This is a genomic window from Virgibacillus xinjiangensis (assembly GCF_042643145.1).
In the GTDB taxonomy this organism is placed as follows: Bacteria; Bacillota; Bacilli; order Bacillales; family Amphibacillaceae; genus Virgibacillus_O; species Virgibacillus_O xinjiangensis.
Map to the genome: position 1 here is coordinate 1 of NZ_JBHRSA010000049.1, position 115,343 is coordinate 115,343.

The window sequence follows — 115,343 nt, forward strand, 5'->3', positions numbered from 1 at the left end:
CTGTCAAAATATGAAAAAGGTTGCCCTCCACCTAGCTAGGGTGAGCTAGGTGGAGGAGAGTCTTTTTTGATTTTAACCTCTGACTAAGGAGCAAAGGACCATGACACTCCTGCGGAAAAACGGGCGATCCGAGACCCCGCAGTGTGGGTTTTCACGAGGAGGCTCGGGCGTTCGTCCGCGGAAAGGGAATGGTCTGTGCTCCTGGAGGCAAGAAAAAAAGCTTGTAGAAAAACACGAGGTTTCTCTACAAGCTGACTGCATGTTTACATGCAGTCTTTTTAATAGGGGGAGGTCATTCTTTGTCCTCTGAAGTGGAGGAGACCTCTATTTCCATATATTTAGTGTCTGTTGCCTCAATTTCTGCCTGACCGCTTGATAAATCAACCATCCAGTCGAGGAATTCCTGTTCCTCTCCCTTTTGTACATACACAATGAATTCAACGGTGTCGAGGTAATTGATCGTTTCCAAGATGAACTTGGAATTGCGCAGTTCATTTTCCACTTTTCCAAGGGAGGTATAGTCGACGACAATCGAATAGCCCTGCATCAGTTGACGTTTTACAATTCCAGTTGTTTTTATCGCCTGGGAGGTAGTACTGCCATATGCCCGGATCAGTCCGCCTGCCCCTAATTTGATACCACCGAAATATCGGGTTACCACAACTGCAGTGTCTTTCAATCCCTGTTTCTTCAGCACCTCGAGAATCGGTACGCCTGCTGTTCCGCTTGGTTCCCCGTCGTCGTTGGCTTTTTGGATCTGATCGTTCTCCCCGATCATGTAGGCGGAACAGTTATGTGTGGCATCATGATGTTTTTTCTTGATTTCCTGGATAAATCGTTGTGCATCCTCTTCTGTTTCCACTCGGCGGACATAGCCGATGAACCGGGACTTCTGTATGACAATTTCGTCTTGTCCCTCTAACTTTACCGTATAATAACTGGCTAGCATGCTTTTCCACTCTCCTAGTGACTTGCTATAGTCTAATATTAGTATAAGAATTACGGGAAGTGTGATAAAAGACCCTATAAAATTTTCGTATATATGCGTATAATTATAACATAGGTTGGTGGAAGACTATGGCACAGAAATTAACAGAACGAGCATTGGACAATGTCATTGATGAAATGATCGAAGTAGTGGAAAACAGCAAAGACGAGATTTTCCATATCAGTGAAGAAGCCCGGCAGGAGCACGAACAGCTGGTGGAAGAGTTGAAAGAAACCAGAAAACAGGTGATCCAGCATATTGACAACGGGGACAAGTTGCAGCAGAAAGTCCAATATTCCAAACAGCGGCTGGCAGAAGTCAGCAGATACTTCGACCGCTATTCGGAAGCAGAGATCAGGGAAGTTTACGAGGACATGCATGAGATGCAGACGAGATTGGCCATGCTTCAGCAGGAAGAGAAGTCACTCAGGGATAAACGGGATTATCTGGAAAGACGACTGGTTACCTTAAGTCAAACGATAGAACGTGCTGAAGGACTTGCGGGGAAAATCTCCGTTATACTTACTTACCTGCATGATGACTTCCGCCAGGTCAATGAAATGATTGAAGATGCAAGAGAAAAGCAGGAATTCGGATTGAGGATTATTGAGGCACAAGAGGAAGAACGAAGGAAAATTTCACGGGAGATTCATGATGGACCTGCCCAGATGCTAGCAAACATCCTCCTCCGCTCAGAATTGGTGGATAAAATTTTCCGTAACGGGGATATGGAACAGGCGATGGAAGAGATCAGAAGTGTCAGGGATATGGTCCGTACATCATTATACGAAGTGAGGCGTATCATCTATGACCTCAGACCAATGGCACTGGATGATCTAGGGTTGATACCGACCATCCGTAAATATGTCGCATCCATATCCGACTACAGCGGGACTGACGTCGAATTTTCCTTGATCGGAGAAGAAAGGCGGTTGAACCAAAAATATGAAATTGCGTTTTTCCGACTGGTTCAAGAGTCGATCCAAAATGCACTCAAACATGCGGAAGCTTCATTGATCCATGTCGAATTGGAGATGGGGCCAGACGATTTGATGATGTCTGTAAGAGATAATGGGAAAGGCTTCAATCCTTCCATGAAACGGGACAAGTCATTCGGATTGATCGGAATGCGTGAACGTGTAGATATGCTGAATGGCGAAATGGAAATCGATACCGAACTGGGAAAAGGCACTGCTATTTCCATTAAAGTTCCTCTATCTTAGAGGGAATCAGTAAAACTAGAGATAGAGCAATTATATACGTATCCATCATTTATCAATTTTAAGGGGAATTTCTTACGGAAATGTGGGAGGAAAAAATCATGAGCAACGAAACAAATATCAAAGTCGTTTTAATAGATGATCATAAATTATTTCGTGAAGGGGTCAAGCGCATCCTTGATTTTGAGCCATCTTTTGAAGTGGTTGCCGAAGGTGAAGACGGGGCAGATGCGTCCAAGCTTGTAAAGGAGCATCAACCGGACGTGGTCTTGATGGATATCAATATGCCGACCATGAACGGCGTGCAGGCTACTGCAGATCTAGTCCGCTTTTTCCCGGAAACCCATGTGATCATTCTTTCCATTCATGATGACGAAAGCTATGTAACACATGCGCTTAAAACGGGAGCACAAGGATACCTGCTGAAGGAAATGGATTCTGAGGCATTGGTGGAAGCCATTAAAGTGGTGAATGAAGGAGGATCCTATCTGCATCCGAAGGTCACTCACAACCTTGTCATGGAATACCGCCGGCTGGCCAAAGAAACGGTGCCGAGCATCGGGGACGGAAACATAGAACATCATAAGCCACTCCACTTGCTTACGAAAAGGGAGTGCCAGGTGTTGCAGCTTCTAGCGGATGGGAAGAGCAACCGTGCTGTGGCAGAAGCCTTATACATCAGTGAAAAGACGGTAAAGAACCATGTCAGCAACATCCTCCAGAAAATGAATTGTAATGACCGCACACAGGCGGTTGTGTCTGCAATCAAAAAAGGTTGGGTAGAAGTGTTATAAGTGTAACAAGGTAGGACATGCAATTGCTTGATAACAGCTCCGGTGCCAAGAGGTATCGGGGTATTTTTTTGCTGTCATGGGGAATGCAAATCTCTTGGTGTTCATGTAGAATAAAAAAGAGTATAGTCCAGTAGGAAGAAAAATGTTTCAATTTATCTATATGCAGAGGAGAAGTTCACGATGAGAGTAGCTGTAATGACAGACAGCACCGCTTACATACCGAAAAGTATACGTGCACATCACGATATTCATATGATTCCGTTGAGTGTGATATTTGATGATCAGACTTATGAAGAGGAAGTTGATCTTACTACAAGGGAATTCTATGAAAAAATGAGGGAGACAACGGAGCTTCCAAAGACTTCACAGCCATCCATTGGCCTGATTACAGCAAAGCTGGAAGAGCTGGCAGAGACCTATGATGCCCTTATTTCCGTTCATCTATCCAGTGGCATCAGTGGTACATACCAGGCGGTTGCCAGTGCCGGGGAAATGGTGGAAGGCATTGAGGTCTATCCATATGATTCGGAAATCAGCTGTATGCCACAAGGGTTCTATGCTCTGGAGGCAGCAGAGCTTGCCAAGGAAGGCAGGGATCCTGAAGAGATCATTAGACGTTTGGACCAGATGAAACAGTCGATGCATGCCTACCTTATGGTGGATGACTTGACCAATCTACAGCGCGGCGGACGGTTGACTGGGGCACAGGCTCTGGTCGGGAGCCTTCTTAAAGTCAAACCAGTCCTCCATTTTGTGGATAAGCAAATTGTCCCTTATGAAAAGATACGTACACGTAAAAAGGCGATCAATCGGATCGTGGGGTTGCTGGAAGAGGAAGCAGACAAGGGAAAAGACCTCCACGCCGTGTTCATCCATGCAAATGATGAAGAAGCAGCAGTCGAGCTGCGTGATCGCTTCCTGGAAAAACACCCAACATGTGAGGCGACTATCAGCTACTTTGGCCCGGTGATCGGAACCCATCTCGGCGAAGGGGCCATAGGGGTCGGATGGTATACAAAGTAAAACTTGAAGGTAGTGGGTTGTATGGGTATTCCCCAGCAGCCCTATCTGTTGAACCATAAATTATCCCCTAAAGGAGGGTGTGATAATATGCCCGATTCTTTGAGTCCTCCTGGAATCTCCCGGTTATCTGAACTGTATAGTGGAAAGCTGCTTCTTCGTAAAGAGATTCCCCTTGAGGACCATCATTTCCAAGACTGCTTGTCAGCAGGACTCTTCACCAGCACCCCATCCATCACCAAAAACCTCTTATCTTCTACTTGCAATCGCTGCGGAAACAAAGACCGTTCTCTAATGGCTCCAATTGACTGTTCGCTCTGCAACTCACGACATCTTTACTGCCGGAAATGTATAAATATGGGGAGAATCATGGCTTGTGAACCGCTCTATTACTGGTCTGGCCCTGCTCATCAGTGGCCGCAATTGATAAACCCATGCACATGGGAGGGGAACTTGACTTCTCAGCAACAACAGGCAGCAGACCGGATTACGGAAGCGGTTCAGATGGGGGAAAGTGAGCTGCTCGTTTGGGCAGTATGTGGCGCTGGGAAAACCGAGATGCTCTTCCCGGGCATAGCTGAAGCACTGAGCCTGGGAAAGAGGGTATGTATTGCAACGCCTAGAGCTGATGTGGTACGGGAGTTGATTCCACGCCTGCGGTCATCTTTTGCCCAGACAAATGTACAAGGGCTATATGGTGGAGCAGAAAAGAAGGACTCGGTTTCTCAACTTACAATTTCCACCACCCACCAGCTGCTCCGCTATCAGAATGCATTTGAGGTATTGGTCATTGATGAAGTGGATGCCTTTCCTTATCATAAAGATCCCTCACTTCCATATGCTGCTGATAGAGCGATAACCCATCGAAGCACTACCATTTATCTCACCGCAACACCTAGGAAAAATCAGTACCGCAGAATCCGCCGTCATTCCCTTCCTCACTTTTTTGTCCCTCTCCGATTCCATGGCCATCCACTCCCAGTTCCGTTACTCAAAATGTGTGGCACACTGAAGAAAGAACTGAAAGAAAAGAAGTTTCCGTCCTCCTTTCTGCATTGGTTGCCAACCCGGCAGAATCCGGACAGACAACTGCTGATCTTCGTGCCGACGATCGACATGGCAGAAGAGCTGAAGCTTACATGGGAGACATCCAATATACAAAGTGGATGGACGGTAGCTTCAGTTCATGCCTCCGATCCTGCCAGGGAGGAGAAAGTGCATGCATTCAGGTACCGACAGCTGGATGTGCTGATAACAACCACTATTCTTGAACGGGGAGTAACCTTTCCTTCTGTTGATGTAAGTGTTTTGGATGCTGGACATGAAGTTTTTGATGAGGCAGCGTTGATTCAAATCTCTGGAAGAGCTGGCAGGAGTCCTGATGATCCGGACGGAGAGGTTCTGTTTTTTCATGATGGGAAAACAGATGCAATGGTCCAGGCTGTTCGAAATATCAGGAAAATGAACAATCGAGGGAGGGGTTATCGTCCGTGAAATGCCTTTGGTGTCAAAGCCCAGTCAAAATTGCGCCCAGATGGTCGACTCTGCTGATGTTTGAGGAGCCGAGCCTACTTTGTGAATCCTGTATTTCGTTATTGCAACCCATCGAAGGTGCTTGCTGCAGAAAGTGCAGCAAGCCCGGCAATCAATCCCTTTGCTCTGATTGTCATGGATGGGAGAAGAACTTGGAAGGGGATTCATTGGCCTGGAACCACTCCATATTCACGTACAATTCAACCATGCAGGAGATGATCGCAGCTTGGAAGTACCGTGGTGATTATCAAATCGGTTATATCTTCAAACAAGCAATGATTGCTTCGTACAAAAAGAGGTTTGCTTCCATGAAAAAGGGATTGGTTGTTGTACCTGTACCACTCAGTAAAGAAAGATTACAGGAACGAGGGTTTAATCAGGCACAGCAGCTGGCAGATATTCTTCCGCGGGAGAATATTGCTGTCCTGGAGCGACATCATGGGGAGAAACAGTCAAAGAAGTCACGTGCCGAGCGGATCATGACAGAGAATCCTTTTGAATTACTCTACCCGTTGAACACAGCTGCTGTCCTTGTAGATGATATTTATACGACCGGCAGGACGTTGCGCCATGCCGCAGACTTGCTTAAACGCCATGGCTGTCCGGAAGTGTACGGACTTACGTTGAGCCGGAGCTGATTTGGCCCTTTAATTCCATCAATTTCTCCAATTCGGACGAAATTCAGACATAATTCTCTCAATCTTATAATTTTTATAGGGTGTTTAGGCAGGAATTCATGCAGGGAAAGTAGTATAATATAGTTAAAGGAAAAAGGAGGGCACTTTCATGAAATATAACATTCGAGGCGAAAATCTTGAGGTCACTGCACCGATCAAAGATTATGTAGAAAAGAAAATCAGTAAGCTGGAGAGGTATTTTGATACCCCACCAAAATCTGATGTACACGTTAATTTAAGTGTCTATAATGATGAACAACGAATTGAAGTGACCATTCCAATGACAAATCTACTATTGCGCGCGGAAGAACAGCACCTTGATCTGTATGCTGCCATCGACTTGGTAGTGGATAAACTTGAACGGCAGATCCGCAAGTATAAAACCAAGGTCAATCGCAAAGCCAGACAAGAAGGTGCGCCAAAACATGTATTTGCCGAACTGGAAAAGGAAGCGGGCAATGTAGCGGTTGAGGAGGAGACGGATGAGATTGAAATTGTCCGTCAGAAGAAATTCAATTTGAAACCGATGGATTCCGAGGAAGCAATTCTTCAAATGGATATGCTGGGCCACTCCTTTTATGTCTTTACCAATGCCGACACAGAAGAAACCAATGTGGTCTATAAACGACGTGACGGCAGATATGGTTTGATTGAACCCAATGCTTAATTAATATAAATAGTAATTCTAAGGCGGTTCCCTAGAGGAGCCGCCTTTTTGGCCCAATATGTCGAAATTTGACGGTCGAAATGCAGGAATCGAAATCCTGCATAAAAAATTTTAAGAAAAACGGCAAATACCGTCTAAATCAGGATGAAAATCTATAAAAACCAAAGAGAAAAATGTCGAACACCTTACCAAAATCGGAAAACTGCAATTAGCCAATTAAATAGTATCTATGCTATAAATAAGTCAATGGAACTAGGAGGTGAATGGATGAATGAACATGCCTTATCAGGGCTGTCCAACTTAGAAAGAAAGATACAGCAGCATGAAGAAACCATTGCACAACTATTGAAGATCATTGCAGAAACGAACCAAGTCTTATTCGAAATGGCCAAGGTTCAACAGCAAGACAGGTTTCAATCCCCTCCATCTTGAATCTCTCCGCCGGCCAAAATTCAAATAAAGCTGCAGAATCTCCGTTTCACCCACCCCGCTTCAAGACTCTATGCGAAAGAGCAGTCCATCCCCTGGACTGCTCTTTCTGCGGTTTCCTGCCATAGCTTAACAAGTTGTCATTCGAAAAGGGATAGTGTTATTATTGAATAGTATTTATCAAGCGGAACTGGGAATTCTGGATAATTTTGATATAGATTGAGGAGCGTTTGCGATGGCTGGATTATTGACAAAGATATTTGGTGATGGAAATCAAAAACAGCTGAAACGGATACAGAAGACAGTAGATAAAATAGAGGAAATGGAGCCGGAAATGGAAAAGCTTTCCGATGACGGCCTCCAACAAAAAACAGAAGAATTCAAGGAACGGTACGCTGGAGGAGAGAGCGCCAATGATTTGATGGTAGAAGCCTTTGCGGTCGTTCGGGAAGCCGCTAAGCGGGTGCTGGGCATGCGCCCGTTCCCGGTCCAGCTTACCGGTGCTGTTGCTCTGCATGAAGGCAACATAGCGGAAATGAAAACAGGGGAAGGTAAAACACTGGCTTCCACGATGCCTGCCTACTTAAATGCCTTGACAGGCAAAGGGGTTCATATCATTACAGTGAATGACTATCTGGCAGAGCGTGACGCAAGTGATATGGGCAAGCTCTATGAGTTCCTGGGACTGACCGTAGGGTTGAATGGAAACGGCCTGTCCAAAGAAGAGAAACGGGAAGCATATGCTGCTGATATAACTTATGGTACGAATAATGAATTCGGGTTCGACTACTTGAGGGACAATATGGTGCAGTATAAAGAACAGATGGTCCAGCGCCCGTTGAATTTTGCAATCATTGACGAGGTAGACTCGATTCTGATCGATGAGGCACGGACACCCCTGATCATTTCAGGTTCAGCAAAGAAATCAGCTTCGTTGTACCAGCAGGCCGATGGATTTGTGCGTACCCTTAGCCGGGAGACAGATTATTCGTATGATGAAAAAACAAAGGGAGTCCAGCTTTCAGAAGAAGGGATCAACAAGGCTGAACGGTATTTTTCCATAGAGAATTTGTTTGATCTTGACCATGTGTCGCTTACCCATCATATCAATCAGGCGTTGAAAGCACATGTATCGATGCACAGGGATACTGATTATGTGGTGGAGGATGGTGAAGTGGTGATCGTAGACCAGTTTACCGGCCGTTTGATGAAAGGACGCCGGTACAGTGATGGGTTGCACCAGGCCATCGAAGCTAAAGAAGGACTGCAAATCCAGAATGAAAGCATGACCCTGGCATCGATCACTTTCCAGAACTTCTTCCGTATGTATAATAAATTGTCCGGTATGACTGGTACAGCCAAGACGGAAGAAGAGGAATTCAGAAACATCTATAATATGGACGTTATCGCCATTCCGACAAACAAACCGATCCAACGGGATGATAAACCTGATATGATTTATAAAACCATGCAGGGTAAATTCCGGGCGGTAGTCGATTATATCAAAGACCGTCATGAAGCTGGTCAGCCAGTGTTGGTCGGTACGGTGGCAGTGGAAACATCTGAATTGATTTCAAACCTATTGAAAAAAGCCGGCGTCAAACATAATGTACTCAATGCAAAAAACCATTATCGTGAGGCGGAAATCATTGAAAATGCTGGTCAGAAAGGTGCTGTAACGATTGCCACCAACATGGCCGGCCGCGGAACGGACATCAAGCTTGGAGATGGTGTCAAAGAACTTGGTGGTTTGGCAGTAATCGGAACGGAGCGCCATGAGTCCCGGCGGATCGATAACCAGCTCAGGGGGCGTGCCGGTCGTCAAGGAGACCCTGGTATGTCACAGTTCTTCCTCTCTATGGAAGATGAGCTGATGCGCAGATTCGGTTCGGACAATCTTCGTTCTATGATGGACAGGCTTGGGATGGATGATGATCAGCCGATTGAGAGTAAAATGGTCTCCCGTGCAGTGGAGTCTGCTCAGCGCCGAGTGGAAGGGAACAACTTTGATGCACGGAAACAGGTGCTATCCTATGATGATGTGTTGCGTGAACAGCGGGAAATCATCTATAAACAGCGGTTTGAAGTGATAGAGGGCAGCGACAACCTCCGTGAAATCGTTGAAAATATGATTATTTCCACATTGGGACGGGTGACAGCCACCCATACCCAGGATGATGATGAGGACAATTGGGAGCTGCAAGCCATTGTCGACTATGTCCATGGAAACCTATTGGAGGAAGATGATCTTTCCGTCAAGGAGATACAGGGCAAGGAACCTGAAGAGATCAATGAGCTGATCATGGAAAAAGTAAGGGCAAGGTATGATGAGAAAGAAGCTGAGCTCTCTCCGGAACAGATGCGGGAATTTGAAAAAGTCATTTTACTGCGTACGGTCGATACCAAATGGATGGACCATATTGATCAGATGGATCAACTGCGCCAGGGTATCCATTTACGTGCATATGGTCAGAATGATCCACTGCGCGAGTATCAGCTGGAAGGTTTCTCCATGTTCGAGGCAATGATTGAGAATATTGAAGAAGAAGTTGCAAAATATGTTATGAAAGCCCGTATCCGGGAAAACCTGCAAAGGGAAGCAGTTGTCAAGAACACACAAGCAGTTTCCGGCGGGCAGGAAGAGAAGAAGAAGAAACGCAAGCCAATTGTGAAGAAACAGAATGTAGGCAGGAATGACCCTTGCCCATGTGGAAGCGGCAAGAAATTCAAAAACTGCCATGGCGCATAAAAGCAGGAGGACCTTCCTGGCTGGAGGTTCCCAGTTTATTATCAATATGATGAAGAGGTGATCCATTAATGGAAATGGCAGAAATCAAAAATGAATTGGATAAGATGAAGGCAAGAATTGAAGACTTTAGGGGGTCTCTTTGACTTAGATAATAAGAAGGTTCGCATCAGAGAGCTGGATCTCGACATGTCTGAGCCGGAATTCTGGAACGATCAGGATCGGGCACAGAAAATAATCAATGAAGCAAATGTGTTGAAAGATTATGTGAACAACTTTGAGGAATTGGATGAAAAATGGAACAATCTGGAGGTTTCCTATGAACTGGTCAAAGAAGAGAATGACCAGGAACTCTATGAAGAACTGAATGAAGAGGTCCTTACACTGAAGCAGGAAATCAACGACTTTGAACTGCAATTACTGCTAAGTGAACCATATGACAGGAATAATGCGATTCTTGAACTCCACCCTGGTGCAGGTGGGACAGAATCACAGGACTGGGCCAGCATGCTACTGCGGATGTACCAGCGCTGGGCGGAAGAAAAGGATTTCAAAGTGGAGACATTGGACTACCTTCCAGGTGAAGAAGCAGGTGTTAAAAGCGTCACCTTGATGATCAAAGGCCATAATGCTTATGGTTATCTGAAGGCGGAGAAAGGAGTCCATCGCCTGGTTCGGATCTCTCCTTTCGATTCATCCGGTCGTCGCCATACGTCTTTCGCTTCCTGTGAAGTGATGCCGGAAATGCCTGATGATGTAGAGATCGAAGTCAAGACGGAGGATATAAAGGTGGATACCTACCGGGCAAGCGGTGCCGGTGGACAGCATGTTAACACCACTGATTCTGCTGTGCGTATAACTCATCTGCCTACCAATACTATTGTTACTTGCCAAAATGAACGATCCCAGATCAAAAATAGGGAAGCAGCCATGAAAATGCTGAAATCAAAGTTGTACCAGCAGGAAATCGAAAGGCAACAACAGGAGCTTGATGATATTCGCGGGGAACAGAAAGAAATCGGCTGGGGCAGTCAGATCCGTTCTTATGTGTTCCACCCTTATGCCATGGTGAAAGACCACCGTACCAATATGGAAATGGGAAATACACAAAGTGTGATGGACGGAAATATCGACCCATTCATCGATGCGTACCTGCGTTCCCGAATGAATTAAAGACATCGTACGGTAGTATGGAGAGTTTTCATAATCCTTACTTCCGTACGTATTCTTTTACACTTCTTGGACATTATACATAGAAGAACATGAACATTTCAGGGGAATTATTTCAATAATTCGTCAAATAAATGTTGGTTTTATTTTCCTTGATAAGGGTTATAATAACATTGTAACTACCAGCAAAAATATTCAGTTAGGGGGAAAGCTTGTATGAAGAAATGGTTGATGACAGTAGTATTCGGATCAGCACTTGTACTTACCGCATGCGGCGGTGGCGGCGATGAAGGCGGCGGCACTGATGAATCCGCAGACAATGGTGATACTGGTACAGAGGAATCAGCTGATGGCGGCGGTTCTGTAGATACAGCTGCTGCAGAAGAAATTTATCAGAACAATTGCGCATCCTGCCATGGAGGCGATCTCTCAGGAGGAGCAGGTCCTGATCTGACAAGCGTAGGAGCAGATTACTCTGCTGATGAAATCGCTGATATCATCGAGAATGGTAAAGGAAGCATGCCGGCACAAAGCCAGGTTTCCGGTGAAGACCGCGAAACACTTGCTAATTGGTTGGCAGAACAACAGTAAATATTGAATAAAAAGAGAACCGGATCATGGGTATATTCCATGGTCCGGTTTTTTATTACAAAATTCCCCTTAATGAAATATAAATGTAATAATTTTTTAGCTAAAAATGCTGTCGATAAATGATATAATGTAGAAGTGATTTGGAGAGAGAGCAGATAATACATGAAGAATCAACTACAGCAAGAATGACTACATTTCAAAAAGGTGAGCTAATTTTATGATCTTAATGAAAGATGTCTATAAGACATATGCCAACGGGGTTACTGCCTTGAATGGCATAAGTGTTGATATAAAACAAGGAGAATTTGTATATGTTGTCGGCCCAAGCGGCGCAGGCAAATCCACCTTCATCAAATTGATCTACCGCGAAGAAAAACCCACAGAAGGTACCATTCTCATCAATAACAAAGATTTAAGTACCATCAAGGAGAAGAAAGTTCCATTTCTGCGCCGGGATATCGGCGTAGTGTTCCAGGATTTCAAACTGCTTCCAAAACTCTCAGTCTATGAAAATATAGCCTTTGCATTGGAAGTGATAGGAGAGTCACCGCAGAAGATCCGCACAAGAGTCATGGATGTGCTGGATATGGTAGGGCTTAAGAATAAGGCAAGATTCATACCGGATGAACTTTCCGGTGGAGAACAGCAGCGTGTCTCCATAGCCCGGGCGATCGTCAATCGTCCGAAAATCGTCATTGCGGATGAGCCAACAGGCAACCTTGATCCTGAGACCTCTTGGGAAATCATGAGAACCTTTGAAGAAATAAATGCACAGGGGACCACCCTGATTATGGCTACACATAGCAAAGAAATCGTAAATACCATCACCAAGCGGGTTATTGCCATTGAGGACGGCCTAGTTGTCAGGGATGAAGACAGAGGTGAATACGGCTATGAAGTTTAGGACATTTTTGCGTCATATGCGTGAAGGATCGAAAAACATTTTCCGTAATGGCTGGATGACCGTTGCTTCTGTAGGAGCAGTGACAACTACTTTGATTCTGGTCGGTGCATTTATTGCCTTGATGCTGAATATCAACCAGATGGCCACCAATATAGAGGATGATGTACAGGTGAATGTACTCATCGACCCTACGTTGGATGACGAAGGGATTACAGCCCTTGGTGAACAGATAGCTGAGATAGACGGTGTGGAGTCGGTGACGTTCTCATCCAAGGATGAACAGCTGGAAAGTCTTGTTGAAAGTATGGGAGAAGATGGACAGGCTTGGCAGTTGTTCGAACAGGACAACCCATTGAACCATGCTTATGAGGTCTATGCAGAAGAACCAGAGCAGACTGGTACAGTGGCAGCGTCTATCCAAAACTTGGAAGGGGCCCAGGAAGTCAATTACGGCCAGGAGGTCGTTCAACAGCTATTTGATTTCAACCAATATGCCCGGTACATTGGTTTAGCTTTGATCATTGGTTTGCTATTCACGGCAATCTTTCTTATTTCCAATACCATTAAAATTACCATCATGGCCCGGAGCCGTGAGATAGGAATTATGAAATTGGTCGGAGCTACCAACGGATTCATCAGGTGGCCATTCTTTATTGAAGGCCTTCTGTTAGGAGTGCTGGGATCCATCATACCGATTGCAGTCATCATGACAGGATATTATTACCTGTACCACAATCTGAGCGATAAGATAAGCTTCAGCTTTGTGGAAATCTTGCCATTCAACCCATTTGCCTGGCAACTTTCCCTGATCATCTTGCTTATCGGAGCAACCATCGGGGTCTGGGGCAGTGTGATGAGTGTACGGAAGTTCCTGAAGGTTTAGATGAAGAAACGATATAGGAATGGTTTGCAAATAAACGATGCAGTTTTATAACTTCTAGGCAACGGAAGGGGAAGCATGACAATGAGGAAAATTTTGACCGGAGTGCTTGCAGTCACGATCGCAACGATGGGCATGACTACAAGTGTGCAGGAAATATCAGCTGAATCAATTGATGAAGTTGAAAAGGAAATTAATGAGCTGCAGAAGAGCAATGAAGAACTGGAGCAGGAGAGAGAAAGTCTTCAGAATGATAAACAGAACACAGAAGAAAAGTTGGAAAAGAACAAAAAGGAACAGCAAAGTGTTTCAGAGAAGCTTGCTTCCGTCAAAGAGGAAATCAATCAGACTAATTATAAAATAGGCGAAAAAGAGCAGGAGATTGATGATACAAATAAGGAAATCGAAGAGCTCAACAACAAAATTGAAGAATTGAAAGAGGAAATAAAGGTACTGGAAGAGCGTATTGCAAAGCGTGAAGAATTATTGAAGGAGCGTTTGCAGTCCATCCAGCAGAATGGCGGCCCGATGAATTATATGGAAGTGATTTTCGGTGCTCAGAGTTTCGGTGATTTCATCAATAGATCTACTGCTGTGAACACCATCATGGATTCCGATAAACAGATCATGGAAGATCAAGAGGCGGACAAGCAGGCATTGGAAGCCAATAAGGAAGAAGTGCAGGCCAGTAAGAAAGAAGTAGAGAACCAAAAGTTGGCCTTAGAAGAGCAAAAGGCAGAGCTTGAAACCCTCAAATCCCAGCTGAAAGACCAAAGCAAAGAGCATGAGTCCCTGCTGGCAGATTTGGAGGAGAAAGAAAAAGACCTCGTAGAGATCCAATTGAGCAATGAACAGAGGCAGGAAATACTTAATGCAGAGAAAGAAGCTAATGCAAAGGCAATAGCAATCGCTAGGGCGGAGAAAAGTGAGCTTGAGCAGCTTGCTGCAGAAAGAGAAGCCCGCGAGAAGGAAGCTAGAGAGCGCAGAGAGCGTGAAAGGGAACAGGAAGAAAAGAGTACCGCTAATACAGCCAATGCGGAGTCCTCTTCTTCCAGCAAAACCAATTCCGGTTCAGCTGGAAAAGCAAATACATCGGTAAGCTCGAAAGATAGTGGGGCAGTGTTTATGCATCCTGCACCAGGCGGTGTGACATCCACTTTCGGGCCAAGGAATTCTCCAGGCGGCATTGGTTCAACCAACCATAAAGGTGTAGATTTTGCAGTAAGTACCGGCACCCCTCTGAAAGCACCTGCAGATGGTGTCGTAAGCAGGGCTGGAAGATTGGGCGGTTTTGGGAATGTTATTATGATTTCCCATTATATTGACGGAAAAAGCTATACGACGGTTTCCGCTCACTTAAGCAGCATGTCTGTTTCCAAAGGTGACACGGTCAGCCGTGGACAAGTTATCGGAGCTACAGGGAACACAGGAAACTCCACGGGACCTCACTTGCATTTTGAAGTGCATCTCGGCGGTTATGGAAATGCTGTAAATCCAATGCCATATCTCCAATAACATACTAGACTATAGAAAGAAGGCATCCGCCATTATGGTGGAATGTCTTCTTTCTTTTAAGGAATGAAATATGGAATAAAACCGTAGTCATCGTTGGAATATAGTGGTATGCTTTTTATACGAAAGATATAACTGAGGTGAAAAAATGAAGCGAAAGATGCCGCAAATTATATTGGCTGTCATAGGAGCTGTCCTACTCGCTGCAAGCGGTGTATATGCCGGAATGCAGATTTCGGATGCTGATAACAGTGATACAGAGCAGAAGATTATAGATGCCATTGAATCATCTGATTCGAACTCCCCAGGAGACACGAACGGGAAGGACAGTATGCAGAAAGTCCGGCAGGCATACGGGATCATCCAGCAGAACTACTTAGAAGATGTGGAAGATCAACAGCTCGTGGAAGGTGCCATCGAAGGAATGCTATCTACCTTGGAAGATCCTCACAGTTCCTATATGGACGTTGAAATGATGGAACAGTTTGATGATCAGATTGAATCTTCCTTTGAGGGAATTGGCGCAGAAGTCAGCATGGTAAATGATATTGTTACGATCGTATCGCCAATCAAAGATTCTCCGGCTGAAAAAGCAGGACTGCGTCCAAATGATCAGGTGCTTTCTGTGGATGGAGAAGAACTGCAGGGGTTGAATCTGAATGAAGCGGTCGCGAAAATACGTGGTGAAAAAGGGACAGAAGTTGTGTTGGAGATACAGCGTTCGAGTGTAGCCGATCCATTTGAAGTTACCATCACAAGAGATGAAATCCCAGTGGAGACGGTATACAGCAGTACGGAAACCGTTGAAGGAAAAAAGACGGGAATCATAGAAATAACCAACTTCAGCGAGAACACAGCCAATGAATTCAATGACCAGCTCAAGACATTGGAAAGTGAAGGAATAGAAGGCCTCGTCATTGATGTCAGGGCCAACCCGGGTGGCCTTTTGAATGTGGCTGAAGAAATTCTGTCCCTGTTTGTCCCATCAGATATTCCTTACATTCAAATAGAGGACCAGAATGGTGAAACGATGCCTTATTACTCCGATTTGGACGAGAAAAAAGATTATCCGATCAGTGTAGTCATTGACGAAGGTAGTGCCTCTGCTTCTGAAATCCTGGCCATAGCGATGAAGGAACTGGGCTACGATGTGGTGGGGAAACAGAGCTATGGTAAAGGAACCGTTCAACAGGCAGTGCCATTGGGTGATGGAAGTTCCATCAAACTTACGACGTTCAAGTGGCTGTCACCAGAAGGAAAATGGATCAATGAGGAAGGTGTGAAGCCTACGGTAGAGGTTTCGCAGCCTGATTATTTCTATACCAGTCCGGTGCAGGTGGAAGAGTCGTTCACTTATGATGAAACAGATTCAGCCATTTCCAACCTCCAGCAGATGCTGGAAGGGCTTGGATATGAGCCAGGTCGGACAGATGGTTATTTCGACAGGGAAACAGAAGAAGCAGTACGTAATTTCCAGTCCGACCATGAGTTGGAGGAAACCGGAGAAGTTGATGAAGAAACTGCCGGTGTCCTTGAAGCGAATATAATGGAAAAAATTCGTGAAGGAGAAGATGATCGGCAGCTGGAGAAGGCACTGCAAGAGTTATACCAATAAAAGGTCCGCGGGTCTCCGCGGATTTTTCCATGTATTCTGCTGCATGGTGAGGTGTCTGATGGCCGCGTGGAATGAGTGGCAGAAACGTTCAGGAAGCAGTGAAAATCACAAATTATCATTCGTACAGGGACGGGAAGGTGAAATGACATGTTGCAGGATTGGCTTTATGAAGGACTAGCAGCGATAGGTAGAGTGTTCCTTCATCCGATAACTTACTGGGCAGTCGTGCTTGTTGTGATAGCAGGCTATAACAGGATAAAGAGGGAAAGAAGAGAGTTCGGCGTAAAAGTGTTCCATCTGTTTACAGAGTGGAAGGGTACCTGGAGGGTCGCCTTCGGGGCAAGTTTGTTCATATCTGTGCTCGGTTTAGGAGCAGGAATGGTTTTTCAATTGGAGACGCTTTTTCTTCTTGGAGCAATTACTATCCTGTTGTCTTTACCTTGGAGATTTACACTCCTGTCACCGGCCTATTCGTTGGGAATTACTTCCCTCGTTCTTCTGCTATCTCCTATCGTGGCCAGTTTTTTCATTGATGGACAGCTAGGCTGGTTGCAACAAGCCAATCTGTCAGGACTGGTTTTATTGCTGGGTCTATTATTAGTGGCGGAAGCTTCATTGGTACGACGTGCAGGGCAAGAGAGTTTTCCACGACTGGTGCCTGGCAAGCGGGGCGGCTGGACAGGAGAGCATCAACTGAAAAAAATGAGCATAATCCCTTTCTTTGCCTTGGTACCTTCTGGGCAGATCACATCGTTTGCGGATTTTTGGCCGTACTTCTCCATCGGGGGAGAGACCTACAGCATCGTACTCGTCCCATTTTTACTCGGCTTTCATTATGGCGTGAGAAGCAGGGTGCCACAACACGCTGCCAACCACCTATCAAGGGCCACTTTGCTATTGGCAATATTCGTCTTGCTGCTTGCAACAGGGAGCATCTATGAACCTTGGTTGGCATTCGCGGCCATTGCAGCAGCTATCATAGGTAGAGAGTTTATCAGTTACAGGCATCGGATGGTGGAAAGGAAGGGGCAACCGTATTTCAGAAAGTTGGATGATGGGATCCGTGTGCTTGGGGTGATCAAAGATTCACCTGCTGACCGTATCGACATCCATCCAGGGGAGACAGTGAGGAAAGTAAATGGACGGAAAGTGAATACGGAAGAGAGTTTTTACCAAGCCTTGCAGGGAAGTGGTGCATACTTTAAGTTGGAAGTGTTGGACGCTTCAGGAGAAATAAGGTTTGTACAAGGTGCTTTATATGAAGGAGACCACCATGAATTGGGAATAGTACTCTTGAATGATCCTCATAAGGAAAAGTGATCATTTCGGCATGCTGGAGGGAACGAGCGGAAATATAGGGAAAAGTGTCTATGCATCCGGAGATGGCCTTGAAATATAGCCGGGCATATGGCTGGTCATTAGGTGGTAATAAAGGCCGTATATTTGATAGATGAGGCTGGGGCATAATTAAAATGTTGAATCCTACAGACGAGCAATGAACGGAAACAGCGGAGGAAATATACGAAGACTTCTGCGGGAGGAAAGGCATAGGTGAGACACCACAGTGCGAAGCACAAGGTGGCTCACCAGCCGCCCGCGGAAAGCGAAGTGTATTTCCGGAGTGGTGTATCTCCGCTCATCAGATTTCCAGGTGGTTCGGGTTTATCTTGGGATAAAACATTTTTGTCCCAGCCTCATTTTGCTTTAGAATTGTTCTTCTATTATTTGTTTGTCGTCTGCAACCGGGGAAATGAGAAGAATTTGAAGAAGAAACCGCTGTCATAGATTGTTCATAATTGAACATGAATAAGTGAGTTAAATCACACGTGGATAAAATTGGGACCTTTATACTATAGATGAAGATGAAAATCAACCATTCAATTTAACAAACGACAGAGTGTATGGCGGTTGAGTGGTCAGGGTTTTTATCTATCATATGACCATGGAGTGGTGAAAAATGCTGAAAAAGATCGTTTTCGGTGCTCTCGTAGGTTTTGGCGCACTCGCCGTCATGCTATCTGTATTTATGGAATTGGACAACTCAAATGAACAGAAAGAACAGGTGAAAGCGGAAAAGAAACAGGAAGTGATGACTGATGCGGTAGAAGTTATTGCTCCCCATCAAGATTTGAACCAGGAGCCGATACCGGTAGAAATGGAAAGGGATGGGTCGGATGTCTACATTAAAATGACCTCCCAGATTACTGACATTGAAATTGAGCCAGGAAACAATTACAAAGCCTGGACGTTTAATGGAGAAGCGCCCGGTCCGCTAGTAGTAGTGAAAGAAGGGGACACGATCCATTTCACGCTTGATAATCTAGACCCGGCCATCCCGCACAGCATGGATTTCCATGCCGTTCATACCGCCCCTGATAAAGGATTTGCTGATGTGGAACCGAATGAGGAAGGAACCTTTGTCTATCAGGCTTCCAAACCGGGAGTGTTCATGTATCACTGCGGGACTGACCCAGTCCTATCCCATATAGCCAATGGAATGCATGGTGTGATTATCGTTCAGCCGGATGATGGGTATCCGACAGATGATGAAGTAGATCACGAATATGTCATCATCCAAAATGAATGGTATAAGTATAATGACCTCGAAGATATGATGAACAATGTTCCATCTCAAGTCGTATTTTCAACGAAAGCTTTGCATGAAGGTCAGTTGAACACAAATGGTACGATCGCTTCCATTGAGGATGAGCCGCTTACAGCCAAAGCAGGAGATAAGGTCAGGTTCTATATCAATAATGTCGGACCGAATGAAGTCAGCTCCTTCCATGTCATCGGCACCATCTTTGATGATGTCTATATTGACGGAAATCCAGCCAACCATATGGAAGGTTTACAAACATTGATGCTTCCGGCTAGTGGTGGAGCAGTTGCCGAATTTACGGTAAAGGAAGCAGGAGATTACCACTTTGTTACACATCAATTCAACCACGCTGCAAAGGGGGCAAAGGGAAGACTGCTAGTAACAGAATAAAGGACTGTTTTGGAAAAGCCTTCAGCTGAGAATGCTGGAGGCTTTTTTGCTCTGTTTTCAGACTCAAGAAATCCTTCGTGCATAATCGATAGTCTTTCCCTGTTCTTTAAAGGGAATTTTGCAACCAGTGATTCCATACCCCGCAGGAAGGGTATCATGCTAATAGCTGCATGGAGCACAACTATCGAATGTTCGTTCGCAAGTATGTTAAAATAAACTATTATCTATGATAAACTAGTGTTAGCAAAAGAACGGAGGCTTACAAGTGAAAGAAAATAAATTTGAGCTTGTTTCCAAATATGAACCATCAGGGGATCAGCCTAATGCCATCCGGGAAATCACCGAACGGGTGCTTGCAGGGCAGCGGCATCAGACACTTCTTGGGGCCACTGGTACCGGGAAGACCTTTACGATGTCGAATGTGGTAAAAGAGATCAACCGTCCGACCTTGGTGATCGCCCATAATAAAACACTTGCCGGACAGTTGTACAGTGAGTTCAAAGAGTTCTTCCCGAATAATGCGGTGGAATATTTCGTCAGCTATTATGATTATTATCAGCCGGAAGCTTATGTTCCTTCCACTGATACATTCATCGAAAAAGATGCCAGCATCAATGATGAAATTGACAAGCTGAGGCACTCCGCTACTTCTGCCTTGTTTGAACGGAATGATGTCCTGATTGTTGCCAGTGTATCGTGCATTTACGGTTTGGGTTCTCCTGAAGAATATGGGAGCCAAGTGCTTTCTTTACGAATGGGGATGGAAAAGGACAGGGACCAGCTATTAAGAGATCTGGTAGACATCCAGTATGCCCGCAACGATATCGATTTCAAACGCGGTACCTTCCGTGTGCGGGGGGATTCGGTAGAAATCATTCCCGCTTCCCGTGAAGAGCATTGTGTCCGTATAGAATTCTTTGGAGATGAAATCGACCGGATCCGTGAAGTCGATGCACTGACAGGAGAAATTATCGGTGACAGGGAACATATCGCCATTTTCCCGGCATCCCACTTCGTCACCCGTGAAGAAAAAATGAAACTGGCCATTGCCAACATAGAAAAAGAACTGGAAGAAAGACTCGAAGAATTGCGCAGCAATGATAAACTGCTGGAGGCGCAACGGTTGGAGCAGCGTACGAATTATGATTTGGAAATGATGAATGAGATGGGATTCTGCTCGGGAATCGAAAACTATTCCCGCCATTTGACACTGCGGGAAGCAGGTGCGACTCCTTATACGCTGCTGGATTATTTCCCGGAAGACTCGTTGACGATCATCGATGAGTCGCATGTTACCCTTCCACAGATTCGGGGAATGTATAACGGAGACCAGGCAAGAAAACAAGTTCTAGTTGATCATGGATTCCGACTGCCTTCAGCGCTTGATAACCGTCCGCTGAAATTCGAAGAGTTCGAGAAGTCTACCAACCAGTTGGTGTATGTATCAGCTACTCCGGGGCCATATGAAATGGAGCATTCACCGGATATGACGGAACAAATCATTCGTCCGACCGGGCTATTGGATCCGAAAGTGGAAGTGCGCCCGATCGAAGGTCAGATAGATAATCTGATTGAAGAAATCAATACACGGACAGAGCGGAATGAACGTGTACTGGTGACGACTCTGACGAAGAAGATGTCGGAAGATCTCACAGATTACCTGAAAGAAATCGGTATAAAAGTAGCATATCTCCATTCGGAAGTGAAAACACTGGAACGGATCGAACTGATACGCGACCTGAGAGTCGGAAAATATGATGTTCTGATAGGAATCAACCTGCTGAGGGAAGGTCTGGATATACCAGAAGTTTCTCTGGTCACCATCCTGGATGCCGATAAGGAAGGTTTCCTGCGTTCAGAGCGATCGCTTATCCAGACAATGGGTCGTGCCGCCCGTAATGAAAAGGGGCAGGTCATCATGTATGCCGATAAAATCACCCAGTCTATGGAGGCAGCGATCGATGAAACAAACAGACGTAGACAGATCCAGATGGAATATAATGAGAAGCATGGTATTACGCCTACGACCATCAAAAAGGATGTCAGGGATGTCATCCGTGCAACAGTAGCTGCAGAAGAGCAGGAAGAATATAAAGAAAAACCGAGCTTGACCAAGTTGTCTGCCAAAGAGAAGACGAAAGTGATCGAAAAGATGGAGAAAGAGATGAAAGAAGCTGCGAAGTCACTGGACTTTGAAAAAGCGGCAGAGCTGCGGGATATCATCCTGGAGCTTAAATCAGGAGCCTAACACTAAAGCTAAGAAGGTGAACACATGCCTAGTAAATCACTGCAAATTCAAGGAGCCAGAGCACATAATCTAAAAAACGTCGATGTGACCATTCCAAAGAATCAATTGGTAGTTCTCACCGGGTTGTCCGGTTCGGGGAAATCTTCCCTGGCATTCGATACCATCTACGCTGAAGGGCAGCGGCGGTATGTGGAGTCCCTATCCGCCTATGCCCGCCAGTTTTTGGGGCAGATGGATAAACCGGATGTCGACTCGATAGAGGGGCTGTCGCCGGCCATTTCCATTGACCAGAAGACAACAAGCAATAACCCACGTTCCACTGTCGGGACGGTCACCGAGATCTATGACTATCTGCGGCTGCTGTATGCCAGGATTGGCCGTCCTACATGTCCAAAGCATGGTATCGAGATAACTTCACAGACGGTGCAACAGATGGTTGACCGTATCCTCGAGTATCCGGAACGCACGAAGATGCAGGTTCTAGCCCCTGTCATCTCCGGACGGAAAGGAGAACATATCAAGGTTCTCGAAAACCTTCGAAAGGAAGGTTATGTTCGTGTCAGGGTGGATAAGGAAATGCGGGATTTGTCCGAGGATATCCAGCTTGAGAAAAACAAAAAGCATTCCATAGAAGCAGTAATCGACAGAATCGTTGTAAAAGAAGGCATCTCTGGTCGTCTGAGTGATTCCATCGAAACAGCCTTATCCCTTGGAGAGGGAAAAATTATTGTGGATGTCATTGGGGAAGAAGAATTGAAGTTCAATGAGAACCATGCTTGTCCAATTTGTGGTTTCTCCATCGGTGAATTGGAGCCGCGTCTCTTTTCCTTCAACAGCCCATTTGGAGCTTGTCCGACGTGTGACGGGCTTGGCACCAAGCTGGAAGTGGATCCGGACTTGGTTGTGCCTGATTGGGGGAAAAGCTTGAATGAGCATGCCATCGCGGCCTGGGAGCCGATAAGTTCACAGTATTACCCACAATTGTTGAAAGCTGTCTGCACGCATTACAGTATTGATATGGACACACCGGTAAAAGATCTTCCGAAAGAACAAATGGATATCATCCTTTATGGGAGCGGCAAGGAAAAAGTCCATTTCCACTATGTGAACGACTTTGGGAATGTGCGGGACAATATGATTTACTTTGAAGGTGTGCTCCGCAATATCGGCAGACGCTACAGGGAAACGTCTTCTGATTTTATCCGGGAAACCTTGGAGAAATATATGATGCAGAAACACTGTGCAACTTGCAAAGGCCATCGTTTAAAGGAAGAAGCTTTGGCTGTATTGATCAATGGGCTGCATATAAGTGAGGTCACCAATTACTCCATAGTAGAAGCGATCGACTATTTTTCCGGATTGCAGTTGACGGACAAAGAGGAACAAATAGCCAAGCTCATCCTGAAAGAAATCAATAATAGGCTGGAATTCCTCAACAATGTTGGACTTGATTATCTGACACTATCCCGAGCTGCAGGAACATTGTCAGGCGGGGAAGCCCAGCGGATCCGTCTTGCCACTCAAATCGGTTCTGCATTGGCAGGTGTCCTCTATGTACTGGATGAACCGTCCATCGGATTGCATCAACGCGATAACAACCGTTTAATTGCAACGTTGAAGCGGATGCGGGACCTGGACAATACGTTGATTGTGGTTGAACACGATGAAGACACAATGGCTGCTGCAGACTGGCTGATTGATATCGGTCCTGGAGCAGGAGAACATGGCGGTCGAGTGGTGGCGAGCGGAACACCGGAAGAGGTCATGAACAATGAACATTCACTGACAGGAAAATACCTATCCGGGGAGAAGTTTATCCCGCTTCCGTCGAAAAGAAGGAAACCAGATAAACGGAAAATCGAGATTACCGGTGCGGCCGAAAACAACCTGAAAAATGTAACGGCAAAGTTTCCTCTTGGTCTAATGACTGTGGTCACTGGGGTTTCCGGTTCAGGGAAAAGTACGTTGATTAATGAAATATTGTATAAAAACCTGTCCAAGGAGCTTCACAGAGCGAAGGTCAAACCTGGTAAGCATAAGAAAGTCAAAGGAATCGACCAGTTAGATAAAGTGATCGATATCGACCAGTCGCCGATCGGAAGAACGCCTCGCTCCAATCCGGCAACATATACAGGTGTTTTCGATGACATCCGCGATGTGTTTGCCCAGACCAATGAAGCCAAAGTGCGAGGATATAAGAAGGGACGGTTCAGCTTTAATGTGAAAGGGGGCCGTTGCGAAGCATGCCGTGGAGACGGGATCATCAAGATTGAAATGCATTTCCTGCCAGATGTATATGTGCCTTGTGAAGTGTGTGATGGGAAACGGTACAACCGGGAGACACTGGAGGTGAAATACAAAGGGAAGAGTATTGCGGACGTTCTAGAGATGCGGGTAGAAGAAGCCCTGGACTTTTTCGCTCCTATCCCTAAGATCAAAAGGAAGCTCCAGACGATTTATGATGTGGGTCTCGGTTATGTGAAACTCGGGCAGCCTGCTACTACACTTTCCGGTGGGGAAGCGCAGCGCGTGAAACTTGCCAGTGAACTTCATAAGCGTTCAAATGGAAAGTCCTTCTACATTCTTGATGAGCCGACAACTGGTTTGCATGTGGACGATATCAAACGTCTATTGTCGGTTCTGCAGAGAATTGTGGAAAATGGTGACACCGTTTTGATCATTGAGCATAACCTTGATGTAATCAAAACGGCAGACCACATTATAGACCTTGGACCAGAAGGTGGTGACCGGGGTGGACAGATTATTGCTACCGGCACCCCGGAAAAAATTGCTGAAGAAGCAGCATCTTATACCGGCCAGTATCTGAAACCTGTTTTGGAGAGGGACAGAGCACGGATGGCGCAGGCTTTAGAACGGAAAGAAAAAGTGAATACCGGTAAGTAGTCCAAAAGGCAGCAGGTCCCTGTACTTGCTGCCTAGCCTGTTGCAGCGGACTGAATTTTTGACGCTGATGCTGCCTTTCGATAAAGTTATAAGAAGAAACTGCAGGGATGGGGGGTAGAAAAATGAAGCCGATAGAATTGGAAAAAGTGCAGGAAACCCTGAATCAGTTTATAGACAAGCAGGTGTATGTTCATCTGGAAACAACCAATGGCGCTTACGCAAGTCATTTTAATGATAAGGCTTATAATGTAGGTGCATATGTGAGGAATGCCCAGGTTTCCTTCCATCAGGCAAAGATAGTTGGAAACGGAAATACGTACCGAGTCGGCTTGAAGCTCGAGATTGGCTGGATTTATGCAGAGGGGCTGACCGACTGGACCATTCAGGAAGAAAATCAATTGCTGATGGCCGGGCACGACCGGGAAGGCCGTTTAATGGTATCATTACAAATAAGTGAAACACCGTTCAGGTATTGAATTTGCTGATGAAACGGGATGATAGATTAGGAAGAGCCATTTAAAAGAAAATTGGGGTGAGTAATATGGAAAAACATGTAGTTGTCGTCTATCCGCATCCCGATGATGAATCGTTCGGTGCTGCTGGTACGATCACGCAATTCCGGGAACAAGGTGTACCTGTAACCTACCTGTGCGGGACGCTTGGAGAGATGGGACGAAACATGGGCAATCCGACGTTCGCCAATAGGGAAACACTGCCGGATATCCGTAAGAAAGAACTGAAGGATGCTTGTGAAGTTCTCGACATGGAACTGAGGATGCTCGGATACAGGGATAAAACGCTGGAGTTTGAGGATCGGAGTGCAGTGGCAGAACATTTAAAGGGGATCCTAGATGAAATTGAACCAAGTCTGGTTATCACCCATTATCCAGAACACGCAGTTCATCCGGACCATAATGCGTTGGGTGCGGCTGCTATCGAAGCTGTTCGTCGTATGGCTCCGGAGAAACGGCCGACCGTATGGGCACAGGCCATCACCAATAATTACTTAGAAGAGCTGGGAAACCCGGAAGTCATAAATGACGTCAGTGACCAATTCGACACGAAGATGAAGGCTGTATTTGCGCATGATTCCCAAGCAGCCCCTATGCTTGGCGGCGGGTATGACCAGAAAGAAGTCATGGAGTATGCCCGGAACATGTTCAGCAAGGAAGCATTCTTTATTTGGAATTATGAATAGCTAACGAAGTCCTTCCTGTAACAACACTTGCAGGAAGGTCTTATTTTATGAAATAAGAGGCATATGATAAACAAGAGATAAGCGGGTGAAACCAATGCATCGTTGCCCCGTATATAAAAAGTGGTGTTGGCTTTAATAACCAAAATGGGGAAAAGTACCGAGGAGGTATCATATGAAAAAACTGTACCGTTCTGAATCCAACCGGATGTTTGCCGGGGTACTGGGCGGTCTTGCCGAGTATTTCCATATGGATGCGACCATACTCCGACTTTTATTTGCTGTATTGTTGATTACCAGTGTGTTCACTTTTGGGCTGGTATATTTAGTTGCCGTCTTCATCATTCCGAATGAGAGGGATGTCTACTGATGTTGTTGAGAGGAATCGTTTCCATCTTGTTGAACGCGATTGTACTGATTGTAGTCGCGCAGCTGTTTGAGTCGTTTCGATTGGATGGCTTCGGAACGGCATTATTGGCCAGCTTCCTATTGGCCATATTGAATTTGATCATCAAGCCTATTTTGATTATCCTCACTCTTCCGATCACTATGGTCACCATGGGGCTGTTCTTGTTTGTCATCAATGCAGTCACCCTCATGATTACTCAAAGCTTGATCGGTCCTGCGTTTGTGATCGAAGGATTTGGCATGGCGGTCATTGCAGCCATCGTCATCTCCATTTTGAATATATTGCTGAACAGCCTCATCAGGGATTCGGTGAGATAACGCAGGAACTTCTCCTGCGTTTTTTCGTTTACTCAAAGATAGGAATGCGAGCAATTCGGGCAGTGACTCCGGTTGAAGGTCACTAGTTTTTTTCTAAAATAAATATGCTACAATAAAAGACAGTCAGATTGCCTTGAAGGAGGGAACAGCATGTCGATTGTGCGAACAAAGGATCTATTGGCTAATTTCAATCTTAAACTTGTCGCGGGTGAAGACGGGATACATAGGGAAATCATCACAAGTGACTTGTCACGGCCTGGAATAGAGATGACCGGTTATTTTCAGTTTTATCCGAAGGAACGCCTTCAGTTGATTGGTAAAACAGAAATGGCCTATTTCCTTGAATTGACGGAATCCCAGCAACGGGACCGGATGGACCAGCTGTGTACGGATATTACACCAGGTATCGTTATTTCCAGAGGAATGGAAATCCCACAGACCATGATTGATGCCGCAAATAAAGGCGGGGTGCCCATTCTCCATTCCCCTAGAAAGACGACACGGGTAATCAGCAGACTTACCAATTACTTGGAGTCGAAGTTTGCTCCGTTCACAGCTATCCACGGGGTATTGGTTGATATCAATGGTGTTGGTGTCCTGATCACCGGACAGAGTGGAGTAGGTAAAAGCGAAACTGCTTTGGAGTTGGTGAAAAGAGGGCATCGTCTGGTTGCCGATGATAGTGTAGAAATCAGACAGGAAGACTATGATACATTGATTGGAAACTCCCCTGCTTTGATTGAACACTTGCTGGAAATCAGAGGGCTGGGAATCATCAATGTGATGACCCTGTTTGGCGCTGGTTCCATCAGGAATTATAAAAAAATCTCTTTGATTGTCAACCTCGAAAATTGGGACGAGAAGAAACAGTATGACCGGCTCGGTCTAGATGAAGACACCATGAAAATCATGGATGTCCATCTACCGAAAGTAACCATTCCGGTCAGACCTGGCAGAAACCTTGCTGTAATTATTGAGGTGGCTGCGATGAACTTCCGTCTGAAAAATATGGGAATCAATACAGCGCAGGAATTCTCCGAGCGTCTGACAACAATGATTGACCATGAAAAAAAAGAAGAGTAGGAGTGGGTAGATTTGTTGGCCAGTGCACAACCGCTTGATCCGGTATTTCTGGAGCTTGGTCCGCTGACCATCTATTGGTATGGCGTGATTATTGCTACCGGTGCATTCCTGGGTATATATCTGGCTTCTAAAGAGTCAGATCGATTGGGACTTGAAAAGGATATACTGATTGATTTCATCTTTTTTGCCATACCGATTGCTATTATCTCTGCACGGATCTATTATGTTATATTCGAGTGGGAAAACTATGCCGGCGGGCCATGGTGGGGTGTCTTTGCCATTTGGGAAGGCGGCATTGCCATCCATGGAGCGATTATCGGCGGCGTGTTGACTGCTGTTGTATTCACACGTAAACGGAATATCTCTTTTTGGCAGTTGGCAGATATCATAGCGCCAAGTCTCATTCTGGGACAGGCCATCGGCCGATGGGGAAATTTCATGAATCAGGAGGCCCACGGCGGGCCGGTTTCAGATGCTGCTTATAATGATTACCTGCAATATTTGCCGGATTTCATTCTAAATCAGATGACCATTGGTGGGACTTTGTATCATCCGACTTTTTTATATGAATCTCTATGGAATATCCTGGTCTTTATCCTGCTAATCTTGATGCGGAAATATAATCCAATCCGTGGAGAAATATTTCTTACATATGCTATCAGTTATTCGGTCGGTCGCTTCTTTGTGGAAGGACTTCGAACAGACAGTCTGTATTTCGGGGATATTCGACAGGCTCAATTGATTTCCATATTGACAATTGTTGTAGCGGCTGCCCTGATAATTTATAGGAGGATGCAAGGTGGGCAAGTCCGTTATGAGGATGTGACGGCCAGAAAGAAAGGCAAGAACAATTCAAAAGGCAAAAAAACACAGAAGAGAAAATAAATCGAATACGGGGGGATATAGATGGGAGGAATACTTGGACGGGGATTACAGCAGGGATTGAAGACAACTTGGACATTGGGCAAGATCATCTTTCCCATCACATTGATTGTAACCGTCTTACAGTACACCCCTGTCCTGCCATGGGTGATAGAAAAATTGTCGCCCTTGATGGGATTGTTGGGGCTTTCTGGAGAGGCGGCAGTACCCTTGGTTCTAGGGAATGCACTGAATCTTTATGCTGGTATTGCAGCTATTGTCTCCTTTGATTTCAGCGTGAAAGAGGTATTCATTCTGGCGGTCATGCTGTCTTTTTCACATAATCTGTTTATCGAATCAGCTGTTGCTACGAAGGTAGGCGTGAATTTGTGGGTGATCTTGATCACCCGGATTTCTCTCGCTTTGATTTCCGCTGTTTTGATCAACCTGTTGTGGAAAGGGGGAGCAGAGCAGGCACAATACGGAATGATTCAGGCTTCAGAGGCAACTGTGAGCGGCTGGGGGCAAATCACCCTGCAGGGGTTGAGTACTGCATTAATGGCTGTCGTACAGCTTGCACTCATTGTTATCCCCTTGATGGTTGTTATGCAGTTTTTACGTGAGAAAGGGTGGCTGGATATCTTTTCAGCTAAAATCGCCCCCTCCTTGAAACTACTTGGAATGGAGAAAAATACTTCCATGACGATGGTAGCTGGTCTGACCATCGGTCTCGCTTATGGAGCAGGATTGATGATCCAGGCTGTCAAGGAAGACGGGGTATCCAAAAAAGACATGTATTTAGCGATGATTTTTCTGGTAGCTTGTCATGCGGTAGTAGAAGATACCCTAGTCTTCATCCCGCTTGGAATTCCAGTATGGCCATTACTAATCATCCGACTCGTTACGGCAATCGTTCTGACTATGACGATCAGCTATATATGGAAACGGGCAGAATTTCAAAAAGGAAGGAAAACAGAACATGAGCATTCATACCATACTCTTTGATCTCGACGGCACGTTGATCGACACCAATGAACTGATTATCGCTTCGTTCCACCATACTTTCTCCGAGTTCAATCATTCGTTTACAAAAGAACAAATCATGGAGTTCAATGGTCCACCACTGATGGATACATTCATGCATATAAATCCGGCAAAGGCAGAGCAGATGGTAGCTGCATACCGTGTCCATAACCATGCGAATCATGATAATTTCGTCCGTGCGTTTCCTCACGTAAAGGAAACGATACACCGTCTGAAAGAGGAACATATAAAATTGGGCATTGTCTCCACTAAAATGAGAGATGGGGTGGAAATGGGACTCCTTGCTACCGGTCTGGATAACTGTTTTGAAGCTATTGTGACGTATGATGATGTAGAGAACCCCAAACCTCACGCTGAACCTGTTCTCAGAGGCATGGAAAAGCTCGGCGGCCATCCGGATACAACCCTCATGGTAGGTGATAATTACCATGATATCGAAGCAGGCAATAATGCGGGAGTACAGACCGCAGGAGTAGCCTGGGCCCACAAGGGGAAGGAAAGGCTCTTATCATATGGTCCGACTTATATGCTCGAGGACATGCGGGATCTGTTGAAAATAATCGGAGTGAATTGATATGCGGCGTACAGACCGATACTTTGTAAAAGGAAGCAACTCACTATGGCAGATTTATAAAACGGTGTCCTTCTGGAAAATGGTAAAAAACTTTCTCGTGATCCAGACAGCAAGGTATACACCGTTTCTGGGGGTAAAAAACTGGCTCTATCGCAACTTTTTGAAGATGCGGGTCGGGAAGCGGACAGCATTTGCTTTGATGGTGATGCCGGATGTCATGTTCCCGGAAAAAATCCATATTGGAGAAAATACTGTGATTGGTTACAATACCACTATTCTGGCTCATGAATATTTAATTGAAGAATACAGGATCGGAGATGTCATGATTGGCGACAAGGTGCTGATCGGTGCGAATACTACCATCCTCCCTGGAGTGACCATCGGTAATGGAGCAATCATCTCTGCAGGCAGCCTGGTTCATAAGGATGTACCTGAAGGTGTCTTTGCTGGAGGAAACCCGATGAAAATCATCTATACAAAAGAGCAGATGGAAAACAGAATGAAAAACTTACCGTTAGATGAGTAAGGAACAGCCAACCGTAAGGCGGACAGATGCAGAAATCTCCGCTTTACGGTTTGTTTTTTCTGCTTGTCGGAAAAGTATATTAGTTTTTATCTATTAGGGTAAATATATAATAGGATGATGGATAAGGAGTGTCGATTATGTCCAATTTATCAAGTTTAAAGCGAGAAGCAGCATTCCAGCGCCTGGAGGAAGACAAGCTGGATGTACTGGTTGTCGGTGGTGGTATAACAGGAGCGGGGGTCGCTTTAGATGCAGTCACGCGTGGTATGCGGACAGCCGTAGTGGAAATGCAGGATTTTGCAGCAGGCACCTCCAGCCGATCGACAAAACTGGTTCATGGAGGACTTAGATATTTAAAGCAGTTTGAAATAAAAATGGTCTCAGATACGGGGAGCGAAAGACAAGTGGTCTATGAAAATGGTCCGCATGTAACAACACCGGAATGGATGATGCTTCCTTTCCATAAGGGAGGCACATTCGGTCCACTGACCACGAATATTGGCCTCCGTATCTATGATTTTCTAGCCGGGGTGAAGAGAACGGAGCGGAGAACGATGTTCAAACCCGAAGAAGCGCTGGAAAAGGAACCGCTGATAAAAAGAGAAGGCCTGCGGGGAGCTGGCTTCTATGTGGAATATAAAACAGATGATGCCCGTTTAACGATAGAGGTTGTTAAAAAGGCGGTTCAAAAAGGAGCCAATGCGTTGAATTATGCAGAAGTGGTTCGTTTCCTCTATGATGAGTCCTCCAAAATATCCGGAGCAAAGGTGAGGGATAAAATTTCCGGGCATACGTATGACGTATATGCCAAAAAGGTCATTAATGCTGCAGGACCGTGGGTGGACAGTTTGAGGGAAATGGATGGATCAAATCAGGGTAAACATCTTCTCCTTTCCAAAGGGGTCCATCTTGTTTTCCCTAAGGAGATATTTCCCCTACAGCAGGCTGTTTACTTTGATGCACCGGATGGGCGAATGATATTCGCGATTCCAAGGGAGAATAAAACATATGTAGGTACCACAGATACTGCTTATACTGGCAGCAAACAGCACCCCGTCATGACGGAAGGGGACCGGGAGTATCTCCTCGAGGCCATCCATTATATGTTTCCATCCTTGAATATTCAAGCAGACCATGTGGAATCAAGCTGGGCCGGTATTCGCCCACTGATCGCAGAGGAAGGAAAAGATGACCCTGGTGAAATTTCAAGGAAGGATGAAGTCTTCATTTCTGATTCCGGACTCATCTCTATTGCGGGAGGAAAGTTGACGGGGTATCGAAAAATGGCCCAGGAAGTAGTGGACACTGTGGTCCAGCTGTTGAAGGAAGAGGAAGGTATCCTTTATTCGCATTCGGAGACAGCACATCTTCCGATAGCCGGTGGAGAAGTAGGCGGCTCCACTGGGTTTGAAGATTTCAAAGTGCGCAAAACGGCAGAAGGAAAAGCCATCGGGCTGGATGAATCGACTGCCCTGAAGCTTGTGAAGACCTACGGAGCCAATGTAGATATCATTTTCAACTTATATTTGGAAAAGAAGGAAGAAGCAGAAACTGTCGGAATGGATGCTGTAGTATTGGCAGAACTGCTATATGCCATGGAGTATGAAGGTGCTTATAAACCTGCGGATTTCTTTGTCCGAAGAACTGGAGCCCTGTTCTTTGAAATCAATTGGGTGAAGGCCCATAAAAACTCTGTTCTCCGCTATATGGCAAAAACTCTCCAATGGAGCGGTATGCAGAAAGGAGCATATGAACAGGAACTGGAACAATTGCTTCAGGATGCTGTCACAGCCGTGAAAGAGGATATATAATTCCCCTATCAAATATGATATACTCTGTACGTATGTGTAATGAATATTAGGGGGACACCACCTATGCAGCATGTTGAAAAGAAACGTGAAGGGGAAAATAAAATCATCCCTTTCATTCCGGAAGGTGATTTTTATTTCACTAAAGGCGTGGAAGCATTTCAAAAAAGGAAATTTGATATAGCAGAGAAATGGCTGAAAAAAGCCATGGAAGCAAAGCCATTCGAGCCATTGTATGCATGCCAGTTATCCGTGGTCTATACAGAAACAGGCAATTATCATAAGGCCAATCAATTACTGACCAATGTGCTTCAGGTCAGCGAATATATCGATTGTTATTATCTGATCGCAAACAATTATGCCCATCTCGGGTTGCTGAATGATGCTCGGAAGCATGCCAATATCTATCTGGAGAAAGAGCCGGAAGGAGACTTCAGCGAGGAGGCGAAATCGCTGCTCGAGATGATTGACATTGATGAAGATGATACGGATGACGATAATTGGGATCTGGAAGAAGAGGATGATCTTCTTATCTACCAAGAGACTATCTTCTATCACATGGAAAATAGGGAATGGGAGCAGGCACTGCCTCTCATTGAGGATATGATGTTGATATTCCCCGAACACAAAACGGCTATCCATGACCACGCCCATGCACTCTTCTTTACCGGGGAGGAAGAACGGGCGGTTGAGATCGAGCAACAGACTATCTTGGATGATCCGAACAATTTATACAGCCATACGAACCTTGCTTTGTTTTATCATCAACTCGAACGGGAAGAAGATTCCCGCCATCATATAAATGTGTTGCTTAATGTGTATCCAATCCATCAACAGCAGAAGCTGAGGATTGCAGTTACTTTGGCGAGAACTGGTTATTATAAAGAGGCGTATCAGCGTTTCCGTCCATTGGTGAAGAATCAAATGAAGAGCCATCTGTCTTATTTCCATTGGTACAGTGTCGCAGCCTACCGTGTTGGTGAGCCTGCAAAAGCTTTGTCCCTCTGGGAGGAAGGGTGCAAAAGGCATCCGAAGCTTTCCAAGGAAGAAGGCCCCTGGAAATAAAGATAAGCAGATTGATGGACGAAACCCATTATTTTTAATACGCTATAGTTGCTTTATGAATTATGAATAGGAAAGGGCGATTGCTATGTCCGACGAACGTATATATGACGTAATTATTGCAGGAGCTGGACCAGCCGGCATGACCGCTGCGGTTTATGCATCACGTGCCAACTTGGATACACTTATGATTGAACGCGGGATCCCTGGAGGTCAAATGGCAAATACGGAAGAAGTAGAGAATTATCCTGGATTTGATCATATCCTTGGACCTGATCTGTCTAATAAGATGTTCGAGCACGCAAAAAAGTTCGGTGCAGAGTATGCGTACGGTGATATTAAAGAGGTTACAGATGAAGGAGAATATAAGACGGTAATTGCAGGGAATAAGGAATACAAGACCCGTTCCTTCATAATAACAACGGGCGCCCAGTATAAAAAACTAGGTATCCCCGGAGAAGAAGAACTTGGCGGACGCGGGGTTTCTTACTGTGCTGTCTGTGATGGGGCCTTTTTCAAAGGAAAGAATCTAGTGGTCATAGGCGGAGGAGATTCGGCTGTGGAAGAAGGTATCTATCTGACCCGTTTTGCTGAAAAGGTTACGATCATTCACCGCCGTGATGAACTGCGTGCCCAAAAGATCTTGCAAAATCGTGCCTTCGACAACGATAAAATCGATTTCATCTGGGATACGGTGGTCAATGAGATTAATGGGCCTGAAGGCAAAGTCAGCAGTGTGTCGTTGGAGAATGTGAAAACTGGTGAAACCCGTGATTTCGATGCAGATGGAGTTTTTGTGTACATCGGTATGGTCCCATTAAGCGAGCCATTCCAGTCTCTAGGGATCACCAATGGAGAAGGCTATATCCCTACCGATGAAAACATGGCAACAAATATCCCGGGTGTGTTTGCAGCTGGTGATATTCGGGAGAAGGATCTTCGACAAATCGTGACAGCGACAGGGGATGGCAGTATTGCAGCAGAGGCAGCCATTAAATATGTCGAAGACCTGCACGAGGCAATCAAAGCGGGAAACTAGAAACGTAAAGGGAAAATTTACAAAAAGTAATACCCTTATAACATTCCCGTAATACGCATGAAACATTGGTTAGTTACAATAGAAGTAACTAATTGACCCCCTTTTAATAGATAGATTAGTTTATTGGCGCAGGTGCTCGACACCTGTGCATTTTTTTTGGTATCCAAGAAAAGGCTGTCCGATGATGTCGAATAGAGAACAGGAAATAATATTCCCTTGTTGCTTTGTTTTTGTTCATTGTATAATAGAGGATAGTGCGACAGTCAAAGAATAACTCAGCCAAAGTGCTGCATAAATATAAGTAGGAAGATGAGTTACGTGCCTGCCTGGCGATACGGTTTTTTTAAAGGGGAGAGACAGATGGAAAACGGGGAAACAGAAACTAAACTAGTCATCATCACTGGGATGTCCGGAGCCGGCAAAACCGTTGCCGTCCAAAGTTTTGAGGACCTTGGATATTATTGTGTGGATAATCTGCCGCCGACATTGCTGCCAAAGTTCCTCGATTTAATGAGGGACTCCACGAATAATATCCGTAAAGTAGCGATTGTGATGGATTTGCGCGGCAGGGAGTTTTTCGACTCGCTTGTAGAAGCATTGGATACACTGGGAAAAGAGGACTGGCTGGAAGAACATATCCTGTTTTTAGATGCCAAAGATGAGCAACTGGTTACCAGATACAAAGAAACAAGGCGATCACACCCTCTGGCCGTCGAGGGTCTGCCTCTTGATGGGATCAGGAAGGAGAGGGAGATACTCGATGAATTGAGAGGACGTTCCAACCGCATCATCGATACGACGAAACTGAAGCCTAAGGAGCTCAGGGAAAAAATCGTGAAAGTATATGCGGAAGAAAAGCAGACAGTGTTCTCGATTCAGATGATGTCCTTCGGTTTCAAATACGGACTGCCTATAGACGCTGACCTTGTGTTTGATGTCCGATTCCTTCCAAACCCGCATTATGTATCCCACTTGCAGCCAATGACTGGCTTGAATAAGGAAGTGTCTTCCTATGTATTCAAATGGGGAGATACCCAGGAGTTCACATCGAAGATCCTCGATCTGCTTCAATTTATGCTTCCACAGTATAAAAAAGAAGGAAAGTCTCAATTAGTGGTGGCCATTGGCTGTACTGGCGGCCAACATCGCTCTGTGGCGCTTGCGGAATACTTTGCCAAAGAGTTGTCGCCAGATTATATTGCCCATGTAACACATAGGGATATTGATAAAAGAAAGGGACATTGATATGACGGAAGAAAATAATCCCAGGGTCGTAGTCATTGGCGGCGGGACAGGTATGCCGGTTCTGCTGAGAGGTTTAAAAAATCTACCTATACAGCTGACCGCTATTGTCACGGTGGCGGATGACGGAGGCAGTACCGGCAGGCTGAGAAGTGAAATGGATATCCCCGCTCCTGGGGATATCCGTAATGTAATAGCTGCTCTATCTGATGCGGAACCGATGCTGGTGGACCTATTCCAGCATCGGTTTGCGGTGGGTAATGGTCTTTCCGGCCACTCCATGGGGAATCTCCTTCTTGCAGCAATGACCTCCATTACTGGGAATTTCAACAATGGAATCAAGGAGATTTCCCGCGTACTGAATGTGAAAGGGAAGATATATCCGATTTCCAATGACAGTATGTCCCTGCACGCTGAAATGGAAGATGGCAGTATCGTTTCCGGTGAATCCAATATACCATTGTCCAATAAACGGATTAAAAAGGTGTTTCTCCAGCCGCAGCCGGTCAAACCATTGCCGAACGCCATCCGTGCTGTCAAGAATGCTGATCTGATCGTGATTGCTCCCGGAAGCTTGTATACGAGTATTCTTCCGACATTGATCATGCCTGAGATTGACCAGGCCATCCGTATGAGCAGAGGAGAGGTTGTATATGTGTGCAATGTCATGACCCAGGCGGGTGAAACAACGGGCTATACTGCTTCAGAGCATGTAGAGGCAATCACCAGCCACATAGGACAAGGAACAGTGGATTCCATTGTGGTCCATAATGAACCTATCCGGAAAAATGTAAGGGCCGTCTATGAAGAGGAGAATGCGGAGCCCGTTTTATATGATACCGACCGTCTACGGGAGATGGGCCTCAAGGTCATTGAAGGGGACATCATTGACCATTCGAAGTCGACGATCAGGCACGATACCGAGAAAGTTTCCAACTTATTGTATTCCGCTATAAAAAGAAGAAAGTGATGGACTGCTGCAGGAATGAGGCTTCACTTAAAGGGAAGGGGGGAGACAGATGTCTTTTGCTTCAGAAATCAAGAAAGAACTGACGGGCATGGAAGTAGAGGAATGCTGCATCCAGTCCGAACTTGCAGCTTTGATACGCATGAATGGCGCCCTGTCCGTCTCCCGGCAGGATTTTGTTTTGGATGTCCAAACGGAAAATGCTGCCATTGCAAGGAGAATTTATACATTAATCAAATCGATATATTCTTTTCCAGTGGAACTGCTGGTCCGCAAAAAAATGAAGTTGAAAAAAAATAATGTCTATATTGTACGCATGAAGGAAGATGTAAAAAGAATGTTGACGGACCTTGGAATTTTCGAAGAACCGTACAGGCTGATTCGGACCATTTCAGATAAATTTCTAAAGAAGCCATGCTGCAGAAAATCTTATTTGCGCGGGGCTTTCCTAGCCGGTGGTTCGATCAACAACCCGGAAACATCGTCCTATCATCTCGAAATCTTTAATTTCCACCAAGAACATAATGATGCTTTGTGTGAACTGTTGAATGATTTCAATTTAAACGGACGGAAACTGGAGCGCAAAAACGGATACATCGTCTATATGAAAGAAGCAGAAAAGATTACTGCTTTTCTGAGTGTGATAGGGGCGCATAATGCCTTGTTCAAATTTGAGGATGTCCGGATTGTGAGAGACATGAGGAACTCGGTGAACCGTCTGGTCAATTGCGAAACAGCGAATCTTAATAAGACTATTGGTGCAGCTTTTAGACAAATAGAAAATATCAAGTTGATTGAGCGGACTGTCGGGCTGGATCAGCTTCCTGAAAAACTGCAGGAAATCGCAAGACTCCGCGTAGAGCACGAGGATGTAACGTTGAAAGAACTGGGCGAGTTGATGTCAACTGGAAGAATATCAAAATCAGGTGTGAACCATCGACTGAAGAAGATTGATGAGTTTGCCGAAAAAATAAAGCGGGGAGAGGCGCCTGCAACGAAATAATTCATTTCATCGATTGTTCATGATATAATACAGATAAATAAAAATATCAAATCAATTTTTCGCATGCCATAAACAATCGGCAGTTCCGGCTTTGGGGCAGGAGCTGTCGATTAACTACAATATGGCTTGGTAGCGCTTACGAGTAGAGAGGATGAGGAATTTGGTTGAGAAATCCGTCAAAGTGGAATTGGAATCTGGATTGCAGGCACGTCCTGCAGCACAATTTGTGCAGGAGGCCAATCGGTATTCAGCAAATTTGTTTCTGGAAAAAGGCGGAAAAAAAGTTAATGCCAAGAGTATCATGGGATTAATGAGTTTAGCAGTAACAAGTGGGGAAGAAATAAAAATCATTGCAGAAGGTGCAGATGAAGCAGATGCAATGGAGCATTTGATTTCCTTTGTTTCAAATTGAACCGGCATCAAGCCGAAGATAACCATATATCACAAAGCGGATAAAATGAGAAGGCTTTATCAATGAAGCTGTAACCAACGATCATCCACGAAGAGAATGAAACTTCTTCGTGGATTTTTTCCTTAATGGATGGCTTTACAACTTTCTCACCAGTTGATGGAGGAACATGGATATGATTACATTTTTTGATTTTCATATTCCCATCATCTCTATATCGTTGTCCATAAAAAAAAACGTCCCATCAATCTTTGTAGATTGATGGGACGGCCGTGTCTCCAATTATTTCTCATTACGTTCCAGAATTTTATCAATCAGGCCGTATTCTACGGATTTCTGGGCACTCATGAAGTTATCACGCTCTGTATCACGTTCGATGACCTCGAGCGGTTGACCAGTACGCTCGGAAAGAATTTCGTTCATTTTCCGCTTCATTTCAATAATGCGGCGGGCATGGATCTCGATGTCAGTAGCTTGACCCTGCGTTCCGCCAAGCGGCTGGTGAATCATTACTTCACTGTTAGGGAGAGCATAGCGTTTGCCCTTTTCCCCTGCCGCGAGCAAGAAGGCACCCATGGATGCAGCCATACCTGTACAGATGGTGGATACATCCGGCTTGATGAACTGCATGGTATCAAAGATAGCCATTCCTGCAGTAATGGACCCACCTGGGGAGTTGATGTATAAGGAAATGTCTTTCTCTGGATCCTCTGCTTCCAGGAATAATAACTGTGCAACAATCGTATTAGCCACATTGTCATCGATTCCGCTTCCCAGCATAACAATGCGGTCTTTCAGCAGGCGAGAGTAAATGTCGTAGGCACGTTCTCCGCGGTTGGTCTGTTCAATTACAGTCGGTATTAAGTTCATAAGTAAAATCCTCCCTTTTTCAATAACGTTCTTTCTACATCATAACTAAATGGTCAATAAAGGTCAAACGATAACGTTCGAGATGAAGATAAATCTTTTAACCATCATTCCCAGTCATCAGAAAAATAAACCTGCATGATTTTAAAAGAGGGGTTGTCAAATAGCTGAGAGGGCGTTATAATGTTATATGTGTTAAAAAACGATTAACAATTCTATGCGCCCGTAGCTCAGTAGGATAGAGCGTTGGTTTCCGGTACCAAGTCAGTCGGGGGTTCGAATCCCTCCGGGCGCGTCAACTGAGATGAAGCAAGAAATGCAGAATACTGTATTTCTTGCTTTTTTCTATATCTGAAATAGGAAGGTAGGGGAAAACATGTCGATTGATGTCGCATTGTCCAATGTATCGTGGAAGAGGGAAGGGAAGATGATCCTATCAGAAATAGATTGGGAGGTAAAAAGCGGGGAGCACTGGGCTGTTCTGGGGCTGAATGGGTCCGGAAAGACGACTCTGCTCAATATGATCAATGGCTATATATGGCCTACCAATGGCACGGTTCAAGTCCTCGGGAATTTATTTGGCAAAACGGATATAAGGGAACTGAGAAAATCTATCGGCTGGGTAAGTTCTTCTCTTCAAGAACGCATCAGGGGAACAGAGCTTGGAGTAAATGTCGTGTTGAGTGGGAAGTATGCTTCCATCGGACTTTATGAGCATCCAGGCGATGAAGAGTATCATAAGGCATACCAATTGATGGAACAGCTGGATTGTGCCGAATTGGCTGAAAACCCCTATCAATCATGTTCACAAGGAGAGAAACAAAAACTTCTGATTGCGAGAGGTTTAATGGGGGATCCTAAACTGTTGATATTGGATGAACCGACAACTGGTCTGGATTTCTTGGCAAGGGAAGATTTACTGGAGTCGGTCAGCCGTATGGCATCCGAAAAGGGTGCTCCCACCATTATTTTTGTCACCCATCATACAGAAGAGATTCTTCCTGTTTTCTCTCATACACTGCTGCTTAGGGGTGGAAAAGTGTTTGATCAAGGGCAAACGGAACGGGTTCTTACCAGTGGAAACCTTTCAGCTTTTCTGCACGAAGAGGTAGAAGTGGAGTGGCAACGTAACAGGCCGTGGATGCTATTGAAAGAAAAGGTAAAAGAGTAGGCAATAACTATCCAGTTAACGTAGAGAGCATGCAATGAAGCCCGGGAAAAGATAAAAACTCTTTCCGGGCTAATACATGTAATAGGTGTTGTATGGTTTAAACAATCTTTTCATTAAATGAATGTTGCTGTCTGCTTCTTTATCAGTGCTCCTGTTGTTGCAGTTCTGTGAAGATGTGCTGTGCAGTTTGCTCAGGTGTGAGGTTATCGGTATTCACTTTTAAATGGTGAGAGCGGTAGACCTGTTGACGTTGCTCGAACAATTCTTGGATCTCCTTGATGGATTTCCCTTGCAGTACGGGACGGGTATCGATTAATACGCTGAGTCTGTCCTGCCAATAAGGCCAGGAAATTTCCAAGAAGATGACAATACTGTTCGACATGCAAACTTCTTTAAGTTCCTCCTGTAGGAATGCTCCTCCACCGACCGAGATGATGTTTCCTGGCTGTCGGGCATACGCTGTAATGACTTCTTTTTCTTTTTTGCGGAAAGCTCTTTCCCCGTGAGTCTGGAAGATCTCTGTCGCAGGCATGCCGAAAGCCTTCTCTATTTCCTCGTCTGTATCGATAAATGGTCTTCCATATTGTTTTGCCAACTCCATTCCGACAGTAGTTTTCCCTGCTCCCATGAAACCGATAAGAACTATACTTTTTTGTGTGATCGTTTCTTTTTTCATGCCAATGCTCCCCCTGAAAATATGTAATTAGCATCAGTATAAGATAAATAGTCCTGATTGCACAGAGGAAAAAATGTTAGAGTTCAAGTATAATATTCATTAATTTCAGTAATGGGGGGAAACGAATGAGCGTTGTAAAAATACGAAATCTAACCATAGGTGAAGGAAGTCCCAAGGTGATTGTTCCCCTGATGGGAAAAACAAGTGAAGAGCTAGTAGAGGAAGTCCAAGTGGTTAAGGAGCTGAACCCCGACATGGTGGAATGGCGGGCAGATGTCTATGAACGGCTGGAATATATGGAGGAAGTCGGCAGGACTGCTGATGAACTGCGTATGGCATTGGGAGAGGTTCCTTTGTTGTTCACCTTCCGTACCCATAAAGAGGGAGGCAGCAGGGAATGGTCCGAGACTGAATACTTTGAGCTGTTATCCAGGATGGTTGATAGTTGCAGAGTAGACATGATCGATGTAGAATATTATTCCGATGAGCAACAGGTCAAGAATATCATCCAGCAGGCAGGTGAGAAGGGGGTGCGTGTGATTCTTTCTAACCATGATTTTGGAGGGACCCCAACTATGGAAGAAATTGTCCAAAGGCTGAAAGGAATGCAAGAGATGGGGGCTGACATTGCAAAAATTGCTGTGATGCCTCGTAGTATGGATGACCTTTTCACCCTCTTGCATGCAACCAACCGGATGAAGGAAAACTATGCAAACAGGCCGCTGATTACGATGGCCATGGGCAAATTGGGCTTGATTAGCAGGCTTGCTGGAGAGGTATTCGGTTCTGCAGCCACTTTTGGAGCCGGAAAAGAGGCATCCGCTCCCGGCCAGATAGCTGTCGATGATTTAAAAGATGTATTGACTGTAATACATAAATATCAATACCGATAGTTTCTGAGAGTATGGAACGAGGCCAGCATTCCGTAGAATGCTGGCCTCTATTCCGTACATCTGCATTATTCAATAGATAGTTCAAATTCCTGATGTTCATGCAGACCGCTCTCATTCTCCACATGGACGTTTATAGTATATGTTCCACTCCCAGGAAAGGAGTGGGAAGCTTGATATTCACCAGCTGACAACTCTTCTGCCTCTGCCCATTGATGGTTGGCGTCATCTTCTCCCGCTTTCCATATTTCGTATCTGAGTTGAGCAGCTTCCAAAGCAGCTCCATCCATCTCAAGTTGTGTTACCAGTTCTGTCTCATCGTTGGAAAGAGGTTGGTCAGGCTCCTTGAAATGGATGGAGAGACCATCTGGCTGTTTTTCATGTTCTTTACTGTCTTCTTCAGGTAAAGCGCCATCCCCGACTTGAATAGAAGCCAGTGGCATGGTATGTAGCCCCTCTGCCGTCACATGAGAATAAATTTCGTACATGCCTTCTTCTTCAAATGATATACTCGCCTTATATTCTCCCTCGCCCTTATACTCTGGTATAACCTCTTTACTGCTTTCTTCATTCTCACTCTTCCAGTACTCGAAGGCCACTTCTGCATCTTCTACTGTTTCCCCACCATAGGTTACTTCGGCAGTCAGCTCCACAGATTCACCTACACCTGTTTGATCAGGTACCCGAAAATCCACTTTTAGTTCAGGAAGGTCTTCAGCAGCATTTTCCGTATCTTCCTCTGATGTATTGCAGGCAGAAAGGAAGGCAAAAGCAAGAATAAGTGTGATAAAGGCGTTCCATCTACTGTTAATCATTCTGTTCCTCCATTCTATCGTCTATAGCAATTACAGTATAACATGTGGGTTTTGAAGCATGGTGAACGATTTGTGAATAATGCAGGATGAATGGAGGGCCATGATCGGAGGAGGTGGGAAATGGGCTGACTGGAGCTGTGAACGACCTGTGATAAAAGGGCCTGCCGGCTAGTAGAGTGCCGGTTCATGGCCCTTCCAGAATACCTGGGGAAATGTGCGTATGATTACCTTATTTCGGTTGGGTCTCATCCACCAAAACCAGATACAAACCAGATTTCATATCTCCCTGGTGTTGTTTGGCTTCTTCCTCGTTCACTCCCAAATCTCTCAACTGGTTCAATGGGTTTGTCGTTTCATCGGCAAATAGACGATCAACCTTGTCCATCAAGCTCTCATCTTTCTTCTTTTCTTTTGTTCCCTCTTCCAAATTAACAGAAGTCTCATACTTCAATTCTTCCGTTTTTTTACTGTTTGTGACGACAGTGATCTGGCTTGGCTTGTACCCTTCCAATTTAAGCTTATTAACTGCTTCGACGGCACTTTCCTGTTTACGATAGGAGCCTTGGATATGTTTGCTCATCACTATATGCCTCCTCTATTGATCTTGCGTTACTATTTTTCTACCCTCGCATGACCTGCCTCAAACCGGGCTACATACTTCGAGCTATCTTTGGCCCCGTTGATTTGATAGAATTTTCTTATCAAATACATAGTAAAGGATGACGACCATATGAAGCTGATCAGTTATAAACCAAAGGAGATTCCAGGAGACTTCAGGATGGGATTGATGGTGAATGGAGAAGTATATGATTTACAGGAGAGTTACAGAAAGGCAATCGGAGTTGGAAAAGGAGTTCCACTTCAGAGGAGCATGCCTACAGACCCAGCCAGTTTTTACAGGTTGGGTAAGGATGTGCTTAACCTTGCACATCAGGCTGAGAGATATCTCAAGGATACGGAGGAAACCCCTATTTCTAAGGATCTGATTGAACTGGGTACCCCCGTACCTGCTCCTTCTAAAATTATTTGTATAGGCAAAAATTATGCAGCCCATGCGGAAGAGATGAAAGGAGAGGTGCCTGACTACCCTGTTCTATTCGCAAAGTTCCGTAATGCCTTGATTGGACCGGCAGATGATATAGAAAAGCCGGCAGCAACGAATAAGTTGGATTATGAAGTGGAACTGGGTGTGGTAATCGGGAGTGAAGCAACCAACGTGCAAAGGGAAGATGCGCTTCAATATATTGCCGGATATACCATCGGCAATGATATTTCTGCAAGAGACCTGCAAAAACGTACACCACAATGGCTGCAGGGGAAAACACTGGATCGGAGTACACCTATAGGCCCGTGGGTAGTGACAGCAGATGAACTGGAAGACCCTTCTAATTTAGCTGTTTGTACGTTTGTGAACGGAGAGAAGCGGCAGGAATCCAGCACAAGCCATCTGATTTTCGATATTCCGCAGCTTATCAACTTCATCTCCAGTTTGATTACACTGGAGCCAGGAGATATCATCCTGACTGGTACACCGGATGGAGTGGGTGTCGCGATGGACCCCCCACATTTTCTGAAAGATGGAGATGTGGTCAGGCTGGAGATAGAACAAATCGGTTCGATGGAAAACCGAGTTCGTGAGGTGTAATAATACAAGAGGCCATTCCCGTACAGGGGATGGCCTCAATGGTTGGATCAAAATGGTGGTCTTCATAGTTAATGTGTATGGAGCTGAATGGATTCTAACCTATGTGCTGCCGATGGAAAGTGAAGTCCTGTCGTTGCGCAAAGTATTGCTATAAATCTAGCAAGCAGTTGATAGGCAAAATAATACAAAACTACTAAGACTTTTATATTATTTTAATATTTTGGAAAATTATCAATTGAATTTCAAATCCTTCTCAGTTACTATAAGGACATCATACCAGTCGCTTCACTGCCGGCAGAAGCACAAAAGGGGGAAATTTATAGTGAGTATTGAAACCGATTACAATTACTCGATGAAAAAAGGGCAGAGCTACGGTAAGTTTGTAAGGACGGCTGAGAGCCAGAAATTCAAGGAGCTGATGCAGTCGAGGAAAAAGTTTATTGCACCTCTTTCCATTTTCTTTCTATTATTCTATTTTTCACTCCCCATATTGACTTCCTACACGACGTTACTCAATCGTCCTGTCGTAGGAGATATAACTTTAGCCTGGATCTATGCATTCGCCCAATTCATTGTGACATGGGTGTTGTGTACTCTATATGTACGGAAGTCCGCTTCATTTGATAGACAGGCTGAAGAAATCATCCAAGAGGAGTTGACGGAAGGAGGAAGCAGAAGATGAATGCTACTGTCATTACCCTGTTCTTGCTGATTGTAGGGGCGACACTTCTGATTACTTATTATGCTGCCAAACAAACGAAAACAACCGGTGATTTTTATACGGCAGGGGGAGGGTTGACGGGATGGCAGAATGGTCTGGCCATTGCGGGAGATTATTTGTCTGCGGCTTCTTTCCTGGGGATTGCAGGGGCAATAGCCTTGTTCGGCTTTGACGGGTTTTTCTACAGCATCGGCTACTTGGTGGCTTATCTAGTCGTATTGTTCCTGGTGGCTGAGCCATTAAGGAATTTGGGCAAATATACCTTAGCAGATATGATCAACGCCCGCTTTGATGCACGTAAGGTCAGGGCAGTGGCAGCCTTGAGCACAATTACCATCGTGGTCTTCTATATGATTGCCCAGTTAGTGGGTGCAGGTGCATTGATTCAATTGTTATTCGGAATTGACTACTGGATGGCTGTTTTGCTTGTAGGAATCATGATGACAATCTATGTGCTGTTCGGCGGGATGACGGCTACTAGCTGGGTACAGATCACCAAAGCAGTACTCCTCATGCTCGGTACTGTCATCATCGCTTTCCTTGTTCTTCTGCAGTTCAATTTTAATATCCTGGAAATGTTCCGGGAGGCGAAGACGGCCACAAGCCATGGGGAATCCTATCTGAACCCTGGATTACAGTACACGGTACCGCTTGATACCATTTCATTGATGGTGGCACTTGTCCTTGGTACGGCCGGGCTCCCCCATATCTTGATGCGCTTTTTCACTGTAAAAGATGCCAAGACAGCAAGAAGTTCGGTCGTTACTGCAACCTGGGTGGTTGGCATCTTCTATATACTTACAATCTTTCTCGGCTTCGGTGCAGCTGCCTTCGTTGGGGAGAGCAGAATAACCCAGGCGAATCCGGCTGGCAACATGGCGGCTCCTCTGTTAGCGGAAGCACTTGGGGGAGACTTATTGATGTCATTTGTGGCAGCTGTTGCGTTTGCTACCATTCTTGCAGTAGTCGCTGGTCTTGTTTTGTCAGGTGCATCCGCTTTTGCCCATGACATTTATGGACAGATCATAAAAAAAGGGAAGGCGACGGACAAGCAGCAAATGGTAGCAGCGCGCTACGCTTCACTTGCGGTATCGATCTCTTCTATCTTATTGGCGCTCTTCGCCCAGAATCTCAATGTTGCCTTTCTGGTCTCATTAGCATTTTGTGTCGCAGCCAGTGCCAATCTGCCTGTCATTCTTTATACCATTTATTGGAGAAATTTCAACACAAGCGGGGCAATCAGTGCCATGCTGTCAGGGCTTCTTACTGCATTGATTTTGGTATCCATTAGTCCCAATGTAATATCTCCGGAAACCGGAGCAGCTATATTCCAAGGGGAACCGCTCTTTCCGCTGACCAATCCGGCCATTATATCTGTGCCAGTTGGATTCATCGGTGGAGTCGTCGGGACCTTCCTCTCGAAGGAATATAATTATGAACGGTATATGGAAGTGAAGGTCCGAGCGAACACCGGCTATCGTGGGGAATAAGAATAGAGTTGGCTGGGAAAGCAGTTTCACCATTATTGTCCTTATAGCTATAAATAAGCCCAATAAAAAGCAGTTTCACCTGAAGGAAAAAGGCAGTCAAGTGCTGCCTTTTTCAGTTTGAGGAATCATTCAGCTGAATTCCTTTTTTGGCAAGCTGATCTGCATGTTTGTTTTGCTTCTCTGGTATCCATTTTATGAAGAAGTATGGAAAGAAAGCAGAAACTTCATTAATCCTCTGGAGTAACGGGGCGTATTTCTCGCTTCTTACATAATTGCGTTCCACGGCTTCTACAACAAGTTTGGAATCAGAACGAAAGGATAGAATATCATCGGGGAAATCAGCTTGGCATACTTCCAATGCCTTCAGGACTGCAAGGAACTCTGCCTCATGATTGGATAAGTTCCCCAATGGATAAGAATATTCATAAGCTTGGCCGGCTTTTTTTATATAAATGCCTGCGCCACTTTTGCCGGGGTCTCCGCTTGAAGCCCCGTCCGTATATACTTCGATCATCTGTGTACCTCCCATACGAACTACTATCCTTTTTACCCATTATAAAAGAAGAGGGTGGGTATCTTCCACTCATCAAGCACAGGGGCACTCCTGTTTAGTGACAGCCTCTGCTCCCATATGGCAATATTAGAAGAAAGAGGGTGGGGAGGGAGCAATATGAAACCAAGACTGGTGCAGGAGCAGCGGCTGGAATGGAAGATGAATCAGTCCTTGCTGCAGTCCTTACAGGTTCTTCAGTTTTCCAGTGTGGAGCTGATTGATTATATTAAGGAACTGTCCAAGGAGAATCCGCTGATTGAAGAAGTCGATTTTGATTATGATCTTTCTCAATACAAGGCGGGTCATCAAGGAGATTTCTCCGTTGGTGAGATCAACCAGGCCGAAGAGACGATGTATGATCAACTGAAAGGACAATTGTATACCCTTGATGTCAGAGCTGAATTGCTGCCAATCATTGAGTTTGGAATCGATTCACTGAACGAAGATGGCTATCTCGGTATAGATATGGAAATTTGGGCTGAAAACTGTGGGACCACTGAAGAGGAAGTGGAAGAGGCATTGGCGAAAATCCAACAGTTGGAGCCGGCAGGTATAGGCGCTCGCACGTTGGGCGAATGTATTGTATTACAACTTAAGCAAAGAGAAACCCACCAGCCATTTGCCGAAGAACTGCTGGCAGACCACCTTGTCTGGGTCGCTGAGGAAAACAAAGAAGCTATAGCAGAACACTACGGTGTTCGATTGGAAGAAGCGGAAAAGCTCTTGAATGAGATTAAATCATGCCATCCAAAGCCAGGCCACCTGCTCGAGACCAAACAGCCAGAATATATCATACCAGAAGCATCCATCTACAAAAAGGATGGTTCGTGGAAGATTTCTTTCTTTAAATGGAATTCCCCTGACATCGAAGTAAACGACCGCTATATGGAAGGGACTGAACTTGACAAGGAGGCCGCTGCATATCTCAAAGAAAAATACAGGCAGATAGACTGGCTTAAGCAAGCCATTTCCTACCGAACCAACACACTCGAACAGATTATCCGGATTATCGTAGAGAGACAATATATGTATTTCGAACATGGGGCATACATGCTTCGTCCACTGACTCTCAGAGAGATAGCAGAAGAGATAGGTGTGCATATTTCCACTGTAAGCAGGGCACTCAACAATAAGTATGTTCAGACAGGTCAAGGGGTGCTCCCTCTCAAATTTTTCCTCCAGTCGGGGGTCAGACAGCCGGATGGCAAGCAGACATCGGCGTTCGCTGTAAAGAAAATGATTCAAGAGCTCATCGAACATGAGGACAAAACCAAACCACTGTCAGATGAGGGTATCCGACAGAAATTGGGAGGCGAATTCGGTATATCCATTGCACGGCGCACGATCATGAAATATAGAAAACAACTGGGGATTCCTTCCTCAGTAAAACGTAGAGAAAGGAGAGGGAATGGGTGAAAGTGATTATTTATTCCAAAAGTCACTGTCCATTATGTGACGAAGCAAAGGCATTAGTATCGCTCTTTCAAGGAGATTATCCAATAGAATTGCAAGAACGGGATATACATGCCCATGATGGATGGCTGGAGAAGTATCAGCTCGAGATTCCTGTAATCGAAGTGGATGGTAAGCAGCTGAACTGTGAGCAGATCAGCTATGAAAACCTTGAAAAGTTGTTTAGCCAAACACATGTCGAAGATGAATAAAGATTTCAATGCCAAATTTGTTGTATAAATAAAAATATATGGTATCATGAAATTGCGGATGGGACAGATTATGATCATCCGGGTCATTTTTGCCCCGACTGATAGAAGGAGTTTTTTCATGAAAGCTTTGACAGATGCACAGAAAAAACTAGTCCCTGATTTGTTGAAGGTGATGCAACAGAGATATACCATACTCCATATTGTCGAGCACTTTCAGCCGATCGGGCGGAGGGCAATTGTTGAAAACACAAACCTGACAGAACGCCATGTCCGTAGTGAGGTGGATTTCCTGCACAGGCAGGGACTCCTTGAGGTTACCTCTAAAGGAATGTTTATTACAGAAGAGGGAAAATTAATTCTCGAACAGTTGGCTTCCTTAATGGGTGAAATATCAGGGTTGGAAGTTTTAGAAAGACGAATAAAGGAAACCTTACAAGTAGAGAATGTTATTATTGTCCCGGGAAATAGTGATGAAGACCATTGGGTAAAACAAGAAATGGGCAAAGCATGTGTTTCCTATCTGAAAGGAATCGTCCACAATGGTGTTACCATTGCGGTGACCGGCGGTTCCACTGTCGCTGCAGTGGCGGACGTCATGACTCCCTTAGAGGTGCAAAATGGCCTGCTGTTTGTACCAGCTAGAGGCGGTGTCGGCGAAAAGGTGGAAAATCAGGCGAGTCGGATTGCTGCAGAAATGGCCAATCGAGCAAATGGGGATTACCGGCTGCTCTATGTGCCCGACCCGATCAGTGAGATGACCTATCAGACATTGATCAACGAACCTTCCATCTTTGAAATGGTTGAGATCATCAGGCATGCGGATATCGTTTTGCATGGGGTAGGAGATGCTCTTTCCATGGCCAAACGAAGAAAAACGGAAGCAACGGTGATTGATAAATTGAAAGAAGGCAACGCTGTCAGTGAGGCATTTGGTTATTATTTTGACGAAACCGGAAAGATTGTCCACAAGGTTAGAACGGTCGGCCTTCAGTTGGAAGATCTCCTGGATATCAATCAAGTCATAACCATTGCGGGCGGTAAGTCGAAGGGGCAAGCAATATCATCCTATTTTCAGCAGGGGAAAAGCGATCTGCTCATCACCGATCGCGCAGCAGCTGAACAGATTTTAAAGGGAAATTATAGTTCCCTTTGAATATATAATCCAAATCAAGAAAACATCTAGGAGGAATAAAAATGGCAGTAAAGATTGGTATTAACGGTTTTGGGAGAATTGGACGCAATGTGTTCCGTCAAGCATTGAAAAATGATGAAGTGGAAGTAGTAGCAGTCAATGACCTGACAGACGCCAATATGTTGGCACATCTGCTGAAATACGACTCTGTACATGGTAAATTGGAAGAAGAAGTGACCGTAAACGGCTCCAACATCGCTGTAGGCGGCAAAGAATTCCAAGTACTTTCCGAGCGCGACCCAGCCAACTTGGGATGGGGAGATCTTGGCGTAGAAGTTGTCATTGAGTCCACTGGACGTTTCACAAAAGCTGAAGATGCGAAGAAGCATATAGAAGCAGGCGCTAAGAAAGTGGTTATCTCTGCTCCAGCGCAAGATGAAGATCTGACCATGGTTATGGGTGTTAACGATGATCAATATGATCCAGCACAGCATGACATCATTTCCAATGCATCTTGTACAACAAACTGTCTGGCACCATTTGCAAAAGTGCTTCATGATACATTCGGCATCAAACGCGGTCTGATGACAACCATCCACTCTTATACAAATGACCAGCAAATCCTGGACCTGCCGCATAAGGATTACCGTCGTGCCCGTGCAGCTGCACAAAACATCATTCCGACTACAACTGGTGCTGCTAAAGCAGTCGGCAAAGTACTGCCGGAATTGAACGGTAAACTTAATGGTATGGCTGTCCGTGTTCCAACTCCAGATGGTTCTCTGACTGACCTTGTAGCAGAATTGGACAAGAATGTTACAGCTGAAGATGTCAACAATGCATTCAAAGAGGCTGCTGAAGGACCTCTGAAAGGAATTATGCAATTCAGCGAAGATCCACTAGTTTCTACTGATATTGTAGGAAACCCACATTCTTCCATCGTGGACGGACTGTCTACTATGATCTTGGAAGATAATATGGTTAAAGTTGTTTCTTGGTATGACAACGAAATGGGCTACTCATCCCGTTGTGTAGATCTCGCTGTCTTCTTGAAAGAAAAAGGATTGTAAGAGAAGAGACGCGGAGGAGGGCAGTGTTCCTCCTCCGTTTTTCTTATGGTAAGATGGTTAACGGGACCATGATCAGGGAAAACCAAACATGAGTCAGAAACAGTACATAAATCACCATAGGAGGGTGTATCGATGAACAAAAAGACACTTCATGATGTTGATGTGAAAGGAAAGAAAGTATTTTGCCGAGTTGATTTCAATGTTCCTATGAAAGACGGCGAAGTCACAGATGAAACCCGAATCAAAGCTGCTTTGCCGACGATTCAACATCTTGTCGACAATGGTGCTGCAGTTATCTTGGCAAGCCATCTGGGACGTCCAAAAGGCCAAGCGGTGGATGAGCTGCGGTTGGACCCGGTTGCAGACCGTTTAAGTAAGTTGATCGGCAAAGAAGTTGTCAAAACAGACGCCGTATATGGAGACGAAGTGAATGAGGCGCTCTCCGGCCTTCATGACGGAGAAATCCTTCTACTGGAAAATGTCCGTTTTGAAGCAGGAGAAGAAAAGAATGATGAGGAATTGGCCCAGGCTTTTGCAGATATGGCTGATTTATATGTCAATGATGCCTTTGGCGCAGCACACCGGGCACATGCTTCTACAACAGGTGTTGCAGAAAAACTGCCCGCAGCTGCTGGTTTCCTGATGGAAAAAGAGATTGACGTGTTGGGAAAAGCGTTGGAAAACCCTGATCGGCCATTCACTGCCATTATCGGCGGTGCAAAAGTCAAGGATAAAATCAGTGTGATCGACAATTTGCTGGACAAAGTTGATAACTTGATCATCGGTGGTGGTCTGGGATATACCTTCTTGAAAGCCAAAGGTTATGAAATTGGCAAATCCCTTCTAGAGGAAGACAAAATCGATTTGGCAAATGAATTCATGCAGAAAGCTGAAAAGAATGGAGTCAACTTCCTGCTGCCTGAAGATGTAGTGGTTGCTGATGACTTCTCGGAGACGGCAAATACGAAGGAAATCGATATTGATTCCATTCCGAGTGACTGGGAAGCACTGGATATCGGTCCAAAAACCCGTGAAAAATACGGTCGGATTGTAGCTGAGTCGAAGTTGATCATCTGGAATGGCCCGATGGGTGTCTTTGAACTGGAAACCTTTGCCGGCGGCACAAAAGCAGTGGCAGAAGCTTTGTCTGAGACAAATGGCTATACAGTCATTGGTGGAGGAGATTCTGCAGCAGCTGTGGAGAAATTCGGTTATGCTGAACAGATGGATCATGTGTCTACCGGTGGCGGTGCATCCCTGGAGTTCATGGAAGGAAAGACCCTGCCAGGTGTAGCAGCTTTAAACGACAAATAAGAACATCCAATATCCAGGAGAGGTGATTTGTATGCGTAAACGTGTAATTGCAGGCAACTGGAAAATGAATAAAGTCCTATCAGAAGCGAATGATTTTATAGAAGAAGTGGCTGAAAAGGCGCCACAAAGTGAGAAGTCCGAGGCTGTAGTCTGTGCTCCATTTCCATTTCTGCCGTCCTTGCTAGAAAAAACGAAAGGCACGGATATCAAAATCGGTGCACAAAATATGCACCATGAAGACAAGGGAGCTTTCACCGGCGAAGTTAGCCCGGTGATGCTGAAAGACCTTGGCGTATCCCATGTTGTACTGGGCCATTCTGAACGGAGAGAGCATTTTGCCGAAACAGATGAATCAGTGAATAAAAAGGTACATGCTGCATTCAATCATCAACTAACACCGATTGTCTGTGTTGGAGAGACACTCGAACAGCGTGAAGCTGATGAAACAAAAGACCATGTGGAAAAGCAAGTAACGAAAGCGGTGGAAGGCCTCTCTGATGATCAAGTAGCCAGCACCATCATTGCTTATGAGCCAATTTGGGCCATCGGTACCGGGAAAACCGCGTCTAGTGAAGAGGCGAATGAAGTATGCACCCATATCCGCAACGTGGTGGGTAAAATCACTTCGCAGGAGACAGCTGATCAAGTGGTTATCCAGTATGGCGGCAGTGTAAAACCAGCCAATATCGATGAGCTGTTATCCCAATCTGATATCGACGGCGCTCTCGTCGGAGGTGCAAGTGTGGAAGCAGATTCCTATCTACAATTGGTGGAGGCAGGTACGAAATGAGCCAAGATAAACTAGGTGCATTAATTATCCTGGATGGTTTTGCTATCCGGGAACAAGAAGAAGGGAATGCAGTAAAACAGGCAAACACTCCCAACTTCGACCGTTATTGGAAACAGTTCGCCCATAATCAACTGACGGCAAGCGGTGAAGCAGTCGGATTGCCGGACGGCCAGATGGGGAATTCGGAAGTGGGCCACCTGAATATCGGTGCAGGCCGTATTGTTTATCAGAGTCTTTCCCGTGTAAACATTTCGATTGAAGATGGAGATTTCTTTGAAGTAGAAGCATTCTTGAAATCCATTCGCAAGGCAAAAGAAAAAGGGAAAGCACTTCATATCTTTGGCCTGTTGTCTGATGGGGGAGTACACAGCCATATCAGGCATATGTTCGCATTATTGGATCTTGCCAAAAAGGAGAACATGCAGGAAGTTTATGTACATGCCTTCTTGGATGGCAGAGATGTAGGACAGAAATCAGCAAAGAAATACCTTGAACAGACGGAAGAGAAATTGAAAGAACTGGGAATCGGCAAGATTGCAACAGTTTCTGGACGTTATTATTCCATGGATAGGGATAAACGTTGGGAACGAGTGAAAAAAGCATATGATGCGATGGTCTACGGAGATGGGCCGACTTATCGGACTGCCTCTGAAGTAGTGGACGATTCTTATGCCAATGAAATTTATGATGAATTCGTGATTCCTTCTGTTATAGTGGATGAAGCCGGACAGCCAGTTGGCAAGGTGAAAGATGAGGATTCTCTCATTTTCTATAATTTCCGGCCGGATCGCGCTATCCAAATATCCAGGACATTTGCGAATGAAGACTTCCGTGATTTTGATCGGGGTGAAGGCGCACCGAAAGACCTGGATTTTGTGATGCTGACGAATTTCAGTGAATCGGTCGACGGCTATGTGGCCTATGAGCCGGTGAATCTGGACAACACGGTTGGCGAGGTGCTTGCACAGAACAACTTGAACCAGCTCCGTATTGCGGAAACGGAAAAATATCCGCATGTCACCTTCTTTATGAGTGGCGGACGCGAGGCAGAATTTCCAGGGGAAAAAAGAATCCTTATTGATTCACCAAAAGTTCCTACCTATGACCTGAAACCGGAAATGAGCGCCTATGAAGTGACAGATGCTTTGATTGAAGAATTGGAGACAGGCAATCAAAATGCCATTATCCTAAACTTTGCCAATCCAGATATGGTAGGACATTCAGGTATGTTGCAGCCGACAATTGACGCTATTGAGGCAGTCGATGAATGCCTTGGCAAGGTAGTCGATAAAATATTGGAACTTGGCGGAAATGCCATCATTACTGCAGACCACGGCAATTCGGACGAGGTTTTGACCACGGAAGGAAAACCGATGACTGCCCACACGACCAACCCAGTTCCAGTAATTGTAACAAAGGAAGATGCAGAATTGCGTGAGGGCGGCATCTTGGCCGATCTTGCTCCAACCTTGCTGGATCTGCTGGATGTAGATAAACCGAAAGAAATGACTGGAGAATCACTATTAACAACTGAAAACAATTAAAAAGGAGATGTTTTTCATGCCATATATTACAGACGTATATGCTCGCGAAGTATTGGATTCACGCGGTAACCCAACTGTAGAAGTAGAAATTTTCACAGAGTCAGGTGCATTCGGCTCTGCATTGGTACCAAGTGGTGCCTCTACTGGTGAATATGAGGCAGTAGAATTACGTGATGGAGATGACAGCCGTTATCTCGGCAAAGGGGTAAGCAAAGCGGTTAACAATGTAAATGAAATCATTGCTCCGGAACTGTTGGGAATGGATGTCACTCGCCAGAACATCATTGACGCTCTTATGATTGAGCTGGATGGAACAGAAAATAAAGGCAAATTGGGTGCCAATGCCATTTTGGGTGTATCGATGGCAGCCGCTCATGCAGCCGCAAGCTACTTGGAAGTTCCATTGTACAACTATCTTGGGGGATTCAACGCAAAAACACTTCCAACCCCGATGATGAATATTCTGAACGGTGGAGAGCATGCGGATAATAACGTGGATATCCAGGAATTCATGATCATGCCTGTTGCTGCTCCAACTTTCAAGGAAGCCCTTCGTACGGGTGCAGAAATTTTCCATGCATTGAAGAAAGTATTGAAGAACAAAGGCTACAACACTGGTGTTGGTGATGAAGGTGGATTTGCTCCGAACCTAGGTTCCAACGAAGAGGCACTGCAGACAATTGTAGAAGCAATTGAAGCTGCTGGATATAAACCAGGTGAGGAAGTTAAGCTGGCCATGGATGTTGCAGCTTCCGAAATTTATGAGGATGGCAAGTATAACCTGAAAGGCGAAGGTGTTGTCCGCACATCTGAAGAGATGGTTGACTGGTATGAAGATATGATCAATAAGTATCCTATCATTTCCATTGAAGACGGTTTGGATGAGAATGACTGGGATGGCTTCAAAGTATTGACAGAGCGTCTTGGAGATCGTCTGCAACTTGTCGGGGATGACTTGTTTGTCACCAACACCGCCAAGCTATCACAAGGAATTGAGCAGGGCGTAGGCAATTCCATCCTTGTCAAAGTGAACCAGATCGGTACATTGACTGAAACTTTCGAAGCCATTGAAATGGCTAAACGCGCTGGATATACAGCAGTGATTTCCCATCGTTCAGGTGAAACGGAGGATGCAACGATTGCAGATATCGCTGTTGCCACCAATGCAGGTCAGATTAAGACTGGCGCACCATCCCGTACGGACCGGGTTGCGAAATACAACCAACTGCTTCGCATAGAAGATGAGCTTGCAGGAATGGGCGAGTACGGCGGATTAGCATCTTTCTATAATTTGAAACAATAACTGATAACTGAAAGCAAGGCAAGGAGACGGAAAGACTGTCTCCTTGCCTTTTCTTTATTTTCTTGGAAAAGAAAATGTCCCCTACATCATGACAATGGTTTCAGAATAGGCTAGAAAAACATGGTTAACTTGATGGGGGTGGAAGAAGTGGGTAAAAAAGTGTTATTGTTCTGTGATGTTGGGATTGATGACAGTATTGCTCTGATTTATGCCTATCTGAACGATGATATCGATATTATCGGAATAGTAGCTGACTACGGCAATGTTCCGAGAACAAACGCCCTAGCTACAGTGCGGTATTTACAGGAACTTTTCGGGGTGACAACCACAGGGCAAATACCAATCATAGCCGGAGCTGAGCGACCGATGACAGGCGATCTTCCAGATTTTGTACCGGAAATTCACGGAGAATATGGGCTGGGGCCGATTATCCCTTCCAATAATGGAGAGGAAATGGATGAAGAGAACTTTTTAGCAATCACTGACATCATCCGTGAATATCAGGATGAACTGATAGTGGTGAATATCGGGCGGCTGACCTCACTGGCAGCACTATTTTTAACCTATCCTCAGCTGATGGCTACCGTGAAAAGGTACTATGTCATGGGCGGTGCTTTCTGGGTCCCGGGGAACGTGACAGCAGTATCGGAGGCTAACTTCTATGGTGATCCAGCAGCTGCTCAAATTGTCCTTTTAATGGCACAGAATCTAACCATTGTTCCTCTAAATGTTACGGAAAGGGCGATAGCCACTCCCAGAATGATTGATTATATTGACGAAGTCGGACAGATAAAGATGGTAAAACCATTGCTGGATTACTATTATGATTTCTACAAAAAAAGAAACCCAGCTATCCAAGGGGTGCCTTTGCATGATGTTCTTACTTTAATGGCAGTGCTCCATGATGCTATGCTCTCCTACCAATACTTCCCGTTGCATGTGGTGCAAGCCAGACAAGGTACAGAACGAGGCCAAAGCATCGCGGATATCCGCCCTTATGGAAGCCTAGAGGATGAGACTGAAAAAGAGGTAGGGGTCCACCGTATTGCTTTCGGCATAGATTATCATCGGTTCTATACCGATTTTATGTCTGTCTTGACAAAACAGCGTTTTTAGTGATGTCTCATGCTGCTGAATATGCTATGGTAGATTTACCATAATAGGGGGTGGTCTATATTGAATTATTGAACGCCATTGAAGAGAGAAGGTCTGTACATAACTTTCAGCCAAGGGAAATTGATTCGGCCATCTTAAAGGAAATCTTCTATTACGGCTCATATGCTCCTTCCCATTATATGAAGGAACCATGGAATGTGAAAGTATATCAGTGCAAGGGAAAAAACAGATTCGTAGAGAACATCCTTGCGAGTTATCGGAGGCTTGGAATGATTCCTGATGACGACGGGCCAAAGGCATTGAGAGTTGCAGAATCCATGCGGTCCTTTCTTCTGCAAATTCCCCATCATGTGGTCATCCACTATGAAAGAGAAGAGGATGCCATTAGGAATGAGGAGGAATATTCTGCCGTGTGTGCCTTCATTCAGAATGCACAGCTGGCTGCATGGGAATATGGAGTAGGGATGTTATGGACGGTGACCCCTTACATGCATGACCCGATATTTCTGAGAGAAATCGGACTTGATGCTGAAAAGGATAAGATAGTCGCAGTGATGCAAGTCGGCTATCCGGAAAGAATCCCGCAGGACAAGGGGAGGACAGCCATAACGGAAAAACTCCAATTTATAAACAATTGATCATAAAAAGGAGACCGATATACATCATCGGTCTCCTTTCATATTAATTGGTCTTTTCTTTAATGAATTCCACCACTTCTTCAGCGGTGCCCATGGAAAGCAATTTGTCTTTATAGGATGCCATTTTCTCTTTTGACAGGCCGCTGATTTGGCTGCGTGCTTGCAGTATGGAAGTGGCACTCATGCTGAACTCATCCAAGCCCAAACCAAGTAGGATCGGAATCGCAATAGAATCTCCGGCCATTTCTCCACACATGCCTGCCCATTTTCCTTCGCTATGTGCAGCTTCGATCACATTGTTCACCAGGTTCAATATAGCAGGATGGTATGGTTGATACAGGTACGAAACTTGCTCATTCATCCGGTCTGCTGCCATTGTATATTGAATGAGGTCGTTCGTACCAATACTGAAGAAATCCACTTCTTTTGCAAATTGTTTGGCAATTACTGCAGTGGACGGTATTTCTACCATAATCCCCACTTCAATATTATCTGCCGTGTTTACTCCATCATTGGCAAGTTTTTCCTTCTCATCAAGCAGAATGGCTTTTGCCTGACGGAATTCTTCCAATGTTGCTATCATCGGGAACATGATTTTCAAGGTGCCGTGGACACTTGCCCGAAGCAGTGCACGGAGCTGTGGACGGAATACATCTTCATTCTCCAGACAGAAACGGATAGCACGAAAACCTAGAAAAGGATTAAGCTCCTTCGGAAGGTCCAGGTAATCTAATTCTTTATCTCCGCCTATATCAAGTGTCCGGACGACGACGGGCTTATCGCCCATTTGTTCCAGCACAGACTTGTAGGCCTCATATTGTTCTTCCTCGGAAGGAAGCTCACTTTTACCCATGTATAGGAACTCTGTACGGTATAGGCCGATCCCTTCACCGCCATTGTTCAATACACCCTCGACATCGTTTGGTGTACCAATGTTGGCTGCAAGTTCAACCTGTTCTCCATCCTCAGAGAACGTCGGCTCGTCCTTCAATTTCGCCCATTCTTCCTTTTGCCGTTCGAAATCTTCCTGCTTCTTCCGGTACTCCGCCAGTTCATGTTCAGAAGGATTTACCAGGACAGTACCCTCATTCCCGTCGATGATGATCATATCTTCTGATTGAATGGTTTCAGTTACTTCTTTCGTTCCGACTACTGCAGGGATCTCCAGGGACCTGGCCATTATTGCTGAATGGGAAGTCCTTCCGCCAATATCGGTTGCAAAGCCTTTAACAAATTGACGGTTAAGCTGTGCGGTGTCTGATGGGGTCAGGTCGTTGGCGATGACAACCACTTCTTCGTCAATCAGGGCAGGGTCCGGGAAGTTTACTCCTAGTAGATGAGCCATTGCCCGCTTGGTCACATCATGGATATCTGCAGCTCTTTCCCGCATATATTCATTATCCATACTTTTGAACATGTCGATGAACATGTTTGCCGTTTCTTCCAGAGCAGTTTCAGCTATTACATTTTCCGTATTGATTTTGTCCTTGATCGGATTGATCAACTCCGGATCACTCAGTACAAGCAAATGAGCCGAAAAGATTTCCGCATGCTCTTCTCCCAATTCTTTCAATGTATGTGCTTTAATCTTTTCCAGTTCCTGTTTGGAAATTTCCAATGCTTTATCTAGACGGTCTACCTCTTGTTGAGGGTTATCCGTTTTTTTTCTTTCAAAGCTTAAATCTGGTGCAGTCAATTGATAGGCTTTAGCTATGGCAATCCCTTGGGATGCTGCAATTCCTTGAATATTAGTCATATAATTTCTACCAGCCCTTCTTTTCGTATGGTCCAATCTGTATTTTACCGCGAGGACCCTGTTAATTCAAGCAATGACACCATTCATCTATCCATTAGATGGATGTCAAATTCTTGGCCTCGAAAAGAAGGCATTCGGAAAACAATCGATCGTTTTCACCAGACGGCCGTCCTTGTGTGCTTTCACGTCAAACGGTTATTGATCCAGGCATGGAGTACTTCAAATACTTCTTCTCTATTTAGCTCATGGAGGATTTCATGCCTATCTTCATCAAACAGCATGGTTATAATATCCTGAACTCCAGCTCTTTCATAAAGGTGGGCAGCTCTCCAGATGCCTTTTTCATAGCTTCCGACAGGATCCTGTCCACCGCTGATGAACAAGAGGGAGAGATCACTTCTGACGGATTTGATCAGTTTTCTGTCATGAATGCCGCTTAATCCGCTCATCAAATCATAAAAAAACCTGCCGGTGGGGATGAAGTCTGTATACGGGTCATCAAGAAAGGCTTGTACTTCTTTCGAGTCAGAACTGAGCCAATCGAATCTGGTCGCATGATTGGCAATCCGGCGGTTGTTGGATCCAAAAGCAATTTCATGCATCAACTTGGATTCCTTTTGGGCCGGAAGCAAAAAAGAAAGGCCCCTGCCCAGCAGAGATACGAAACGGGGATAATACCCCGTACCCATCATGACTGCACCATTCAGATCATTGTTTCCGTTCTGTATGTAGTTTCTGGCAAGGAATGAGCCCATGCTGTGACCTAGCAGGAACATAGGGGCCTGAGGGTATTCTTTTCTGATTTCATCTGTGACTTCCTTGAGGTCCTGTGTTACTCTGTTGAACCCATCCCTTTCCGCGAAATAGCCATACCTGCCTTGCTTTACTGCCGTTTTCCCATGGCCACGGTGGTCATTGCCATAGACGAAGATGTCCCTTTCCAACAGGTATTCTGCAAACTCACGATAGCGGTTGATATGTTCAACCATGCCATGGGCGATCTGGACTATTGCCTTAGGTTTGGTTTCCGGACGGTACCATTTCCTAACATACACTTCTGCTCCATCACTCATTTGCTGCCAAAGTTCTTTCTCCATCTGTTGATCACCTGTTTCTCCTGTATTTATCCCTATCATAAATCGTAATGGACGGTCCGTCCATTTGTACGGGCAAATAAGCTTGCTTGTTTCCCGTTCATTATGCTAAAGTGGGTAATAAAGTACAGCCTTTCCGGCTGATGGCGCGAACCCCTTGAGAGGGGATGCAGATGGGCGCATATGCTTTTCAAGATCAAGGGGGATTTACGCAAATGGCAGCTACTATAAACATATTATTGATCGCCGATGCAATTATTATGGTTATTCTGATTCTCTTGCAGTCAGGTAAAAGTGCCGGTTTATCCGGAGCGATTTCTGGTGGAGCCGAGCAGCTGTTCGGAAAGCAGAAAGCACGTGGGATCGATTATGTTCTCCATCGCGGGACAATTGTAACAGGTATCATATTCTTCCTGTTAGCTTTCCTCAGTGGATACGTTATATAATGGCACCCGACCCTTATCACTTATGTGATAAGGGTTTTTTGCTCTTTTGATGTGATACAGTATACATAAAAGGGTAAAGTAGATAACAGGAATAGTTGAAGGAGATGTAGTCGAAATGAAAGTAGTTCAACCAAAACCATTTACCTTTGAGGCAGGCCCGAGAGCAGTACTGCTTCTTCACGGTTTTACCGGGCATACGGCTGATGTCCGGATGCTTGGGCGATATTTAGAAAAGAAAGGTTACACCAGCCATGCTCCAATATACCGTGGACATGGTCTGCCGCCGGAGGATTTGGTCGAAACTAATGCAGAACAATGGTGGGAAGATGTTAAAAATGCCTACAAGCACCTGCAGGAATTAGGATACGAAGAAATAGCCGTAGCCGGGTTATCACTTGGTGGTGTATTGGGACTGAAACTAGCTTATTCCGAGAAAGTCAAGGCAGTCATTCCGATGTGCTCACCGATGTTTTTTGACAACTCGACGCAGCTGACCAAGGGATTCGAGTTGTTTTCGAAAGAATACAAGCAACTGGAAGGGAAAGATAAGGAGACGGTTGATCAAGAGATAGAACGCCTGATAGATCGCTCTGGTGAAGTATTCAGCCATTTAGAAAACTCTATCAATGAGGTGCGTGAGGAAATAGATACCATCTATGCACCTGCGTTTGTGGTTCAGGCACGTAAGGATGAAATGATCAACACGGAAAGTGCGAATTATATCTATGACCAGATAGAATCGGACAAAAAAGATTTGAAATGGTATGAAGAATCTGGTCACGTAATCACCATGGGCAAAGAAAAAGAGCAGCTTCATGAGGATATCTATGAATTTCTTGAGTCTTTGGAATGGAAAAAATGACTAAATAACTCAAAAACAGGAAAAGATAGGAAGGAAGAAGGTGATGTAATTGAAAGAAAAAATACTAAATTATTTTAAAGAATCCGGCACAAAGCCATTGGCAGTGGATGAAATTGAAGAATCCCTCGAGCTGGAAGATGCCGTGGAGTTCAAAGAACTCGTCAAAGCATTGAATGAACTGGAAGAAGAGGGCGAATTGGTACGTACCAGGAAGAACCGGTTCGGTCTACCGGAAAAGATGAATTTGATTCGTGGAAGAGTACAGATGCATGCGAAAGGTTTCGCATTCCTGATTCCAGATGATGAAGAGAAAAGGGATGTCTATATTCATAGCTCGGATCTCTCGTCTGCCATGAATAATGACCGTGTCCTTGTCCGGCTGGAAAAAACAGAAGAAGACGGAAATCGGCCGGAGGGTGTAGTAATCCGAATCCTTGAACGTGCGGTCATCCAGGTCGTGGGTACCTATGAAGATAACCGTTCTTTCGGATTTGTCATTGCTGATGACAAGCGTATCCCAAACGATATCTTCATCCCGAAAAACAGTACCAATGGAGCGGTGAGCGGCCATAAAGTCATTGCCCGTATCACCAAGTATCCGGAAGGGCGCAAAAGTGCAGAGGGAGAAATCTTTCATATTCTCGGCCATAAAAATGACCCGGGTATCGATATTGTCTCTATCATCCATAAACACGGGATCACGGTGGACTTTCCTGATGAAGTGCTGGAACAAGCAGCAAATACTCCTGAGACTATTTCTGAAGAGGAAATGGAAAATCGGAAAGATCTGCGGAATGAAACCATTGTCACGATCGACGGAGCTGACGCCAAAGACCTTGATGATGCGGTAACCGTTAAAAAACTCGATAATGGCAATTATAAGCTCGGTGTGTATATTGCAGATGTCAGCTACTATGTGGAACAGGATTCCCCTATTGACCAGGAAGCATATGAACGTGGGACAAGTGTGTATTTGGTAGACCGGGTGATACCGATGATTCCCCATCGTTTATCGAATGGAATCTGCTCGCTGAATCCGCAAGTGGACCGCCTTACCCTAGGGTGTGAGATGGAGATTAATACAGCTGGGGAAGTGGTCGATCATGAAATCTTCCAGAGTGTCATTAAAACGACCGAACGCATGACCTATACGGATGTGAATAAAATCCTGGTTGATAAAGATGAAGAATTACGGAAGAAATACGAACCACTGGTACCAATGTTCGAGCAGATGGAAAAGCTCGCGAAAATCCTGAATGGGAAACGAATGGGCAGAGGTGCTATTGATTTCGACTTTAAAGAAGCACAAGTACTAGTAGATGACAAGGGCAAAGCAGAGGATGTAGTGCTGCGTGAAAGATCCGTAGGTGAACGGCTCATCGAAGAATTTATGCTGGCAGCCAATGAAACAGTGGCTGAACATTTCCACTGGATGGACGTGCCGTTCATCCACCGTATTCACGAAGATCCTGACCAAGGGAAACTGGAAAGGTTCTTCGAGTTTCTCGCGGGGTTAGGAATCACGGTCAAAGGAACAGCGAACGAAGTCCACCCACAGGCGCTTCAAAAAGTGATTGACGAGGTTCAGGGTCGTCCTGAAGAGATGATTGTGAATAAATTGATGCTGCGATCTATGCAGCAGGCTAAATATGATCCCAGAAGTGTCGGACACTTCGGATTGGCAACTGAATTCTACACCCATTTTACTTCACCAATCAGAAGATACCCGGACCTGATTGTCCATCGGTTGATCCGTACCTATCTACTCGAGAAAAAGCTGGATAAGAAAACCACTCAGCAATGGAAAGAGAAGATGCCGGAAATCGCTCGGCACACTTCTGAACGGGAACGAGCAGCGGTTGATGCGGAAAGAGAGACCGATGATCTCAAGAAGGCAGAATATATGCAGGATAAAATCGGTGAAGAGTTTATGGGCATCATCAGTTCCGTCACCAGTTTCGGCCTATTTGTGGAACTGGAGAACACGGTGGAGGGCCTCATTCATGTCAGCTATCTGACCGATGATTACTATCACTTTGATGATAAGGCCCATGCATTGATTGGTGAACGGACTGCTAATATGTACCGGGTCGGCGATGAAGTGGAAATCAAGGTAGCGAATGTTAATCTGGATGAGCGGGCTGTTGATTTCGAATTGGTGAACGCGCCCCAGCCTAAAAAGAAGAAAAAGAAAATAAAGGCCAATCCGGAAAACAATCGAAAGAAGAAAAAACGTAAAAGAAAGTAAAAACAAAGGATGGACCTGAAAAAGGTTCATCCTTTTCTTTCACCTGTTATAGGCTGATGCATATATATATTGAGAATCTCCACGAAAAAGTTTCCTCAAGGAAATAATATTGTTGACAGGGAAGAACCAGGAGAGTAAACTACATGTTGGATAGGTCGGAACATGAGGTACTCCTCCCGCAGTGGAGAAATGATACAGGGAAAAGAGGGAACATCAGTGGATAACTTGTTACTGGCATTCTTATTTACACTCTTCGCCGGTCTTGCAACTGGTATCGGAAGCGTTTTGGCGTTCTTTACGAAGACGACGAATACAAAGTTTTTATCCTTCGCCCTTGGTCTATCGGCGGGGGTAATGATTTACGTATCCATGGTAGATATATTCTTTAAGGCGCAGGACGCTTTGATTGCTGATGTTGGTGACCCCTTGGGAAAGTGGTTGACGGTGGGCTCCTTCTTCGCGGGGATAAGTTTGATTGCCTTAATTGACAGGTTCATTCCCATGGATTCCAACCCCCACGAAGTGAAGAAGATTGAAGATATGAAACAGCCCGGCACTGCCATCCAAGACCCGGCATTAATGAAAATGGGCGTATTTACAGCAATGGCGATTGGCATCCATAATTTCCCTGAGGGGATTGCTACATTCATCTCCACCTTGCAGGATCCAACCATTGGCTTGGCAATTGCCATTGCGGTAGCCATTCATAATATCCCCGAGGGCATTGCAGTATCTGTCCCAGTTTATTATGCAACCAACGATAAGAAAAAAGCGTTTAAACTTTCGTTTTTCTCGGGTATAGCTGAACCAGCAGGGGCTCTCGTGGCTTTTTTTATTCTGATGCCTTTTCTCACAGAAATGATGTTTGGCATTATTTTTGCCATGGTAGCGGGAATCATGATTTTTATTTCATTGGATGAATTGCTGCCAGCCGCCAAAAGATATGATGAAACACATGTATCCATCTACGGAGTCATTACTGGGATGGCCGTGATGGCGGTAAGCCTTCTGCTTCTAGGCTAGAGTCCAGGCTATATTATTGGAATAAGCAAAAGTATCTGGTAAAATGGAGGTCCATGCAAGTAGTAGGAGGAACCAGTATGCCAAAGGGTCAAGGAAAAACCATTGCACAAAACAAAAAAGCAAACCATGATTTTTTTATAGAAGATACACTGGAAGCGGGAATCGTCCTCCAGGGAACGGAAATAAAATCCATTCGCGCAGGAAGAGTGAACATTAAGGATTCCCACGCACGAATCGTCAAAGGGGAAGTCCAGCTGATCAATCTTCACATTGCTGAATACGAACAGGGAAACCGATTCAATCACGACCCTACCCGCACGAGAAAGCTTCTCTTGCATCGTAAGCAGATTGATAAGTTGGTAGGGCTCATCCAACAGCAGGGTTATGCGCTTGTCCCTTTGAAAATTTATATTAAGAACGGGTATGCCAAAGTCCTTCTTGGACTCGGAAAAGGAAAGAAAAAGTACGACAAGCGGGAAGATCTGAAACGAAAACAGATGAAACGGGACGCTGACCGGGCAATAAAAGAGCAGACGCGCTGATCCGCTTCCCCTGCTCATCCCCCTTGATTTTACTTGGAAATATGATATAATAACTATTGTAACGCTAAGAGATCAAATGAATGCTCGATATACTTTCCCGAGCGCTTCTCATTTTCATGGGGACGTTACGGATTCGACAGGGGTAGATTGAGCCCAGGTTGCACGTCGAGGTTACGACTCGTAAAACGTTATCGCCTAAATATAACTGGCAAAGAAAACAACACACCTGCTTTAGCAGCTGCCTAAGCACTGACTAAAGCGATCCTTCCTGCCATCGCCCGTGTGGCAGATTGAAGGGTCTTATATGAAGCGGGCTATACCATCATCCCCCGTCTGAGGATGACGGTTGAAATGAATCAGACTAGCTTCCCTGAAAGCCTGTTGGTAGGCTGAAGGGATAGTGAATGACAATATGCCAACTATGCGTGTAGAGGCCTGGGTGCCAATACCTCTGGACGTGGGTTCGATTCCCACCGTCTCCACCAATACATAAATTGGTGGTTTTTTTATGCTCTTTTTGCTTTCAGAAATAGGTAGTCCCCTGGCAATCATCCCCATTTTACTCCCCTGCAGGTTAACGTAAATGGATTCCTTGATTATTATATTTTTAGAATCTTATGTTAAAATAGGAGATAACAAATGTTGGGGGAAGTGAGACAGGCATATGAAAAAAATTAAAACAGTTACGTTAGTTGGCCTGGGGGCTATCGGAGCAGCCTATGGCAGCAGGCTTCAACAATTTCTTGGTGAGTCCTTCAAGGTAGTTGCCGATACAGAACGGGTGAAAAGATACACAGAGCAGGGGATCCGTGTGAACGGAGAGGAAGTACCCTTTCGTTACATATCTTCCACGGAACCCGCTGAACCGGCAGATCTAGTTATTTTTGCGGTGAAAAACGCTGAGCTTCCGCAAGCGATTGAAAATGCCAGGAATCACATAGGAGAGAATACGATCATCCTATCCCTCTTGAACGGCGTGTCCAGTGAAGAGGAGATCCGAAGAGCCACCGGGAACGCGCATATTCTTTACAGTATGTGTGTGGAGATTGCGGCTGTACGCGACGGGCAGAACATCCATTATCACAGCATAGGCCGTATTTGTTTTGGAGACAAGGAGCAATATGGAACAAAGGACGAAGAAGCGGTACGGAGTTTGTTTGAGGATGCAGGCATTCCATATGAAATCCCACAAGATATCATGCATACAATATGGGCAAAGTTTATGTTCAATGTGGGTATCAATCAGACGTCAGCTGTGCTGAAAGCCCGCTACCATGTCTTTCAACAACTGAAGGATGCTCATGAATGGGTAGAATCGGCGATGTATGAAGTGGTCAAGGTCGCAGAAAGAGAAGGAATCCATTTAACGGAGAAAGATGTGCATTCCTATCGTCCTATTTTACATAATCTATCTCCCGATGGACAGACCTCGATGCTTCAGGATGTTGTTGCTAAAAGGAAAACAGAAGTTGAATATTTTGCGGGCAAAGTATGTGAACTAGGAAAGAAACATGGCATTCCAACTCCGGTAAATGAACAACTCTATAAAATTATCCGGATTATGGAGCAGTCATACTATATCCATAGTCCGGAGCGGTCCAACTGACGACAGAGGCGCACAGCTAATTGCTGCGCGCTTTTATAATACAAACCAATAGATACAGATAAAATGAAACAGGCTGCCGAACAGGATGAATACATGGAAGATTTCATGGAACCCCATATGCTTAAATGACAGGAAGTTTGGCTTTAGCCAGTAAATTAATGCACCTACGGTATAGAAAACTCCTCCAAGAAACAAAGTCAACATTCCAGCACTCCCTAATACAGGAGCTAAAGAGGAACTGAAGAAGACAACGATCCATCCCAATATGACATAAAGAGCAGTAGACAGCCATCTTGGTGAATGAAACCAAGTGAGTTTAAATAGTACCCCGAGCAATGCCAGCGTGCTAACCACTAAAAATAGTACCCATCCAACTGTTCCTTCCATGACAATCAGACAAAAGGGTGTATAAGTTCCTGCAATGAGCACATAGATCATGGAGTGGTCGATTTTTCGTAAGAACTGAATGATGTTGTCCTTCGCTATGACGCTGTGGTAGGTAGCTGATGCAGCGTATAGCAGGATCATACTGATACCGAAAATGACAACAGATGTTACCGCAATAGCTGATTCCGAATTGCCAGCAGCTTTATCGATTAAAAAAAACAGACCTATTGCTGCAAAAATTGCACCAAATAAATGGGTTAGTGCGTTGACCGGTTCGCGGAAAGACAGTTTCAAATAAACCACACCTTTTAATATAGTTTTTAATACTACATGGAAGTATATACGTATATCTCTATCTAGTCAAACTTTTACTAATAAGGTATATATCCTTTATAATGAAACAAGGCTGCTTTCTAGAGGGCCATTTCGCTGTCACGGGTGACGTTCTGCCTGGCTGGATGCGAAAGAGACTTAGAATTATTATATAAATGAGGGATAGGATGAATGGATAATCATAAAGAATTGATCAACCGCCTCCATTTGGATAGCAGATTGAAATTGGAAGACATCCCGGATTTGGATTTATACATGGACCAGGTCATTCAGTTGTTTGAAAATAAATTCTCTGCATCTAAACGGAGGGAAGATGAGAAGGTATTGACAAAAACAATGATCAACAATTATGCGAAAGGTAAGCTGTTTTTTCCGGTAGAGAATAAAAAGTACTCCAAAGAGCATTTGATCATGATCAGTTTGATCTACCAGATGAAAGGAGCGCTCAGTATAAGCGATGTACAGTTGACCTTGGAAAGACTCAATCAGAAGATAACAGGAGAAGAGTTTGACATAAAGCCGGTGTATGAAAGTGTGCTGAAACTTTCCAAGGCAAATGCTGCCCGGATGAATAATTTGATGGCAGACCATTTACAAGAAGTAGACACAGAGGTAGAGCAGTTGAATGACCCAGAGAAAGATTACCTGGAAAAGCTTCTGCTAATTGAAACATTTACCGAAATGAGTAATCTGTACCGTAAAAGTGCGGAAAAGCTGGTAGATGACCTGATGGATGGGAAAGAAGAATGAGATTGAGTAAAGAATGAATTGAGTAATAAAGGAAAATCATATAGGGAAGGTGAAAGATAAAATGGTTGGATATCCCAATACGAAAGAAACAAAGGAACTAATCAAGAGACTGGTATCTATTCCAAGTCCGACAGGAAATACAACAGAAGTAGTCAAGTTTGTTGAACGGCAATTGAAAGATTTAAAGGTTGATACGAAACGAACCAAGAAGGGAGGCCTGGTGGCAACTCTACCAGGCAAGAATGACACAGAGCATCGCATGTTGACTGCCCATGTTGATACACTTGGAGCCATGGTGAAAGAAGTGAAAGATAACGGCAGGTTGCGCCTCGATCTTATCGGTGGTTTCCGTTACAACTCCATTGAAGGGGAGTATTGTGAAATCCAAACAACCAGTGGAGAGGTATACTCGGGTACCATTTTGATGCATCAAACTTCCGTTCATGTCTATAAAGATGCAGGAGACGCTAAAAGGAATCAGGAAAATATGGAGGTACGCGTTGATGCCAAAGTGGAAACTGCAGAAGAAGTACGCCAATTAGGCATAGAGGTGGGAGACTTTGTATCGTTCAATCCTAGAGTCCAGCTGACAGAACATGGATTCATCAAATCAAGGCATCTGGATGATAAGGCCAGTGTAGCTATTCTGCTGCAGCTGATCAAGCGGATAAAAGAAGAAGATCTCTCTCTTCCATATACGACACATTTCCTTATCTCCAATAATGAAGAAATCGGTTATGGGGGCAATTCGAATATCCCAACGGAAACAGTAGAATACTTGGCAGTCGATATGGGGGCTATAGGGGATGGACAGTCTACAAATGAATACACAGTGTCCATATGCGTGAAGGATGCAAGTGGTCCATATCATTATCAGTTGCGGAAACATTTGACAGAACTGGCGGAGAACAACAATATTGATTATAAGTTGGATATCTATCCCTATTATGGGTCTGATGCATCTGCAGCAATAGGCTCAGGTCATGATATTATCCATGGGTTGATTGGCCCAGGAATTGATTCTTCCCATGCTTGTGAAAGGACCCATGAATCTTCACTCCTTCATACGGAAGAACTCCTGTACCATTATATCCAATCGTCACTTGTTCCATATTAAGGACAGTAAACATAACAATAGTAAGTTGAATCAATCTAGAAAGTAGGTAGTGTTATGAGATTAAGCATACTGGATCAATGCCCCATTTCCTCTGGGTCCAATGCTAAAGAAGCACTGAATGAATCAATCCGCCTGGCGGAACGGGCAGATGAGCTTGGTTATACGCGGTACTGGATCGCTGAGCATCACGACCTGCCTGGACTGGCATGTCCTGCTCCTGATCTCATGCTCAGCGCTATTGGCCGTTCAACGGATTCCATCCGTCTGGGCTCTGGAGCCGTCCTTCTCCCTCACTACAAGCCTTATAACATCGCTGAAAGGTATAATATGCTCGCTGCTCTGTTCCCGGGAAGGATAGACTTGGGGATAGGGAGAGCACCCGGCGGCTCAGCAGAAGTTACAATGGCATTGTCGGATAACTTTCTTGAGGAAGTGAGGAAAATGCCGGGTAAGCTGGATGAACTGTTGTCATTCTTCGGGGAAGGATTTCCCGAAGATCATATGTTTTCCAAAATCACTCCTCGACCGCTGCCTGATCAGCAACCGATACCCTGGTTGCTCGGAACCAGCGAAAAAAGTGCGATTCTGGCAGCTGAAAAAGGAATGCCATATGCCTTTGGCCATTTTATGACAGATCAGGACGGGCCCGGTATCATGCGGAAGTACAAGGAAAGTTCCTCGAGCGAAACAATCACCGCTGTATCGGTAATTTGTGCGGAGACCATGATAGAAGCAGAAAAATTGGCCTGGAGCAATGTCATCTGGAAATTGAAGCAAGACCAAGGTGAATCGGAAAGCGGTGTACCATCCCTACAGGAAGTGGAAAACTATCCGCTTTCAGAAGAAGAGAAACAAAAAGCAAATAATATGTTGAATAGTATTATCGTTGGGGATCCACCTACTGTAAAAGAGAAGCTGATAGAACTTGGGCAACAATATGATGCAGAGGAGTTCATGATGCTCACCATCACCCACAGCTATGAGGCGCGGCTGCGATCCTATGAACTGCTTGCCGAAGAATTCGGCTTAGTTACATCAAGCAATCTCTGACCATAAGCGCCACAGATAATGCCCCAAATTGGGCATACTGATCACCATGAAACGAAACGGCCTGCATCACTAGTGATGTAGGCCGTTTCGCACTGCATGTACTTTATGAGAGGCTATCTTTTTTGACTTGTTGAGCAGGATTCTCTTTGTTTGGGGAGCCTCGATAGAATTCTGAAGCAAGCTCATAAATGGTCAGCAATTCGTAAAGGATAATCAGCTCGGGTGGGAATTTTGTCGGATGTTCTTTATTGTTTTTGGTCAGTTCTTCGTTATCTTCCCAAAAAAGCTCGGTAAGAAGATTCATCTCCTTTTCATATTTACTTATATCAAAGTGTGTTCCTCTCTGCATGACGTTCGCCAGCTCTTTCACGGCATGTAGAATAATCTCTTTTTCCTCTTTCGACCATTTATGGATGATCAATGGTGTATTGATGATGTTGTTCATATGGTAATGGATCATCCGCAATTGCAGCAATTGATTCTGAGCATGGTCGAATTCCGTCTGTTCATTGCCAGCAAGAGGATGAAACTTTGCCTCTTCTTTCTGGAAACGTATCAGTGTCTCTGTTCTCCTAATTTCATTTGTCACCTGTGCTGCCAAATTCCTCTCCGCAGTAACTTGATCCATCTTCCCATTCAGAATATCCCCAAATACTTTCTCAATTACACTGCCTGTACGCATGCTCATACTTTGAATATGGTTGGCAATGTCTTCTCTGTAGTCCGGGGGAAGAACGAAAAAGTTGACTATCGTAGAGATAAGAAGCCCGACAGTTGTCGTACCAAGCCGGATGAAGAAGGAAACCAGGTAATTGGTATGAATCACTTCAACCATGGCTACAGCTGTAAGGGTTGCAACGAGAAGCCCCGCATGCAGTTTTAAACGGACACAAGTGGCAATGGTAAGCACAGCAGCCAGTGTATAAGTCAAAGGAGAGTCACCCAGAAGTGAAATGAACAATACTGCATATGCCGATCCAATGGCTGATGCCGGAAAACGTACAATCCCTTTCTTTATAGAATCCGATACGGTCGGTTCAATGGTAACAATTGCTGTAATCACAGCAAATACAGGAGGCCAGCCTAATTGATCGCAAATAAGTGCAGTAAAAAAGATGGCTACCCCAGTCTTTATGATCCTGGTTCCAATGAATGGAAACTTTTTCATGTTTATTCACCCTCTTAACAGATCATCTTTCTATCATATCATTTTAAATTTTTTTTGGAAAAAGGGTTGCAATTTTCTGAAGGAGCAAGTAGACTGTATTATAACAAATAAATAAATATTCAAACTGTTATACAATAAGGAGGAGTTAAAATGATCCGTAATGAAAAAGCAAGTTGTCCAGAATGTGGTACAGGTATTCAACCTGAAAGTTACACATTGGAGTGCGACTATTGCCTATCCAAAAAAGAGGATTAATTTTTTTGGCAACACTGTTATACAACAATAATAAAAATAGTCTTTTGTAATAGTACAAAGGGAGGGTCTGACATTGATCATTAATACAGCGGAAAGAACGGAAAGCGAGAGGAAGTATGAAAATATCTTGACGCCGGAAGCGATGGAATTTCTCGAGAGACTCCATAATGAATTCAACATGCGTCGGAAAGAGCTTTTAAAGCAGAGAGAGGAGGTTCAACAACAGTTTGACCAAGGGGGAAAGCCTGATTTTCTAGAAGAGACGAAATGGATTAGGGAAGGAAAATGGGAGATCGATCAACTGCCAAAAGATTTACAGGATAGGCGGGTGGAAATTACCGGTCCAGTTGACCGAAAGATGGTAATCAATGCGATGAATTCTGGGGCGAAGTGTTATATGGCAGATTTTGAGGATGCGACATCACCTACTTGGGAAAATGTGATGGATGGTCAAATCAATCTTAGGGATGCTATTCGACGGGAGATTGATTTTGAAGGGACCACTGGTAAGAAATACAGTTTGAATGAAGAAACTGCAGTTCTGATTGTCCGTCCGAGGGGGTGGCATCTTGAAGAAGAGCATATTCAGTTTGAAGGGGAACCTGCATCGGGCAGCCTGGTAGATTTTGGCCTTTATTTTTTTCATAACGCAAAGGAGCTGCTAAGCAGGGGAACAGGTCCATACTTCTATCTTCCCAAATTGGAAAGTCATCTGGAAGCGAGACTGTGGAACCAGATTTTCATCTTTGCACAGAATGAACTGGGAATCCCTCAAGGAACCATCAAGGCAACCGTATTGATTGAGACGATAACGGCATCCTTCGAGATGGATGAAATATTATATGAACTAAGGGAGCATTCCGCCGGTTTGAACTGTGGAAGATGGGATTATATTTTCAGTTATCTAAAAAAATTCAAAGCTGATCCGGCTATACTTTTACCAGACCGTTCACAGGTAACGATGGAGGTTCCATTCATGCGAGCGTATTCCCTGCTTGCCATCAAGACCTGTCATCGAAGAAATGCTCCAGCCATTGGAGGGATGGCTGCTCAAATTCCAGTAAAAAATGATGAAGAGAAGAACAAGGAGGCCTTCCAAAAGGTACAGGCTGACAAAGAAAGAGAGGTAAGAGACGGCCATGATGGCACATGGGTAGCACACCCAGGGATGGTCAATTTTGTAAAAGAAATATTTAATGAAGGAATGCCCCAACCGAACCAAATCAGCAAGAAGTTGGAAGATGTGCAGGTAGAGAAAGAAAATCTTCTTGAGGTACCGGAAGGGAGCATCACAGAAAATGGGCTCCGGACGAATATCAATGTAGGAATACAGTACATTGCTGCCTGGTTTTCTGGAAGAGGAGCGGCACCGATCAATCATTTGATGGAAGATGCCGCTACAGCGGAAATTTCCAGAGCACAAATATGGCAGTGGATCCGCCACCCTCAGGCAGTATTACAGGATGGCAGGGAAGTCACATATACATTGGTTGAGCAAATTAAAAAAGAGGAATTGGGAAAACTTAGAAATCAAGTCGGTGAAGAGGCTTTTATGGAGGGGAATTACGAAAGGGCAGCAGAACTTTTCAGTCAGTTGATCCAGCAGGAGACATTTGAAGAATTTTTGACACTGCCGGCATACAGCCAATTAATTGAAGGGGGAAATCAATAATGACCAATAACCGTGTAGAGAATTTGAAAAGAGAATGGGAAAGCAAAATGCGCTGGGTAGGAATCGATCGTCCTTACACAGCAGAGGAAGTCATCCGCCTGCGAGGATCTATTGATATTGAATATACATTGGCAACAAGAGGGGCAGAAAAGTTATGGGATCTAATACACACAGAAGATTATGTCAATGCACTGGGAGCACTGACTGGAAACCAAGCTGTACAGCAAGTGAAAGCAGGGTTGAAGGCAATCTACTTGAGTGGCTGGCAGGTGGCTGCAGATGCGAATTTGTCCGGCCATATGTATCCTGACCAAAGCTTATATCCGGCAAACAGTGTACCAAGTGTCGTCAAGCGCATCAATCAAGCATTGCAGCGGGCCGATCAGATTCACTATTCTGAGGGAGACGAAGAGATTGATTGGTTTGCCCCCATCGTGGCTGATGCGGAAGCCGGATTTGGCGGTCAGTTGAACGTGTTTGAATTGATGAAAGGGATGATTGAAGCAGGCGCTGCTGCTGTCCATTTTGAAGACCAATTGTCTTCAGAGAAAAAGTGCGGACATTTAGGTGGTAAAGTACTGTTGCCAACCCAGACTGCTGTAAGGAATCTGATTGCAGCACGATTCGCAGCTGATGTAATGGGCACACCTACCATAATCATTGCACGGACGGATGCGAATGCAGCAGATATGATCACAAGTGATGTAGATCCATATGATGAAACTTTTATTACAGGAGAGCGGACTGCTGAAGGGTTCTTCAAGACCGAAGCTGGTATTGACCAGGCGATTTCCCGGGGCTTGGCCTATGCTCCATATGCTGACCTGATTTGGTGTGAAACATCCGAACCGAATTTGGAAGAGGCCCAAAAATTTGCCGACGCAATCAAAGAAACATATCCGAATAAACTTTTGGCTTACAACTGTTCGCCATCATTCAACTGGAAAAAGAAGCTGTCAGATGATGAAATCGCTAGTTTCCAGAAAAAACTTGGGGAAATGGGCTATAAATTCCAATTTGTCACATTGGCCGGTTTCCATGCTCTGAACCACAGTATGTTTGAGCTGGCAAGGAAGTATAAGGATGAGGGAATGGCGGCCTATTCAGAACTGCAGCAAGGTGAATTTTCCAGTGAAAAATACGGGTATTCAGCAACTAGGCACCAAAGAGAAGTAGGTACAGGCTACTTTGATGAAGTGGCACAGGTTATTTCCGGTGGAACCTCTTCCACAGGTGCTCTGAAAGGATCCACAGAAGAAGCCCAGTTCATTAAATAGTCCGTAGTTCAGGAGAGCCTGGTTCTTTGATGGATCAGGCTTTTTGTCATGGGAGAAGTCTGAATATGTCATCTATTGTAATTTGATTGTAACGAGATTTACATCGATATGTCGCATATGAAATGAAAATGTAATATTCATATCATACTGTTGTCACTTTCCTTTGATATAATACAAAATACCTAATCAAGATACATAGAAATAGAGAATAAGTTTCACATCAACTGCGTGTTTCATACCTAAGAGGATTTGAAGGTTAGACAAATAGTGAATAACAGTGGTCGGTTGTGATATAGGAAATGGGGAAATAGGAATTGAAGAAAGTTTTCATACATACGATAGCAGCGACAGTGACCGCACTTGGAAGCGTGTTCCTCCTAAATCCCGCATATGCGGAAACGGACGAAGATCAAACCCAGGATAATACAGAATTACGTACGTTAGAAGAGGAATTTGCTGAAGTAGCAAGGGAAATAGAACGACTCGAAGAAGAAACTGAAGCAACAGATCGGGCGATGGAGGAAAACAGGGAGACTTTAGAAGAGACAGAGGAAAAGATTGCCGTGTATAAAAAAGAAGTGCCTGCCTTGGAGGAAGAGATATCGGCCGTCGAGAGCTCTCTCGAAGAACGAATGGATCTCTTGAAAGAGCGGGCAGTTTCTTATCAGAAAAATGGAGGCGGCATCAGCTATATGGAAGTCTTGTTTGGTGCGGAAGATTTCGGAGACTTTCTGAACCGTATGACAGTTGTCAGTAAGATTGCAACGGCTGATGCCCAGTTGATAGAGGTACAGTATCAGGATAAGCAAGAGCTGGAAGAGAAGAAGAAAGAGGTAGAGGACAAGCTTGCTGAGCTATCTGATATGCAGATCGAGTTGAAAGGGATGCGGAAGCTGATTGATGACCAAAGGCAGGAGAATCAGCAAAAGAAAGAGAGATTGAGAGAAAAGAAATCAAGTCTTGCAATGAAGATGGAAGGCATGGACGAGTCCAGTTTTGAAGCTGATGGAGAATTAGCAGAGGATGAACAGCTGGTCACATTGAGTGAGAAAAACAAGAGTGATGCAAATGGATCAGTTTCAAATGAGAAAGGCATCGACAAAGTAATTCGTGCCGGGTATCCGCATATCGGAACTCCATATGTGTGGGGAGGAAAAGGACCAAGCGGATTCGATTGCTCCGGCTTTATTTCATGGGCATTTGCACAAGGAGGTTATTCTCTTCCATCGCATACTACAGCCTTGGCCAAGGAGGGATCAAAAGTTTCCTATAATAATATCGAACAGGGTGATTTGGTATTCTTTGATACTTATAAGAAAGACGGGCATGTCGGTATCTATGTAGGAGATGGCAGCTTTATCGGTGCCCAAAATTCCACGGGCCTTGCAGTTGCCGACATGACCAGCGGTTATTGGAAGGAGCACTTCAATGGCCACGTCAGACGTGTCCATTGATTGGCGCATTTGTAAACAGCATATCAATCCGGAATAACACCACAAGAGCTATTACAATAGCCTTTGTGGTGTTTTTAGTATGTAGTTTGCTTTAATGTTTCAACAAAGCAAAGTTGCGACCATTGGAAACCATTTACACTCATCAGACATTCTCACGATAAACCGCTAACACTTTGCAGGGGTTCAATTAAATGGTAGAATATGTTACGCACTATTTCAAAATTTCCCTTTGGTCTCAACATTCATTCTATCTGAGAGCAGAATTTCGCATAAGCAGTTTAGCGAGTGGGCAGTTGGGGAAAATACATTATGCAGGTTTAACCAAACTTGAAATCCCTGCGTAAAAAATACATATAGAAAGGAAACATTATGAATAACAACGCGTATAAAAACCCGGTTTTTTATGTATCTTCTATAATTGTGCTTGCGTTGGTAATATTAGGCGCAGTTATGCCAGAGCAGTTTGGAGCGGTAGCCGGTGAGTTGTTCAATTTTACCACCGTGAATTTCGGCTGGTTCTATCTGCTCGCGGTCTTTGCCATCATTATTTTTCTTTTTGGCATTTCGATTACGAAGTATGGGAAAATGAGGCTTGGCCCTCCTGATTCCCGTCCTGAATTTCCCTTTTTCACATGGATAGGGATGCTGTTCTCGGCAGGCTTTGGTATTTCCCTGGTATTTTGGGGTGTAGCTGAGCCAATGAGCCATTATTTTACAACTCCTTTTCCACATTTGGAGGGGCAGACAGAAGAAGCTGCCCGTGAAGCAATGTCCTATTCCTTCTTCCACTGGGGGATCAGCCAGTGGTCCGTATTCGCAATAGTTGGATTGGTCATTGCCTATCTTCAGTTCAGGAAAGATGAAAAAGGATTGGTTTCCGTAGCGATTCGACCGATTGTCGGCAAAAATAAAGGAGTAGCAAACACTATTGACTCGTTGGCGGTCATTGCTACGGTCATGGGGGTGGCAACGTCCATCGGATTAGGGTTCATCCAAATGAATGGTGGCTTGTCCTCTGTTTTTGAAGGGGTTCCCAACAATATTTGGGTACAGCTGGTCATTGCGTTAATCATGCTGGTAGCCTATATGCTTTCATCCAGTACAGGGTTGAACAAAGGAATCAAGTGGTTGAGCAATCTCAATCTTGGCGTGGCCTTGCTGTTGATGCTGTTTGTATTCATTACAGGTCCGTCTGTATTCATTTTGAATACATTCGTCCTTGGCCTCGGCGACTATATTAATGGCTTTGTCGAATATAGCTTAAGACTGACACCGTACAGCGGAGGGGAATGGGTGTATGATTGGACCATTTTCTATTGGGCCTGGGCCATAGCTTGGTCTCCGTTTGTAGGAGCGTTCGTCGCCCGTGTTTCCCGCGGAAGAACCATTCGCGAGTTTGTTTTCGGCGTTTTGATCGTTCCACCGGCAATCGCATGTTTATGGGTTGCTGTCTTCGGAGGTACTGCGCTGTACAGTGACCTCAATAATGGTACACAAATTGCCGAAGCGGTGAACCAAGATGTGACAGTAGCTCTATTCGAAACGTTTGCAACGATGCCGTTCAGCAATGTATTGTCCATCTTTTCCATTCTGCTGATTTTCACTTTCTTGGTGACGTCAGCCGACTCTGCAACCTATATATTGGGAAGCATGACGTCCAGAGGCAGCTTGAATCCTACGTTATTCACGAAGATTGTATGGGGTACTCTGATAGCTGCGATTGCCATTACCCTACTTTTCGCGGGAGGTTTGGAAGCATTACAGACGGCTTCGCTGATTTCTGCCCTACCATTCACCGTGATTCTATTGTTGATGGTTATTTCCATAACAAAGATTATCCAAAAGGATTATAAAGCAAAGAAATAAGATGAAAGATGGCGGTTTGTTCCGCCATCTTTTCTTTATATCAGGGACATCTGCCCTACTCGTGCCCCATGTTTACTTGATGAAAATTGAGGTTAAACATTACTAAGCGAAAGTTATTATTCATGCGGAAGGAGTGCATGTCAATATGGATTTGAATAAAGAACTGGAAAAACTGCGTAAAGTACGAAAAGAAGGGGCGAATAAAGTATTTACCATGTACTTGAATACAGACCCATCTGACCCTGACCAGCAAGGTGGAGAATGGAAAATCCATTTAAAAAACGGCCTAAAGAATTTCGAACAATATATGCAGGAAGATGGCAATAAAGAAGAGTTGAAAAACTATCAACAAGTTAAACAAAAAGTCGAGAAGTTTGTGAAAGGAAATGAGCAAAACTTCAAAAAAGGCATTGTTCTATTTGCTACAGCAGATGAAGAAGTCTGGTTCGCCGATCGTGTACAAATGCCATTGAAAACGGAATTCTATTGGGAACAAACTCCAGTGCTCGACCAATTAAGCAAATTGGCTGAGGAATATCCAAAATCAGGAATCATTCTTGTTCAGCAAAATGAGGTGAAGGTAATTGATGCATACCTGAATGAGGTTGAAGGTACAACCACTTATGAGCTGGATCTCAATACAGAAGACTGGCGGGAAAAGCTAGGACCTCGTAATGGCTTGGGAACGACAGGTAAAGGATCAACCAATCTGCAAGTAGATAATTTCCGTGCAAGATTTGAAGAAAATAAACATCGTTGGTATAAGAAAATCGCCCCTGAATTGGATAAACGGGCAAAAGATAATGAGTGGGACAAAATATATGTAGTAGGGGAACCAGACCAAGCAAAGGAATTGAAAGACTTGTTGAATAAACCAGTGGATGAACTAGTGCAGAAGAACATGCTTGATCATGAGGAATCCAAGGTGATGGAAGAAATTTTCGTATAAAGGACGCGAGTTGGGGAGGAAAAGTTGTCCCCAAGCGATCCTGATCATTTGCCCGAATATAAAAGAGAAAGAGCAGTCCTTGAGCGTCGATTTTTTTCGACTGGAAGGATTGCTCTTTTTCTTCGTTTTATGCTGTTTTGCAGGCAGGACATAAACCGTAAATCTCAAATTTATGGTCCTCTATATCGTAATCAGCCAAGGTGTTATTTTTCAGTTCATCCATGGGACAGATTTCTATTTCTTTTGTCTTTCCGCAGGTATTGCAGATGAAATGATGATGGTGGCGGTGCGTGCAATTCATCCGAAAATGCTTCTCACCGTTCAGCTCAGTCGTTTCGAGGATGCCCACTTCATTGTATAGGTGGAGATTTCGATAGACAGTATCAAAGCTGATCCCCTCATACACTGTTTCCAAATGTTGTATCAGATCTTTGGCAGTACGGTACCCATCTGCATTTTCGAAATATACCAGGATATCTTTCCGCTTTCCTGTAGCTTTATATCCATTTGTTTTTAATACTTTCATGGCTTCACTAATGTTCATTGATCGTCCCTCACTTTGCTTGAATAAAATGAAAGTACCTGTGTATTCAGGTTCTATATGCTTTCGATGGTCTGAATGAAAAATGCTTAATCCCAATGGAGACCAGCAATATGACTACTGCCGCCATTACTATCGTGCCACCAGGCGGGATATCCAGATAGTATCCCGTTACAAGACCGATAACTACGGAGACCTCACCAAACAGGACAGAAATGATGGTCATTTGCTTGAAGCCTTTGGCAAGACGCATACTTGCCGCAACTGGTAATGTCATTAGGGCTGAGACCAGCAGGACACCCACAATCCGGATAGATGCTGCTATCACCAGTGCTGTCAGCACAATGAATAATAAATGAATGCTCTTTGCATGAAGGCCGGATATGGTTGCATGTTCTTCATCAAAGGACAGGGTAAATAGTTCTTTATAAAAAAGGGCCACCACTAACATGATGAAGATAGAAATGCCCAGAATCGTGAGAAAATCGTTTCGGCTTACCGCTGATACGGATCCGAACAAATAATTGAACAATTCGGTATTGAAGCCGTCTGCTACCGAAATAAAGATGACACTTAGACCGACCCCGGCTGACATGATAATCGGAATAGCGATTTCCTGGTAAGCTTTATAGACCCTTCTGAGCTTTTCAATCAGTACAGATCCAATCACAGAAAACACCATTCCACTGTATAAAGGGGTGATCATGGTGACAGCAAACTTCTTTTCCAGCATCAGGCCAAAGGCTATACCAGCCAAGGTTACATGGGACAGAGCATCAGCGATAAGGGATAGACGTCGTACAACAATGAAAGTTCCCAATAAAGGGGCGATGATCCCAATCAGTAATCCGGTCAAGAAAGTATTTCGTAAAAAATCGTATTGCAAGAAATCTGTTAGCATTGTTTATTCCTCCAGCTTTAGTGCTCATGTGTAACGAAATTGACCGGGTGACCGTAAAAATTGGACCAGTCTTTCTCGGTAAGTGAAGTATACTCCTCAGATTTTCCATGAAAATGGAGTCTACGGTTCAAACAGACAATATCTGATGCATGCTCGGTCATTGTGCCCGTGTCATGGGTTACAAGCAGCAGCGTAATACCTTGCTCTCCGTTCAAACGGTGAAGGAGATCATAAAAACGTTTGACATTTTCTACATCCACCCCGACAGTCGGTTCATCTAGAATAAGCAATTCGGGATCATTCACTAATGATCGAGCAATGAAAATACGTTGTTGTTGGCCCCCGGAAAGGTTGCCTATATTGGTATGAGCATATTCCAGCATGCCAACCTGATCGATGGCCTGGAGGATCTTTTCTTTATGCTGTTTGTTGAAGAACTTCAGGTAACCTATCTTGGCAGTCAATCCCATGGATACTACCTCATAGACAGTAGCAGGGAATCCTTTATTGAAAGAGTTGGCTTTTTGGGATACGAAACCGATTTTATTCCAGTCTTTAAATTTATTGATGCGTTTTCCCAACAGTTCAACTGTACCGTGGTCCGGTTCAAGGAGGCCGAGAATCAATTTGATGAGCGTGGTTTTTCCCCCGCCATTTGGCCCAACCAGTCCCATGAAGGACCCCCTTGGTATGTCAAAATTTATATTTTCCAAAACATTTTTTTTATCATAGGCATATGCTACGTCCTTCATGGATACTACTGATTCTGCCATCTTTCGTCCTCCATTCTTTCCACTATCCTGTAGTATGTGCAGTTATTGAATGATCTGCAAGATGTCCGTGCAGTATTCTCTTGCAAGTCTTACATTTAAATTCTTTCCATATCATATCGTAATCATTACGTTCTGTAAATAGGAATGGTTACGAATGAAGTGCTGAAAAAAGGTAGAGATGGTTTCCACGATCTGCAAAAAGGGAAAAGTTCCATAAGAATATTGATGAAGGAGGCGAAACAACATGGAAGCAACTTTAGATGTAAGAGGGATGACATGCAGCCATTGTGAACGGGCCGTTGAAGGAGCCTTGCAGGAATTGGAGGGAGTCATTGGCGTAGAAGTGAACTTGGGTACAAACCGGGTGGATGTTACCTATGATGATGCTCAAGTGACCGTAAACGATATGCGCAAAGCCGTAGAAGATCAAGGATATGAAATAGTCGTATAATATGGGAAGCGGCCTTCCACCCAGAAGGCCGCTATTTGGTATTAAAAAAAGGCAAAATTTTTATTGCGAAATGTCTGAATATAGCCTATAGTAGTATATAGATGGATAGGGAACTATCATTTATTTTTTGGCTGATAATGAATGAGTATTCATTCAAAACAGATTGGGGGAAGTAAGATGAAACGATCAATTAATCGGGCAGCGGTTATTGGGTCCGGTGTAATGGGGTCTGGCATTGCTGCACATTTAGCTAATATAGGTATACCGGTAGTTATGCTTGATATAGTGCCTCGAGAGCTTACCGAGCATGAAAAGAGAAAAGGTTTGACCACGAAGGATAGGGCGGTGCGCAATCGTTTGGCGGAACAGAGCAAGAAAGCATTGCTGAAACAGAAGCCTTCACCGGTCACCACTCGGAAGAACCTGGAGTTGATTGAAACCGGTAACATGGAAGATGACTTGGAAAGACTACATCAAGCCGATTGGATTATAGAAGTGGTGACAGAGGATTTGGCTGTAAAGAAAAAAGTGATGGCAATAGTGGAAGAACACCGAAAAGAAGGGGCTATTGTCAGCTCCAATACTTCTGGTATTTCCATTGAAGCTATGGCAGAAGGTAGATCCAAGGAATTTCAGCGTCACTTTCTGGGTACGCATTTCTTTAACCCACCGCGTTATTTAAAACTGTTGGAGATTATTCCTACAAGTCATACCGACTCTGATATTGTCCAATTCATAGCAGAATTTGGTGAGAATGTGTTGGGGAAAGGTGTCGTGGAAGCGAAGGACACACCGAATTTCATTGCGAACAGGATTGGAACATATGGGCTGCTTGTTACGGTAAGAGAGATGCTGGATTCGAACTATAGTGTCGGTGAAGTTGACTCTGTTACCGGGCCGATGATTGGACGGCCGAAAAGTGCCACATTCCGTACCTTGGATGTTGTCGGTCTTGATACGTTCATCCATGTTGCTGGAAATGTTCACGAACAGGTCGTGGGAAAGGAAAAGGAAATATTCGATGTTCCCTCTTTTATGAAGGAAATGCTGGAGAAGGGTTGGCTCGGAGCTAAAAACGGGCAAGGATTCTATCATAAGAAGAAGGAAAATGGCGGCAGCAGCATTTACGAATTAGATCCGAAAACTCTTCAATACCAAGAAAGGAAAAAATTGAAAACTGCTGCAACAGAAATGGCAAAACAGCAGAAAGGCACCGGGAATAAATTGAAAGCGCTTGTAGGAGCGACTGGGGACAGAGCAGGAGACCTTGTATGGTCTGTACTTAAACCTGTACTCATCTACTCTGCTGACCTGCTGGGTGAGATAGCTGATGATATTGTTTCCATTGACCAGGCGATGAAATGGGGATTTGGATGGGAGCTTGGTCCTTTTGAACTTTGGGATGCTATTGGGGTATCTGCCACAGTCGAACGGATGGAGCAAGAGGGCGATACCGTACCTTCATGGGTCCATGATATGTTGTCCGATGGTTATGAATCCTTTTACCAAAAAGAAGATGGATCCCAGTATTACCTACATCGAGGAGGCTATCAACGACAAGAAGACAACCCAAGACACATTGACTTGAAAAATTTGAAATCAACACAGGGAGCATTACGGAAAAATTCTGGTGCAAGCTTGATTGACCTCGGTGATGGCATCGCCTGTTTGGAATTCCATTCCCAAAACAATGCCATTGGTCTGGATATCATTCAGATGGTAAACAGCGCATTGGAAGAAGTGGATCAGAACTATGATGGGCTTGTCATCGGGAATCAAGGAAAGAACTTCTGTGTCGGTGCAAACCTTGCGATGATGCTCTTGGAAGCGCAAGATGACAATTTCTATGAACTGGAATTGGTGATAAGGAAATTTCAGGAAATGACCATGAATATAAAGTATTCAACGAAACCGATAGTTGCAGCACCGTTCAATATGGCCCTTGGTGGGGGAGCGGAAGTGGCACTGCCTGCCGCAGCCATCCAGGCTTCTCTGGAAACTTATATGGGTCTCGTGGAAGTTGGTGTTGGGCTGATCCCCGGCGGAGGAGGGACCAAGGAACTTTATTTGAAGGAACTGCGAAACCTTCCGAATGGAGTCGACATCGATTTGATGAAAATAGCGAACGATGTTTTTGAAAAAGTGGCAACCGCCAAGGTTTCCGAATCGGCGGCAGAGGCCCGGGAAAATGGCTTCCTCAATACTAACGACAGAATCAGCGCAAATCCGGACCACTTGCTGTTTGATGCCAAGAAAAGAGCTCTGGCATTAGCGGAGGCGGGATATCGAGCCCCGGCACCGGAAAAAGTACCTGTCGTAGGAAACGCAGGCTACGCGTTGATGTTGCTTGGTGCTAAAACACTGCAAAACAGCGGGTATGCAACGGCCCATGATGTGAAAATCGCAGAAAAATTGGCCCATGTGCTTTCCGGAGGCAGAATTAGGGAGGGTTCTTTGATTGATGAACAAGTAATGTTGGATCTGGAAAGGGAAGCATTCCTCAGTCTGATCGGGGAGCCGCTGACCCAAACCAGGATGCAGCACATGCTGGTAAAAGGCAAGCCATTACGCAATTAACATAAAGGGGGAAGGGAACGTGAAGGAAGCAGTAATTGTGTCAGGAGCTAGGACCCCTGTAGGAAAGGCTAATAAGGGGTCGTTAGCCGGGAGTCGACCGGATGACCTGGCGGCATTGACAGTAAAAGAGACATTAAGGCGCGCAGACGGCTATGACGGGAATATAGATGATGTCATTATTGGAACAGCGATGCCTGAGGCGGAGCAAGGCATGAATATGGCTCGTAATATTGCGGGGCTCGCGGGTTTAAAGAATGAGGTGCCCGGGATCACAATCAACCGGTATTGCTCATCAGGTCTGCAGGCAATTGCATTTGGGGCAGAGCGCATTATGGTCGGGTCCAGTGACACCATCCTTGCAGGCGGGGCTGAATCGATGAGTCTTATTCCTATGGGTGGCCATGTCATCAAGCCGAATCCTAGTTTGGTTCAAGACGCTCCAGGCTACTACATGGGGATGGGGCATACTGCCGAAGAAGTAGCCAATCGTTTTCATATTTCACGTGAGGATCAGGATGCTTTTGCGGTTAGAAGCCATAAACTGGCAGCAGAGGCAGTCATGGGAGGAAAGTTTGATGACGAAATTGTCCCAGTGGAAGTAAAAGAAAGGATTGTTGGAAAGAAGAATAGGATAGAAGAGAAAGTGCAAGTCTTTGCCAGGGACGAAGGTGTACGAAAGGATACGACCCAAGAAGTGTTGGCAAAGCTTCGGCCGGCATTTCACGTAAAAGGTTCTGTTACCGCGGGCAATTCCTCGCAAATGAGTGACGGAGCAGGAACCGTACTTTTGATGGATCGTGAAAAAGCAAAAGCGGAAGGCTTGGCTCCAATGGCGAAGTTCCGTGCGTTTGCAGTAGCAGGCGTGGAACCGGAAATTATGGGGGTAGGACCTGTAGAGGCTGTCCCAAAAGCTCTGAAAATTGCAGGTCTGGAAATTTCAGATGTCGGCCTCTTTGAGCTTAATGAAGCTTTCGCTTCTCAGTCCATACGTGTGATCCAAGCACTTGACCTAGACATAAACAAGGTGAATGTTAACGGGGGAGCGATTGCTCTTGGTCATCCGCTTGGTATGACAGGTACGAAACTGACCTTGAGCCTGATTCATGAAATGAGGCGCCGAAATGAACAATTTGGAGTGGTCACCATGTGCATAGGTGGAGGTATGGGAGCTGCTGGTGTTTTTGAACTTATCTAGATATATGAATTTATAATAGAGAGGGAGATTCTATATGGGAGAAACGAAAGAGAGACTTTTCAAAGGCGGTTCCTTCCTGGTGGAAGATTTTAACGGAGAAGATATCATTACACCGGAGGATTTTACAGAAGAACATCGGATGATCGCTAAAACAACGGAAGATTTCGTAGATGGAGAAGTCGTTCCGAAAATTGACAATCTGGAAAACCACGAATTTGAACATTCAGTGAACTTGCTAAAGAAGGCTGGGGAATTGGGACTGTTGGGAGCAGATGTCCCTGAGGAATATGGGGGACTTGGTCTGGATAAAATCAGTTCTTCTTTAATCACTGAAAAGTTCTCCCGTGCCGGAGGTTTTTCCATAACACATGGCGGGCATGTCGGAATCGGCTCTCTTCCTATTGTTTTCTTCGGAAATGAAGAACAAAAGCAGAAATACCTTCCTAAGTTAGCTTCGGGCGAACTCATTGCTGCATATGCTCTTACTGAATCGAGTTCCGGGTCGGATGCGCTGGGAGCGAAGACCACTGCAAAGCTTAACGATGAGGGTACCCATTATATTTTGTCCGGGGAGAAGCAATGGATCACCAACTCTGCTTTTGCCGATGTCTTCATTGTATATGCAAAAATAGATGGGGAGCATTTCTCGGCATTTATTGTGGAGAGGGACTATCCAGGGGTATCGACAGGCGCAGAAGAGAAGAAAATGGGCATCAAGAGCTCTTCCACACGAACCCTCATCCTTGAGGATGCAGAAGTTCCTGTTGAAAATCTGCTTGGGGAAAAAGGCCGCGGCCATGTCATTGCTTTCAATATTTTGAATGTAGGGCGCTATAAGTTGGCGATTGGGGGTGTAGGCGGTGCAAAAAATGCGTTGGAGGTTGCAGTGAAATATGTGAATCAGCGGAAACAGTTCGACACCCCTATATCCAGCTTTTCTCTGACACAGGAGAAATTGGGTACCATTGCATCGGAGATTTATGCGAATGAGAGTGCCGTGTATCGGACAGTGGGATTGTTTGAGCAACGGATGGGTTCTTTGACAGATGAACAGCTGAAAGATGGAAGGGAAGTTGCCAGAGCGATTGCCGAGTACCAGATTGAATGCTCGATGGGTAAATATATGGCAACAGAGCTTCTTGACCACGCAGTCGATGAAGCGGTTCAGCTGCATGGCGGGTATGGCTTTATGCAGGAGTATGAAGTGGAGCGGATGTACCGTGATTCCCGGATCAACCGTATCTTTGAAGGAACGAACGAGATCAACCGTCTCCTAGTACCTGGTACGCTGCTGAAAAAGGCCATGAAGGGAGAACTTCCACTGCTTCAAAAAGCCCAAGGGCTCCAGGAAGAACTTGTCATGATGATGCCGGAAGAGTTTGGAGAGGGCGTATTAGATCAGGAGAAGTATTTGCTGAAGAATGCTAAGAAGATGGTTTTGCTTGCTGCAGGAACTGCTGCCCAGAAGTATATGAAAAAAATAGAAGGTGAGCAAGAACTTCTAGTGAATATAGCGGATATGACGGCAGAAGTATATAATATGGAAGCTGCCATTCTTCGGACGGAAAAGGCGATCAATAAAACAGGAGAGGAAAAGAATAAACAAAAGCTTCTATACACTCAGGTATACGTACAAGAAGCATTCAACCGGATGGAAGCAGATGCAAAAGAAACGTTAATTGCAGTAGAGGAAGGCGACACGTTGAGGACTATGCTGTCTTCACTCAGAAAGCTGACGCGTCATACACCGACCAATGTTATTGGCAAGAAGCGGGAGATTGCTTCTGAAATTATCAAAGAAGAGAAATATATCGTATAGACAGGGTCAGACAAGTTTTAAAATATGCTATTTGGAAAAGGTTTAGAGAGGCTCTCTAAACCTTTTCCATGCTTTATCGACCGGAAGCGCATGGATTGCAATCCGTGTTTCCCATATCCATGTGATAAAGTTATCGTACCCCCGGGGTTCTTTCCTAGTAAATGAGCAGAAAATGGAATTACGAAGCATAAACATGATAGAATATTAATGAAAAAGGAAGGGGGAAATATAGTGGCAGTAACTTTCTATTGGTATCCGAAATGTGGTACTTGCCGAAAAGCAAAGAAATGGATGGAAGAGAATGAAGTGGACTATGAACCAATACATATAGTAGAAGAGCCGCCTTCCAAACAGAGGATTTTGGAGTTGATGGACAAGAGTGGCCTCCCTGCTAAGAAATTCTTCAATACTAGCGGTAAAAAATACCGCGAACTGAACATAAAGGATAAAATAAAGAATGCCGGGGACGAGGAAATGGCTGAGATTCTGGCTTCTGACGGCATGCTGATCAAGCGTCCGATTGTAACCGATGACGAGTATGTGACCGTAGGATTCAAAGAAGATGAATTCTCGGAGACTTGGCTGAACTATTAGATAAATGGTAGCAAAAAAAAGAGTTAACTTGTATAGTGGTAGTGGATTAAAAATTTGGAGGGATTGAGAATGAGCTTACCAAAAGATCTGCTGTATTCAAAAGAACATGAATGGATAAAAAAAGAGGGAGACAACGTGCGTGTAGGCATCACCGATTTTGCTCAAGATGAATTGGGTGACATCGTATTTGTCGAACTCCCAGAGCCTGGAGATGAACTGGCCGTCGATGAACCATTCGGCAGTGTGGAATCCGTCAAGACAGTATCTGAATTGTATGCTCCAGTAAGTGGAAAAGTTGTAGAAATCAACGAAGATCTAGAGGATAGTCCTGAATTTGTTAATGAATCTCCTTATGAAAAAGCTTGGATGGTCGTAATTGAACCTTCCAACACATCAGAGCTGGATGACCTCCTGTCCCCTGAACAGTACGCAGAAATTACGGAAGAGGACTGAATTACCGAAAATTGGGCTGGCTAACACGCTAATAAGTGTATAGTCAGCCATGTTTTTATCATATATTAAAGTAAATAAGCTTCTTGCTTGATTTCATAAGGAGTGCTATGGGATGATAACGCATGAGACCGATAAGGTGATTATCGTTGAAGGGTTGACCGATAAGCGGCAGATTCAGAAACTGATTACAGATGATGTGACAATTGTCTGTACGCATGGAACATTGGGCGTGGAACGTCTGGATGAATTACTGGAAACATATGATTTGGACCACAAAGAGGTCATCATTTTAGTGGACGAAGACGCATCCGGCATGAAGCTGAGGAAGCAGCTGTCCAGGGAACTTCCCCATGCAGAGCATATTTTTGTCAGCAGTGAGTACCGCGAGGTGGCCACAACACCTGAAAATATTCTAGCCACGGCATTAGTAAGCAAGCATATAGAGGTGAACCCGATCTTTTTAGTATAGGGTGAGAGGATTGAAACAATTTACCAATGAAACAGCAGATCAGGAAAAATTCCTCCTGTATATTTACACCCCTTTTTGCGGGACATGCCAGCTTGCCCGCGGGATGTTGGAAAAAATAGAAAGTGTGCATAAGCAGGATATCTTCTTTGAAATGAACGCTTCCCTGCATCCCGAATTCATGCAGGAGAAGCAGATTGAGAGTGTGCCATGCCTACTCATAAAAGAAGATGGTGAGTGGAAGGAAAAAGTTTACACTTTCCACTCCATTCCGAATATATACAGTTATTTAATGAAATACAAGCCAGAGTTATTCCAACACCAATAGGAAATATACCATTGACACAGTGAGTCAAGTATGATAGGATTTTTCTTATCTGTTCTTAATTGAATAATTTTCAACTCTTATCTTGAGCGGTGGAGGGACTGGCCCAGTGAACCCGCGGCAACCTTCAAATACAGTGATATTTGAAAGGTGCCAATTCCTGCAAAGAATATCTTTGACAGATAAGAGAACGAAAAGGCATAAACTGACGTCTTTCTGTTCTCTTGCGGAAAGGCTTTTTTTATGTTTTTTAAACAAGCATCGATAGTACATACTATCCATAGCATCACAGAAGGGAGGATTATCGTGATTTCCATAGAGAACCTAAGTAAATATTTCAAAACAGATAAACAGGAAATAACTGCAGTCGATGACATGACGCTGGACATCAAAGAAGGGAATATCTTCGGAGTGATCGGCTATAGCGGGGCTGGGAAGAGTACCTTTGTCAGACTGTTGAACCGATTGGAGGAACCGTCCTCCGGAAAAATCGTGATTGACGATAGGGAAATTACGTCCCTAAACAACAAGCAATTGCGGGTGGCACGACAGGATATCGGGATGATCTTTCAGCATTTTAATCTACTTTGGTCCAGAACAGTGAAAGATAATATTGCATTTCCACTGGAAATTGCAGGGGTTCCCAAAAAAGATCGTGACTCACGTGTAGATGAGCTAATCAGGTTGGTAGGTCTTTCAGGAAGGGAAAATGCGTATCCAGCCCAATTGAGTGGTGGACAAAAACAGAGGGTAGGGATCGCCAGGGCGCTGGCCAATCGCCCCAAAGTGCTGCTCTGCGACGAAGCAACCTCGGCTCTTGACCCGGAGACGACCAATTCCATCCTTGATTTGCTGGTGGATATCAATCAACAGTTGGGATTGACCATCATTCTTATCACCCACGAGATGCATGTAATACGCAAAATCTGCAAACAGGTGGCAGTAATGGAAAAGGGAAGGGTCGTAGAACAGGGAGACGTCTTGGAGCTGTTTTCACGTCCGAAACAGCCGGTAACCAAAAAGTTTGTAGAGCAAGTTATGGGTAACCAACAGGACGAAGATAGTGTGGGTCAGCTTGTGCAGAGCTCTGCAGGAGGCAACATCATCCGCTTCCACTTTTTGGGAGAAACGACCAATCAGGCCTTGATCAGCAAGTTGTCCAAGGAGTTCGACGTGGATATCAATATATTGCAGGGGAAAATCACACAGACACAAGGTGGCGCATACGGGACGCTGTATGTTCAGATAAACGGGGATCATCAAGAAGTTCAAAAAGCCGTCGCTTTTGTTCATGAGCAGACCTCGGTGGAAGTGGAGGTTATACGTGAAGATGGCTGACTTATTTCCAAATATACAAATGGAAGATTTCTGGATAGCAACTTATGAAACATTCTATATGACAATTCTAGCTTTGGTTGGTACATGTATATTCGGTATCCTACTGGGATTGATGTTGTATCTTACAAGCAAGGATGGAATATGGCAGAATAAATATATTAATTTTATTGTGGCCTCACTGGTGAATATTTTCCGTGCTATTCCATTCATTATACTTATTCTACTGTTGTTCCCTTTTACGGATTTTCTGGTTGGAACGATACGGGGACCTAATGCTGCCTTGCCAGCATTGATTATAGGCTCTGCTCCGTTTTATGGACGACTGGTGGAAATAGCTTTAAGAGAAGTGGAAAAGGGTGTTGTCGAGGCTGCAAAGGCGATGGGAGCGAAGACGAGTACGATCATTTTCAAAGTGCTGCTTCCTGAGTCCATGCCAGCCCTTGTCTCAGGCCTTACGGTAACAGCTATTGCTTTAATAGGTTATACAGCAATGGCTGGAGTAATCGGTGCCGGCGGTCTCGGAAATTATGCCTATTATTTTGGTTTCCAACGCAGGGACTTTGACGTGGTATTCCTTTGTACGGTTGTCATCGTACTTATAGTTTTCCTCTTCCAATTCGTAGGAGATTACATTACAAGGAAGCTGGATAAGCGATGAATATTGGTGTACACTGGGTACACTGTTCACATTCATAAATTTTTCAAAAAAAGGGGAGAAAAGAATGAAAAAGATTGCTTTGCTCTTATCTGTTTTATTCATCCTGCTGTTAGCAGCCTGTGGTGGAGGAGAAACAGAAGACAACAATACATCTGATAGCGGGGAGAACCAAACAACGGAAATAACGGTTGGTGCTTCAAGTACGCCACATGCGGAGATTCTGGAACAGGCTAAGCCGCTGTTGGAAGAAGATGGCATTATCTTGAATATTGAGGAATACCAGGACTATGTGCTGCCGAATGATGATTTGGCGAATGGAGAGTTGGATGCAAACTATTTCCAGCATACTCCATTCCTGCAACAAACCATTTCAGATACTGGATATGACTTGGAATCCATCGGTGGAGTACATGTGGAGCCTATGGGAGTCTACTCCCAAGGAATAGAAAGTGTGGATGCTATCGAGGAAGGAACGGAAGTCATCATGAGCAACTCCATACCTGACCATGGACGGATCCTTTCCTTGTTTGAATCTGCCGGGCTTATTACACTGAAAGAAGATGTGGAAAAATCCGAGGCAACTTTAGAGGATATTGAAGAGAATCCTAAGAACCTGGAATTTTCACCAGATTATGCGGCTGAGTTCCTGCCTGAGTTGTATCATAATGAGGAAAATGCGCTGGTTGCCATTAATACCAACTATGCGATCGGAGCTGACTTGAATCCCCTGGAAGATGCCCTGTTCATTGAAGGGGAAGACTCAGAGTATGTCAATGTTGTTGCCGTCAAATCTGAAGATGCGGATAAGGAAGAATTGAATCGGCTTGTTGAGGTCTTGCAATCAGAAGAGATTCAAGACTTCATCCTGGAAGAATATGAAGGTGCCATCGTTCCCGTAGGTGGAGATAATTAATTTTTCTGCAAATTCAAAGGATTTATTAGCATTTTCCAGTAATTTGTTCAATGTGGCTGGATTCTAAATTGTGAGCAATGTGTGCAGGGTATATCAATCTTCAGAAGTTCATAGGGGTTTATAGCGGCTTTGTAGGGGGAATAGTCCTTGTGTTAACATAATAAATGTTAAATAAACCGAAAGGATGATTCCCTATTGACAGCGGAATAAGTTTGAACTACACCTCAGAAATGGAAAAAGGTATGGAGCAATCTAACCGAGTTTGCTTTGCAGAGTATGAGAGGAAGTTGGACAAACGGCTGGAAGTGGAAAGAAGAAGAGAGAAAGAGTACGCGAGATCCAAGCGATTGACTGCTGAATTTGCTAATAACCTATAGATTTGCGAAAAGCCGGTACCCCGCACGGGGGCCGGCTTTTTAACAGGGCTGGAAAACTGGCACACCATGAAACAAAGGTGTGGAACAATCTTATCTTAAAAAGTTGATAATACATTCGAAATGCTTTAAGATTGGAATGAGAATAGATTGAGAATGGATAGTATATTCATTTGAAATAACATTAGTTTTGGAGGTATCAATATGGCTGGATCAGTATTGGAAATCAAGAATCTTCATGTTTCTATTGAGGATAAAGAGATATTAAAAGGGGTAGACCTTACGATAAAAGGTGGGGAATTCCACGCCGTGATGGGGCCGAATGGTACAGGAAAATCAACATTGGCTTCAGCAATCATGGGACATCCTAAATATGAAATTACGGAAGGATCCGTAACTCTAGACGGTGAAGATGTTTTGGAAATGGAAGTGGATGAACGTGCCCGTGCAGGACTTTTCCTGGGCATGCAATACCCAAGTGAAATCAGCGGAGTAACCACATCTGATTTTCTCCGTTCTTCCATAAACGCACGCCGTGAAGAAGGCGATGAAATTCCATTGATGAAATTCATCAAAGAAATGGATGGCGCGCTAGATTATTTGGAAATTGACAAAAATATGGCACAACGTTACCTCAATGAAGGTTTCTCAGGCGGGGAGAAAAAACGTAATGAAATCCTGCAATTGATGTTGCTGAAACCTGAGATCGCAATCCTTGATGAAATTGATTCCGGACTTGATATCGATGCACTGAAAGTAGTTTCCAAAGGGATCAATAAAATGCGTGATGAAAACTTTGGTACCTTGATTATTACCCACTATCAGCGCCTGCTAAACTATATCACACCGGATTATGTGCATATCATGATGCAAGGCCGTGTCGTTAAATCTGGTGGACCAGAACTTGCCAAACGCTTGGAAGATGAAGGCTATGACTGGGTGAAAGATGAACTGGGCATTGAAGACGAAACAGTTGAGCAGAACGCGTAATTGTTAGGAGGGGTAACTATGACTGTAGAAACAAAGCTGCCATTTGACAAAGATTATATCGAACAGTTTTCACAAAAAAGAAATGAGCCGGAATGGATGCGGAACTTACGTCTTCAAGCGCTGGACCAGGCTGATTCATTGGAAATGCCCAAACCTGATAAGACCAATATCAGCAAATGGAATTTCTCCAAGTTCAATCATGAGTATTTGGAAGGGAACGCGGTGGCTTCCGTTAAAGAGTTCCCAGAAGACCTTCAAGCCTACTTTGATGAAAACCATTTGCCTGAGAATCTTCTAATACAGCGCAATCATTCTGTAGCTTATGCAACACTCAGTGAGGAATTGAAGGAAAAAGGTGTTATTTTCACAGATATATTTACCGCTATGAACGAACACAACGAATTAGTGGAAAAATATTATATGAAGGATGCTGTTGCTGTTGATCAGCATAGACTGACAGCTTTGCATGCAGCGTTGATGAACGGTGGCATTTTCCTGTATGTGCCGAAAAATGTGCAGATCGATGAACCGATTCAAGCAGTTTTCTGGCAGGAAAACCCGGAAACTTCCTTATTCAATCATGTGCTCGTGGTGGCGGAAGAAAGCAGTTCTGTGACCTATGTGGAGAACTATATTTCCCATAATGCAGAACAAGAAACAGTGGCCAATATTGTTACAGAGGTCATCGCAAACGATAATGCCCGTGTGGCATATGGTGCGGTTGACAACTTTGCTGCAGGGACTACCACTTATGTGAATCGCAGAGGTGTTGCTTACCGTGATGCAGCCATCGACTGGGCTTTAGGGCAAATGAATGACGGAAATACAGTATCTGAAAACATTACACACCTTGTCGGAGACAATTCTACTTCTGAAGCAAAAGCAGTGTCAGTCGGCCGAGGAAAACAGACACAGAACTTCACATCCAGTATTGTACAGCATGGCAAAGATTCCAACGGCTATATCCTGCAACGTGGTGTGATGAGGGATAGAGCTTCCACCATTTTCAATGCCATAGGAAAAATTGAACATGGCGGTACAAGGGCTAACTCTGAACAGGAGTCCCGTGTATTGATGCTAAGCGAAAAAGCACGCGGGGATGCGAACCCAATTCTACTCATTGATGAGGACGATGTAACGGCAGGTCACGCTGCTTCAGTCGGTCGTGTCGACCCGATCCAGATGTATTACTTGATGAGCCGCGGAATCTCTAAACAGGAAGCAGAGCGCCTTGTGATCCATGGCTTCCTGGCGCCAGTGGTAACGCAACTGCCGATAGAATCCGTGAAAAATCAACTGACACAGGTTATTGAAAGGAAAGTTTACTAATGGATGTAAAGTCAATCCGTGAACAGTTTCCGATACTTGACCAAGAAGTAAATGGAAGCCCGCTTGTGTACCTGGACTCTTCTGCCACTTCACAGAAACCAAGAGCTGTTATCGAAGCCGTCAACGAATATTATAGGCAGGACAACTCCAATGTTCACCGGGGCGTCCATACCTTGGGTTCAAGAGCAACGGAAAAATATGAAGGCGCACGGGACACAGTGCGGAAATTCATTAATGCAGAAAACACAGCGGAAGTTATCTTTACTAGGGGAACGACTACAGCAATCAACACGGTGGCATACAGCTATGCCCGTGCGAATTTGACAACTGGTGATGAAATTGTCATCACACCAATGGAACATCACAGTAACATCATTCCATGGCAGCAGGCAGCTAAAGCAACTGGTGCTACACTCAAGTACATTCCTCTTCAGGAAGATGGGACGATTACCTTGGAGGATGTACGGGAAACAGTTACCAGCAATACAAAAATAGTGGCCGTGACTCATGTGTCCAATGTTCTCGGTACAATCAACCCAATCAAGGAAATTGCAGGGATTGCCCATGATCATGGTGCGGTCCTCTTGGTTGACGGAGCTCAGGGAGCACCTCACCTAGAAGTGGATGTACAGGATATGGACTGTGACTTCTATTGTTTCTCCGGCCACAAAATGTGCGGACCTACCGGGATTGGTGTTTTGTATGGAAAGCGCCACCTCCTGGAGGATATGGAGCCAGTGGAGTTTGGTGGGGAGATGATTGATTTTGTAGATCTGTATGATTCCACCTGGAAAGAGCTCCCTTGGAAGTTTGAAGGTGGAACACCTATCATTGCCGGCGCAGTCGGTCTGGCGGCTGCCATTGATTTCCTCAATGAGATCGGTTTGGATGCCATCACAGACCATGAACAAAAGCTTGCTGATTATGCGATGGAACAAATGCGTACAATTGATGGAATACAAGTATATGGACCAGAGCATCGTGCAGCACTCGTCACTTTCAACTTGGATGATGTCCACCCGCATGATGCAGCAACTGCACTGGATGCAGAGGGTATTGCAGTTAGGGCAGGCCACCACTGTGCACAGCCGCTGATGAAGTGGCTGAATGTTTCAGCAACTGCACGAGCCAGCTTTTATTTATATAATACCAATGAAGATGTTGACCGTTTGGTTGATGGACTATTGAAAACAAAGGAGTATTTTGGTAATGTCTTTAAATAACCTTGATACACTATACAGACAGGTCATCATGGATCATTATAAGAACCCGCGCAACCGCGGCTCTATCGAAGGTGACGTGTTGACAGTTGATATGAACAACCCTACGTGCGGGGATCGTATCCAACTGCAGCTGCAACTGGAAGACGGGGTCGTGAAAGACGCCAAGTTTGAAGGGGAGGGCTGTTCCATCAGCATGTCTTCCGCTTCTATGATGACCCAAGCTGTAAAAGGGAAAACAGCCGAGGAAGCATTGGGGATGTCTGATGACTTTTCCAAAATGATGCTCGGTGAGGATATAGAAATTGAAGACGATGATTTTGGGGAGGTCGCTGCCCTTCAGGGAGTATCCAAGTTCCCAGCCCGGATCAAATGTGCAACCCTGGCGTGGAAAGCGATGGAAAAAGGTGTAAAGGAAGACTAGAGGCAACGTAAGCTTTTAGACACCTAAAGGAGGTTTTTTGAATGGCAAAAGAAATGCCGGAAATTGATGAGTATAAATATGGGTTTTCTGACAAAGACGTTTCCGTTTTCCGAACAGAACGCGGTTTGACACAAACAGTAGTTGAAGAGATATCCAGGTTGAAAGAAGAACCTGAATGGATGTTGGAATATCGCCTTAAAGCTTTGGAGCATTTCTACGAGCGCCCAATGCCTCAATGGGGCGGGGATTTGACAGGCTTGGATTTTGACGAAATCGTCTATTATGTCAAACCATCCGAAAGGCAAGGGAAGTCTTGGGACGAAGTGCCTGACGAAATCAAGCAGACTTTCGACAAACTTGGGATTCCGGAAGCAGAGCAGAAGTATCTGGCTGGGGTATCCGCGCAATATGAATCTGAAGTAGTCTACCACAGCCTGAAGGAAGACCTGGAAGATCTGGGTATTGTGTTTAAAGATACAGACACAGCATTAAAAGAAAATGAAGATCTCTTCCGTGAGCACTTCGGAAAAGTCATTCCATATTCAGACAATAAGTTCGCAGCCCTTAATTCTGCGGTATGGTCTGGTGGGTCGTTCATCTATGTGCCGAAAGGGGTAGAGACCTCAACACCATTACAGGCTTATTTCCGGATTAATTCCGAAAATATGGGGCAATTTGAGCGTACCCTGATCGTTGTGGATGAAGGAGCTTCTGTGCATTATGTAGAGGGTTGTACTGCACCAGTCTATACGACCAATTCCCTGCATAGTGCTGTAGTTGAAATTATTGTGAAGAAAGACGCATATTGCCGTTATACAACTATCCAGAACTGGGCCAACAATGTCTATAACCTTGTGACTAAACGTGCAGTCTGTGATGCTAATGCAACCATGGAGTGGATTGATGGGAATATTGGTTCCAAGTTGACCATGAAATACCCTGCTGTACTGCTTAGGGGAGAAGGTGCAAGGGGTCATACTCTTTCCATTGCGCTAGCAGGAAAAGGACAATTACAAGATGCAGGTGCGAAAATGCATCACCTGGCGCCAAACACGCATTCTTCCATTGTCTCCAAGTCCATCTCTAAACAAGGCGGGAAAGTTTCTTATCGTGGTTTGGTTCATTTTGGACGTAAAGCATCCGGTTCTCGTTCGAATATCGAATGTGATACCTTGATTATGGATAATGAATCGACTTCCGATACGATTCCGTATAATGAAATCTATAACGACAATATTTCGCTGGAGCATGAGGCGAAGGTGTCGAAGGTTTCGGAAGAACAGCTATTCTATCTGATGAGCAGAGGCTTAAGTGAGGAAGAAGCAACCGAAATGATCGTGATGGGATTCATTGAGCCGTTCACAAAGGAACTGCCAATGGAATATGCCGTAGAAATGAACCGCCTGATCAAATTCGAAATGGAAGGTTCAATTGGATAAACAACTGCAGAAAAGTCCGCTTAGGCGGGCTTTTTCTTTTTATCCGTGATTATGGGAATTATAGTAAAATAATGCTAAGATAAGTAGAGACTACATAGAATTGAAGTGGTAGACCTTGGTTTTTGTAATATGCTTGATCATTGGATTAATGACATCTTTTGTAGGAAGTTTGGCTGGTCTTGGCGGGGGTATTATATTTGTGCCCAGCCTATTGATTCTCAGTGGATATATGGAAGCGTTCAGTTGGGCGACACCACAGGTTATTGTCGGCATGTCGTTGGTTGCTATGGTGTTCACGGCTCTGTCCTCTGCACTTTCCTATTACAAAAAAGGAAGAGTTGATGTTAGGACGGGTTTGCTGCTCTTGTCGGGCAGTATCCCTGGCGGAATCCTTGGAGCTTGGTTGAACCAATTTATTGAGACGGACCAGTTCCTATTATTTTTCGGGATCTTGATGATTATCATTTCCCTTCTTTTCCTATTCCGGAGAGCAACACTCAGCAGAACATCCAACAAAGGGCGGGGAGTCCGTACATTTTGGCTGGATGGGAGGACATACCAGTATAAAGTTACATTCTGGCCAGCCTTTTTACTATCTCTGTTTGTAGGTACCGTCTCCGGTTTGTTCGGGATTGGAGGGGGATCCATCATGGTTCCTGCGATGATTCTTATCTTTGGGCTTCCGGCACATCTGGCTACTGCTACATCGATGTTCATGATTCTTTTTCAAAGTATGATCGGTGCTGGTACTCATATTGCTCTCGGGCATATTATGTGGCAGTATGCAGTCTTTTTTATACCGGGAGCCTGGATTGGTGGAAGGTTGGGTGCATCTTTGAATCAGAGATTACATGGAAGGACACTGGAATGGATTCTTCGTTTATTGTTGATTGTCATCGGTATACGTATGATCCTTCAAGGTGTCTCGTAAGGAGTATGCCATATGCGGGAAAAATTATATTTCTATTATACAAATGATCTACATAGTAATTTTGATCAATGGGCCAAAGCAGCAGGATATCTTAAAGAAGCTAAAGAAAAAAGGCTGGAAGCAGGAGAATCTTGTTGGTTGGTCGATATAGGTGACCATGTGGACAGGGTTCACCCCATTGCAGAAGCCTTTATGGGGCAGGCGAATGTAGGCCTCCTGAATGATGCGGGATATGACTTGGCGACCATCGGTAATAATGAAGGGATTACATTGGCACATGATGACTTATTCCATTTATATGACCACGCAGAATTCGAAGTGGTGTGTGCGAATCTGCACAGTTTGGATCATCGTGTTCCAGATTGGCTCAAGCCAATTACTACACTAACCTCCTTCAACGGTGTCAACATAGGTATGATTGGCCTGACAGCTCCATTCAATGCTTTCTACGAATTGTTGGGCTGGCATATTTCTTCACAGTATACGGCATTGGAAGAGTACATCAAGGAGATGAAGGAATCTGCCGATATCATCATTCTTCTCTCCCATCTCGGTTTGAATGAAGATCAGGAGATCGCAAGACGTCATCCGGAAATTGATGTTATTATTGGCGGACACACTCATCATCTGCTCCGCTATGGTGAACATGTGAACAACACATTGATCACTGCAGCTGGCAAGCACTGTGCCTATGCTGGAGAGGTCATCTTAACATGGGACCATCAGGAGAAAAAACTTGTAGAAAAGGAAGCCTATACGACGGACATAACAAAGGTAGCCAAGGATCTGCAGACAGAGCAAAAGCTGCTGGAACTTCATGATCACGCGGAGAAGATAATGGGGGAAAACGTAGTGAACATTCAGCACCCGATAGAAATCAGCTGGTTTGGCCATACTCCATTGATGCAGCAGTTGACTGAAACTGTAAAGGATTGGACACAGGCAGATGTTGCCATGTTGAATGCTGGCCTGCTTTTGGATCACTTTCCGTCTGGAAATATAACCTATCATGATATACATCGTATTTGTCCGCATCCAATCAATCCGGTGGTAGTGGAACTTAAGGGTGATGAATTACTGGAAGTCATCCGTGCCTCACTGACGAAGGATTTTATGGAATTGAAACTGAAAGGATTCGGCTTTCGGGGAGAAGTCCTGGGGAGAATGATTTTCTCAGGACTCAAGGTTGAAACCGGCTTCCGTCCGGATGGTGACGAATATGTCAAAAGAGTGATGAAGAACGGCGAAGTGTTGGATATGGATAGGACATACAAGGTGGCGACAGCTGACACCTTCACATTTGGCAGGCTCCTCCCTGAGGTTGCCAAATCGGAAAGAAAAGATTATTTTCTGCCGGAATTTCTCAGGGATCTATTGGCAGTTACTCTTCGGAAGGAGTATGGTTCTTAGGCGTGACACTTTGATGTCTCCATGCATACACATATAGTGTCATCAAGAAGGAGGCATTTCAGATATGATCACAGTGAATCCATTAGAGGTTGACGGGATGATTTTCACAGCTATTCGAGTTGAATTGCCTAAAACCAATCTGCTCATGATTTCCAATGACATCGGTTATATTATGTGTGCAGCATTGGACGTGGATATCTTCAATGAAAATGAAAAGTTGAGAAAAAGAAACGTCATTGCCGGAAGGGCAGTCGGAGTAAGAACCATTGAAGAATTGCTTCATGCGCCCCTGGAAAAAATCACAGATGCTTCCAAAGAATATGGCTGGGAGCCTGGTATGACTGGAAAAGAAGCCTTGTTGAAAATCTCTTGAATGTCTTCCACTCTGGAAGACATTTTTTTTATATAAACTGGCTTCCATACTGCCTTCCAAATTGATAATTAGAAGTCTACCCCTCTATATACAAGCATAACGTATAGTAAGGAGGGTTGACATTGAGAAGGAGAATGGGCTTCAAAAAGAGTTTTTCACCGCCTCCAAGGAAAAATTTGTTCCTAATAACTACGGTATTTTTCGCTGCTTTTGTCTTTCTCAGTATTTGGCTGATCGATGAAGGGATTGAACCGACATTAATGGAGATTGCGGAAATAAAAACAGATGAATTCGCAACCCGCGCAATCAACTCGGCTGTAAGATTTGCGGAAAGCTACAACTATGATGAAGTATTGCAGGCCACCTACGATGAGGAAGGGAACGTAGCAACCTATAGATGGAATTCGGCGGTAGTCAGTGAAATCAACCGTGTTGCCACCGACAGGGTGGAAGAGTTCTTTATGCATGTAAACAGGGGCGACCCGATTACATATGATTATTCTCTGCACGATCCTTATGATTACAGTGAAGGAGCGGAGGACAGAGCAGAGCATGACCCGACACTTGTGGAGATCCCTCTGGGCCAGGTGACGGGCAATACAGTGCTAGCTAATCTGGGGCCCACCGTACCGGTCAACATGGAATTGGTAGGAAGTGTACGCACCAATATAGTACGGGAAGAAGAAGAGTTTGGTATCAATGGGGTGTGGGTTTCCCTTTATGTGAATGTGGAAGCAGATGTACAGATCGTCATCCCATTCACTACAGAAGTGAAGACAGTCCAGACGGAAATATATATTGATAGTGGAGCGATTATGGGGGACGTTCCGGATTTTTATGGCGGGAATGGTTCCGGCCCCTCCATAGCCGTTCCAAAAAAGGACTTGCAGGATGAGTGAAAATCTAGTATATTATTATCGTTAATTGAATAATTTAACCTTATCAGATCGGTGAGGTAGAGGTGCAGAGAACATTAGTAGACAGCTGGAGGATGACAACGAAGATGGCTGTTGGAAGGGTTGTTTGCCGAAGCATAGTAAGGGTCATCCTTATTATTGCTGGTATATCTTTGAAGAAGGGATGTACTGTCATGCTTAATTGTGCATGGAGAACTACTGATCGAAATGGAGGATAACGTATATTGTGGTGCAATGATAGGTTATTTTCTATCATTGTTTTTTTGTGCCTTTTTTCCTAAGGGCAGCAAGTCACAGGATGTCTTCGATCTCTTCCGTTTTCTTTTAGTTATCTTTCAGGCACAGGAAAATACATTTTTGGAGGTAACAAGATGGAAGGAACAATCTTTTCAATTATTCCGGCAGTGATCATGCTGGTTTTAGTATTGCTTACAAGGAAGGTGCTCATCTCCCTCGGAGTGGGTATTGTTGCAGGAGCTCTGATGATTCATGAGTTTTCCATTCTGAGTGCAATAGAAGAAATATGGTATGTGTTCTATACGATTTTTATAGTGGACGGAGCAATTAATACAGGCAATATTCTGTTGATCACATTCCTGCTGTTTCTGGGGATGATGACCGCACTTCTACAAGCTTCCGGTGGTAGCCGCGCATTCGGGGATTGGATGATGGCCCGGATCAAGACTAGGAAAGGTGCCCAGCTGATGACTCCAGTACTGGGACTTATTATATTTATTGATGATTATTTCAATGCATTGGCTGTGGGCCAAATCGCACGGCCAATTACGGATAGACACCGAGTGTCACGAGCCAAGCTGGCATATTTCATTGATTCTACATCAGCGCCAATTACCGTCATATCACCGATTTCCAGTTGGGGTGCCTATATCATAGGTATATTGGGTGGACTATTTGCTGCCAATGAGGTAACGGACTATCAGCCTCTTTCTGCTTTTCTACAGATGGTGCCACTCAACCTATATGCAGTGGCAGCTCTCCTTCTAGTATTTTTAACCGCCTATTTCCAGTTGAATCTTGGAGCAATGCATAAGCATGAACGACGGGCTGTAGAGGAAGGACAACTGTTGAACCCGGACCAGGATAACGTACCAGGCGACTTGGGTGATACCTTTGAACCACACCAAGCCGGCAAGGTCTATCATTTGCTTGCACCGATTATTGTATTGATTGTTGTAACGGTTACCGCTATGGTTGTGACCGGAGCACAGGCATCTGAGCGAGAAGTTGATATCCTTGCTGTGTTTGCCAATACGGATGTCAATCTTTCCCTGTTCCTTGGTGGTACAGCAGCTGTTATGACTGGTCTTATTCTGCATTTCATGCAGGAAGCACCGCGGGCTAATACGGGGAGAATCCTATCAGAAGGTATCAAAACCATGCTGCCTGCCATCTATATCCTGGTTCTCGCCTGGATGATAGGATCGATTATAGGTACGCTCGAGACCGGAGAATACCTTGCACAGGTCGTCAGTGATGCGAATGTGAGTGGGTCAATGCTTCCGTTTATCTTCTTTTTGATAGCCGGATTGATGGCTGTGGGCACAGGTACTTCCTGGGGGACATTCGGGATTATGCTGCCGATTGCAGCTGAGGTAGCTGTAACCACGGATATTCATATGCTGCTCCCAGCATTGGCCGCCGTCCTGGCGGGAGCCGTATTCGGGGACCATTGCACACCTATTTCAGACACAACCATCCTCTCGTCCACCGGTGCAGGGTCCAATCATATCGATCATGTCATTACCCAGCTTCCATACGCCGGAATTGCCGCTGGTGCAGCGGGCGCGGGTTATCTATTGCTGGGATTGACAAGCCAAGCATGGCTTTCCCTACTGTTGACAGCAGGGCTGGTTATCTTGATTGCATCCTTAATCTACATGCGTAAAAAATAAAATGACACGTTCCTTCTTTAAGCAAATGGAAGGAACGTGTTTTTCTTTCTCAAAAATTGGGAAAATTTAATTATTATTTTGACATAGGATAAAAGTACCGTTATAATACTATTAAAATCTAAAAGATAAAAATATTTAAACATTTCCAGGTGAGATCAGGCATAGATTAATGATAGCACCGGGAAAATCAGAGGGGGAGGTCTACAATGAATACACGTTCACAATGGGGGACAAGGGCGGGATTCATCCTTGCAGCAGTTGGTTCTGCGGTTGGCTTGGGGAATATCTGGAGATTTCCATCGGTTGCTTATGAAAACGGTGGCGGAGCTTTTTTCATACCGTACTTGTTTGCTTTGCTTACAGCCGGCATCCCTATTTTGATCATGGAGTTTACCATGGGTCATAAATACCGGGGGTCCTCACCGATGACTTTCAGCAGATTGAATAAAAAGACGGAGTGGATCGGATGGTGGGGTGTACTGATTGCTTTTGTGATTTCCACGTATTATTCCGTCATCATCGCGTGGGCTATTTCCTATTCGGTCTTCTCATTCAATTTGAATTGGGGGTCTGATACGGAAGGGTTTTTGTTCAACAATTATCTTAATTTAGCAGCACCGGGCGAGGTTGGTGGATTTGTTCCTGGTGTTCTCATTCCGTTGATCATTGTCTGGGTTGTGGTGCTCGGCATCCTGTTCAAAGGTGTAAAGAAAGGCATTGAAATTGCCAACAGGATATTCATTCCGTTATTAGTACTAATATTTCTTATTATTGTATTGCGGGCTGTTACACTTCCTGGAGCAGTAGACGGGCTGGAAGCATTTTTTGCACCAGATTTTTCACAGATCATGTCACCCGATGTTTGGATAGCTGCCTATGGCCAGATTTTCTTTAGCTTATCCATCGCATTTGCCATTATGATCACCTATTCCAGCTATCTGCCGAAGAAATCGGATATCACGAATAACGCCTTCATCGTCGGGTTCGGCAACTCTAGTTTTGAGCTGTTGGCCGGTATTGGTGTATTCGGTATCCTTGGGTTTATGGCCATGGAATCCAATGTAGCGGTAGATGAAGTGGTTGCCGGTGGCGTAGGGTTGGCATTCGTTGTCTTTCCTGCCATCATCAATGAGTTTCCTGCAATGAATGAACTGTTCGGATTCCTGTTTTTTGCTTCACTTGTCTTGGCAGGGCTATCGTCCCTTATGTCCATATCGGAAACATATATCTCCGGCCTTGTCGATAAATTCAACATTTCCAGAGGGAAGGCTGTCTTATATGGCGGGGGACTAGCAGCACTTATTTCCTTATTGTATGCAACACAGGGAGGCTTGAACTTCCTCGATTCGGTAGACTATTTCATTAATCAGTTTGGTGTAGCCCTTGCAGGTTTGGTTGAAGTAATCGCTATTGCTTGGTTCCTGCGCAGTCTTAAAGATCTGCAAACTCATGCCAACGGAGTATCGGATGTCCGTTTAGGTTCCTGGTGGACGATTAGTTTGACGATCATCACGCCAATTGTTCTAGGCTACATGATGTTTGGTTTGTTCTCTCAAAACCTCCTGCAGCGGTTCGAGACAGAAACAGGAAACTATGGAGGTTATAGTGATACATTCATCTTATTTACCGGATGGGCAGTGGCGGCTGCAGCATTAATTATCGGCTTCCTTATGTCTGCTACTCGATGGAGAACTACAACAGAAAATGCCTATCAAGAAAACGAATCAAGGGAGGTCAAATAATATGAGTGCTGGAGCTATCAGCGTAATGATTATCGGTATGGTCATCATATGGGGAGGATTGGCTGGAAGCATCGGCTATGCTGTTAAAAAGGGAAAAGATACGCAATAACGGGACAACTCGCAAAAGAGCCTTTACTTCAGGGTAAAGGCTCTTTCCTGTTCTATTTATCTTTTGCCATCCTTTCCCATTTCTTCAGGAAGGGATAAGGGTCAAACGACCATTCCTTCTTTCCATTATCTTTATACATTCCATAATGGAGATGGGGAGGGAATTTCCCAGATGTGCCTGGTGGTCCGTATCCTGTTGATCCAACACTGCCAAGAACATCCCCCGGCTTGACAACCTGTCCTACCTCAAGGTCTTCTTCATAGCCGCTCATATGGGCATAATAATGATAGATGTTGTAAATATCCCTAATGCCGATTCTCCAACCGCCATAAAGATTCCATCCCATCATCTCTACTACTCCATACGTAGTCGATTTAACGGGCGTGCCATAATCCGCAAAGATATCCGTACCTTCATGAATACGCAAACCGCCAAAACCTCGTCTGTCCCCCCATGTATTATTATAGCTGTAGTTATACTCGGTCGCTACAGGGAAGTCACGGTCGGTTAAACGTATCTTCTGGAAAGTCTTGAAAACCTTTGCTGTATTCATGATCGTCTGAACGGTCAGATCCCGTTTATAATGCTTCCATAGGGCGATTTTGATGTCGTCTCTTGTCGGACCTTCTTCGAGAAGGATATTAGCCATCGTATACAGCATATCTTCAGGTTCCTGGGGATTTGCTTTCCCATCACCGTTGCCGTCTAAGCCCTTACCATTAAACAGGTTGATAAACGCTTCTTCCTGTAAAGAAGCGATGTTACCTGCACCAAACCAGACTTCGGGCTTCAGGGAGATGGAAACGATTTTTTCTTCTTCATTACTGTCTTGCATGTTTCGTTCATAGTTATCAATCGCTGCAAGGTAATACCATGGTATTTGCGTCAATGTCTCTGTTTTTTTGAACAATGCCATTCTTCTTTTGTGAAGTTCCTCAGCATTTTCCTCATCGCTCTCCGCAGTAGCGAGGGATGGAATGGAAAGGATAAGGAGCAACAATATACTGAGGACCTTTATGCATTTCGGGATCAACAATGTCACCTCCTTGTATTGATTTAATAAGCTGGTTATTGAGGTTTTTCCATTTCTTGAATAATTTGATTGATGGTGTTGTCAAAGTTTTGATTCTGTGTTGTAGAGTTGTGCAAGCTTTGGATCTCATCGATCAATCCAATGTTATCGGAAACGTGTATCTTAAAATACCCTGGCATGACGGATTCCGCTGTTTTTGCTGCTGTATTTGCAGCCTCGTCATCATTGAGCTTTTCGTTTTTCTCATAGGCTATCAGTACCTCTTCATCGGTGACCAATGTAGCCGCTTGTTCAAATCCTTCGCTTTGCAGGATGGTTCTGGTGATCATATCTGCCATTTGTGGCCGATTAATCTCCATATCGCGGTTAGCCTCTTCATTATTCTCTATTTCATCCCGTTGGTAATGGACATACCCAAGCCTTTCGTCCATTTCTGGGTCAGCGTTCTCCTCCATCTGAGTATTTGGGTCCAGTTCATCTGCGATTTCTTCCTGTTCATCTGTCCCTGGGTCATTGTTCTCCGGGGCACATGCACCCAAAAATACAAGGGTAAGAATACTTATGAAAAGCAGTTGTTTTTTCAAGTTTCATCCTCCTAACACTGTTCATATCTCCATATTAGTTTGTCGAAGGGGAGGGAAATCATTCATGATTATATCGTGGTAACATACGCCTGGGGTGTGATACACTAAAAAAAAGATGATGGGGGTGACCAGGCTTGATTGAATTGCATGGTAAAACATATGAGCTGATCGAGAATGAGAAAAATGGGTTTGACGAGACTGCCCTCAATGACCGCTATTCGGAAATTTTAGCCAAATACGACTTCATTGTCGGGGACTGGGGTTATGAACAGCTGCGTTTAAAAGGATTTTATACAGATCGAAATACGAAGGCACCACTTGACTCCCGAATCAGTACACTGGATGATTACCTTTATGAGTATTGCAATTTTGGCTGTGCGTACTTTGTGCTTAAAAAAGTGGACAGGTGAAAAAGAGTAGCAGACATAGAGGACTGCTACTCTTTTTGCGACATATTGCCTTCCTCATCATGCAGCGGGTGGGCGCCCGGTGTTTGTCTTGGCAGGTCATCATGCAGTTCTTCGCTTGGATAAGTGTAAGCACTGGACCGATGCTGCCCTTCCCCCCAAGGCGTCGATTTCCCCTCCACTGCCTTATCTTCTTGTAGTGCGGAGCCAAAGGGACCCTCTGGAAACTCTTCCGGGATGATTTCATTCCTCACTTTGTCTACCGTTGTAAAATCAGAGTATTTTTTATTATGCTTTTTCGGCATGTTACCCCTCCATTTCATTCTTAGGGTTTCCTAAAATGGCAATGCTATGAGAATCTGGGCGAGCTTTTGACAGAAATAGGGGTTGGCCCCTGGCACAGTGTAGCGCCAGTTATCCAATATATAAGGAATATGGTATGATGTAGGAAAGTACAATTCTGGAGGGAATGGACATGTATTTTGTTGACAGGGGGAAGATTGAGGAAATACTTACATATATGGAAGGGGTGCTTGATGGCATCCGAAAAGGAAAGTTCAGCACAAGCTACGACAAGTTTGCATTGGAACGCATGGTTCATGTATTGATTGAATCAACGCTTGATGTCGGAAACATGATGATTGACGGATTTATTATGCGAGACCCTGGGAGTTATGATGATATCATAGATATACTGGTCGATGAAAAAGTACTTCCTACTGAAGAAGAAGGAAATTATAAGGAAGTCATCCGATTGAGAAAGATACTGGTGAATGAATATACGGCAGTTGACCATACCTTCCTGCAGGATACTGTACATAAAAATATGAACTCGCTCGAGCAGTTCAGTAAGCGCATTAGAGAATACTTGAATAGTGAACTCGGGGTAGCCAACGCTTTCACCAATGAATAATGTTTTTCACAGCAAGGAGTGAAGCCGGAAATGAAGAAATATAAAGGTTACTTGATTGATTTGGATGGAACGATGTATTTAGGCAAAGATCCAATCGACGGGGCCAAGGAATTTGTCGATGGCCTCCACAAGAAAAGTATACCGTATCTATTCGTCACCAATAATTCGTCAGCAACACAAGATAAGGTATCCCGAAAACTTAACCAGTTCGGTATAAAATCCACACCGGATAATGTCATAACGACGAGCTTGGCCACTGCCAAGTATATTCGGGAGAAAAAACCGAATGCAAGGTGTTATGTGATCGGGGAAGAAGGTATTATGCAGGCCTTGAAAAATGAGGGGTTGACCGTTGCTGATGATGAGGATTGTGATTTTGTAATCGTAGGGATAGACAGACAGGTGACCTATGAAAAATTTGCAAAGGCATGTTTGAATGTCCGCAATGGAGCGGAATTCATCTCCACTAACAGTGATGTTTCCATACCGACAGAAAGAGGGATGCTTCCGGGAAATGGATCCCTTACTTCCGTAGTATCTGTCAGTACGGGTGTAGATCCTGTATTTATCGGTAAGCCCGAGTCTGTCATCATGGAAGAAGCGCTGGAGATGATCGGACTTTCCAGGGAAGAGGCATTGATGGTTGGGGATAATTACCTGACAGATATACAAGCAGGAATTAATGCACAAATCGATACGTTGATGGTATTTACGGGAGTTACCCCCTTTGAAAAGCTGGAAGGACTGCCAGAGCCACCGACATATTATGTCCATAATCTTAAAGAATGGATGGATAACATTTAAGGAGAGCCTGAAAAGGCTCTCCTTATTTTTGGTCCGAAGAAGGCATATCAGTCATCGACCGATTCCTCATTGGCCGATTCACTGTGCGCCAGCCGGGAGGAAGCAGCTGCCGCTATGGCTCCGACAATATCATCCAGGAATGTGTGCACCTCTCCACTGGACTTATCATTCAACTTTTTCAAGATGCCGGGTTTTTGCTTATCGATATATCCGTAATTCGTAAATCCGATAGAACCATAAACATTTACAATGGAAAGCGCAATGATTTCATCTACACCATAAAGACCTTCATCTGTATCGATTGTTTTTTGAAGCGGTTGGTCAAGCATCTTTTTTTCAGCCATTACATCAAGCTGGATGCCGGTCAAGATCGCATTTTGCACCTCTCTCTTCGTAAGTACACGATCTACGTTATGTCGGCATTCATCCATTGTAAGATCGTCATGATATTTTGACTGGAGGTAGTAGACTAGCTCTGCAATATCATCCAATTCCACACCTCTTTCGGTGAGAAGTTGTCTGGCTTTGATTTCTAATTCGCTTTGCCTAGTATTATTTTCCACAGTATCACCTTTTCTTTAAATTGGTATTTTGGTTAAGTATTCCCTTTTCGTCTCATAAACTAATCATAAAATAATTGGAGGGATTTCCTTGCCATTAAGAGAGCTGCTCGCATCCGATTATGCTGTCAGGACAGAGGAGAAGGTCAGGTTGGATGGTGGGAGAGATGGCTATGTGATGGATGGCTATGTATATTTTACCATCCCTGCCGACAACAAGGAAATGATTCATATGGAACAGGCTTCAATTGCTTACTATATGGAAGAACGGAATTACCCGCAGACGACGGTTCCTATACCGAATGTGCATGGCAATTGGTATACCGACTATCAGGGGGAAACATACCTAGTGTTGCGTACAAAACCTCTTCCAACACAAGAACCGGTGATTCCTGAAGGGATACAGCTGGCTGAATTTCATGAGTCCGGGACTGGGTATCCATATGAGCCTCATTTTGCTTCGAGTTATGGAAAATGGCAGCAGTTATGGATAGATAAACTGACGATGTTTGAACAGAAAATAGAGAGCGATGCAAGAAAGAAATCTACACGGTTTTATCAATATTTAATGGACTGTCTGCCTTATATCGTGGGGCTCAGTGAAAATGCCATTCAATATGTTTATGAGACAGAACAAGATAAGAGGTTCCACCAAATGGATCAGGGCGTCATTACCTTCCGGAGATATCGGAACCAGCTAAGAGGTTCCTTTATATGGATGGAAGACTTTTTATACGACCACCCAGCACGTGATTTGGCGGAAAATATCAGAGGGATGATGCTGAACGGTTCCAGTAAGGATGAAATGATTTCCTTTTTAAATGACTACCATTCAGCAAGACCTATATCAATATTCGGCTGGCGTTTAGTATATGCACGGCTGATTTTTCCTGTGCATATATTTGATTGGCTCGAAAAAAGCTTTCGACGAAATGATGATGATCTTCTCTATCAGGAATGGATGGATCTGATGGATAAACAAACACAATATGAATATGGAGTGAAGAATTTTTTCAATTATGCCGGCATCGATCATGAGTCCGAACAGATTCCTGTGTTACACTGGCTGTAGCATATAATGGAAGGGAGACTCGGAGGGATGGCTGAGCCGCTGATTTACGTTACTAGAAGAATTCCAGACAGCTACTTGGAACCATATCAGGATCGGTTTCATTTTGAATGCTGGGAGAAAGAAGAGGAACCGGTTCCAAGGGAGGTTCTGCTTGAACGAGCCCAACATGCTGATGGTTTACTATCCATGGTCAGCGATAGGATCGACGGGGAGCTGTTGGCACATGCTTCGCAACTGAAAGTTGTTTCTAATTTGGCAGTGGGTTATGACAATATCGACATCATTGAAGCAAAAAAGCGTGGCATTACCGTAACCAATACTCCAGATGTACTGACAGATACGACCGCCGACTTAGCTTTTGCATTGTTGATGGCCACGGCAAGGAAGGTACTAGAGGCAAGTGACTTTGTCAAAGAAAACCAATGGAAAAATTGGTCGCCTTTCCTGCTCGCAGGGTCGGATATCCATCATAAAACCATTGGTATCGTAGGTATGGGCAGAATTGGAGAAGCGATTGCGAGAAGGGCCAAAGGATTTGATATGGACGTTATTTATCATAATAGGACCCGGAAACAGGACGTAGAAGAAAAACTGCCCGCAGAATACAGGGGATTTGAGCAGCTGCTGCAAGAGGCAGACTATGTTGTGTCGGTCGTACCTCTTACGGAAGAAACCACCAAGTTGTTTGATGAAAGGGCTTTCAAGTATATGAAGGAAACTTCGATTTTTATTAATGTTTCCAGAGGGGCTGTAGTGGATGAGGCTGCTTTGGAGAGGGCGCTTAAACAGAAAGAGATCAGTGCAGCAGGATTGGATGTGTTCACCAACGAGCCCATTGATAACAAGCATCCCCTAGTGGCACTCGAGAACTGTATATGTCTTCCTCACATAGGGTCTGCGAGTCTGGAAACACGTGGCCAGATGATCGAACTATGTCTGGAGAATCTGACAGCAGTGTTGGGTGGCGAGAGCGCTAAAACGCCAGTTACTCAAGCATAATGAAGGGAACCATAAGACAAAAAAAGCAGACAGTGCCGGCCGCCTGTCTGCTCTACTATTATTTATATGTTTAGAATACCTGCTCGATTTCAGTAACGCCTGGAACTTCAGCCATCAGTGCGCGTTCAATTCCTGCTTTCAAAGTGATGGTTGAGCTTGGGCAGTTACCGCATGCTCCCATCAGACGAAGAAGCACAATGCCATCTTCATCCACATCGACTAACTCCACGTCTCCACCGTCACGAAGTAAAAATGGACGTAATTTGTTCAATACTTCCTGTACTTGTTCCTGCATTATCCATCTTCTCCTTTCATACTTTCATTATACTTGGTTCATCTTCAAAAATCTATCTGAAAATTCCTTTTCTATATATGGGTCACTATCATTTTATCTTTCTTTAAGGATTTTGTAAAATGATAATAAAGGAGGGCTGACAATGGGTCTGAAGAAAGTCAGAATTACTGTATATGGAGCAGAAGAGATTTGTGCCAGCTGTGTCGGCGCACCAGGTTCAAAGGATACATATGAATGGTTGCAGGCTGCCATCGCGAGGAAATACGAAAATGAACAATTGGAGTATGAATATATTGATATAGAGGATCCTCCTAATGTAGAAATGCATAGAATTTATGCTGAAAAAATACTGGACGATGAATATTTCTATCCATTGGTCATGGTGAATGATAAGATAGTGGCAGAAGGAGTACCAAGGCTCAAACCAATTTACCGGGAACTGGATCAGCAGGGGATAACACCCCTTTAGAACAAACGAAAGAAGGGCTCGAGATGGAGATACCATTTACTAAGATGCATGGCTTAGGCAATAATTATATATATATAGACTTGTTCCAATATACGTTGGCTGAAGAGATCTTACCGCTTCTTGCTAAAAGTGTGTCGGACATTCATACAGGTGTTGGAGCAGATGGGTTGATCCTCATCCAGCCAAGTGAACGGTCGGAAGTGGGAATGAGAATTTTCAATAAAGATGGATCCGAAGGCAACACATGTGGTAATGGATTACGATGCACAGCAAAATATGCTTATGAGCAAGGATATACGTCCAGTGAACGGTTCAATATTGAAACGAAAGCGAATATTGTTGAGGCAGAAGTGAAATCAGACGGACAAGTGACCATCAATATGGGCAAACCCCTCCTACGCCGGTCGGAAATCCCTATGATGGGACATGATGACCCGGAAGTAGTTGCCGAACCTTTTCCTATAAACCAGGGAGAATGGAAAGTGACAGCTGTATCTATGGGCAACCCTCATGCTGTCTTTTTTGTAGAAGCCATTGAGGATGCTCCAGTGGAACAGATGGGTCCTTTGATAGAAAAAGACCAACGTTTTCCTGATAGTGTGAATGTGGAATTCGTCGAAGTAATATCTCCACAGGAGCTGAATTTCCGGGTATGGGAGCGAGGTTCTGGAATCACCCAGGCTTGTGGGACTGGTGCTTGTGCCGCAGCAGTTGCTGCTATTTTGAATGACCATGCAGAGCTGAATGATGACATTACCGTTCATCTGTTGGGCGGAGACTTGGTCATCCGATGGGATGTGAACGGAGAAGTCTGGATGACTGGTGGTGCAGAGGTCATTGCTGCTGGAACCTATTACTTTCACCAAACGCAAAAGGTTGAATAGTTAGGATGGGGGTTGTATACTTAAGGTATATTAAACCTTTCGCCAATGAGGAGGCTCAAGGATATGGTTATTAACCTGACAGATAATGCCAGAGACCGAATCAAAGAGATGATGAAGGAAGAATCGGAAGGTGCGATTCTGCGGTTTGGAATTAAAGGCGGAGGATGCAGCGGTTTGTCCTATTCTCTGGGATTTGAATATGAAGTGAATGAAGAACTTGACAGTGTGCAGGAGATCAATGATATACCTGTTGTCCTCAACAACCAGGATATTCCTATTATTGAGGGAACAACCATCGATTTCAAGCAAAATATGATGGGTGGAGGATTTAGCATAGATAATCCGAACGCTATCGTATCGTGTGGCTGTGGATCCTCTTTCCGGACCAAGGATAAGGTTGGTACACCGGGAGATTGCTAAGTTTTGATAAGGTCGGGATGCTTTTGGCTTCCCGGCTTTTTTTGTTATAACTGGAGATATTATGGAAGCAGGTGAGAGGAATGAGCGAATACTGCCAAAAGGATAGCAAGGAATTATGTGTTGCCAAGGTTCCTTTTTTCAACCACTTGGCAATGGATGAAATGATGAAAATTGTCCAGCAGAGCAGTCACCGGGATTATAAGAAAGGGGAAACCATTTTCAGAGATGGTGAGCCGCTGGAATCTCTCTATATCGTTCATAAAGGTAGAGTGAAAATATTTCAGTTGTTTCCTTCTGGGAAGGAACAACTGCTGAGAATATTGGAGCCGGGGGAATTCATGGGGGAGCTGGCTCTGTTTACCGACCAGAAGCTAGATAGTTATGCGCAGGCGATGGAACATACAAATATCTGCATGATCCACAAGCATGATATGCAGCGTTTAATGAGTGATTATCCATCTATTGCGATAAAAATTCTGGAACAATTCAGCAACAGATTGGACCAGACAGAGAAACTTGTCGGGCAGCTGAGTGCGAAAGATGCAGAGGCACGGACAGCCAACTATCTCCTGGAGTTGGCAGAAGGTAAAGAAGTTGTCGTGCTGCCAATGAGCAAAAAAGACCTGGCATCCCATTTGGGAACCACCCAAGAGACCATCAGCAGGAGGTTGTCTCAATTTCAAATGAATGGTTGGATCGAACAAAAAGGTCAGAGAAAGATCAAATTGTTGGACAAGGAAGCACTCTCTGCTATTTCCGACACATAAAGACGGAGCAGGGGAGATTGCACCCTGCTCCAGTGTTCTGTTATAACATTTTATGAAAACATTGCAGTAGAATGTTTCGGCTGTATACGGGCTTTCGGGTCCATATAATTTTTGGCGTTGTTGATTGCGGTCGGTCCTTCACCAAAGCCGGTAGCAATCAGCTTTACTTTACCGTCATAGGTACATATGTCGCCTGCTGCGTAGATTCCTGGGATGTTCGTTTCCATTTTCGAATTAACGACGATGCTGTTCTTTTCAATCTCTAATCCCCAATCCTT

At 44.5% G+C, this 115,343-nt stretch carries 115 protein-coding genes, 1 tRNA gene, 1 other RNA gene and 2 riboswitches (1 of these 119 running past the window's edge); of the genes, 98 read left to right on the forward strand and 19 right to left on the reverse strand.

Going from position 1 to position 115,343, the window contains the following annotated elements; all coding sequences use genetic code 11:
• Positions 1 to 292 precede the first annotated feature (292 nt).
• Positions 293 to 949 (reverse strand): YigZ family protein, encoded by a 657-nt coding sequence (locus tag ACFOGI_RS13650; protein ID WP_390273663.1) that lies wholly within the window; start codon positions 947 to 949, stop codon positions 293 to 295.
• A 128-nt stretch (positions 950 to 1,077) separates the two neighbouring features.
• Here ACFOGI_RS13650 and ACFOGI_RS13655 point away from each other — a divergent pair, with 128 nt between their 5' ends.
• The 34 genes from ACFOGI_RS13655 to ACFOGI_RS13820 all read left to right on the forward strand — a co-directional run bounded on the left by ACFOGI_RS13655 (position 1,078) and on the right by ACFOGI_RS13820 (position 38,432).
• Complete coding sequence (locus ACFOGI_RS13655) at positions 1,078 to 2,211, forward strand: sensor histidine kinase (RefSeq protein WP_390273665.1); 1,134 nt, start codon at positions 1,078 to 1,080, stop codon at positions 2,209 to 2,211.
• 98 nt (positions 2,212 to 2,309) lie between these two features.
• On the forward strand, positions 2,310 to 3,002 hold the full coding sequence (locus tag ACFOGI_RS13660; protein WP_390273668.1) for a response regulator: 693 nt from the start codon (positions 2,310 to 2,312) through the stop codon (positions 3,000 to 3,002).
• A 180-nt stretch (positions 3,003 to 3,182) separates the two neighbouring features.
• A complete protein-coding gene (locus tag ACFOGI_RS13665) occupies positions 3,183 to 4,025 on the forward strand; it encodes a DegV family protein (protein WP_390273670.1) in 843 nt (280 codons plus the stop codon).
• Positions 4,026 to 4,475: 450 nt separating this feature from the next.
• Positions 4,476 to 5,516 carry a DEAD/DEAH box helicase gene (locus ACFOGI_RS13670; protein WP_390273673.1) on the forward strand — a complete coding sequence of 347 codons (1,041 nt, stop codon included), beginning with the start codon at positions 4,476 to 4,478 and terminating at the stop codon, positions 5,514 to 5,516.
• 206 nt (positions 5,517 to 5,722) lie between these two features.
• Positions 5,723 to 6,193, forward strand: coding sequence for a ComF family protein (locus ACFOGI_RS13675; RefSeq protein ID WP_390273675.1), 471 nt, complete (start codon positions 5,723 to 5,725; stop codon positions 6,191 to 6,193).
• 148 nt (positions 6,194 to 6,341) lie between these two features.
• A complete protein-coding gene (hpf, locus tag ACFOGI_RS13680; protein WP_390273678.1) occupies positions 6,342 to 6,899 on the forward strand; it encodes a ribosome hibernation-promoting factor, HPF/YfiA family in 558 nt (185 codons plus the stop codon).
• Between the two features lie 267 nt (positions 6,900 to 7,166).
• Entirely contained in the window at positions 7,167 to 7,331 is a 165-nt protein-coding gene (locus tag ACFOGI_RS13685) for a hypothetical protein (RefSeq protein ID WP_390273680.1), read from the forward strand.
• A gap of 232 nt (positions 7,332 to 7,563) precedes the next feature.
• Complete coding sequence (gene secA / locus ACFOGI_RS13690; RefSeq protein WP_390273682.1) at positions 7,564 to 10,077, forward strand: preprotein translocase subunit SecA; 2,514 nt, start codon at positions 7,564 to 7,566, stop codon at positions 10,075 to 10,077.
• A gap of 68 nt (positions 10,078 to 10,145) precedes the next feature.
• A protein-coding gene (prfB, locus tag ACFOGI_RS13695; protein WP_390273685.1) for a peptide chain release factor 2 occupies positions 10,146 to 11,247 on the forward strand; the annotation gives its coding sequence in 2 pieces (ribosomal slippage) (positions 10,146 to 10,217 and positions 10,219 to 11,247; 1,101 coding nt in all).
• A 213-nt stretch (positions 11,248 to 11,460) separates the two neighbouring features.
• Positions 11,461 to 11,835 (forward strand): cytochrome c551, encoded by a 375-nt coding sequence (cccB, locus tag ACFOGI_RS13700; RefSeq protein WP_390273687.1) that lies wholly within the window; start codon positions 11,461 to 11,463, stop codon positions 11,833 to 11,835.
• Positions 11,836 to 12,052: 217 nt separating this feature from the next.
• A complete protein-coding gene (gene ftsE, locus ACFOGI_RS13705) occupies positions 12,053 to 12,739 on the forward strand; it encodes a cell division ATP-binding protein FtsE (protein ID WP_390273689.1) in 687 nt (228 codons plus the stop codon).
• A complete protein-coding gene (gene ftsX / locus ACFOGI_RS13710) occupies positions 12,729 to 13,622 on the forward strand; it encodes a permease-like cell division protein FtsX (protein ID WP_390273691.1) in 894 nt (297 codons plus the stop codon). Before ftsE ends, ftsX begins: the two co-directional genes overlap by 11 nt.
• 81 nt (positions 13,623 to 13,703) lie before the next feature.
• Entirely contained in the window at positions 13,704 to 15,134 is a 1,431-nt protein-coding gene (locus ACFOGI_RS13715; RefSeq protein ID WP_390273693.1) for a murein hydrolase activator EnvC family protein, read from the forward strand.
• Between the two features lie 145 nt (positions 15,135 to 15,279).
• Positions 15,280 to 16,746, forward strand: coding sequence for a S41 family peptidase (locus ACFOGI_RS13720; protein WP_390273695.1), 1,467 nt, complete (start codon positions 15,280 to 15,282; stop codon positions 16,744 to 16,746).
• 147 nt (positions 16,747 to 16,893) lie between these two features.
• Positions 16,894 to 18,066 carry a PDZ domain-containing protein gene (locus tag ACFOGI_RS13725; RefSeq protein ID WP_390273697.1) on the forward strand — a complete coding sequence of 391 codons (1,173 nt, stop codon included), beginning with the start codon at positions 16,894 to 16,896 and terminating at the stop codon, positions 18,064 to 18,066.
• A 637-nt stretch (positions 18,067 to 18,703) separates the two neighbouring features.
• Positions 18,704 to 19,738 carry a multicopper oxidase domain-containing protein gene (locus ACFOGI_RS13730; RefSeq protein ID WP_390273699.1) on the forward strand — a complete coding sequence of 345 codons (1,035 nt, stop codon included), beginning with the start codon at positions 18,704 to 18,706 and terminating at the stop codon, positions 19,736 to 19,738.
• A gap of 265 nt (positions 19,739 to 20,003) precedes the next feature.
• Positions 20,004 to 21,986 (forward strand): excinuclease ABC subunit UvrB, encoded by a 1,983-nt coding sequence (uvrB, locus tag ACFOGI_RS13735; RefSeq protein ID WP_390273701.1) that lies wholly within the window; start codon positions 20,004 to 20,006, stop codon positions 21,984 to 21,986.
• A 24-nt stretch (positions 21,987 to 22,010) separates the two neighbouring features.
• Positions 22,011 to 24,890 (forward strand): excinuclease ABC subunit UvrA, encoded by a 2,880-nt coding sequence (uvrA, locus tag ACFOGI_RS13740; protein WP_390273704.1) that lies wholly within the window; start codon positions 22,011 to 22,013, stop codon positions 24,888 to 24,890.
• A 122-nt stretch (positions 24,891 to 25,012) separates the two neighbouring features.
• The gene (locus ACFOGI_RS13745) at positions 25,013 to 25,366 is read left to right on the forward strand and encodes a YojF family protein (RefSeq protein ID WP_390273707.1); all 354 of its coding nucleotides are present in this window, start codon (positions 25,013 to 25,015) and stop codon (positions 25,364 to 25,366) included.
• A gap of 65 nt (positions 25,367 to 25,431) precedes the next feature.
• Positions 25,432 to 26,088, forward strand: a complete 657-nt coding sequence (gene bshB2, locus ACFOGI_RS13750; protein ID WP_390273709.1) for a bacillithiol biosynthesis deacetylase BshB2 — start codon at positions 25,432 to 25,434, stop codon at positions 26,086 to 26,088.
• A gap of 172 nt (positions 26,089 to 26,260) precedes the next feature.
• A complete protein-coding gene (locus ACFOGI_RS13755) occupies positions 26,261 to 26,455 on the forward strand; it encodes a PspC domain-containing protein (protein ID WP_390273711.1) in 195 nt (64 codons plus the stop codon).
• A complete protein-coding gene (locus tag ACFOGI_RS13760) occupies positions 26,455 to 26,811 on the forward strand; it encodes a phage holin family protein (RefSeq protein WP_390273713.1) in 357 nt (118 codons plus the stop codon). Before ACFOGI_RS13755 ends, ACFOGI_RS13760 begins: the two co-directional genes overlap by 1 nt.
• A 150-nt stretch (positions 26,812 to 26,961) precedes the next feature.
• Positions 26,962 to 27,894 (forward strand): HPr(Ser) kinase/phosphatase, encoded by a 933-nt coding sequence (hprK, locus tag ACFOGI_RS13765; protein ID WP_390273716.1) that lies wholly within the window; start codon positions 26,962 to 26,964, stop codon positions 27,892 to 27,894.
• A 12-nt stretch (positions 27,895 to 27,906) separates the two neighbouring features.
• Entirely contained in the window at positions 27,907 to 28,779 is an 873-nt protein-coding gene (lgt, locus tag ACFOGI_RS13770) for a prolipoprotein diacylglyceryl transferase (protein ID WP_390273718.1), read from the forward strand.
• Between the two features lie 21 nt (positions 28,780 to 28,800).
• Positions 28,801 to 29,760 carry a nucleoside recognition domain-containing protein gene (locus ACFOGI_RS13775; protein WP_390273721.1) on the forward strand — a complete coding sequence of 320 codons (960 nt, stop codon included), beginning with the start codon at positions 28,801 to 28,803 and terminating at the stop codon, positions 29,758 to 29,760.
• Positions 29,735 to 30,373, forward strand: a complete 639-nt coding sequence (ppaX, locus tag ACFOGI_RS13780) for a pyrophosphatase PpaX (RefSeq protein ID WP_390273723.1) — start codon at positions 29,735 to 29,737, stop codon at positions 30,371 to 30,373. The genes ACFOGI_RS13775 and ppaX overlap by 26 nt, the downstream gene beginning before the upstream one ends.
• A 1-nt stretch (position 30,374) precedes the next feature.
• The gene (locus ACFOGI_RS13785) at positions 30,375 to 30,899 is read left to right on the forward strand and encodes an acyltransferase (RefSeq protein WP_390273725.1); all 525 of its coding nucleotides are present in this window, start codon (positions 30,375 to 30,377) and stop codon (positions 30,897 to 30,899) included.
• A gap of 137 nt (positions 30,900 to 31,036) precedes the next feature.
• Entirely contained in the window at positions 31,037 to 32,710 is a 1,674-nt protein-coding gene (locus ACFOGI_RS13790) for a glycerol-3-phosphate dehydrogenase/oxidase (protein ID WP_390273727.1), read from the forward strand.
• A 63-nt stretch (positions 32,711 to 32,773) separates the two neighbouring features.
• Complete coding sequence (locus ACFOGI_RS13795; protein ID WP_390273729.1) at positions 32,774 to 33,772, forward strand: tetratricopeptide repeat protein; 999 nt, start codon at positions 32,774 to 32,776, stop codon at positions 33,770 to 33,772.
• Positions 33,773 to 33,857: 85 nt separating this feature from the next.
• On the forward strand, positions 33,858 to 34,808 hold the full coding sequence (gene trxB, locus ACFOGI_RS13800; RefSeq protein ID WP_390273732.1) for a thioredoxin-disulfide reductase: 951 nt from the start codon (positions 33,858 to 33,860) through the stop codon (positions 34,806 to 34,808).
• A gap of 360 nt (positions 34,809 to 35,168) precedes the next feature.
• A complete protein-coding gene (gene rapZ / locus ACFOGI_RS13805; protein ID WP_390273734.1) occupies positions 35,169 to 36,053 on the forward strand; it encodes an RNase adapter RapZ in 885 nt (294 codons plus the stop codon).
• Position 36,054: 1 nt separating this feature from the next.
• Entirely contained in the window at positions 36,055 to 37,020 is a 966-nt protein-coding gene (locus ACFOGI_RS13810; RefSeq protein WP_390273737.1) for a gluconeogenesis factor YvcK family protein, read from the forward strand.
• Positions 37,021 to 37,069: 49 nt separating this feature from the next.
• Positions 37,070 to 38,020 carry a DNA-binding protein WhiA gene (whiA, locus tag ACFOGI_RS13815; RefSeq protein ID WP_390273739.1) on the forward strand — a complete coding sequence of 317 codons (951 nt, stop codon included), beginning with the start codon at positions 37,070 to 37,072 and terminating at the stop codon, positions 38,018 to 38,020.
• A gap of 160 nt (positions 38,021 to 38,180) precedes the next feature.
• Entirely contained in the window at positions 38,181 to 38,432 is a 252-nt protein-coding gene (locus tag ACFOGI_RS13820; RefSeq protein ID WP_390273993.1) for an HPr family phosphocarrier protein, read from the forward strand.
• Positions 38,433 to 38,711: 279 nt separating this feature from the next.
• On the opposite strand, the gene clpP is transcribed toward ACFOGI_RS13820, so the two are convergent.
• Positions 38,712 to 39,299 (reverse strand): ATP-dependent Clp endopeptidase proteolytic subunit ClpP, encoded by a 588-nt coding sequence (gene clpP / locus ACFOGI_RS13825; protein ID WP_390273741.1) that lies wholly within the window; start codon positions 39,297 to 39,299, stop codon positions 38,712 to 38,714.
• Positions 39,300 to 39,515: 216 nt separating this feature from the next.
• Between clpP and ACFOGI_RS13830 the strand changes: the two genes are divergently transcribed.
• Positions 39,516 to 39,591, forward strand: a tRNA-Arg gene (locus ACFOGI_RS13830).
• An 81-nt stretch (positions 39,592 to 39,672) separates the two neighbouring features.
• Positions 39,673 to 40,467, forward strand: coding sequence for an ABC transporter ATP-binding protein (locus tag ACFOGI_RS13835; RefSeq protein WP_390273744.1), 795 nt, complete (start codon positions 39,673 to 39,675; stop codon positions 40,465 to 40,467).
• A 142-nt stretch (positions 40,468 to 40,609) separates the two neighbouring features.
• Here ACFOGI_RS13835 and ACFOGI_RS13840 read toward each other — a convergent pair whose 3' ends face one another.
• A complete protein-coding gene (locus ACFOGI_RS13840) occupies positions 40,610 to 41,143 on the reverse strand; it encodes a shikimate kinase (RefSeq protein WP_390273746.1) in 534 nt (177 codons plus the stop codon).
• Between the two features lie 125 nt (positions 41,144 to 41,268).
• Between ACFOGI_RS13840 and aroD the strand changes: the two genes are divergently transcribed.
• On the forward strand, positions 41,269 to 42,036 hold the full coding sequence (aroD, locus tag ACFOGI_RS13845) for a type I 3-dehydroquinate dehydratase (RefSeq protein WP_390273749.1): 768 nt from the start codon (positions 41,269 to 41,271) through the stop codon (positions 42,034 to 42,036).
• A 65-nt stretch (positions 42,037 to 42,101) separates the two neighbouring features.
• Here aroD and ACFOGI_RS13850 read toward each other — a convergent pair whose 3' ends face one another.
• Together ACFOGI_RS13850 and ACFOGI_RS13855 are read right to left on the reverse strand one after the other, a co-directional pair.
• Entirely contained in the window at positions 42,102 to 42,848 is a 747-nt protein-coding gene (locus ACFOGI_RS13850; protein WP_390273751.1) for a FixH family protein, read from the reverse strand.
• A gap of 229 nt (positions 42,849 to 43,077) precedes the next feature.
• Complete coding sequence (locus ACFOGI_RS13855) at positions 43,078 to 43,428, reverse strand: general stress protein (protein WP_390273753.1); 351 nt, start codon at positions 43,426 to 43,428, stop codon at positions 43,078 to 43,080.
• Positions 43,429 to 43,578: 150 nt separating this feature from the next.
• Here ACFOGI_RS13855 and ACFOGI_RS13860 point away from each other — a divergent pair, with 150 nt between their 5' ends.
• The 4 genes from ACFOGI_RS13860 to ACFOGI_RS13875 all read left to right on the forward strand — a co-directional run bounded on the left by ACFOGI_RS13860 (position 43,579) and on the right by ACFOGI_RS13875 (position 46,704).
• A complete protein-coding gene (locus ACFOGI_RS13860; protein ID WP_390273755.1) occupies positions 43,579 to 44,493 on the forward strand; it encodes a fumarylacetoacetate hydrolase family protein in 915 nt (304 codons plus the stop codon).
• The gene (locus ACFOGI_RS13865; RefSeq protein WP_390273757.1) at positions 44,483 to 44,647 is read left to right on the forward strand and encodes a hypothetical protein; all 165 of its coding nucleotides are present in this window, start codon (positions 44,483 to 44,485) and stop codon (positions 44,645 to 44,647) included. Before ACFOGI_RS13860 ends, ACFOGI_RS13865 begins: the two co-directional genes overlap by 11 nt.
• A 198-nt stretch (positions 44,648 to 44,845) precedes the next feature.
• On the forward strand, positions 44,846 to 45,175 hold the full coding sequence (locus tag ACFOGI_RS13870) for a DUF485 domain-containing protein (RefSeq protein WP_390273996.1): 330 nt from the start codon (positions 44,846 to 44,848) through the stop codon (positions 45,173 to 45,175).
• The gene (locus ACFOGI_RS13875; protein WP_390273760.1) at positions 45,172 to 46,704 is read left to right on the forward strand and encodes a solute symporter family protein; all 1,533 of its coding nucleotides are present in this window, start codon (positions 45,172 to 45,174) and stop codon (positions 46,702 to 46,704) included. The genes ACFOGI_RS13870 and ACFOGI_RS13875 overlap by 4 nt, the downstream gene beginning before the upstream one ends.
• A gap of 112 nt (positions 46,705 to 46,816) precedes the next feature.
• On the opposite strand, the gene ACFOGI_RS13880 is transcribed toward ACFOGI_RS13875, so the two are convergent.
• Entirely contained in the window at positions 46,817 to 47,218 is a 402-nt protein-coding gene (locus ACFOGI_RS13880) for a ribonuclease HI family protein (RefSeq protein ID WP_390273762.1), read from the reverse strand.
• 156 nt (positions 47,219 to 47,374) lie between these two features.
• Between ACFOGI_RS13880 and rpoN the strand changes: the two genes are divergently transcribed.
• From rpoN to ACFOGI_RS13930, 10 genes are all read left to right on the forward strand, one after another.
• Entirely contained in the window at positions 47,375 to 48,673 is a 1,299-nt protein-coding gene (rpoN, locus tag ACFOGI_RS13885) for an RNA polymerase factor sigma-54 (protein WP_390273764.1), read from the forward strand.
• Positions 48,670 to 48,921, forward strand: a complete 252-nt coding sequence (locus ACFOGI_RS13890) for a glutaredoxin family protein (protein ID WP_390273766.1) — start codon at positions 48,670 to 48,672, stop codon at positions 48,919 to 48,921. The genes rpoN and ACFOGI_RS13890 overlap by 4 nt, the downstream gene beginning before the upstream one ends.
• A gap of 118 nt (positions 48,922 to 49,039) precedes the next feature.
• Positions 49,040 to 50,074 carry a sugar-binding transcriptional regulator gene (locus ACFOGI_RS13895; RefSeq protein ID WP_390273769.1) on the forward strand — a complete coding sequence of 345 codons (1,035 nt, stop codon included), beginning with the start codon at positions 49,040 to 49,042 and terminating at the stop codon, positions 50,072 to 50,074.
• A gap of 41 nt (positions 50,075 to 50,115) precedes the next feature.
• Positions 50,116 to 51,123: a type I glyceraldehyde-3-phosphate dehydrogenase gene (gap, locus tag ACFOGI_RS13900; protein ID WP_390273771.1), complete on the forward strand. Its 1,008-nt coding sequence runs from the start codon at positions 50,116 to 50,118 to the stop codon at positions 51,121 to 51,123.
• Between the two features lie 132 nt (positions 51,124 to 51,255).
• Positions 51,256 to 52,437 (forward strand): phosphoglycerate kinase, encoded by a 1,182-nt coding sequence (locus tag ACFOGI_RS13905; protein WP_390273773.1) that lies wholly within the window; start codon positions 51,256 to 51,258, stop codon positions 52,435 to 52,437.
• Between the two features lie 31 nt (positions 52,438 to 52,468).
• A complete protein-coding gene (gene tpiA, locus ACFOGI_RS13910; RefSeq protein WP_390273776.1) occupies positions 52,469 to 53,227 on the forward strand; it encodes a triose-phosphate isomerase in 759 nt (252 codons plus the stop codon).
• On the forward strand, positions 53,224 to 54,771 hold the full coding sequence (gpmI, locus tag ACFOGI_RS13915) for a 2,3-bisphosphoglycerate-independent phosphoglycerate mutase (protein ID WP_390273778.1): 1,548 nt from the start codon (positions 53,224 to 53,226) through the stop codon (positions 54,769 to 54,771). Before tpiA ends, gpmI begins: the two co-directional genes overlap by 4 nt.
• A gap of 16 nt (positions 54,772 to 54,787) precedes the next feature.
• Positions 54,788 to 56,074 (forward strand): phosphopyruvate hydratase, encoded by a 1,287-nt coding sequence (eno, locus tag ACFOGI_RS13920; RefSeq protein WP_390273780.1) that lies wholly within the window; start codon positions 54,788 to 54,790, stop codon positions 56,072 to 56,074.
• Between the two features lie 120 nt (positions 56,075 to 56,194).
• On the forward strand, positions 56,195 to 57,190 hold the full coding sequence (locus ACFOGI_RS13925; RefSeq protein ID WP_390273782.1) for a nucleoside hydrolase: 996 nt from the start codon (positions 56,195 to 56,197) through the stop codon (positions 57,188 to 57,190).
• Between the two features lie 50 nt (positions 57,191 to 57,240).
• Entirely contained in the window at positions 57,241 to 57,828 is a 588-nt protein-coding gene (locus ACFOGI_RS13930) for a nitroreductase family protein (protein WP_390273784.1), read from the forward strand.
• Between the two features lie 43 nt (positions 57,829 to 57,871).
• On the opposite strand, the gene ptsP is transcribed toward ACFOGI_RS13930, so the two are convergent.
• Both ptsP and ACFOGI_RS13940 read right to left on the reverse strand, forming a co-directional pair.
• On the reverse strand, positions 57,872 to 59,584 hold the full coding sequence (ptsP, locus tag ACFOGI_RS13935; RefSeq protein WP_390273787.1) for a phosphoenolpyruvate--protein phosphotransferase: 1,713 nt from the start codon (positions 59,582 to 59,584) through the stop codon (positions 57,872 to 57,874).
• Between the two features lie 182 nt (positions 59,585 to 59,766).
• Positions 59,767 to 60,681 carry an alpha/beta fold hydrolase gene (locus tag ACFOGI_RS13940; protein WP_390273789.1) on the reverse strand — a complete coding sequence of 305 codons (915 nt, stop codon included), beginning with the start codon at positions 60,679 to 60,681 and terminating at the stop codon, positions 59,767 to 59,769.
• Between the two features lie 212 nt (positions 60,682 to 60,893).
• Between ACFOGI_RS13940 and secG the strand changes: the two genes are divergently transcribed.
• The 7 genes from secG (at position 60,894) to ACFOGI_RS13975 (ending at position 67,405) form a co-directional block, all read left to right on the forward strand.
• Positions 60,894 to 61,124: a preprotein translocase subunit SecG gene (secG, locus tag ACFOGI_RS13945; protein WP_390273791.1), complete on the forward strand. Its 231-nt coding sequence runs from the start codon at positions 60,894 to 60,896 to the stop codon at positions 61,122 to 61,124.
• Positions 61,125 to 61,239: 115 nt separating this feature from the next.
• Entirely contained in the window at positions 61,240 to 61,986 is a 747-nt protein-coding gene (locus tag ACFOGI_RS13950; RefSeq protein ID WP_390273793.1) for an alpha/beta hydrolase, read from the forward strand.
• Positions 61,987 to 62,035: 49 nt separating this feature from the next.
• Positions 62,036 to 64,234, forward strand: a complete 2,199-nt coding sequence (gene rnr, locus ACFOGI_RS13955; RefSeq protein ID WP_390273796.1) for a ribonuclease R — start codon at positions 62,036 to 62,038, stop codon at positions 64,232 to 64,234.
• Between the two features lie 216 nt (positions 64,235 to 64,450).
• Complete coding sequence (gene zupT, locus ACFOGI_RS13960) at positions 64,451 to 65,257, forward strand: zinc transporter ZupT (protein ID WP_390273798.1); 807 nt, start codon at positions 64,451 to 64,453, stop codon at positions 65,255 to 65,257.
• Positions 65,258 to 65,334: 77 nt separating this feature from the next.
• Positions 65,335 to 65,799 carry an SsrA-binding protein SmpB gene (gene smpB, locus ACFOGI_RS13965; protein WP_390273800.1) on the forward strand — a complete coding sequence of 155 codons (465 nt, stop codon included), beginning with the start codon at positions 65,335 to 65,337 and terminating at the stop codon, positions 65,797 to 65,799.
• A 118-nt stretch (positions 65,800 to 65,917) separates the two neighbouring features.
• Positions 65,918 to 66,284: a transfer-messenger RNA gene (gene ssrA, locus ACFOGI_RS13970) on the forward strand.
• A 179-nt stretch (positions 66,285 to 66,463) separates the two neighbouring features.
• Complete coding sequence (locus ACFOGI_RS13975; protein WP_390273803.1) at positions 66,464 to 67,405, forward strand: ketopantoate reductase family protein; 942 nt, start codon at positions 66,464 to 66,466, stop codon at positions 67,403 to 67,405.
• 33 nt (positions 67,406 to 67,438) lie between these two features.
• Here the strand turns inward: ACFOGI_RS13975 and trhA are convergent, their stop codons facing one another.
• Positions 67,439 to 68,086: a PAQR family membrane homeostasis protein TrhA gene (trhA, locus tag ACFOGI_RS13980; protein WP_390273805.1), complete on the reverse strand. Its 648-nt coding sequence runs from the start codon at positions 68,084 to 68,086 to the stop codon at positions 67,439 to 67,441.
• Positions 68,087 to 68,296: 210 nt separating this feature from the next.
• Here trhA and ACFOGI_RS13985 point away from each other — a divergent pair, with 210 nt between their 5' ends.
• The 3 genes from ACFOGI_RS13985 to ACFOGI_RS13995 all read left to right on the forward strand — a co-directional run bounded on the left by ACFOGI_RS13985 (position 68,297) and on the right by ACFOGI_RS13995 (position 71,042).
• Entirely contained in the window at positions 68,297 to 68,875 is a 579-nt protein-coding gene (locus tag ACFOGI_RS13985; RefSeq protein ID WP_390273807.1) for a DUF1836 domain-containing protein, read from the forward strand.
• A 61-nt stretch (positions 68,876 to 68,936) separates the two neighbouring features.
• Positions 68,937 to 69,992, forward strand: a complete 1,056-nt coding sequence (locus ACFOGI_RS13990; protein WP_390273810.1) for a M42 family metallopeptidase — start codon at positions 68,937 to 68,939, stop codon at positions 69,990 to 69,992.
• Between the two features lie 54 nt (positions 69,993 to 70,046).
• Positions 70,047 to 71,042, forward strand: coding sequence for an LLM class flavin-dependent oxidoreductase (locus tag ACFOGI_RS13995; protein ID WP_390273813.1), 996 nt, complete (start codon positions 70,047 to 70,049; stop codon positions 71,040 to 71,042).
• A gap of 103 nt (positions 71,043 to 71,145) precedes the next feature.
• Here ACFOGI_RS13995 and ACFOGI_RS14000 read toward each other — a convergent pair whose 3' ends face one another.
• A complete protein-coding gene (locus ACFOGI_RS14000; RefSeq protein WP_390273815.1) occupies positions 71,146 to 72,210 on the reverse strand; it encodes an aromatic acid exporter family protein in 1,065 nt (354 codons plus the stop codon).
• A gap of 328 nt (positions 72,211 to 72,538) precedes the next feature.
• Between ACFOGI_RS14000 and aceB the strand changes: the two genes are divergently transcribed.
• From aceB to ACFOGI_RS14025, 5 genes are all read left to right on the forward strand, one after another.
• Complete coding sequence (gene aceB, locus ACFOGI_RS14005; protein WP_390273818.1) at positions 72,539 to 74,137, forward strand: malate synthase A; 1,599 nt, start codon at positions 72,539 to 72,541, stop codon at positions 74,135 to 74,137.
• Positions 74,137 to 75,414 carry an isocitrate lyase gene (aceA, locus tag ACFOGI_RS14010; RefSeq protein ID WP_390273820.1) on the forward strand — a complete coding sequence of 426 codons (1,278 nt, stop codon included), beginning with the start codon at positions 74,137 to 74,139 and terminating at the stop codon, positions 75,412 to 75,414. Before aceB ends, aceA begins: the two co-directional genes overlap by 1 nt.
• Positions 75,415 to 75,728: 314 nt before the next feature.
• A complete protein-coding gene (locus ACFOGI_RS14015; protein ID WP_390273822.1) occupies positions 75,729 to 76,868 on the forward strand; it encodes a C40 family peptidase in 1,140 nt (379 codons plus the stop codon).
• A 369-nt stretch (positions 76,869 to 77,237) separates the two neighbouring features.
• A complete protein-coding gene (locus ACFOGI_RS14020) occupies positions 77,238 to 78,734 on the forward strand; it encodes a BCCT family transporter (protein WP_390273825.1) in 1,497 nt (498 codons plus the stop codon).
• 145 nt (positions 78,735 to 78,879) lie between these two features.
• Positions 78,880 to 79,683, forward strand: a complete 804-nt coding sequence (locus ACFOGI_RS14025) for a VLRF1 family aeRF1-type release factor (protein WP_390273827.1) — start codon at positions 78,880 to 78,882, stop codon at positions 79,681 to 79,683.
• A 127-nt stretch (positions 79,684 to 79,810) separates the two neighbouring features.
• Here ACFOGI_RS14025 and ACFOGI_RS14030 read toward each other — a convergent pair whose 3' ends face one another.
• The 3 genes from ACFOGI_RS14030 to ACFOGI_RS14040 are packed head-to-tail and all read right to left on the reverse strand — an operon-like array spanning position 79,811 to position 81,898.
• Positions 79,811 to 80,227: a Fur family transcriptional regulator gene (locus tag ACFOGI_RS14030; RefSeq protein WP_390273830.1), complete on the reverse strand. Its 417-nt coding sequence runs from the start codon at positions 80,225 to 80,227 to the stop codon at positions 79,811 to 79,813.
• A gap of 46 nt (positions 80,228 to 80,273) precedes the next feature.
• Positions 80,274 to 81,125 (reverse strand): metal ABC transporter permease, encoded by an 852-nt coding sequence (locus tag ACFOGI_RS14035; protein WP_390273832.1) that lies wholly within the window; start codon positions 81,123 to 81,125, stop codon positions 80,274 to 80,276.
• A gap of 17 nt (positions 81,126 to 81,142) precedes the next feature.
• Entirely contained in the window at positions 81,143 to 81,898 is a 756-nt protein-coding gene (locus ACFOGI_RS14040) for a metal ABC transporter ATP-binding protein (RefSeq protein WP_390273835.1), read from the reverse strand.
• Positions 81,899 to 82,142: 244 nt separating this feature from the next.
• Here ACFOGI_RS14040 and copZ point away from each other — a divergent pair, with 244 nt between their 5' ends.
• The 23 genes from copZ to ACFOGI_RS14155 all read left to right on the forward strand — a co-directional run bounded on the left by copZ (position 82,143) and on the right by ACFOGI_RS14155 (position 105,858).
• Entirely contained in the window at positions 82,143 to 82,349 is a 207-nt protein-coding gene (gene copZ / locus ACFOGI_RS14045; RefSeq protein WP_390273837.1) for a copper chaperone CopZ, read from the forward strand.
• Positions 82,350 to 82,526: 177 nt separating this feature from the next.
• The gene (locus tag ACFOGI_RS14050) at positions 82,527 to 84,926 is read left to right on the forward strand and encodes a 3-hydroxyacyl-CoA dehydrogenase/enoyl-CoA hydratase family protein (protein ID WP_390273841.1); all 2,400 of its coding nucleotides are present in this window, start codon (positions 82,527 to 82,529) and stop codon (positions 84,924 to 84,926) included.
• A gap of 19 nt (positions 84,927 to 84,945) precedes the next feature.
• On the forward strand, positions 84,946 to 86,121 hold the full coding sequence (locus tag ACFOGI_RS14055; protein ID WP_390273843.1) for an acetyl-CoA C-acetyltransferase: 1,176 nt from the start codon (positions 84,946 to 84,948) through the stop codon (positions 86,119 to 86,121).
• 34 nt (positions 86,122 to 86,155) lie between these two features.
• Positions 86,156 to 87,940: an acyl-CoA dehydrogenase family protein gene (locus ACFOGI_RS14060; protein ID WP_390273845.1), complete on the forward strand. Its 1,785-nt coding sequence runs from the start codon at positions 86,156 to 86,158 to the stop codon at positions 87,938 to 87,940.
• 231 nt (positions 87,941 to 88,171) lie between these two features.
• Positions 88,172 to 88,534, forward strand: a complete 363-nt coding sequence (locus tag ACFOGI_RS14065; protein WP_390273848.1) for an arsenate reductase family protein — start codon at positions 88,172 to 88,174, stop codon at positions 88,532 to 88,534.
• 69 nt (positions 88,535 to 88,603) lie between these two features.
• Positions 88,604 to 88,987 (forward strand): glycine cleavage system protein GcvH, encoded by a 384-nt coding sequence (gene gcvH / locus ACFOGI_RS14070; protein WP_390273850.1) that lies wholly within the window; start codon positions 88,604 to 88,606, stop codon positions 88,985 to 88,987.
• A 112-nt stretch (positions 88,988 to 89,099) separates the two neighbouring features.
• Positions 89,100 to 89,456 (forward strand): toprim domain-containing protein, encoded by a 357-nt coding sequence (locus ACFOGI_RS14075; protein WP_390273853.1) that lies wholly within the window; start codon positions 89,100 to 89,102, stop codon positions 89,454 to 89,456.
• A 10-nt stretch (positions 89,457 to 89,466) separates the two neighbouring features.
• Positions 89,467 to 89,781, forward strand: coding sequence for a thioredoxin family protein (locus ACFOGI_RS14080; RefSeq protein WP_390273857.1), 315 nt, complete (start codon positions 89,467 to 89,469; stop codon positions 89,779 to 89,781).
• A 74-nt stretch (positions 89,782 to 89,855) separates the two neighbouring features.
• Positions 89,856 to 89,967: riboswitch (SAM riboswitch) on the forward strand.
• 117 nt (positions 89,968 to 90,084) lie between these two features.
• Entirely contained in the window at positions 90,085 to 91,116 is a 1,032-nt protein-coding gene (locus ACFOGI_RS14085) for a methionine ABC transporter ATP-binding protein (RefSeq protein WP_390273859.1), read from the forward strand.
• A complete protein-coding gene (locus ACFOGI_RS14090) occupies positions 91,109 to 91,774 on the forward strand; it encodes a methionine ABC transporter permease (protein ID WP_390273861.1) in 666 nt (221 codons plus the stop codon). The genes ACFOGI_RS14085 and ACFOGI_RS14090 overlap by 8 nt, the downstream gene beginning before the upstream one ends.
• Positions 91,775 to 91,838: 64 nt before the next feature.
• Positions 91,839 to 92,687, forward strand: coding sequence for a MetQ/NlpA family ABC transporter substrate-binding protein (locus ACFOGI_RS14095; RefSeq protein WP_390273863.1), 849 nt, complete (start codon positions 91,839 to 91,841; stop codon positions 92,685 to 92,687).
• 578 nt (positions 92,688 to 93,265) lie between these two features.
• A complete protein-coding gene (gene sufC / locus ACFOGI_RS14100) occupies positions 93,266 to 94,051 on the forward strand; it encodes a Fe-S cluster assembly ATPase SufC (protein ID WP_390273865.1) in 786 nt (261 codons plus the stop codon).
• An 18-nt stretch (positions 94,052 to 94,069) separates the two neighbouring features.
• Positions 94,070 to 95,380, forward strand: a complete 1,311-nt coding sequence (sufD, locus tag ACFOGI_RS14105; RefSeq protein ID WP_390273868.1) for a Fe-S cluster assembly protein SufD — start codon at positions 94,070 to 94,072, stop codon at positions 95,378 to 95,380.
• Complete coding sequence (locus ACFOGI_RS14110; protein ID WP_390273870.1) at positions 95,380 to 96,603, forward strand: cysteine desulfurase; 1,224 nt, start codon at positions 95,380 to 95,382, stop codon at positions 96,601 to 96,603. The genes sufD and ACFOGI_RS14110 overlap by 1 nt, the downstream gene beginning before the upstream one ends.
• Complete coding sequence (gene sufU, locus ACFOGI_RS14115) at positions 96,590 to 97,024, forward strand: Fe-S cluster assembly sulfur transfer protein SufU (protein ID WP_390273872.1); 435 nt, start codon at positions 96,590 to 96,592, stop codon at positions 97,022 to 97,024. Before ACFOGI_RS14110 ends, sufU begins: the two co-directional genes overlap by 14 nt.
• Positions 97,025 to 97,065: 41 nt before the next feature.
• Positions 97,066 to 98,463, forward strand: a complete 1,398-nt coding sequence (gene sufB / locus ACFOGI_RS14120; RefSeq protein ID WP_390273875.1) for a Fe-S cluster assembly protein SufB — start codon at positions 97,066 to 97,068, stop codon at positions 98,461 to 98,463.
• 115 nt (positions 98,464 to 98,578) lie between these two features.
• Positions 98,579 to 99,394: a sulfite exporter TauE/SafE family protein gene (locus tag ACFOGI_RS14125; protein ID WP_390273877.1), complete on the forward strand. Its 816-nt coding sequence runs from the start codon at positions 98,579 to 98,581 to the stop codon at positions 99,392 to 99,394.
• Positions 99,395 to 99,406: 12 nt separating this feature from the next.
• Positions 99,407 to 100,804, forward strand: a complete 1,398-nt coding sequence (locus tag ACFOGI_RS14130; RefSeq protein ID WP_390273879.1) for a bifunctional metallophosphatase/5'-nucleotidase — start codon at positions 99,407 to 99,409, stop codon at positions 100,802 to 100,804.
• A 64-nt stretch (positions 100,805 to 100,868) separates the two neighbouring features.
• Positions 100,869 to 101,177, forward strand: coding sequence for a YunC family protein (locus ACFOGI_RS14135; RefSeq protein ID WP_390273881.1), 309 nt, complete (start codon positions 100,869 to 100,871; stop codon positions 101,175 to 101,177).
• A 122-nt stretch (positions 101,178 to 101,299) separates the two neighbouring features.
• Positions 101,300 to 102,076: a sporulation protein YunB gene (gene yunB / locus ACFOGI_RS14140; protein WP_390273883.1), complete on the forward strand. Its 777-nt coding sequence runs from the start codon at positions 101,300 to 101,302 to the stop codon at positions 102,074 to 102,076.
• 49 nt (positions 102,077 to 102,125) lie between these two features.
• A riboswitch (Lysine riboswitch) is annotated at positions 102,126 to 102,300 on the forward strand.
• A gap of 165 nt (positions 102,301 to 102,465) precedes the next feature.
• A complete protein-coding gene (locus ACFOGI_RS14145) occupies positions 102,466 to 104,007 on the forward strand; it encodes a Na+/H+ antiporter NhaC family protein (protein ID WP_390273886.1) in 1,542 nt (513 codons plus the stop codon).
• Positions 104,008 to 104,213: 206 nt separating this feature from the next.
• Complete coding sequence (locus ACFOGI_RS14150) at positions 104,214 to 105,749, forward strand: sodium-dependent transporter (protein WP_390273889.1); 1,536 nt, start codon at positions 104,214 to 104,216, stop codon at positions 105,747 to 105,749.
• Between the two features lies 1 nt (position 105,750).
• A complete protein-coding gene (locus ACFOGI_RS14155) occupies positions 105,751 to 105,858 on the forward strand; it encodes a methionine/alanine import family NSS transporter small subunit (RefSeq protein WP_390273892.1) in 108 nt (35 codons plus the stop codon).
• A 52-nt stretch (positions 105,859 to 105,910) separates the two neighbouring features.
• Here ACFOGI_RS14155 and ACFOGI_RS14160 read toward each other — a convergent pair whose 3' ends face one another.
• Together ACFOGI_RS14160 and ACFOGI_RS14165 are read right to left on the reverse strand one after the other, a co-directional pair.
• Positions 105,911 to 106,891, reverse strand: a complete 981-nt coding sequence (locus tag ACFOGI_RS14160) for a M23 family metallopeptidase (protein WP_390273894.1) — start codon at positions 106,889 to 106,891, stop codon at positions 105,911 to 105,913.
• Positions 106,892 to 106,926: 35 nt separating this feature from the next.
• Positions 106,927 to 107,475, reverse strand: a complete 549-nt coding sequence (locus tag ACFOGI_RS14165; protein WP_390273896.1) for a YhcN/YlaJ family sporulation lipoprotein — start codon at positions 107,473 to 107,475, stop codon at positions 106,927 to 106,929.
• Positions 107,476 to 107,609: 134 nt separating this feature from the next.
• Between ACFOGI_RS14165 and ACFOGI_RS14170 the strand changes: the two genes are divergently transcribed.
• Entirely contained in the window at positions 107,610 to 107,885 is a 276-nt protein-coding gene (locus tag ACFOGI_RS14170; RefSeq protein WP_390273898.1) for a YutD family protein, read from the forward strand.
• A gap of 26 nt (positions 107,886 to 107,911) precedes the next feature.
• On the opposite strand, the gene ACFOGI_RS14175 is transcribed toward ACFOGI_RS14170, so the two are convergent.
• On the reverse strand, positions 107,912 to 108,187 hold the full coding sequence (locus ACFOGI_RS14175) for a hypothetical protein (RefSeq protein ID WP_390273901.1): 276 nt from the start codon (positions 108,185 to 108,187) through the stop codon (positions 107,912 to 107,914).
• A 170-nt stretch (positions 108,188 to 108,357) separates the two neighbouring features.
• Between ACFOGI_RS14175 and ACFOGI_RS14180 the strand changes: the two genes are divergently transcribed.
• On the forward strand, positions 108,358 to 108,795 hold the full coding sequence (locus ACFOGI_RS14180) for a DUF86 domain-containing protein (protein ID WP_390273903.1): 438 nt from the start codon (positions 108,358 to 108,360) through the stop codon (positions 108,793 to 108,795).
• 30 nt (positions 108,796 to 108,825) lie between these two features.
• Positions 108,826 to 109,599 (forward strand): TIGR01457 family HAD-type hydrolase, encoded by a 774-nt coding sequence (locus tag ACFOGI_RS14185; protein ID WP_390273905.1) that lies wholly within the window; start codon positions 108,826 to 108,828, stop codon positions 109,597 to 109,599.
• A gap of 47 nt (positions 109,600 to 109,646) precedes the next feature.
• On the opposite strand, the gene ACFOGI_RS14190 is transcribed toward ACFOGI_RS14185, so the two are convergent.
• The gene (locus ACFOGI_RS14190) at positions 109,647 to 110,162 is read right to left on the reverse strand and encodes a phosphatidylglycerophosphatase A family protein (protein WP_390273908.1); all 516 of its coding nucleotides are present in this window, start codon (positions 110,160 to 110,162) and stop codon (positions 109,647 to 109,649) included.
• 88 nt (positions 110,163 to 110,250) lie between these two features.
• On the opposite strand from ACFOGI_RS14190, the gene ACFOGI_RS14195 reads away from it, so the two are divergent.
• Complete coding sequence (locus ACFOGI_RS14195; protein WP_390273911.1) at positions 110,251 to 111,231, forward strand: hypothetical protein; 981 nt, start codon at positions 110,251 to 110,253, stop codon at positions 111,229 to 111,231.
• Positions 111,232 to 111,258: 27 nt separating this feature from the next.
• Positions 111,259 to 112,230 (forward strand): 2-hydroxyacid dehydrogenase, encoded by a 972-nt coding sequence (locus ACFOGI_RS14200; RefSeq protein WP_390273914.1) that lies wholly within the window; start codon positions 111,259 to 111,261, stop codon positions 112,228 to 112,230.
• Between the two features lie 70 nt (positions 112,231 to 112,300).
• Here ACFOGI_RS14200 and ACFOGI_RS14205 read toward each other — a convergent pair whose 3' ends face one another.
• Positions 112,301 to 112,525, reverse strand: a complete 225-nt coding sequence (locus ACFOGI_RS14205) for a NifU family protein (protein WP_390273917.1) — start codon at positions 112,523 to 112,525, stop codon at positions 112,301 to 112,303.
• A gap of 142 nt (positions 112,526 to 112,667) precedes the next feature.
• On the opposite strand from ACFOGI_RS14205, the gene ACFOGI_RS14210 reads away from it, so the two are divergent.
• From ACFOGI_RS14210 to ACFOGI_RS14225, 4 genes are all read left to right on the forward strand, one after another.
• Positions 112,668 to 112,994 (forward strand): YuzD family protein, encoded by a 327-nt coding sequence (locus tag ACFOGI_RS14210; protein ID WP_390273919.1) that lies wholly within the window; start codon positions 112,668 to 112,670, stop codon positions 112,992 to 112,994.
• Between the two features lie 23 nt (positions 112,995 to 113,017).
• Positions 113,018 to 113,878 carry a diaminopimelate epimerase gene (gene dapF, locus ACFOGI_RS14215; RefSeq protein ID WP_390273922.1) on the forward strand — a complete coding sequence of 287 codons (861 nt, stop codon included), beginning with the start codon at positions 113,018 to 113,020 and terminating at the stop codon, positions 113,876 to 113,878.
• A 63-nt stretch (positions 113,879 to 113,941) separates the two neighbouring features.
• On the forward strand, positions 113,942 to 114,298 hold the full coding sequence (locus ACFOGI_RS14220; protein ID WP_390273924.1) for a HesB/IscA family protein: 357 nt from the start codon (positions 113,942 to 113,944) through the stop codon (positions 114,296 to 114,298).
• 80 nt (positions 114,299 to 114,378) lie between these two features.
• The gene (locus ACFOGI_RS14225; protein WP_390273926.1) at positions 114,379 to 115,065 is read left to right on the forward strand and encodes a Crp/Fnr family transcriptional regulator; all 687 of its coding nucleotides are present in this window, start codon (positions 114,379 to 114,381) and stop codon (positions 115,063 to 115,065) included.
• A gap of 50 nt (positions 115,066 to 115,115) precedes the next feature.
• Here the strand turns inward: ACFOGI_RS14225 and ACFOGI_RS14230 are convergent, their stop codons facing one another.
• Positions 115,116 to 115,343 carry the end of an NAD(P)/FAD-dependent oxidoreductase gene (locus ACFOGI_RS14230; RefSeq protein ID WP_390273928.1) on the reverse strand. The gene runs 759 nt beyond the window's last position, so the window shows 228 of its 987 coding nt (coding positions 760–987); the start codon falls outside the window, past its right edge — the gene reads right to left on this strand; its stop codon occupies positions 115,116 to 115,118.

Bases quoted from the DNA above. Each gene is read 5' to 3' on its own strand.
- ACFOGI_RS13650 (WP_390273663.1), bottom strand. From the start codon at position 949: ATGCTAGCCAGTTATTATACGGTAAAGTTAGAGGGACAAGACGAAATT.
- ACFOGI_RS13655 (WP_390273665.1), top strand. From the start codon at position 1,078: ATGGCACAGAAATTAACAGAACGAGCATTGGACAATGTCATTGATGAA.
- ACFOGI_RS13660 (WP_390273668.1), top strand. From the start codon at position 2,310: ATGAGCAACGAAACAAATATCAAAGTCGTTTTAATAGATGATCATAAA.
- ACFOGI_RS13665 (WP_390273670.1), top strand. From the start codon at position 3,183: ATGAGAGTAGCTGTAATGACAGACAGCACCGCTTACATACCGAAAAGT.
- hpf (WP_390273678.1), top strand. From the start codon at position 6,342: ATGAAATATAACATTCGAGGCGAAAATCTTGAGGTCACTGCACCGATC.
- ACFOGI_RS13685 (WP_390273680.1), top strand. From the start codon at position 7,167: ATGAATGAACATGCCTTATCAGGGCTGTCCAACTTAGAAAGAAAGATA.
- secA (WP_390273682.1), top strand. From the start codon at position 7,564: ATGGCTGGATTATTGACAAAGATATTTGGTGATGGAAATCAAAAACAG.
- cccB (WP_390273687.1), top strand. From the start codon at position 11,461: ATGAAGAAATGGTTGATGACAGTAGTATTCGGATCAGCACTTGTACTT.
- ftsE (WP_390273689.1), top strand. From the start codon at position 12,053: ATGATCTTAATGAAAGATGTCTATAAGACATATGCCAACGGGGTTACT.
- ftsX (WP_390273691.1), top strand. From the start codon at position 12,729: ATGAAGTTTAGGACATTTTTGCGTCATATGCGTGAAGGATCGAAAAAC.
- ACFOGI_RS13715 (WP_390273693.1), top strand. From the start codon at position 13,704: ATGAGGAAAATTTTGACCGGAGTGCTTGCAGTCACGATCGCAACGATG.
- ACFOGI_RS13720 (WP_390273695.1), top strand. From the start codon at position 15,280: ATGAAGCGAAAGATGCCGCAAATTATATTGGCTGTCATAGGAGCTGTC.
- ACFOGI_RS13725 (WP_390273697.1), top strand. From the start codon at position 16,894: ATGTTGCAGGATTGGCTTTATGAAGGACTAGCAGCGATAGGTAGAGTG.
- ACFOGI_RS13730 (WP_390273699.1), top strand. From the start codon at position 18,704: ATGCTGAAAAAGATCGTTTTCGGTGCTCTCGTAGGTTTTGGCGCACTC.
- uvrA (WP_390273704.1), top strand. From the start codon at position 22,011: ATGCCTAGTAAATCACTGCAAATTCAAGGAGCCAGAGCACATAATCTA.
- ACFOGI_RS13745 (WP_390273707.1), top strand. From the start codon at position 25,013: ATGAAGCCGATAGAATTGGAAAAAGTGCAGGAAACCCTGAATCAGTTT.
- bshB2 (WP_390273709.1), top strand. From the start codon at position 25,432: ATGGAAAAACATGTAGTTGTCGTCTATCCGCATCCCGATGATGAATCG.
- ACFOGI_RS13755 (WP_390273711.1), top strand. From the start codon at position 26,261: ATGAAAAAACTGTACCGTTCTGAATCCAACCGGATGTTTGCCGGGGTA.
- ACFOGI_RS13760 (WP_390273713.1), top strand. From the start codon at position 26,455: ATGTTGTTGAGAGGAATCGTTTCCATCTTGTTGAACGCGATTGTACTG.
- hprK (WP_390273716.1), top strand. From the start codon at position 26,962: ATGTCGATTGTGCGAACAAAGGATCTATTGGCTAATTTCAATCTTAAA.
- ACFOGI_RS13775 (WP_390273721.1), top strand. From the start codon at position 28,801: ATGGGAGGAATACTTGGACGGGGATTACAGCAGGGATTGAAGACAACT.
- ppaX (WP_390273723.1), top strand. From the start codon at position 29,735: ATGAGCATTCATACCATACTCTTTGATCTCGACGGCACGTTGATCGAC.
- ACFOGI_RS13785 (WP_390273725.1), top strand. From the start codon at position 30,375: ATGCGGCGTACAGACCGATACTTTGTAAAAGGAAGCAACTCACTATGG.
- ACFOGI_RS13790 (WP_390273727.1), top strand. From the start codon at position 31,037: ATGTCCAATTTATCAAGTTTAAAGCGAGAAGCAGCATTCCAGCGCCTG.
- ACFOGI_RS13795 (WP_390273729.1), top strand. From the start codon at position 32,774: ATGCAGCATGTTGAAAAGAAACGTGAAGGGGAAAATAAAATCATCCCT.
- trxB (WP_390273732.1), top strand. From the start codon at position 33,858: ATGTCCGACGAACGTATATATGACGTAATTATTGCAGGAGCTGGACCA.
- rapZ (WP_390273734.1), top strand. From the start codon at position 35,169: ATGGAAAACGGGGAAACAGAAACTAAACTAGTCATCATCACTGGGATG.
- ACFOGI_RS13810 (WP_390273737.1), top strand. From the start codon at position 36,055: ATGACGGAAGAAAATAATCCCAGGGTCGTAGTCATTGGCGGCGGGACA.
- whiA (WP_390273739.1), top strand. From the start codon at position 37,070: ATGTCTTTTGCTTCAGAAATCAAGAAAGAACTGACGGGCATGGAAGTA.
- clpP (WP_390273741.1), bottom strand. From the start codon at position 39,299: ATGAACTTAATACCGACTGTAATTGAACAGACCAACCGCGGAGAACGT.
- ACFOGI_RS13835 (WP_390273744.1), top strand. From the start codon at position 39,673: ATGTCGATTGATGTCGCATTGTCCAATGTATCGTGGAAGAGGGAAGGG.
- ACFOGI_RS13840 (WP_390273746.1), bottom strand. From the start codon at position 41,143: ATGAAAAAAGAAACGATCACACAAAAAAGTATAGTTCTTATCGGTTTC.
- aroD (WP_390273749.1), top strand. From the start codon at position 41,269: ATGAGCGTTGTAAAAATACGAAATCTAACCATAGGTGAAGGAAGTCCC.
- ACFOGI_RS13850 (WP_390273751.1), bottom strand. From the start codon at position 42,848: ATGATTAACAGTAGATGGAACGCCTTTATCACACTTATTCTTGCTTTT.
- ACFOGI_RS13855 (WP_390273753.1), bottom strand. From the start codon at position 43,428: ATGAGCAAACATATCCAAGGCTCCTATCGTAAACAGGAAAGTGCCGTC.
- ACFOGI_RS13860 (WP_390273755.1), top strand. From the start codon at position 43,579: ATGAAGCTGATCAGTTATAAACCAAAGGAGATTCCAGGAGACTTCAGG.
- ACFOGI_RS13870 (WP_390273996.1), top strand. From the start codon at position 44,846: ATGAAAAAAGGGCAGAGCTACGGTAAGTTTGTAAGGACGGCTGAGAGC.
- ACFOGI_RS13875 (WP_390273760.1), top strand. From the start codon at position 45,172: ATGAATGCTACTGTCATTACCCTGTTCTTGCTGATTGTAGGGGCGACA.
- ACFOGI_RS13880 (WP_390273762.1), bottom strand. From the start codon at position 47,218: ATGATCGAAGTATATACGGACGGGGCTTCAAGCGGAGACCCCGGCAAA.
- rpoN (WP_390273764.1), top strand. From the start codon at position 47,375: ATGAAACCAAGACTGGTGCAGGAGCAGCGGCTGGAATGGAAGATGAAT.
- ACFOGI_RS13895 (WP_390273769.1), top strand. From the start codon at position 49,040: ATGAAAGCTTTGACAGATGCACAGAAAAAACTAGTCCCTGATTTGTTG.
- gap (WP_390273771.1), top strand. From the start codon at position 50,116: ATGGCAGTAAAGATTGGTATTAACGGTTTTGGGAGAATTGGACGCAAT.
- ACFOGI_RS13905 (WP_390273773.1), top strand. From the start codon at position 51,256: ATGAACAAAAAGACACTTCATGATGTTGATGTGAAAGGAAAGAAAGTA.
- tpiA (WP_390273776.1), top strand. From the start codon at position 52,469: ATGCGTAAACGTGTAATTGCAGGCAACTGGAAAATGAATAAAGTCCTA.
- gpmI (WP_390273778.1), top strand. From the start codon at position 53,224: ATGAGCCAAGATAAACTAGGTGCATTAATTATCCTGGATGGTTTTGCT.
- eno (WP_390273780.1), top strand. From the start codon at position 54,788: ATGCCATATATTACAGACGTATATGCTCGCGAAGTATTGGATTCACGC.
- ACFOGI_RS13925 (WP_390273782.1), top strand. From the start codon at position 56,195: ATGGTTAACTTGATGGGGGTGGAAGAAGTGGGTAAAAAAGTGTTATTG.
- ptsP (WP_390273787.1), bottom strand. From the start codon at position 59,584: ATGACTAATATTCAAGGAATTGCAGCATCCCAAGGGATTGCCATAGCT.
- ACFOGI_RS13940 (WP_390273789.1), bottom strand. From the start codon at position 60,681: ATGGAGAAAGAACTTTGGCAGCAAATGAGTGATGGAGCAGAAGTGTAT.
- secG (WP_390273791.1), top strand. From the start codon at position 60,894: ATGGCAGCTACTATAAACATATTATTGATCGCCGATGCAATTATTATG.
- ACFOGI_RS13950 (WP_390273793.1), top strand. From the start codon at position 61,240: ATGAAAGTAGTTCAACCAAAACCATTTACCTTTGAGGCAGGCCCGAGA.
- smpB (WP_390273800.1), top strand. From the start codon at position 65,335: ATGCCAAAGGGTCAAGGAAAAACCATTGCACAAAACAAAAAAGCAAAC.
- ACFOGI_RS13975 (WP_390273803.1), top strand. From the start codon at position 66,464: ATGAAAAAAATTAAAACAGTTACGTTAGTTGGCCTGGGGGCTATCGGA.
- ACFOGI_RS13985 (WP_390273807.1), top strand. From the start codon at position 68,297: ATGGATAATCATAAAGAATTGATCAACCGCCTCCATTTGGATAGCAGA.
- ACFOGI_RS13990 (WP_390273810.1), top strand. From the start codon at position 68,937: ATGGTTGGATATCCCAATACGAAAGAAACAAAGGAACTAATCAAGAGA.
- ACFOGI_RS13995 (WP_390273813.1), top strand. From the start codon at position 70,047: ATGAGATTAAGCATACTGGATCAATGCCCCATTTCCTCTGGGTCCAAT.
- ACFOGI_RS14000 (WP_390273815.1), bottom strand. From the start codon at position 72,210: ATGAAAAAGTTTCCATTCATTGGAACCAGGATCATAAAGACTGGGGTA.
- aceA (WP_390273820.1), top strand. From the start codon at position 74,137: ATGACCAATAACCGTGTAGAGAATTTGAAAAGAGAATGGGAAAGCAAA.
- ACFOGI_RS14020 (WP_390273825.1), top strand. From the start codon at position 77,238: ATGAATAACAACGCGTATAAAAACCCGGTTTTTTATGTATCTTCTATA.
- ACFOGI_RS14025 (WP_390273827.1), top strand. From the start codon at position 78,880: ATGGATTTGAATAAAGAACTGGAAAAACTGCGTAAAGTACGAAAAGAA.
- ACFOGI_RS14030 (WP_390273830.1), bottom strand. From the start codon at position 80,227: ATGAACATTAGTGAAGCCATGAAAGTATTAAAAACAAATGGATATAAA.
- ACFOGI_RS14035 (WP_390273832.1), bottom strand. From the start codon at position 81,125: ATGCTAACAGATTTCTTGCAATACGATTTTTTACGAAATACTTTCTTG.
- ACFOGI_RS14040 (WP_390273835.1), bottom strand. From the start codon at position 81,898: ATGGCAGAATCAGTAGTATCCATGAAGGACGTAGCATATGCCTATGAT.
- copZ (WP_390273837.1), top strand. From the start codon at position 82,143: ATGGAAGCAACTTTAGATGTAAGAGGGATGACATGCAGCCATTGTGAA.
- ACFOGI_RS14050 (WP_390273841.1), top strand. From the start codon at position 82,527: ATGAAACGATCAATTAATCGGGCAGCGGTTATTGGGTCCGGTGTAATG.
- ACFOGI_RS14060 (WP_390273845.1), top strand. From the start codon at position 86,156: ATGGGAGAAACGAAAGAGAGACTTTTCAAAGGCGGTTCCTTCCTGGTG.
- gcvH (WP_390273850.1), top strand. From the start codon at position 88,604: ATGAGCTTACCAAAAGATCTGCTGTATTCAAAAGAACATGAATGGATA.
- ACFOGI_RS14075 (WP_390273853.1), top strand. From the start codon at position 89,100: ATGATAACGCATGAGACCGATAAGGTGATTATCGTTGAAGGGTTGACC.
- ACFOGI_RS14090 (WP_390273861.1), top strand. From the start codon at position 91,109: ATGGCTGACTTATTTCCAAATATACAAATGGAAGATTTCTGGATAGCA.
- ACFOGI_RS14095 (WP_390273863.1), top strand. From the start codon at position 91,839: ATGAAAAAGATTGCTTTGCTCTTATCTGTTTTATTCATCCTGCTGTTA.
- sufC (WP_390273865.1), top strand. From the start codon at position 93,266: ATGGCTGGATCAGTATTGGAAATCAAGAATCTTCATGTTTCTATTGAG.
- sufD (WP_390273868.1), top strand. From the start codon at position 94,070: ATGACTGTAGAAACAAAGCTGCCATTTGACAAAGATTATATCGAACAG.
- ACFOGI_RS14110 (WP_390273870.1), top strand. From the start codon at position 95,380: ATGGATGTAAAGTCAATCCGTGAACAGTTTCCGATACTTGACCAAGAA.
- sufU (WP_390273872.1), top strand. From the start codon at position 96,590: ATGTCTTTAAATAACCTTGATACACTATACAGACAGGTCATCATGGAT.
- sufB (WP_390273875.1), top strand. From the start codon at position 97,066: ATGGCAAAAGAAATGCCGGAAATTGATGAGTATAAATATGGGTTTTCT.
- ACFOGI_RS14130 (WP_390273879.1), top strand. From the start codon at position 99,407: ATGCGGGAAAAATTATATTTCTATTATACAAATGATCTACATAGTAAT.
- ACFOGI_RS14135 (WP_390273881.1), top strand. From the start codon at position 100,869: ATGATCACAGTGAATCCATTAGAGGTTGACGGGATGATTTTCACAGCT.
- ACFOGI_RS14145 (WP_390273886.1), top strand. From the start codon at position 102,466: ATGGAAGGAACAATCTTTTCAATTATTCCGGCAGTGATCATGCTGGTT.
- ACFOGI_RS14150 (WP_390273889.1), top strand. From the start codon at position 104,214: ATGAATACACGTTCACAATGGGGGACAAGGGCGGGATTCATCCTTGCA.
- ACFOGI_RS14155 (WP_390273892.1), top strand. From the start codon at position 105,751: ATGAGTGCTGGAGCTATCAGCGTAATGATTATCGGTATGGTCATCATA.
- ACFOGI_RS14175 (WP_390273901.1), bottom strand. From the start codon at position 108,187: ATGCCGAAAAAGCATAATAAAAAATACTCTGATTTTACAACGGTAGAC.
- ACFOGI_RS14180 (WP_390273903.1), top strand. From the start codon at position 108,358: ATGTATTTTGTTGACAGGGGGAAGATTGAGGAAATACTTACATATATG.
- ACFOGI_RS14185 (WP_390273905.1), top strand. From the start codon at position 108,826: ATGAAGAAATATAAAGGTTACTTGATTGATTTGGATGGAACGATGTAT.
- ACFOGI_RS14200 (WP_390273914.1), top strand. From the start codon at position 111,259: ATGGCTGAGCCGCTGATTTACGTTACTAGAAGAATTCCAGACAGCTAC.
- ACFOGI_RS14205 (WP_390273917.1), bottom strand. From the start codon at position 112,525: ATGCAGGAACAAGTACAGGAAGTATTGAACAAATTACGTCCATTTTTA.
- ACFOGI_RS14210 (WP_390273919.1), top strand. From the start codon at position 112,668: ATGGGTCTGAAGAAAGTCAGAATTACTGTATATGGAGCAGAAGAGATT.
- dapF (WP_390273922.1), top strand. From the start codon at position 113,018: ATGGAGATACCATTTACTAAGATGCATGGCTTAGGCAATAATTATATA.
- ACFOGI_RS14220 (WP_390273924.1), top strand. From the start codon at position 113,942: ATGGTTATTAACCTGACAGATAATGCCAGAGACCGAATCAAAGAGATG.
- ACFOGI_RS14225 (WP_390273926.1), top strand. From the start codon at position 114,379: ATGAGCGAATACTGCCAAAAGGATAGCAAGGAATTATGTGTTGCCAAG.